Origin of the sequence: Synechococcus sp. CBW1107, from assembly GCF_015841355.1 — a bacterium.
Classification (GTDB): domain Bacteria; phylum Cyanobacteriota; class Cyanobacteriia; order PCC-6307; family Cyanobiaceae; genus Regnicoccus_A.
The window spans coordinates 219,163-330,416 of the sequence record NZ_CP064908.1 but is presented as its reverse complement, the minus strand read 5'-3'; the positions used below and the strand labels follow the sequence as shown (position 1 = coordinate 330,416).

The following is a 111,254-nucleotide window of genomic DNA, read 5'->3' as shown; positions in this document are numbered from 1 at the left end:
GTCGATCAGCCGGGCCTGCTCACCGGCGAGGCGGTAGAAGCCGCCTTTGCTGCCCACCAGCTTCATCAGGCTGCCGGCCAGCCAGGCACAGAGAACCCGCGCCGGCCCCACGGTGTCGATCAGGCTCTGCAGGCCGCAGGCCGTGGCCAGGCTGCTGGTGGGATGGAAGACGCGGCAGAGCAGCCGGGACAGGCAGGAGGGCTCCACCATGGACGGGTGCTGGTAACGGCCCTGGATCACCGCCAGGGGCGTTTCGCCGATGGTGAGGATGTCGCCTGGACGCAGGACGGGCCCGGCGTAGCGGCGCAGCACCTCGGCGGGGTCATCGAGCACCCCCAGCAGGTGAGTGGGCACCGGCAGCACCTGGCAGCCGTCGCCGTCGCGCCAGGCAGCCGTGGCCGGATCGAGCGGTTCGGGATGGCGCACAGGGGCCAGGAATCCCTGGCGCCTTTCGAGGCGACCGAACGGTCCGTAATTGACCCAGAGCACCTCCAGCCAGAGGGTGTCGAGCAGGTCCTCCAGGATGGTGTGGCGCTCTTCGGGGCTCGGTCCGCTCGTGCCGCCGGGCAGGCTGATGCGCACACTCGCCCTGAGCTGGGTGCTCTTGTGCCCTTTGACGATGTACGCAGCCCAGTAGCCATCGGGCCGGCTCGGCTCGTCGGGGTGGTCGGCGACGACCTTCGTGGTCACCCGCAGGCGTGAGAGATCCCTGCGGCCGAGGATGGTGGGACGCAGCTGCAGCTCGGGCACCATCACCTCCATGCGCGCATGGGGGTTGTCGATGCGGAAGCTGCCCTCCAGGGTCACCGCCCCCCGGTTGCTCCAGCGGGTGGTCCAGGGGCCGGAACTCAGGCGCAGGGGCGAGGCCGGCCTCAGGCGGTGGCGCAACTCCAGCCAGAGCAGGGTGAGGCCGAAGAGCAGCGCAAGCAGCAGCAGCGCGCAGAGCAATGGAGGCAGGGACGGCAAGGGCGGGGGTGCCGGGTCTGCGGGAGCGTAGATCGCGTCTGGTGCCTGGCGCTGGCGGGGTGGACACCGCTGCGGCCTAGGTTCACGGTCTTGCCATTGCGGCGCGGGTGATGAAGAAGACCTTCGTTCTCGACACGAACGTGCTGCTGCACGATCCTCTGGCGATCACCCGCTTCGAAGACAACACGGTGGTGATCCCGATCGAGGTGGTCGAGGAGATCGACCGCTTCAAGCGCGATTCCTCCGAACGGGGCCGCAATGCCCGCCAGACCTCCCGCCTGCTCGATGAGCTGCGTGGCAAGGGCAACCTCTCGGAGGGGGTGGAGATCAACGCCGAGCACCACGGCCTGCTCAAGGTGGTGTTCTGCCGCAGCGAAACCCTCGCCCAGCTGCCACCGGAGCTGAAATCCGGCAACGGCGACAACAACATCCTGGCAGTGGCGCTGGAGCAGCGCCTCCAGGACGTGATGGGCAACCAGCCCCCCGTGGTGCTGGTCACCAAGGACACGAACCTCCGCATCAAGGCCGATGCGGTGGGCCTGATCGCCCAGGACTACAGCACCGACAAGGTGGCGATCGCCGACCTCTACCCGGGCTTCAGCGAATGGGTGGTGACGGCAGAACAGATCGATCAGCTGCACCAGCAGGGATCCCTGGCCCTGGACAAGCTGCCGCCCCGGTTGCCGCCCCAGCCACCGTTGCTGGCCAACGAAGGCGTGACCCTGGTGGATGCCCTGCAACCCCAGCACACCCTGCTGGCGCGGGCGGATGCGGAGGCCAGGGGCCTGCGGCCCCTCCAGAAAGTGAACAGAACCAAACTGGGCCGTGTCGGCTCGCGCAACCGCGAGCAGACCTTCGCTCTTGATCTGCTGCTGGATCCCGCCATCAGCCTGGTGACCCTGGTGGGCAAGGCCGGAACCGGCAAGACCCTGCTGGCCCTGGCCGCCGGGCTGCACCAGGTGGCCGATGATCACCTCTACGACCGGCTGCTGGTGACCCGGCCGGTGATTCCCCTGGGCAAGGACATCGGCTTCCTGCCCGGCGATCTGCAGGAGAAGATGGGTCCCTGGATGCAGCCGATCATCGACAACCTCGACTACCTCCTCGGTGGGGAGGATGCGCATTCCGGAAGCCTGCGCTCCAGCCGAGGTCCCCGCAGCAACTGGTCCGATCTCAAGGGCATGGGCCTGCTGGAGGTGGAGGCGATCACCTACATCCGCGGCCGCTCGATCCCGCGCCAGTACATGGTGGTGGATGAGGCGCAGAACCTCACGCCCCATGAGGTGAAGACGATCGTCACCCGGGTGGGAGAAGGGACCAAGATCGTGTTCACCGGCGACCCGTATCAGATCGACAATCCCTACGTGGATGCCGACAGCAACGGCCTCACCTGGCTGGTGGAACGCTTCAAGGGCCAGCGGCTGGCGGGCCATGTCACCCTGCTCAAGGGTGAGCGTTCCCCGCTGGCGGAGCTGGCGGCGAATCTGCTGTAGCAGCTTCAACGATTCATCACGGGGACACCTCAAGGCCACAGGGCGTTGACAGCCTTGCGGCATCGGGGCGGGCCACACCCGGCGTCACTGACATTCGTTAAGGGCACAGGATCATGAGCAATCAAACCAGGAAACACCGCTCCCACCTGCCGATGCCGAACACGGCGCGGCCGGGTCTGATCACTTATGACGCAAAGGATCCCGATACCTCATTCCCGCCGATCGAGCAGTTGCGTCCGCCCGAAGGAGCGCCGAACGTGCTGATCGTTCTCATCGATGATGCCGGGTTCGGCTCCGCCAGCGCCTTCGGTGGCCCCTGCCAGACGCCCACCGCAGAAAAACTGGCCGCTGGCGGTCTGAAGTTCAACCGCTTCCACAGCACCGCTCTGTGCTCGCCTTCGCGTCAGGCCCTGCTCACCGGGCGCAACCACCACTCGGCCGGCATGGGCGGAATCACCGAGATCGCCACGGGTGCGCCGGGCTACTGCTCGGTTCTGCCCAACAGCATGGCCCCTCTGGCCAAAACATTGAGGCTGAATGGCTATGCCACCGCGCAGTTCGGCAAGTGCCATGAAGTACCGGTGTGGCAGACCAGTCCCGTCGGACCGTTTGACGCCTGGCCGACGGGCGGCGGCGGCTTCGATCATTTCTATGGCTTCGTCGGCGGTGAAGCCAATCAGTGGTACCCAACGCTGTATGAAGGCACCACACCGGTGGAGCCTGACAAGACACCTGAGCAGGGCTACCACCTCATGGAGGACTTGGCCGACAAGGCCCTGAACTGGATCGGGCAGCAGAAAGCACTGACGCCCGATCAGCCCTTCTTCGCCTATTTCGCGCCTGGCGCCACCCATGCTCCGCACCACGTGCCAAAGGAATGGGCCGATCAATACAAAGGCCAATTCGATGCAGGCTGGGATGCTCTGCGCGAGCAGACGATCGCCCGCCAGAAACAATTGGGTGTGATTCCTCCGGAATGCGAACTCACCGACCGCCATGGCGAGATACCCGCCTGGGAGGAGATACCGGAGGCTTTCCGCCCGGTGCTGAGCCGCCAGATGGAGGTCTATGCAGGCTTCATGGAGTATACCGATCATCACGTGGGGCGCATTGTCGAGGGCCTCGAAAAGCTCGGCATCCTCGAGGACACACTTATTTATTATATTATCGGCGATAATGGTGCCTCTGCCGAGGGTTCTTTGAATGGCTGTTTCAATGAGATGAGCTATTTTAATGGCCTGCAGGCGCTTGAAACGCCTGAGTTCCTGACAGAGCGGCTCGACAAGCTGGGAGGGCCTGAGTCCTACAACCACTACGCCGTGGGCTGGGCCCACGCGATGAACACGCCCTACCAGTGGACCAAACAGGTGGCGTCCCACTTCGGAGGCACGCGCAATGGCACCGTCGTCCACTGGCCAAGGGGCATCAGGGCCAGGGGCGAGATCCGCTCCCAGTTCACCCACTTGATTGATGTGGCACCGACGATCCTGGAGGCGGCCGGCCTGCCGGAACCCGTGTCTGTCGATGGAATCCAGCAGGATCCGATCGAAGGGGTGAGCATGCTTTACGCCTTCGATGATCCGGGCGCCGCTGAGCGGCACGAAACCCAGTATTTCGAGATGTTTGGCAACCGCGGCATCTATCACAAGGGATGGACGGCCGTGACCCACCACTCCACACCCTGGGTGCAGGCTGCTCCGCCTGCCCTTGATGACGACGTCTGGGAGCTCTACGACACGAGTAAAGACTGGAGCCAGGCCAAGGATCTTGCCATGGAAATGCCGCAGAAACTGCACGAACTGCAGCGCCTCTGGTTGATCGAGGCCACGCGCTACAAGGTGCTGCCGATCGATGATCGGTTGATCGAGAGGATCAACCCCGACACGGCTGGCCGCCCGATCCTGATCAAGGGCAAGACGCAACTGCTGTTCGGTGGCATGGGCCGCCTGTCGGAGAATTGCGTTCTCAACATCAAAAACAAATCCCACTCGGTCACGGCCGAAATCGTTGTGTCGGAAAACGGTGCCGAGGGGGTGATCATCTCCCAAGGCGCCAACATCGGCGGCTGGAGCCTGTATGCCAAAGGGGGGAAACTCAAGTACTGCTACAACTGGGGAGGCTTCCAGCGGTTCTATGTGGAGGGGGAGTCGCCCATCCCTGCTGGTGAACACCAGGTGCGGATGGAGTTCTCCTACGCCGGCGGCGGTCTGGGCAAGGGCGGCACCGTCACGCTCTTCACCGATGGCACGACGGTGGGCGCAGGCCAGATCGGCGCCACTCTGGCGATGGTCTTCTCCGCCGATGACGGTTGCGACATCGGCGAGGACAGTGGCGCACCGGTGTCGGAAGACTATGGACCGCGCGGCAATGCCTTCAATGGCCGGGTCAAGGGGGTGCAGCTGGCGATCGATGACGTGGCCGAGAGCCTGGAACACCGCATCGATCCGGCCGTGGCGATCCAGTTGGCCATGGCGCGGCAATGAGCCGATCGCCGCGGATCGAGCCGCGCTGGCCGGCCGGTCTGGCGGTTCTGGTGATGACGCTTCTGCTGGTGGGCAGCCCCAACCGTTTCCACCTCTTTCCGGTGGGGTTGTCTGTCCTGCTGATGGCGGCAGCGTTGACCCCGATGGTCGCCGTCGGTGTGACGGGCGGTCAGGCTCCCTGGTTACGGATCGAACGCACAGTCCTCTGGCTGGTCGTGGTGATTCTGATCCTCATGACTATCGCCAATGTGACGATCCTGGTCGAGGTGATGGTGTTCGGTGGGGCGGAACTCAGCGCCCTTGAACTGCTCGCCTCGGGTGTTGTCATCTGGTTCACCAACATCGTCAGCTTCTCGCTGGCGTTCTGGCATGTTGATCGCGCTGGACCGGAGGCGCGGCTCAACCGCCTGCCCACCCGCGCCGACTGGTTCTTCCCGCAGGAGGGGGTTCCCGACTCGGTGCCGCCCGAATGGCGGCCCACCTTCATCGACTATCTGTTCCTGGGCTTCTCGACAGCCACCGCCTTCAGCCCTACCGGTGCCATACCGCTCACGGCCCGGGCCATGGGGCTGATGATGCTGGAGAGCGTGATCTCGCTGGTGACGATCGCAACGATCGCTGCTCGAGCGATCAATATCCTGGGGAGTTAAGCACCTACTCCACTTTTAGCGGTCGCCGGTCAACTGGGTACCCGCCGCGATCGGCACTTCCTTCACCACCAGGTAGGTCTGGGCCTTCACCAGTTCGCTCAGCTTGCGTAAGCCGAAGTTGCGGGGGTCGAAGGAGGGGTCGTTCTTGATCTGCTGGTTGCCCACAGTGCTCAGAGGCGCCCATCCGTCCTCCTGGCTCACTGCAGCAATGGCGCCCAGGAGAAAGAGCCTTGCGCAGGATCTCTGTGTAGATGAATTTGTCGCAGGCGGCCACGAAGGGTTTGGGCGTCTTCTTCACGCCGTAGGCGTAGACCGCCAGCCCCGCCTCACGGTTGCGGGTGGCCAGTCGTGTGAAGTCGTTGTGGGAGGACACCAGGCAGAAGCCGTTCACCCGGCCGCCATGCAGCAGATCCATGCCGTCGATGATCAGGGCCACCTCCGCCAGCAGTTCGCAGATCACTGGCGTCTGAGCGTTGTCGGCATCGATCAGTACGTCCAGGTGGAATGCGTTTGCAATTGGGTGTAATGATCTTTTTCGGCAATCTGCGAATTTCGGATGCTGGATTGAGCGCTTCTTGCAGTTTTAGAATAGGCAGCTTCAGCGCGGGTCAATGTCGGGAAGCGGCGTCACATTCAATAGTGCCATCAGGTAATATCTGCTTGCATTCTTCCGCAAAATGGCTGTCTCAGCAACTTCCGGTCGAGCACATGCATCCCCATGTTGGCTTCAAAGCCGAACTCAACGGTAAATGCCTTCTGCCCTGAATCAAGAAATTCCAGTAGGGGGAGAATTGTACAGATGCAGTGCGACTCTCCCTCTGCTTAGTCCTTCGAGTTGTAGTCAAATAAATATATGCCCCCACCAGGTGATGCAGCCAATAGCAGTTGGTGAAGGCACTGTTGAGGGTGGGCCCGCTGAGAGGAATGTGGCACCTGGGGCCATGGTCGAAGTCCAGATCGTGGGGTGGCGAGCGGTTGCCTTCCTTGATGATGTTCTCCCAATCGGCCTCCGCCTGAACTCCTGGCCATCGATCAACCGATGCTCGGCAGCCAGGGTCTTCGTGGTGGTGCAGTCTTGATGGCCCAGTCACTCCTTGAGTGTGACGATCCCTGACCCGCAACAGTGGTTCACACCATTGCGTCCGGTTTCACCCACCGATCGAACTCCTCGGCGCTGATCTCGCCGAGCACCAGGGCCGCTTCCTTGAGGCTCAGCCGGTGCTCGTGGGCATGTTTGGCGATGGCGCAGGCGCGGTCGTAGCCGATCGCCGGGGTGAGGGCAGTCACCAGCATCAGGCTCTGATCCAGCAGATCACTGATGCGACTCTCATTGGCCTCGAGCCCTTCAATGCAGTGCTTGCGAAAGCTGGTACAGCCGCCGGTGAGCAGCTCGATGCTCTCCAGCACGTTGTGGGCGATCAGCGGCTTGAACACATTGAGCTCGAAGTTGCCCTGGCTGGCCGCCATCTGCACAGCGCTGTTGTTGCCCATCACCTGTACGGCCACCATCGTGAGGCTTTCGCACTGGGTGGGATTCACCTTGCCCGGCATGATCGAGGAGCCAGGTTCGTTCTCCGGCAAGATCAACTCGCCCAGCCCACAGCGGGGTCCGCTGCCGAGCCAGCGGATGTCGTTGGCGATCTTCAGCAGGCTTCCGGCCAGCACCGTGAGGGCGCCATGGGTCGCCGCCAGGGGTTCATGGCCCGCCAGGGCCTGGAACTTGTTCGGTGCGCTGTTGAACGGCAGGCCGATCCGTTCGGCCAGCCGTGCCGCTACCTTCTCGCCGAAGCCTGGGGGGGCATTGAGGCCGGTGCCCACTGCCGTGCCGCCGATCGCCAGCTGGCGAACCTGGGGCAGCGTGTGGCGCAGACTGTCGAGCCCCAGCTTCAGCTGGGCCCCATAGCCGCCGAACTCCTGGCCCAGGCTGAGCGGCACAGCATCCTGCAGATGGGTGCGGCCGATCTTGATGATCCCTGCAAACCTCTCCGCCTTGGCATACAGGGCTGTGATCAGCGCCTCCACGGCGGGAATCAACCGTCTCTCCAGTTCCAGCACCACCGCAACGTGCAGGGCGGTGGGGAAGGTGTCGTTGCTCGACTGGCTCAGGTTGACGTGGTCATTGGGATGGACCGGCGCCTTGCTGCCCAGCTTGCCGCCAGCGGCCTCGATCGCCCGGTTGGCGATCACCTCGTTGACGTTCATGTTGGTCTGGGTGCCTGAGCCGGTCTGCCAGACCCGCAGAGGAAACTCCGCCGCCAGATCGCCGCGGGCCACGTCCTCGGCCGCCGCCACGATCAGGGCCGCCAGGGCCGGATCGAGGCAACCCAGGCTGGTGTTCACCTCGGCGCAGGCGGCCTTGAGCTGGCCGAAGGCCCGCACGATCGCCTCCGGCATCGCCTCACCGAAGGGAAAGAAATGGAGGGAGCGCTGGGTCTGGGCCCCCCAGTAGTGCTCGGCGGGCACCTGGATGGCACCGAGACTGTCGCTTTCCCGGCGTGTCGGGGTTTCCGGCTGGACGGTCATCAGCCTGCGGGGACAACTTCGCTGTTCAGCTCATTGAAGCTGCGGGTGGCGCTGGTCTCGGCACTGCCGGCCGGGTTGAGCCCGGTGGCCTTGCTCAGGGCCGCGCTGATGGCTTCGCTGCTCACCCGCCCCTTGCCGTCGAATACCACACGGCCGGCGGGATCGAGCACCACGACCTGGGGAATCAGGCCTTTCCAGTAGTGGGCGGGGTCGCTGACGCCTTCCTCGGGCCGGTTCTGGAGCAGATCGGTGGTGAGTGGGATGATCTCGACCCTCGAGCCCCACAGCCGCTGCAGCTCCGAGACCACGGGGGCGAACTGCTTGCTGTCGGCGCTGTCATCGAGATAGAAGATCAGCACCACCGGGCGGTGATCGGCCATCGCCTTGGCCAGGGTGCTCCGGGGCGGCACCAGCGAGCCATTGCCGGCATAGAGCGAATAGATGTTGCCGTCGTAGCTGTTGGTGGTGAGGGCCGCCGCCGCTGGAGAGGCCGGGGCGAGCAGCAGCCAGGCACCGAGGATCAGGCTGAGCAGACAGGCTCTGAGGGCGGAGAGGGGACCGGCTTGGAAGCCGAGGCGGACAGGAAGGCGCAACCGAACACCAGAGGGGCTGGGGCCATTGTGACGCTCAGGGCCTGCTGATGCCTCGCCCGAGCCCCTGAAGGATGCCGCGCCCCACCAGGCCGATGGCACGACCGATCACCTGCGTGAGCACCACAACGATCAGATCGCCGACGCGCTGCAGCAGGGCCCGGAGTTGCGGTGCCAGGGCATCGCGGGCCTCCAGCGCCAGGGTGACGCTCTGCTGCAGCCAGCCCAGCTGGCGCAGTTCCTCGTCGCGGGGTTCGGTGAGCAGCAGCGGGCGGATCGTTCCTCCCTCCTCGAGGCGGTAGAGCCGCCGCTGGCTCTCGTAGAGCTGGATCGGTTTCTCGAACCACTCGCTCCAGCGCTGCTGGGCATTGAGCTGGTTGCGCAGGCGCTCCAGGCTGCGGGTGGCGATCAGCTCCTTCACCAGCAGGTAGCGGCGCAGTTCAGGCCAGTCGCCGCAACAGGCGAGCACATCGGCGCTGATGCTCTCGGCGCTGCGGATGACCCAGTTGCTCACCAGGGTCTCGAGATAGAGCAGGGCCTGGGGTTCGTCCGGGGCCAGCAGTCGTCCGTCCACCAGCAGGGGCTGGGCGGAGATCAGGGCCGCCAGCATCGGCTGGCTGGGAGGGAGATCAGGGTCGTCGAGATCGAAGCTCCCCTGGCTGGTGAGGGTGTCGGCCACGGGCAGCAGGTTCCCCTGCTGAGGCAATTGCACGTAGGGACCAGCCATCTGGAGCAGGGCCTGTCGGCGCAGTTCCGGCTGCAGCGTCTGCCAGCGGCCCTGCAGCTCGTCGCCGCGCAGGCGCTCCTGGCGCAGCTGCCGCAACAGCTGATCCAGCTGAGCCAGCAGGGCCAGGAACAGATCCCTCCGCCGCTCCTGGCTCAGTCCCTCCAGGGCGAACAGCTCGACGCTGCCCTGGCGCAGCAGCGGGCCCTGGCTGGCCTGGCTCAGCCGTTGATGGATCGCCTCCCATACAGCCACGGCGGTGCGCTGCCGCAGGGTGATGGCGGTGCTGCCGCCGCTGGGGGGGCGCGGCTCCTGCACAGGGCTCTTCGGCTCCGGAGGCAGACCCGTGGCTCCCCAGGCCATCGAGACCGGCCCCCACAGCCAGATCAGCAGGGTCCGAGCGGAGCGCAGTTCCCGCTGCCGGCCTTCCAGGATCAGCTGCAGCAGCAGATTGGCCGGGGGTGGGTCCAGCAGCCGGCGGCCGAGTTCCAGCTCCTGATCGATCTGCTGCAGCCCGCTGATCAGCAGCCACTGGCCGAGCCCCATCGTTCCCGCTCCCCAGGCGCTGCCCGACCCGGCAGTCACACTGGTGCCGCCGTCCCCGTCCAGGGCCACCACCCGTCCTCCCTGAAGCAGGGTGCTCACGGCCTCCAGCAGGGCTTCGGGCTCGGGGTCCTGCAGAAGTCCGGCGGCCGGCAGCTGCAGGAGCCAGTCGCTGCTGCAGCCGGGCTGGGCGGGAATCAGCAGGAGCAGGGGGGCCGGCAGCCAGCGCTGGTCCAGCCGCTCCAGCTCCAGCAGCAGGGTGTCGGGATGGATCGGGGCCTCCAGGCTCCAGATCACCAGCTGTGGGGCGCCCTCGAGGTCGCCAGCCTCGCCTGCCACCCGGCAGGGCGGGCTCGCATCCGCGAGCAGGCGGCTCAGGCCCTGGCGCAGCAGGGGCGGAGCCAGCAGCAGCACCTGGCACCTGGGGGTCCCGGCAACCCCAGGGGCGCCCGCAGGCTCAGTCACGCGCCGGTCCGGTACATGGGCTCAAGGTAACGAGCGCGTGAAGGAAACTCCAGGGCTGGAATCGGATCAGGCCCGGCGGCGGCCGAAGAGCTGGAGGGTGTACGACTCGATGCTGTAGCCGGTGAGATCCTCGATCTGCTGCAGCAGCTCCTCGGGCAGCACCACGTCGAGGTCCTCGATCTCACCGCTTTGCAGGCAGGTGAGGTGACTGTGGGGATCGCTGCGGTAGCCATAGAGCCGGCCACTGGCGCGATCGAGGCACTCGATCACACCAGCGGACTGCAGGGCCTCGAGGTTCTGGTAGACGGAGGTGTGGCCGATGTTGCGGCCCTGGGCATTGAGGCGCTCGAAGATGTCGCGGGCGCTGAGGTGACGCCGATCACTCCAGAGCAGTTCCAGCACCATCCGCCGCTGGCGGCTCAGACGCATGCCCAGGTCACGGCAGCGCCGGAACGCCTGGGCCACCGTGGCGCGCAGATCGGACGGGGCCTGATCCGGCTGAGCGTTCTCGCCGCCCGCCTGAGCTGGACGTCCGCCGGGGGACTGGGTCGCTCCGGAACTCACCGGCACGTCAGTGGTGGTGAGGGCGACGGACACGGAGACGACGACTGGATCGGAACTAGTCCTTATGTTAAGGGGCGGGTTCAAGCAGCTGACTTGAACCCGCCCTGAGAGTTGTTCCGATCAGCAGAGTGAGGCATCCAGGGGGTCCTGCAGCCGCGCGGGTCCCACCGCCTGAAGAGCTTCCCCCAGGTCGACACTGCCGTCGTAGAGCGCGCGGCCCACGATCACTCCCTCCACCCCCAGCGGGGCGAGGCTGAGCAGGGCCAGCAGGTCGGTGACCGAGCCCACGCCGCCGGAGGCGATCACCGGCAGGGAGGTGGCTTCGGCCATGGACCTCAGGGCCTCCAGGTTGGGCCCGGCCAGGGTGCCGTCGGTGGCGATGTCGGTGCTGATGATCGCCGCCACGCCGCTGCCCTCGAAGCTGGCGGCCAGCTCGGTGGCCTGGGTGCGGCTGTCCTCGATCCAGCCGCGGGTGGCCACCAGGCCGTTGCGCGCATCGATGCCCACCACGATGCGGCCGGGATGGCGGGCTGCCAGCTGCCGCACCAGATCCGGCTGCTCGATCGCCACGGTGCCGAGGATGACCCGATCGAGGCCGCAGGCCAGCAGGTCGTCGGCCCGCTCCGCCGTGCGCACGCCGCCCCCCAGCTGCACGGGGATCGTCAGGGAGGCGGTGATGGCACGCACCACGGCATCGTTGATGGGCTGACCGCTGCGGGCCCCGTCGAGGTCGACCAGATGCAGCCGTTCGGCCCCCTGCTCCTGCCAGGAGAGGGCCTGGGCCACCGGATCGTCGCTGAAGCGGGTGACCCGGTCGTAATCGCCCTGGTGCAGGCGCACGCACTGCCCGTCGAGCAGGTCGATGGCCGGGATGATCTGCATGGCGGCGACGGGGGACTGGCGCTGGGGCGTGTCCCATCTTCCCTGGCCGCTGTCCGGGATCGTCTCCGGCTCAGGCTCGGATGGTGGCAGCCTCTGCCAGCCCGGAAGCCAGTGCCGGCGGTCGCGCAGCCGCTGCAACGGCACCACCAGCCGAAACGATGGATCCAGCAGGGCCGAGAGCTCGATCGCCCGCCCACGGCCGTGCCCCCGCAGTCCCAGCAGGCGGAAATGACGATGACCACCGCTCTCACAGAGGCTGGCGGTCTGTGCGGTCCAGTGGGGCGGCAGGCGTGGCTGACTTCCGCTCACAACGCCGGTGCGAGGAGCGTCAGTCCATAGGGAGCGTCATCGGCGGGCTCGAGGATTCCCAGCTCCTCACGCCAGCTCTGAACCGGACGCTCCCAGCCCTCCTCCCAGCGCACCGCCGCCAGACAGGAGGCCCTGGCCCAGGCGATGGCCATCGCCTGGGCCAGGGCCGCGCTGAGTTGCTCGAAGTCGAGCTGAACGGGGCGTTGCGTGCTCTGCTGGCGGAAGCTGCTCAGCTGGGCGGCGCTGTTGAGCAGCACGTAGGCGGGGAAGCCGATCTGGTTGGCGGTGATCATCAGCACACCGTTCTCGCCCACGGTCCCTGTGCCGAAACCCGTCACCACGTGGTGAATGTCGTGGGTGGTGGCGATCCGCTGGGTCAGCCAGCGCGCCTCGGTGTCGATCGGGCGGGGCCGGAAGAAGTCGGGGTCATAGTTGAGCTCGCGGATCAGCTGGCCGTATCCGTGGCCGAGGCTGCCTGCCGGCATCTGGATCATGCGCTCGATGTCCGGCTGCAGGGGCGGGTAGCGCTGATCCATCATCTCGGCACCGCCCGGCACGGAGCGGAAACGGCGCACGCAGGCGTCCATCTGCGGGCTTTCGAGCATGTTGTCGACGAGATCGGCCACCGAGTGCAGATCGCCGCCGCTGCGACCGATGGCCGCCAGCAGCTTGAGGTTGTTCACGGAGCGCAGCAGCTCGGTCCAGCGGGGCATGGTCGGACGGGCGATCCTGCTGCGCAGCATCGCAGCGGCCGCCGCCCCGGCCGCTTGAATGGCGCCCTCTCCGCTGAATGGCCGTGCAGATCCTGGTGATGGGTGGAACCCGTTTCATCGGCAAGCCCCTGGTGGCTCAGCTGCTTGCCGCCGGGCACGAGCTCACCCTCTTCACCCGCGGCCGCCAGCCCCTGCCCGAGGGCGTGGAGCATCTCTCGGGCGACCGCAGCGACCCCGCCGCCCTGGAGCCGCTGCGCGGTCGCGCCTTCGATGTGATCATCGATTCCAGCGGCCGCAGTGGAGCCGACAGCCAGGCGGTGGTGGAGCGCACGGGAGCGCCCAGCCACCGCTTCGTGTATGTGAGTTCCGCCGGGGTCTACGCCGACAGCGAGCTCTGGCCCCTGGATGAGAACGCCGCCACCGACCCCGCCAGCCGCCACGCCGGCAAGCTGGACACCGAATCCTGGCTGCGGCAGCAGGCGATTCCCTTCACCAGCTTCCGTCCCACGTACATCTACGGACCCGGCAACTACAACCCGGTGGAGAGCTGGTTCTTCGACCGGATCGTGCATGGCCGGCCCGTGCCCCTGCCGGGCGATGGAACCACGATCACCCAGTTGGGCCATGTCAGTGACCTGGCCACGGCGATGGCCCGCTGCCTGGATGTGGAGGCCGCGGCCAACCGCATCTACAACTGCAGTGGAGCCAAGGGCGTCACCTTCCGTGGCCTGGTGGCCGCGGCGGCAAGGGCCTGCGGTGTCGAACCTGAGGCCGTGGAGATCCGCAGTTTCGATCCCTCCGGGCTCGACAAGAAAGCCCGCAAGGCCTTTCCCCTGCGTCTGGCCCATTTCCTCACCGACATCCACAGGGTGCAGCGGGAGCTGGCCTGGTCGCCCGCCTTCGATCTCGACGCCGGCCTGGCCGACAGCTACAGCAACGATTACGCCCTGCGCGGGGCCACCACCCCCGACTTCAGCTCCGATCAGGCCCTGCTGGCCGGCTGAGGCCCGCCCGCAGATAGCTGGCGCCCGAACTGAGCGCCAGCAGCAGCGAGGGCCAGAACAGCCACCAGCCCAGGCTGCGCAGGCCGCTGGCCAGGGGCCAGGTGAGCGGCCAGAGCAGCAGCAGCAGGGCCGTGAACTGGAGCACGGTCTTCGCCTTGCCGGCGGCTGAGGCCGGAGCGCCGCTGGCCTGGCCGGCCCGCCAGCCGGAGATCAGCAGCTCCCTGGCCAGCAGCAGCCAGACAGCCCAGAGGGGCAGGGTCCCCTCCCGCGCCAGCCAGAGCAGAGGGGCGCTGATCAGGATCTTGTCGGTGAGCGGGTCGAGCCGTGCCCCCCAGACCGAGCCGCCGCCCGAGCGTCGGGCCAGCCAGCCGTCGGCCCAGTCGCTGAAGCCGGCCAGCAGCAGCAGCGCCCAGCCAAGCCCGGCCTGACCGGCGCCGAGAGCCAGAAGCAGGGGCAGCCCCAGGAAGGCCCGGGCCACGGTGAGGGCGTCGGCCAGGCGGCGAGCCCGTGGCACGGCAGACCGCCCTCCAGACGATTCAGAGGCGGAAGGGGTCATCGCAGCGGAGCCTTGGCGGGCCCCCACGCTGGCCTAGAACCCTTGCAGACGCTCTGCACCGATGACCCCCGACACCCCAGGAACCGTACGGGTGGCCGACGTGATGTCCACACCCGTCCTGTCGGTGACTCCGACCACGCCGCTGCAGGAGGCGGTGAAGCTGATGAGTGACCATCACATCAGCGGCCTCCCCGTGCTGGATGAGGAGGGGGCGCTGATCGCTGAACTGAGCGAGCAGGATCTGATGGTGCGGGAGAGCGGCTTCGATGCAGGCCCCTACGTGATGCTGCTCGATGCCGTCATCTACCTGCGCAACCCACTCGACTGGGACAAGCAGGTGCACCAGGTGCTCGGCAACACGGTGGGCGATGTGATGAGCCGCCATCCCCACAGCTGCAGCTCCGACGTGTCGCTGGCGGCCGCCGCCAAGCTGCTGCACGACCGCTCCACCCAGCGGCTGTTCGTGCGTGACGGCGAGACGGTGGTGGGGGTGCTCACCCGCGGCGACGTCGTGCGCGCGCTGGCGGCCGAGGGCTGAGGTCCTGCCAGGGCACGATCGCCCCGTCAGCCACCAGCCAGACCTGCTCGCGGGGATCGCAGGGGTGTCCGCCGGTGAGTTGCCCGAAGGAGGGCAGCACCAGCCGCCCGCGTTCGGCGTCGTAGCTGAAGCAGGGCAGGCGCAATCGGTCGCTGCGGTCACCGATCAGCGCCACAGGGTGCAGGTGGCCGCAGACATGCAGCAGATCGCCGGACCCCGGCGGAGGCTGATCTTCGGGGCCATGGCTGAGCCAGAGACCCCCCCGGGCGGTGGCTGGTTCCTGGGGCAGGTCCTCGATCCAGCTGCCCCGTTCGTGGTTGCCGCCGATCAGCCTCAGGGGGCAGCCCAGCAGCTGGGGCAGGGCCCTGAGCTTCTGGCGCAGCTCGGCGGTGAGGCCGATCCGGCTGTGGATCAGATCGCCCAGCACCAGCACCTCCTGGGGGCGCCAGCGGTGGGCCAGGGCCAGCAGAGCGTTGAGGGTGCCCGCATCCCCGTCACTGGGCAGGGCGATGCCGTGGCTCTGGAAAGTCTCGGCCTTGCCCAGGTGCAGGTCGGCCAGCAGCAGCAGCTCCTGCCGGGGATCCCAGAGGGCCTTGGCTGCCAGCAGCTCCAGCCGCTGCCCCCGCCAGTGGAAGGGGGCCCGATCGAGGGGTTGATCCGCCATCGCCGCGTCCGCTCAGGCCGTGGCCATCGCCGCCTGGTAGGCGGGCCGGGCGCGGGTGGTCGCGATCGTGGCCTGAACCGCCGGGTACGGACTCAGATCCAGTTGGGGGAAAAAGACCGGCAGGTACGCCAGGTGGGCGTTCACGGCGCAGTCGGCCACCCCCCAGGCCTCACCGATCAGGGGGCTCCCTTTGGCCAGGAGTTGGTCGAGAGCGGCCATCAGCCGCGGAAACTCCCGCTCCCGGGCCGACTCCACGAACAGGGCCGTGGCCAGGGTGGCGTTGGCGAACAGCACCCACTGCTCGGCCAGGGCCCGTTGCTCGGGGCTGGTGAACTCCTGTCCGTAGCGATCGGCCAGGTAGAGCAGGATTGCGCCGCTCTCGAACAGGTGCAGGGGTCCGCCCGCAGGGGCGTGGGCGCTGGAGTCCTCCAGGGCCGGCACCTTGCCGAAGGGATTGAGGGCCAGGAAGGCCTCCTGCCGGTGCTCTCCAGCCTCCATGTCGAGCAGGCGCCAGGTGTAGGGAATCCCCTTCTCGGCCAGATACCAGCGCGGCATCGAGGCCCGCGAGCGGGCTCCGCCATACAGAGTCAGGGTCATGGGATGGGTGCGGTGTGAGTCCTCGCCGCAGAATGGAGCCTCATCAGCAGGACGCGCCAGTGGCCGACAGCCTGCTCCGTCTGGCGCCCCATCTGGTGGGCCGTGCCCGCCGCGGCATCGTCGGCGACAGCCGTTACGCCCACACCCTGAGAGAAGCCGTGCGGACGGCCTCCCAGGATCCGCGCGGCGGGCCGCTGCTGATCAGCGGCGAACCGGGGCTGGAGAAGGACAACATCGCCGCCCTGATCCATTTCGGCTCCCCCGCCCGGCGGCAGCTGATGGTTCGGCTCGACGGCGCGCTGCTGCGGGGCGACGGCGCCGAGCTCTTCGGTGCCGCCGGCCGTGGCGGTGAGGGATCCATTCTCGAGAACCACGAGGTGGGCGCCCTGCTGATCGACAAGCTCGATCGGGTCGATCCCCAGTTGCTGCCCGCCCTGCTGGAACTGGCCAGCAGCGGCCGCTGGCAGGCCCCGGATCCAGTCGATCCCCCCCACCACTTCCCCGGCCGGGTGTTCTTCACCACCGAGGCGGTGGTTCCCGGCTTCGAGCGCGTCTGCACGCTGATCCGGGTGCCGCCGCTACGGGTCCGGCGCCAGGATCTGGGCGACTGGCTGCGCTACGACCTGCGTCTCAAGAGCCGGGCTCTCGGCTGGCCTGTGGTGCCGGTGGTCGGCACCGAGCTGATCCGGCGCCTGCAGACCCGTGACTTCCCCGGCAACGTGCGCGAGCTCGAGGACCTGGTGGAGCGGGCTCTGCGCCAGCTGCCGGTTCCAGCCGAAGGCGAGCCGCCGCCGGAGCTTCCGGAAGAGGTCTTCTGGCCCCCCTCCCGTCAGATCCGCCCGCGCTTCGACCTGTGGCGCTGGAAGCCGTCCCTGCGTCTGCGGATGCGCTCGCCACGGCTGTGGAACGCCCTGCTCTTCGGCCTCGTGAGCTGGGTGTTCGTCCTGGTGAACCTCTGGCTGTGGCTGGGTCCCCAGGACCGTGCCCACAACGGAGCACTGAACCTGTTCTGGGCCTGGTGGTGGCCCCTGATCCTGCTGGGCTATCCCCTGGTGGGCCGCCTCTGGTGCTCCTTCTGCCCGTTCATGGTCTGGGGTGAGATCAGCCAGAAGCTGGCCGCTGCCCTGGGCTGGCAGCCCTCCCGCTGGCCGAGGGGGGAGACCGACCGCTGGGCCGCGCCGGCGCTGGCCGCCGGCTTCGCCGCGATCCTGCTCTGGGAGGAGCTGGCGGATCTGGAGAACAGCGCCCGCCTGAGCAGTTGTCTGCTGCTGCTGATCACCGCCGGGGCCGTGATCGGTTCCCTGCGCTTCGAAAAGCGCTTCTGGTGCCGCTACCTCTGCCCGGTGGGGGGGATGAACGGCCTGTTCGCCAAGCTCTCGGTCCTGGAGCTGCGCGCCCAGGTGGGCACCTGCAGTGGCAGCTGCAGCACCTACGCCTGCTTCAAGGGCGGTCCCGCCGATGGGGAAGGCCTGGCCACAGCCGGCTGCCCGCTCGGCACCCACCCGGCCCACCTCGAGGACAATCGCAACTGCGTGCTCTGCCTCACCTGCGCCCAGGCCTGCCCGCACCGTTCGGTGCAACTGAGCCTGCGGCCCCCCGCCGCCGATCTGCAGCGGGAGATGGCCCCACCCGACGGTGAGGCAGGGCTGATCCTGGTGCTGGCCGGCGGCGTCTGCCTGAAATTCTGGGACCGCCTGCTGGGGTGGCTGCCCCTGGCTCCCGAGAGTCTGCAGGAGGGGCCGCTGCTGCCGCGTCTGGCCTTCGCGGCCCTGGCCCTGGCGCTGCCCTCGGCCCTGGCCCTGGTCGCGCTTCGTCTTGGAAGTCCGCGGCGCCTGCGTCTCGGGCTTTATGGCCTGCTGCCCCTGCTCTGGGCCCTGCTGCTGGCGCGGCATCTGCCGGTGGGGATGGCGGAAGCGGGCCGGCTGTTGCCGGTCACCTTCCAGCTGCCGCTGCCCAGCTGGAGCGCCGATCACCACGTGATCGCCTTCTGCCAGAGCCTGGTGCTGTTGCTGGGGGCCGGCGGGTCGCTGCTGCTGCTGCGCCGCCTGCTGCTGAACAGCTGGGCGGCCCTGGCGTGGGCCAGCTCCGCGGCCCTGGCGCTGGGGGCAGGGGGGCGCTGGCTGGTGGCGGGTTAAGCAGGACGAGACGGCAGGATCCGCCTCGCCTTCACTGCAGCGCGCAGAGGCGCCGGATGTCGGAACTGCTGTAGAGGCTTCGGGTGTCCCCCGGGGTGGCCACCGCGAAGTTGTGCACTTTGGTGAGCAGGTTGGCGGCACCGAGGCGGTTGGCGATCTCCACCCGCTCCAGGCCGTGGCTGCTCCGCCAGAGGCGGCAGTCGTGGCGGGTGTCATGGCTGGTGTCGGACGCCCGGACCCCGCCCGGGCTGGCCAGAAGTGCGGTGATCACCAGGGCAGGCCCAAGGCAGCGGTGGCTCATCGCGACAACATCCAGCGGTGTCCAGTCTCCAACCGGATGTGTTCCCCTTGCTACACCAAAGGCGAGGCGCTCCGCCAGGATTCCCATATGCATGGAGAGCTCTGGTGACTCGACGACGCCTCCAGCGCCAGCTTCCGGGCGAAACACGCCACTGGCTCGAGTGCCGCCTGCACGCCCTCGAGAGCCGTGAACGCTTCGAGGACGCCTACGCCCTGCGCATGGAAATGGCCGAGTGGCTGCTGGAGGGTGGCCACGATCAACCGGTGAGCAATCTCACCGTCGCGCGCCTGCTGCGGGATGGAACGGTGGTGGCGGATTCCCTGCTCAGCGACCCGACATAATCACGCCAGAAGGCAACTCCCCATGACCATCGCCCTGCTGATTGCCCTGGTGGGCTCCCTGGTGCTGATGAACTGGATCGTCAAGAGGCTCAGCAAGGCCTGAGTCCGGTCGGCAGCAACCCCTCCGGTACTCCCGCCTCAGGCCAGCGAGCGACCCCGCCAGGTCCAGCCCCGGCCGGTGCTGGTTTTCCAGATCGACACCGGAGCAATCGCGGCGATCACCACACCACCCAGCCAGGCCAGCCACCAGTGGCGCAGCCCCAGTCCGAAACGCCAGCGGCTCCAGAGCCTGACCGCCAGTTGCAGAGCCACTCCCGTCAGGGCCGGCGTGAGCAGTGACGGCCAGTCGGACGGCTGCTGAATCAGCTGCAGACACGCCAGCGGCAGCAGCAGCCAGGGACCGCTGAACAGGCCGAACACCACGGCACCACTGGCCAGGGTGAGCAGAGGGTTGCGGTTCAGGCCCAGATGCCAGTTCTTGGTCCAGCCCTCCCAGAGCGCCTTGAAATCGGGGTACATGCGCAGCTCCAGCAGGTCGATGCCGAGCAGGTAACGCAGGCGGAATCCCCGCTGCTTGATCGCCCGCGCCAGGGCCAGATCCTCCACCACCTCCGCCGCCAGAGCCCGGTGCCCGCCGATGGCCTCGTAGCTGGAGCGACGAAACAGCATGAACGGGCCTGCAGCGAAGGCGGTGGGGTCGCCGGGATCGTTGGCGCGGGCGATCGGAAAGCCCAGACCCAGCAGCGCCACCACGATCGGCTGCACCACCCACTCGGCCAGGCAGCCGCAGCGGATCCGTGGCGCGAGGGTGAGCAGATCGGCCCCGCTGCGGCGGGCCTCGGCCACGGCGCTGGTGAGGGCCGCCGGCGCCACGGTCACATCGGCATCCACGAACAGCAGCCACTCCGTCGGGGGTGGGCCCGCTTCGGGAGTGGGGGGATGGGGCAGCCGTCGTACCGCTTCACTGCACGGCCAGGTCTTGCCATTCCAGCGCTCGCCCGCTGGACGGGGCCCGCAGCGCATCACCTCCAGGGGCGGCGATGGGAACGTTCCGGCCGCGATGAGTGCGTCCAACCCCTCGGCGGTGCCGTCGCTGGAGTCATCGTCAGCCACGATCAGGCGCCAGCTCAGACCCTGCAGGTCGCTCGCCAGCAACGCGCCCACGCAGTCGTTGATCCTGGTCGCCTCGTTGTAGGCCGGCACGATCACGCTGAGGAAATCGCCGCCGCCGGCCTCAGCGGCGCCCGTGGAGGGGCTCGCGGGGGTGAGTTCCGTGGCCCCCAGGCGCGGTGCACGCCCCATGGTGAACTCCAGCGCCAGCAGCAGCACCAGCAGAGCGAAGGCCGCCAGCCAACCCGCCGCCTGGAGCAGCTGAAGGGTGATCACCATGGTCATCGGGTCCAGCCCAGGGCGCCCACTCTCGCCGCTGGGGCCGAGCCGGCTGGGATCAGGGGCCCTTGCCGGCGTTCTGGATGACGGCCCTTCCCTGCGGAGAGAGAGCGAAGCCGAGGAAGGCCTTCACGGCCTCCGAGGCGGGCTCGCGATAGACGTAGAACAACTGGCGCTGGAAGGGGTAGGACTCCGCTTCCGGGGTGGCTCCATCGATGGCGAGCACCCGCACCGTCTGTTGGTCGGCCACCTGGGCGTAGGTGGCATAGCCGATCCCATCACGGCCGAGCAGGCGCAGCATCGGCGTGGTGGCGTCGCGCTCGAGTGTGGTGATGTTCGGGCTGCTGCCGAAGGGCTGGCCGTCAAGCACGATCTTGCGGAACGCGGCATGGGTGCCGCTGACGCTGGGGCGGTTGAGGACCCGGATCGGACGATCGCTGCCCCCCAGGGTGCTCCAGCTGGTGATCTCACCCCTGAAGATCTGGACCGTCTGGCTGCGGGAAAGGCCGCGGCGGAAGGGGTTGTCGAGGCCCACCACCAGGGCGATCCGGTCGCTGGCCACGGGTACGGCCACCAGGCCGAGGCCCTGCTCCTCAGTGGTGAGTGGTCGGGAGATCGCCGCGAGGCTGATGCTGCCCCCCAGCAGGGCCTGGATGCCGTTGTCGGTGCCCACCGCCGCTGTGCTCACCTCCGTCCCGGGGAAGGCGGCCATGAAGCCCTGCTTGAGGGCCTCATTGATCAGGACCATGCTGGTGGAGCCGTCGATGCTGATGGCGGTGCCCGCGGCCACGTTCGCGGGCGGTGGAAAAGCCGCCGCCGTCGGCCCCTGGCCCGGAAGTCCGGGGATGCCCGGCGGGGCCTGGGGGAGGCTGGGCAGCCTGGGGCTGGTGCCCAGCAGGCCGCCGACCTGGTCCCTCCAGGTCCAGAGGGCACCGGCCCCGACCAGGGCCAGCAGGATGAACACGATCGGCGGCGGGCCGCTGCGCTGGCCTGTGGAGTTCCGGACGTTCATGGCTGCTGAGGTTTCGGCTGAGTCGCGGCTTCAAGGGCCTGGAGTCGCTGGGCCACCTCGGCATCGAGCGAGAGCTGCTCGAGATCCGCCGTCAACTTCTCCTGGGGGTTCTCGGAGAGTTCCGCCAGGGCGGTGCTGCGCAGGTGGCGGCCTTCCACGGCACTGCGGGCGGCCTCGAAGGACGAGCGGGCCGAGCCGATGTCGAACTCGTTGTTGACCTGGGCGATCGATTCGAGCGCTGCGTTCACCTCCGCCAGATCCTTCATGTTCTGCATGTCGCTCTTGTAGCGCTCGAGCTTGAGGCGCTCCCGGTTCAGCTTGTCCTTGGACGCGGTCACGAAAGCCTCGGCCTGCTGCACCTGCTGCTCCAGCGCCGGCAGCAGCTTCTCGATCTGAATGGCACGACCCATCGCCAGCTTCGCTCCGTCCTCCTGACCGGTCTTCTGCGCCAGCAGGGCCTGCTGCTCGAAGTTGCCCAGCTCGATGGTCTTCTCCTGGTACTTCTTCTTGGCCCGCTCGTAGGCGCCCACCTGCATGGCCACGGCCTTCGCCAGCTTCTGCACCGATTCCTGCATCGACTGCAGCGATTCCTCGGCCACCGCGACGGCCACCTTGCCGCCGGATTCCACCGGCAGGCCCCACAGCCAGCGCCAGCTCCCCACCACCACCCGTCCGGCCCGATCGCCCATCAACCAGTAGATGAATGACTTCACAGCAGGCCTGTGTGCGATGGAGTGATCGCGCTCAGGCTAGGGATGGCGCCCGATCTTCTCCAGCTGCCCAGGGGGAACGTCAGCAGCGTTCATTGAACGGAGACCGTCAACCGTCGTCTTCGGCTGTTCTGGCCTCAGCCACCAGCCGCTGCACCCGCTCCAGCACCGACTCGCTGCTCATGCGGTTGTTGAGGCGTTCCACCAGCAGGGGGAAGGCGAAGGGTCCCGGTCGTGGAGTGCGTTCCAGCAGGCGCTGGGCGCGGCTGAGTCGCTCCAGGGCCTGGCGCAGGCGGCCCAGTTCCAGCTGCTCATCCATCACCTCGCGGCGGGCCTGCTCCAGCAGGCGGTTGCCGGGTTCATGGCGGCTGAAGACATCGAAGAGCAGGGCGGCGCTGATCTGCAGCTGGCTGCCGCTCTTCTTCTGCCCCGGGAAGCCGTTCACCACCAGGCCGGCAATCTGGGCGATCGACCGGAAGCGTCGGCGGCAGAGCTCGGAGAGGTTGATCGAGGCCTCCAGGTCCGCTTCGAGGTCCGTCTGGTCGAGCAGCGCCTCGCTCCAGGCCTCGTAGAGCGCTTCGAAGGGATAGCCGCGGGGGGCCAGCAGCTCGAAGCCGTAATCGTTCACCGACACCGTGATCGTCGCCGACTGAATCCGGGTGAGCCGCCCGGCCCAGAGGAAGCCCAGCCCTTCGTGCACGAAGCGTCCCTCGAAGGGGTAGGCGAACAGGTGGCTGCCCTCGCGGCTGCGGGTCACCTCCACCAGGAACTGATCCTCCCGGGGCAGGCGCGAGAGGAGGGCCTGACGGCGCAGCAGCGGCTCGAGAGCCCGCAGTTCGGCCGTGTCGAGCTGCTGATCGGCGCCTCCGCCTGCCGCGGCTGCCGCCGGATCGCCGGCCTGGATCGCACCGGCACAGCGGTGCACCTCGCGGCGCAGATGCACGCTGAGCAGATCGGAGAGGGCCATCTGACCCCCGGCCCAGGCGGGCACCATGCGGCTCTTGCGGGTGCTGGCCTTCACCAGGGCGGTCATGTCCCGCAGCCGCACGAACTCCAGCTGCCGCCCGGCGAAGAAGAACACATCACCGGGTCTCAGCCGTGACACGAACCCCTCCTCCACATGGCCGAGGGTGGCGCCGCGCACCACCTTGACGCTGATGGAGCTGCTGGAGGTGATCGTGCCGATTCCCAGCCGGTGCAGGCGGGCGATGGCGGGATCCCTGACCTTGTAGAGAAAAGACGCCTTCGGCGTGGATGTTGCTGCCGCGCACGGATCGCGTTCCAGCTTGCGGAAGCGGGGGTAGGCGCCGAGGCAGTCGCCGCCGTGCTCCAGGAAGCGCAGGCACCACTGCCAGCTGGCCCCATCGAGGTGGCGGTAGCTCCAGCTGCTGCGCACCCGCTCCAGCTCCAGATCCGGATCGAAACCCGGGCCGCAGGCCAGGCTGGTGAGGTGCTGCAGCAGCACGTCCAGTGGCGCCGCCGGCGGCCGGCGGGTTTCCACCAGCCCTTCCTCCAGCCCCCGCCGCATCGCCGACACCTCCAGCAGCTCCAGCGCATTGGTGGGCATGAACAGCACCTGGGAGGTACCGCCGGGGGTGTGGGCTGAGCGGCCGGCCCGCTGCAGCAGCCGCGCCAGGTTCTTGGCACTGCCGATCTGCACCACCCGCTCCACCGGCTGGAAGTCGACCCCCAGATCCAGGGCGCTGGTGCAGACCACCCAGCGCACGTCACCCGCCTTCACGCCCGCCTCGATCGCCTCGCGCTCGGCCCTGTCGATCGAGCCGTGGTGCAGGGCCAGGGCCCCCTCCATCTCCGGGCAGGCGTAGCGGAGGCATTGATGCCAGCGCTCCGACTGATTGCGCGTGTTGGTGAAGATCAGCGTGGAGATGGCTGGATCGAGGGCCGCCACCAGCTCCTCGTACATGCGCAGGCCCAGGTGACCGCCCCAGGGAAAGCCATCGATCGACTCCGGCAGCAGGCTGCGGATCTCCGTGCCCCGTCGCACCCGCGCCCGCACCAGCAGGGGGTCCTCTGTCGCCCCAACCCCCACCGCTGCCCGGGCGGCCTCCTCCAGATTGCCGATGGTGGCGCTGATCGCCCAGGTGCGCAGGCCGGGGCGATGGCCCCGCAGCCAGCTCAGGGCCAGCTCCGTCTGGCTGCCGCGCTTGCTGCCCATCAGCTCGTGCCATTCATCCAGCACCACCGCGTCGAGGCCCGCGAACAGCTGCGGAGCCGCCCGGTTCGCCAGCAGCACCGAGAGCGATTCCGGCGTGGTGATCAGGATCTGGGGCGGCTGCCTGAGCTGACGGCTGCGTTCGCTGCTGGCGGTGTCGCCGTTGCGGATGCCCAGCGTCAGCGGCCAGCCCATGGTCTCGATCGGCTCGCGGATTGCCAGGGCCAGATCGCGGCTGAGGGCACGCAGGGGTGTGAGATAGAGCAGGCGCAGGCCCGGTTCTGGATTCGCCAGCATCGCGGCGATCGGTCCCATCACCGCCGCATAGGTCTTGCCGGCGCCGGTGGGCACCTGGATCAGCCCGTTCCGCCCGCGCAGGTAGGCCTTCCAGCACTGGCGCTGAAAGGGAAGAGGCCGCCAGCCCTTGCGGCGGAACCAGGCCTCGATCGGCTCGAGGGCAACGGGCTGCGTGGCCAAGGCAGGGGGGTCCGGATCAGGTGGTGAGGATGCCCACCACCACCGCGGCGATGGCCAGGATCACGGCCCCCAGCACCACGCCGGCCGCCACGTTGCCCTTGCGGATCTCGGAGCGGTAGTCGATCGGGGAGAGCTTGTCGAACAGCAGCAGGCCCGCATAGATGAGGATGACCCCGACGACGGTCCACCCGACCGTCAGCAGGAGCTGGAGCAGGGGTTTGACCATGGCGGCATCCCGAAGCGCCCTTCAGGCTAAGGAGCGGTCCGGTGCCGGGCCCGCTTCGGCCTCTGTGCGGCGCTGGCCCCTGCTGCTCTGGCTGTTGCCCCTCATCCCTCTGCTGGTCCTGCTGATCTCTATGCTGGAGCGGCCCCAGCGCCAGCAGATCGCGGTGGTGCCGGAGGAGTCGAGCACCAGCGAACCCCTGCGCCTGGACTCGGGCTGGTTCGGCAGCCCGCTGATCCAGCTGCGGGCCGAGCTGCCCGTGAACAGCTCGATGGGGCTGGGGGTGGAGCTGCTCGACGCCGGCGGCGCCACCGTGCTGGAGCTGGCGAAGGATGGCTGGCGCGAGTCCGGCACCTGGTCGGAGGGGGGGGAGAGCGGCCGCTGGGAGGAGAGCGACGACGGGCTGCGGCTGTCGCTGCGGCCGCCGGGTTCGGGGTTGTACCGGCTGCGGCTCACGCTCGAGGATCTGCTCGACACGGCCGGCAGGCCCCTGGAGAGCCCCCTGCTGCTGCGGCTGGAGGTGCGCAACCACAGCGTCGACGCCCCGCTGCTCTGGTTCACCGCCCTGGTGACGCTGCTGATGGCGGGGATCGCCATGAGCTCCATCTATCGCAACTGGCGCCTGCGCAAGGTGCTGCGCCTGGAGGACAACCGTGTGCATCTGCGCTGCCGTCTTGGAGGAGCTGGCCTGGTGCGTGTCGAGGTGCGGGCCCGCTATGAGCGTCCCTCCAGCGACGCCGGTCCCCACTCCCCCCGGTTGCAGGCGGAGCTGCAGCTGGAGGTGAGCGATGCCCTCGGCCGCTCGCGCCTGGACTTCAAGCGGGTCTTGCCGGTGGCGGCCCACTCCAGCGACGGTGACCACTGGCTGACGGTGGAGGAGGTGCTCCATCTCAGGGTGGAGGAGCCCGCCAGCCTGGGGTTGCGGCTGACGCTGCCTGAAACCATCGCCGATGGTGGTGAGCCCTGGGAGATCGAGTGGATGCGGCTGGTGCTGGAGGACGGCGTGCTCAGTCCCCACCCGGTGGCTGTGCTGACGCTGGAGGCCTGAGATGGCCCTCGAGCGCACGTTGATCCTGGTGCTCACTCTCTCGGCGGTGACGGTGGGCACGGTCACCGCGGTCAGCCGGCCCTTCCTGTTCCGACTGGGGCAGGAGGGGGTGCCGTCCGGATCCAGTGGGGTGAGTTACCGCGGCAGCTACCGGGGCGGCGTCTGGGTGCCCCGAAGCGGTCGCTCCAGCTGGCCTGGATTCCAGGGGCGGGGCCCCGGGACGGCCAAGTAGCCATGCCGCCCCTCTCGCCGCTGCAGGTGCGGGTGCTGCTGGCCACCGCCGCGCTCTCCTCAAGCGTGGGGCTGGTGCTGGAGCTGATGCTTGTCACCCAGGCGAGCTATCTGCTTGGCGATGTGGCCCTGGCCACGGGGATGGTGATCGGCACCTTCCTGGCGGCCATGGGGCTGGGGGCCTGGCTGAGTCAGTTCGTCGGCGGTGGTGTGCGGCCCCAGCAGCGGCTCCTGAACGCGTTTCTGCTGGTGGAGCTCTGCCTCTCTCCACTCTGCCTGCTGGGGCCGCTGGCGCTGTTCGCTCTGTTCAGTGTCGATGGCCCGCTCTGGCTGGCCCTGGTGGTGGTGACCGTGCTGGTGGGGGTGCTGGGGGGCATGGAGGTGCCCCTGCTCACCCGGTTGCTGGAGAGCCAGCAGCACCTGCGCCAAGCCCTGGCCCGGGTGCTGGCCCTGGATTACCTCGGAGCCCTGCTGGGGTCCCTGCTGTTTCCGCTGCTGCTGCTGCCGTGGTTCGGCCTGCTGCCCACCGCTGGTCTGCTGGCGATGATGCCCCTGATCAGCAGCGCGGTGCTGTGCTGGGTGTTTCCCGGTTGCCGCCGCTGGCGCTGGCCGGTGAGCGCGGCCCTTCCCCTGGCCGCTCTGGCGGCCTGGGCGCTGGTGCCCCTCGGCAACCGGATCGAGGATGGCCTCTACGACGATCCGGTGGTGGGGCGGGTGCAGTCGCGCCATCAGCGCATCGTGCTCACCAGCCGCCGCGGCGATCTGCGGCTGTTCCTCGATGGGAACCTGCAGTTCTCGAGCCTGGATGAATACCGCTACCACGAGGCGCTGGTGCATCCGGCCCTGGCCCTGCACGGGCGGCCTGAGCGGGTGCTGCTGCTGGGGGCGGGCGATGGCCTGGCGGCACGGGAGATCCTGCGCTGGCCGGGGGTGCGCCGTCTCGATCTGGTGGAGCTGGATCTGCAGATGCTGCAGCTGGCCAGGGCCCATCCCGTCCTGCGGCGCCTGAACAAGGCCAGCCTTGACGACCCGCGGGTCAGGACGCACGTCGGGGATGCCTTCGAGCTGGTGCGTCGTCTGCCGGGCCCCTACGACGTGGTGATCGCCGATTTCCCGGATCCTGAGAGCCCGGCTCTGGCAAGGCTCTACAGCGTCACGTTCTATGGGCGCCTGCTGGGGCGGCTGGCGCCCGGCGGCCTGCTGGTGACGCAGGCCTCAACACCGTTCTTCACCCCCAAGGTGATGGCCTCGATCCAGGCCACCCTGGCCGAACTGGGCCTGGTGGCGCGGCCCTACAGCGTCGATGTGCCCAGTTTCGGGCCCTGGGGGTTCGTGCTGGCCCACCGCCGGGGCCAGCGCCTCCAGGCCGGTGCCCTGCCCTTCGAGGGCCGCTGGTTCGATCGGGCCCAGCTGGAGCGGCTGTTCCTGCTGCCCCGGGATCTGCGCCCGCCACGCGATGCGCTCGTGCTGCCCAACCGTCTGTCGCGGCCGGTGCTGGATGGCTACCAGCGCCAGTCCCTCTGGCGGCAGGACTGAGTCCCGCCCGGCCCCGCTCGATAGGCTGAACCTCTCCGGACGACGGGCTCCGGGCCGAAGCCGTGCCCATGGGCGTCTGGGTTCTGCTGGTGCTGCTGCTGGTGGCGGCGTGGGTCCTGCGCGAGCGGCAGAAGCGACGCCGGCCCCCGGCGGCCCTGCCCCAGGAGCGCACGCTCTTCGACCTGCGCACAGGTGACATCGTCCAGGCCGAAGGCCGCGACTGGGTCGTGGAAGACCGCCTGCTCTACGACGAGGAGGGTTTTCAGTGGCTCGAGTATCTGGTGCGCGATGGCAGCGAGGGCCGCTGGCTCTGCGTCTGTGAAGACGACTGGCTGGAGGTGAGCTGGCTGGAGCGGGGCCCGGATGAGCTGGCCCGCCAGCTGGATCGTCAGCCCCTGCCCTTCCCGGCGACGATCACCTGGGAGGGGGTCACCTACCGGCTCAGGGAACAGGGCCGCGCGGCGGTGAGCTCCACCTCCCGCACCATGAACCGGCGGCTGAGCGGCTGCCGCTTCGGCGATTACGAGGGACCCGAGGGCCTGGTGCTGTCCCTGGAGCGCTGGGATGGGGGCAGCCCGGGATCCCGCCCCCCGGCCCCTGGCTCTGAGCTCGAGCCCGCGGAGGCGGAGGCGGAAGTGACCCTTGGCCGTCAGCTGGATCCCGCGTCCCTGGTGCTGCTGCCGGGGGATGGTCGTTCGGTGTACAGGACCCTCAGCCCGGGGGGCTGATCCCCTCCAGCAGCCTGAGGGCCGTGGCGAGGCTGTCGGCTTCCGCCGCCGGTTTGTCGCGGCGCCAGCGGGCGATGCGCGGGAAGCGCACCGCCAGGCCGCTCTTGTGACGTTTCGAGGGTTGCAGCCCTTCGAAGGCCAGCTCGAACACCTGCAGGGGTTCCACTGCCCGCACCGGACCGAAGCGCTCGGTGGTGTGGCGGCGGATCCAGCGGTCGAGCTCGGCGATCTCGGCATCATCGAGTCCTGAGTAGGCCTTGGCGAAGGTCATCAGCTGGGGTTCCGCGCCGGCTGATCCCGGTGGGCGGCTCCAGATCCCGAAGGTGTAATCGGTGTGGAGGTTGGCGCGGCGGCCGCTGCCGGCCTGGGCGTAGAGCAGCACCGCATCGAGGTGGAGCGGTTCGAGCTTGTGCTTCCACCAGTCGCCCCGGCGGCGGCCGGCCCTGTAGGGGGACTCCAGCCGTTTGAGCATCAGTCCCTCGGCCCCCACCTCGCGGGCGCGACCGCGCTGCCGCTCCAGCTCCTCCCAGCTGGTCATGGGTACGGCCGCCGAGCCGCGCAGGCGCTGCCGCTCGGGGTGATCGCCCCCGGCCACGACAGCACACAGCTCCGCCAGGCGCTCCAGCCGCTGGCGCAGCGGTTCGTCGCGCCGGTCGGCGCCACCCGATTCGAGCAGGTCGTAGGCCACGAAGGCCATCGGGCACTGGCGGCGCAGGGCCGCTCCCACGCTCCTGCGCCCCAGCCGTCGCTGCAGGGCCGCGAAGCCCTCGGGTCGCTTCTCGCCGGGGTTCCAGACGATCACTTCGCCGTCGAGGACGGTGCCCTCCGGCAGGGCCTCCCCCAGGCTCACCAGTTCGGGAAAACTCTCGTTCACCAGCTCCTCGCCGCGGCTCCAGAGAAAGCTGCCGCCGGCGCGGCGGATCAGCTGGCCGCGGATGCCGTCCCACTTCCACTCCGCCCGCCAGTGGCTGGGATCCCAGCTCTCCAGCTGGGCCGGATCGAGAGGGCTGGCCAGGAAGAACGGGAAGGGGCGGCTCGCCGGCGCCGCCGCCCCTGCCGCCGCAGGGGCGAGCAGGTTGCGGAAGGCGTCGGCCGTCGGCTCGAAGCCCCCCATCAGCCGCTGGGCGATTTCGGCCTCCTCGAGCCCCGCCACCCGCGCCAGGGCCCGGGTGACCAGCCCCGTGGAGACCCCCACCCGCAGGCCCCCGGTGAGCAGCTTGTTGAACAGGAACGCCTGGCCTGCGGGAAGGGAGGCCCAGGCCTCCAGCACGGCCCGGGCCTGGGCGGCAGGCTCCAGCGCCGCGATCGCCGGCAGCCGCTCACCCATCCATTCCGCCAGGGGCCGCTCGATCAGCTCCGCCTCAGGCAGCGTCAGCTGCGGCAGCAACAGGGCGATCGTTTCGGCGCTGTCGCCCACCTGGGCATGGCAGTCATCGAACAGCCATTCCGGCAGGGCCGAGGCGGCCAGGGCGATCTCCCGAAGCCGCCGGCCGGTGATCAGCCGCCTGCGCCGCTTGCCCAGCAGCAGGGAGAGCGCCCAGGCCCCGTCGGCGGGATCGACCGCGCGCAGATAGGCCTCCAGGGCCGACACCCGGGCCGTCGTGCCGGGGCTGCGATCGAGCTGCTCATAGAGGGCGCAGAAGTCGCGCATGGAGGGCGGCCCTGGCGGATCGGCCTCCACCCTGGCGAGTGCCGTGACCGATCGCCCGGCCTGGCCGGCCGCACGGGAGGATGGCGATCGGGGTCCTGCGGCTGAAGCGCCTACCCACCCGGCGCTTCCGCCCGCCCTGCAGCCTCCGGTGCCAAGGCCCGATGAAGTTCAAGGACTACTACGAGACCCTCGGCATCGAGCGGGGAGCGAGCGACGAGGAGATCAAGAAGGCCTACCGGCGCCTGGCCCGCCAGCACCACCCCGACATTTCCAAGGAGCCGGGGGCCGAGGATCGCTTCAAGGAGATCAGCGAGGCCTACGAGACCCTCTCCGATCCGGAGAAGCGCCAGGCCTATGACGGCCTGGGCCGCCATCGACCCGGCGAGGAGTTCCGGCCACCACCGGAGTGGGACACCCGTTTCTGGCAGGGCCAGGCCCACCAGGAGGTGGATCTCTCGGAGCTGTTCGAGCAGATGGGATTCCGCACCTCACAGCGGCGAGGCCAGGCGGGAGGCGCGGAGTTCCCGATCCGCGGTCAGGACGTGGAGGCCGTGGCCCGGCTGAGCCTCGACGAGGTTGCCCATGGCACCCAGGTGACCCTGGAGGGGCCGGGCGGGACCGTGCGCATCCGTGTTCCGATGGGCGTGACCGACGGCGAGCGGCTGCGCATTCCAGGACGCGGCGGCCCCGGCCGCGGTGGGGGCCCTGACGGGGATGTGTACCTCCACATCCAGCTGCTGCCGCACCCGCTGTTCCGGCCTGTGGGTCATGACCTCTACCTGGAGCTACCGGTGACCCCCTGGGAGGCGGCTCTCGGCGCCGAGATCGAGCTGCCCACCCTTGATGGCCGCGTGCGGGTGACGGTGAAGCCAGGCGCGCAGGCCGGTCAGAAGCTCCGGCTGGCCGGCAAGGGGCTGCCGAAGCGGGGCGGAGGAGCCGGAGATCTTTATGGCGTGCTGCAGCTCGTGATGCCCAGGGAGATCAGCGAGCGCGAACAGGAGCTCTATCGTGAACTGGCGACGGCGTCCTCCTTCCAGCCCCGTCCACAGTTCACCGGAGGGACGACCGATGGCTGACGATCTCCTGATCCCCGTGGACGCCGACACTCCTGTGGGATCGGCCGAGCTGCTGGCGGCCTCGGGACTGGCCCACGAGGAGCTGGTGGAGCTGGTGGAGTTCGGCGTGTTCGAAACCAGGGAAGGTGCCACGGGCTGGAGCTTCCAGGCCCAGACGGTCCACCAGGCGCGGCGGGCGGTGAAGCTGCGGGACACCTTCGGACTCAACCCCCCCGGCATGGCCCTGGCCCTCACCTACCTGGAGAAGATCGAGGCTCTGGAGCGACGGCTGCGGGAACTAGAGTGTCTGTTGCCCCGATGAGGCCTGGGCGGCCGTAGCCATGGAGGCTTCAGAACTCTCCACCACCGGATCGCTGATCACCCGGCACCTGAGCGTGCATCGGGTCAGTGATCTCGCTCTCTACGAGGAGCATTCGGCCATCATCCAGCGGCTCTGCGCCGAGCTGGGATTCAAGGAACCAGCCACAGCGATGGCCTGGGTGTTCGATCAACTGGAGCAGTCGAAAGATCTGCAGAAGGCCATCTTCGATCTGCTCAACGACTGACCCTTGGCCATCAGGTCGCCGTGCGCTCGTCACCTGGTTGCCGATCGTGGTCTGGGCCTGGGGCTGCACAACCGAGCCCTGTCGGGCTCTGTCCCGGAGCCGCTGGTGGCTCACCACGGCGTCACGGTCACCTGTCTGGTGGCGCTTCCGCACGATCCTCGAGCAGGTGGGGGACTTCCGTGACCGCTCCATGCCCTGGGTCCTCGTCCTGGGGCTGACGGCGGCCCTGACCCCGAGCGCCTCCCACAGCGCCGACGGCCTCAACTCGGCAGCTGAGCATGGCGGCCTGAGCTTCGGGGTCTGTGGTTCCTCCATGTGGCTCTGCCGATCGACCTGGCGCTGCTGCTGGGCTGGAATGGTTCAGGCCGACGCCACGGGGGAGTCAGGCCGCCTGTAGATCTGGCTCCAGCCCTTCGAGGGGGAGCAGGACCCTCACCGCCATGCTGCTGCGCCGTCTCGGGATGCTGTTGAGGCTGCTCCTGCTGTTATTGCCCGTGGCCGCCCTGAAGGTGCTGGCCATCTCCCAGGGTTGGGAGGTGCTGCGGGTGACACCCCTGTTCGCCGGTCTGGTCACCTCCAATGTGTTCCTGATCGGCTTCCTCTTCAATGGCGTGCTCGCCGATTACAAGGAGAGCGAAAAATGTCCGGCCCTGCTGTCCCTGTCACTGCTCAATCTGGATGCGGAGCTGCAGTCGTTGAGCTGGGCACAGCCGGAGGCCGACGTCACCCTGCTGCAGCGTGGATTGAGAGAGGTGGGGGGTGCCTTCCTGGAGTGGTTCCATGGCACCGTCACCACAGCCGATCTGCATGAACGGCTGGATGGGCTGAACCGGGAGCTTGCCGGTCTGCGGCGATGGTGTGAAGCACCGTTGATGGCGCGGTTGCTGCAGGAGGTGGCCAGCCTGCGCGGGCAACTGCTGCGCATGGAAACGATCCGCAACGTTCCTTTCGTCCCCACGGTGTACCTGCTCTCGGTGCTGAGCACGAGCTTTCTGTGCACCGGGCTGGCGCTGATCCGCATGAAGGACCTGCTGGAGATTGTGTTCTATCTCGGAGTGATCGCTTTTCTGATGGTGTTCGTCTTGCTGATGATCTGGGATCTCGATAATCCCTTCGGTCACGGTGATTCATTCTCTTGCGAGAATGTCAGCCTCAGTTCCCTCCATGAGGCGATGGCTCGGCTGAATCAGCCGAGCACGTCAGGATCCGGACTGGATGGATCGTCGACACTCAGAACTGATAGCGCATGATCGCCGCCAGGCTGGCCTCACCAGGGATGTCGGCCTTGCGCACACCCATCACTTTGGCACCCATCACCAGGGCACGGCTGGCGATTTCATCGACGATGCCATAGCTCTCGGCGCTGGGGCCATCGGCGAAGGTCACTGTTCCCTCGTCGTCGATCGTGCCCGGGGTCACATCGTCGATGTCGATCAGCAGCAGTTGAATGGCGCCGTAGGTGGCCGCACGGGCTGCCTGGGCCAGATCGGATGTGGTCCGACCCTGACTGGCGCGCAGGGTGAACAGGGACCGGATCTCCGCCAGTTCATCCCGGAACAGCTCATCCAGGATGGCGCGTGCACTTGCGGCCAGATCGGCATCGCTCTGCGTTTCTGGATTCTGCGGGATTGCAGTCCGTGCGAGGTGTGGATACGACTGAACTTCGCGGTAGATAGACTGCATCGGTTCGCTGGCCGCCAGGATCAGCGGCGTCTCCCGGCCCACCAGCAGCAGCCGCAGCGCCTGATCGATCTTGCGGGCGTACTGGGCCTGACGCACCTTCATGCCCTCGGAGCCCTGGAGGCGACCGCTGGGCGAGCGGTCCTTGATGGACGCTTTCCTGGCCGAACTGGCCACATCCTTCGGCATGCCGTTCAACCTGATCTCGACGGCCGGCAGGTCGGCGGAGACCGCCACCAGGCGCACACTGTTCTGCGCCAGGGCCAGGACGTAGGCGGACTGGGGCACAGTGACCGTCCGCAGCAGAGGCTGGACGTGGAAGCGGTCGCTGACCTGAACGGCCGGCTTGAGGTGGTTGGGCAGGCGGAAGCTGCGCAGGCCTTCCGGCGAAACAAAGACGGCAAGACTGTTGGCCTGGACGTCCCAGAAATCATCATCATCGATGAGGTCGTGGAGCAGCTCCTCAATCGCCAGAACCTCACGCTTGTCGTGGCTGGCGAGCTGCTCGATGGCCTCGCCGGCAAGGTTTTTCAGGGCGATGCGGTCGGCATGGGCCTCCTGGGTCAGTGGCGTGGTCGGCAGAACCAGGCTGACGCGTGCTGCGCCGTGATCGAGCATCAGTGCTTCGATCTCGGCGCGGGTGGGGATGTCGACGTGCAGCATGGAAAGGAGAAGCCGGGAAGGTAGTCGTTCAATGAATCTACAGGCCAACAAACCTTAAATCATCCCAAACGAATTCTGCTGGCAATGAGATAAGCGTTTGTAACGCATCATGCTGACATTCTTGAGTTGAGAGGGAGTGTGATGGCTCGCCTCTCCTCTGCTCAGGATTCAGCAGGCCAAGCAGCTTTTTGATCCCGGAATCCGGGCTTTCGCTGTCCAGCACGTTGCAGAAGGGGGCCTCTCCGGCGGAGAAGGGACGCGGTCATCACCGATGGGCTGGATGGAGACGCCCGCCACCGCCCACGGCCTCCTGAGCCAGGGTCCACCAGCGCTCCACCACCTCCGGACTGCCGTACCAGCAGGGCCCGAAGGCTCCGCCGTGGGCCACCCCCGGCAACACCAGCGGGGTGGAGCCCTCCAGCAGGGCGGAGGCCACAGGCACCAGGCCGTCGCCATGGTCGTTGGCCTCTCCGGTGCTGTTGCGGTAGGCCGTGGGTGCCAGGCGCCGGGCCATGGGGGAGGCGCACTCCAGATCCAGATCGCCCACCACCGACACGTAGCTCACCCGATCGGCGAAGGGCGTTCCCGGCAGCCGCCGTTGCACCATCCGGCGCAGCACCGTGGCCTTCAGCGCCGTGTGCGGGCTGCCGAGCATCACCAGGGTGTCGGCCAGCGCCTTGCCGTCGTAGCGGCGGTTCTGGAATGGCGCATCGTCCAGGAACAGCCGCAGCATGATGCCGCCGGAGCTGTGGCCGATCAGGGTCACCCGGCCGGTGGGAGAGTGCGCGGCCAGCTCGGCCACGGTCGTGGCCACCCGATCCAGGATCCGAGCCCAGGCGAAGGCGAACACGGTGAGCAGCCATTCGGCCCTGCCCACCGGCACCAGCGTCACCGGCTGTCCGCTCAGCTGCCCGAGCCGGGCCACCATCGGGGCGTAGGCCTCGGGGCTGATCAGGAAGCCACCGAGGATCACGATCGGTTGTCGGGGCATCGGGCGGAGCTCAGTGGGTCGCCAGGTCGTCCTGGAAGGCTTCGGCTGGGTCTCTGGCCATCGTCGCCTGATGGCCGTGGCCCCGTGCCGGGGGGGTCTGGTTCAACAGGGCCAGAACCTGCTCGTCCCGAAGCTGATCGAAGTGCTCGTACCACAGACCCACAGCCTGGAGATCGTCCACGGGGGCCAGGGCCATCAGGTGATCCACCAGCTGGCTCAGCTCGGTGGCGACGCCGCGATCGACCACCGGCACCGCCAGCTCCAGCGAGGCTGGCTCCAGCTTGCGCAGGGAGAGCAGGGCGGCCTTCATGGTCATGCCGGTGGCGATGCCGTCGTCCACCACGATCAGATGACGCCCCCGCAGCTGCTCGCCCGGCGGGTCTCCGAAGAGCTCCTGCCGGCGTCTCAGTTCCTTCTCCTGAGCCCGCAGCCAGCCGTGCATGGTCGCGGTGGTCGCCCGAAGGAGTGCGCCCTCCCCGTTGCGCCAGACCACCACCCCTCCGGCGGCCACCGCACCGATCGCCAGCTCCGGCCAGGCCGGATCGGCGACCTTGCGCACCGACCAGGTCGCCAGGGGGAGCCCCAGGCGAGAGGCCATCGCCGCCGCCACCGGGACACCCCCCCTCGGCAGCGCCAGCAGGGTGGTGTCGTGAGCGCGGCCCTGGCGATCAGCGAAGGCGTCCACCAGAGCGAGACCCGCCTGGTGGCGGTCGGTCCAGAGAGGAGGTCGAACAGCCATGACGTGAGGAGGCGTGAGGAATCGGGAGGCCTTCAGGTCCTGCCCCCGCTCAGGTGCCTGAGAAACCAGGTGCGGGCCAGGTGAGCGGCCTGCTCCAGGGTTCCGGGCTCCTCGAACAGGTGGCTGGCTCCCGGCACCACCTGGAGGGCATGGGGGGCGGTCAGCCGTGCGGCGGCCTGCCGATTGAGCTGGAGCACCTCGTCGTCCCATCCACCGACGATGAACAACGTGGGGCTGCCCACCCGTGGAAGGGCCTCCGCAGCGAGGTCCGGACGGCCACCGCGGGACACCACGGCGGCCACCGGCTCCGGGCGTGCCGCCGCCGCGGTGATGGCGGCGGCGGCGCCGGTGCTGGCGCCGAACAGTCCGATCGGCAGGCCGCCCAGCTCCGGCTGGCGGCCTGCCCAGTCGATCGCCCCGATCAGGCGCCGGCTGAGCAGGGGAATGTCGAAGCGCAACGACCGGTCCAGGTCATCGATGCGCTCCTCGGCGGTGGTGAGCAGATCGAACAGCAGGGTGGCCAGCCCGCCCTCCACGAGCACCCTCGCCACGTAGCGGTTGCGGCGGCTGAAGCGACTGCTGCCGCTGCCATGGGCGAACAGCACCAGCCCGGCTGACGGATCCGGAAGCGTCAGACTGCCGGCCAGCTCCACCCCCGCCGACTGGACGATGACCTCTCGTTCACTGACGGTGGAACGGCTCACAGCCTGGCCCTGAGTCATCCTTGTCCTAGCCACGGGAGGGCGGGGGCGCTGCAAGGATCCTTCCGAGGCCGCGGCCGGCGAAGACCATCGTGGATACGGTTCAGGAAGATCACTCCGATCCCCCATCCTTCCGGTGCCTGCCATGACCTGGACGCCCGCACAACCCCGCGACGATGAGCTGGACGCCTCCGAATCAGCCGATCGCACACTCCAGGACCTGAGAGAGGAACTCACCGGTGAACCCTCGCCGGCGGGAGTTGCCGAGGAGGAGGAACTCAAGGAACTGACCGAGGCTGAACTCGAGGGCGCAGCCGGGGTCGAGTCCCCTCCGGGTCGCATCGACTGAGTGGCCCCGTTCCTGTCCCCGGTGCACGGCAATCAGCGATCGGATCCACGTCTGGTGCCAGGCCCAGTGCCTTGCCCAGCCCATCGTCTCGAGGGCAGTGAGATCGGGACAACTCTGACCATGCCGATGCACGTGGTTTCTTCATGGCGCTGCGCTGCGGTAGATCCATGGGGCGAGGCCTCGGCCTCAGGCGCAGACCGTCAGCGGCAGGTTGGGTGATCACTACATGCCGAGTGATTCCAGGTTTTAGGAAATCCCCATAATCTCTGCTTACAAGTCTTCATCCTTTGCTTGTTCATGGATGCCAATCATCCTGTTCCCCAGGCCATCAGCCACCGGCAACTGATCACGCTGTTGCAATCAGCCGCTCCCGACGCCCCGATCATCGAAGGTGATGCCGATGAGGAGCGCAATGATGAACTCGAAGAGCTGCTGCGCAGCTACGGACAGGTGAGTCAACGGCTGCTGCAGGCTCTGCAGCAGAGGAATGGAGCCCTGGCCAGGGGACGCAGCCCCAGGCAACTGATGGCGATCGGTGCGTTGCAGGCCCATGTGACCATGGCGCTTCAGGCCCTTTCGGCCAGCCAGGCCTGAGTTCCCGGCTCCAGGATGGGCTACCAGGGCAACACCTCACCGTTGGCATGCCAGAAGGTTCCCGAGTTCTCCAGGGTGAGCTCGTCGATCCGATTCAGCAGCCCTCGCACGGAATCCCGTGGTGCGATCCCCTGGGACGTGAACCCTGTCATCCCTGTGCTCACCATGCCGGGATGGAGGATTCCAACGGCAACCCCGCGGGGCTTCAGGTCGATCGAGAGGGATTTCCCCGCCATGCAGAGGGCCACCTTCGACATCCGGTAGCCATAGGAGTTGCCGGAGGTGTTGTCTTCGATCGACCCCATGCGACTGGTCATCAGGATCACCTTCGAACCTGGCTGCAGCTGGCTCAGCAAGGCACGGGTGAGGCACAGGGGCGCGATCGCGTTCACCTCGAACTGACGGCGGAGGCTGTCGACATCGAGATCCTCCAGAGTGGTTCTCTCGAGGATGCCGGCATTGTTGATCAGCACATCGATCGGCAGACCCTGCAGCCGTTCCACCAGGGCAGTGATCGATGCCGCATCGGTGACCTCCACTCCAGCCTCGATCCTGACATCGAGATCCTGCAGATCAGGAGAAGGATGGCGGCAGACGGCCACCACGGAATCGCCACGGGAGGCGAGCTGTCTGCAGTACTCGAAGCCGATGCCGCGATTGGCGCCGGTGATCAGGACAGTGGCCATAACAGGGGGAGTTCATGCTTTGACAACCCTGAACGTCGATGCAATCGGTCATTCGACGAGCGATTGGGTTGCCTGTGGCATCATCTCACTCGATCCCTTTGTCCTGAACTGCAACAGCGGCGCGCGTCAACCACAACTGGCCTGGTTCTTCAGGGCGCTGGTCGATGCAAGGCCGTGCGGCAGTGTTTGAGGCGCTCGGATGCCGTCCATCACCACAGCATCACCACAGCAATCCCACCAGGAACGCCAGACCTGCTCCCACCGGCCCATAGAAGAAGACACTGGTCATCGCCGCTTCCAGTTCCCGGTCCTGCCGTGGCGAGTAGTGCGCCACCAGCACGAGACTGATCAGCGTGCTCAGCACAAACCCCACGAGAGCGCCCAGCAGTCCTCGTCCCAGTCGCTTCATGCCGGCTTCGGATCGATTTCGTCTCCATCCTCGCTGCGTTCCGCTTCGAAAGTGCGTCCCAGGGGTTCCGCTGCGAGTCCCTCCACATCGCGCAGGTAGCGGGCCAGGCCATCGCTGTTGCCGTGGGTGACATACACCTGGCGGGCGCCGGTCTCCCTGACGGTGCGCAGCAGGCCGTCCCAGTCGGCGTGATCGCTCAGCACGAAGCCGCGGTCGAAGCCACGCCGCCGCCTGGCGCCGCGGACGGCCATCCAACCGCTCACGAAGGCGGTCTGAGGATCTCGGAAGCGCTTCATCCACACCGAGCGGTGCGCCGAGGGGGGGGCGATCACCAGCTTCCCCGCCAGGCTTTCGCCGCGCGGCAGGTCGCTCACGGGCCGGGTGGGCACCATGGCGACCCCCTGCTGCCGGTAGGCGGGCATCAACGCCTGCACGGCCCCGTGCAGCAGCACCTCCTCCTGCACACCAATGGCGGCCAGTTCGGCGAGCAGCCGCTGGGCCTTGCCGAAGGCGTAGGCGAACAGCAGCGATGGCCGCTCCTGGGCCCCCTGCCACCAGTCGCGAATGGCGCCAGCCACCGCCGCGCCGCTCGCCCAGCGGTAGATCGGCAGGCCGAAGGTGGCCTCGGTGATGAACACATCAGCCGGCACCGGCTCGAACGGCGCGCAGCTGGGATCGGTGCAGCGCTTGTAGTCGCCGCTCACCAGCCAGCTCTCGCCGCCGGCCTCCACGCGGATCTGAGCGCTGCCGAGCACATGGCCGGCGGAATGGAACGACACGCGGGCGGCGCCGATGCGGTGCCGTTGCCCGTAGTCGACGGGGATCAGGCGGATGCCCGCGCCGAGGCGCTGACGCAGGATCGCCTCACTGGCGCCGATCGCCCAGTACTCGCCGCAACCCGGCCGGGCGTGATCGGCGTGGGCATGGGTGATCAGGGCCCGTGCCACCGGCCGCCAGGGATCAATCCAGGCCTCGGCGGCCGGGCAGTACAGCCCCTGGGGTGTGAGCCGGAGCAGGCTGTCGGCGGGCAGGGACATCGTGTCGATCAACCTAAGGAAGCCTGTCGATCTGTTGGCAGGTTCCAGTCACTGTCTGCTGATCGATGTCTGGACCATCGTCGCGTTGAATCGTCCATTCACCCTGATAGGCCAGGGTCTGCCGCTGGATGACATGGCGTTCCGCCACGTACTGGGGCCTGTACATCCGTTTGTTCCAGGAGATGTCCCGCTCGGAGATCTTCACGGTGCTGTCCTCGACGATCCCTCCTCCAAGCTCGGCAGGCGGTTCATCGGTGGTGATGGTGCTCGTCACCTCCCCCGTGCCGGGATCCAGCTTCTGGATCTGCTGATGCCTGGGATCGATGCGCAGGGTCATCCGGGACCCGTCGTTCAGCCGGCAGCTCAGGAGGAAGGGCTCCAGCCTCGGTCCTGCCTTGGCGTTGAAGCCTCCCGTGAGCGTCAGCACCAGAAAGGAGGGACCCACCAATCTCCGTAGTCAGTTGTTGATTACTCCCACTGCCATGGCCATGGGCGGATGGATCGGCCGCAAGCTAGTCAGACCCCGTCAGATCGTCAGCCCAGCCGCCGGTAAGCCCTGCGCATGGTGGCCCGGTCTGCTGATCTCCTGTCTGGTTCTCTGGGTGGCCTGGAGCTCCCCGCTTCGATCCCAGCCGTTACCGAGCCTTCCTAAATCGGAGCGGGAGAGAATCGCCGCCGGCACGACCACATTCTCGCTCGATCTTCTGGATCAGCTCTGGCAACAGCCCGGCAATCTGCTGGTGTCTCCCTACAGCCTCTATGCCGCGCTGATGATGGTGGCCCGAGGTGCCGGCGGTGACACGGCCGCAGCGTTGAGCCGGGTCGCAGCTGGTGATGGGGCAGTCGATCTGGCCGGCGGAGCGCTTCACGCTGCGGCCGGCCTTCCTCCAGACCATGGCCAGCAGTTTCGGAGCCAGCATCACCCCCCTCGACTATGCCGGCGATCCCCAGGGAGCCGCCCAGCGCATCAATGCCTGGGTCAGCGAGCGCACCCGCGGCAGGATCAAGGAGCTTGCCTCTGCCGCGCAATTCTCGCCGGACACGCGCCTGTCGTTGCTGAGCACCATCTGGTTTCAAGGTCAGTGGGTGCATGAATTCGACCCGGAAGCCACCCACACGGGATCGTTCTTTCTGCAGGGTGGCGGCACGAGGGTCGTGCCGCTCATGCAGAGAACCGGCTGGTACCGGCTGGGGGCGATCCCGGGCGGCAGGATTCTGGAGATTCCCTATCAGGGGACGAGCTGGGACACACCCAATCACACGCTGCTGATCCTGCTCCCTGACCAACGCGATGGTCTGGCGGCTTTGAAGCGTCGGCTGACCCCGCAGAGCCTGAACAAGGCCCTCGAGGTGATGAAGGAGACGCGGGTGGATTTGATGCCGCCAAGGTTCAAGATGAGGGACCGCCCCGATCTGATTGGAAGCCTCGAGCGGATGGGTCTGGGTGAAGTATTCGGCCCCGGTGCTGATCTCTCGGGGATCAGTGCATTTCCTGATCTTTACCTGTCCAGCGTGCTGCAGGAGGCCACCCTGCGGGTTGATGAAACCGGAACCGAGGCGGCTGCGGCCACGATCATGATGATGCCGGTCGGTGGGCTGGGCGAAGATCCGATCACGCCGTTCCGTGTCGACCACCCGTTTCTTCTGATGATCCGCGATCAGCCCACCGGCACACTGCTTTTTCTGGGTCGCGTGCTGGACCCAGGCGAGCAGGGGTAGAGGCAGGAGCCCAGGCTCACATCTCCGTTCGCTGCTGGCCATAGCCTGGAGGGCAGAAATCAGGCAGGTCAGAAGCTCAATGGCCCCATGGTGTTCTGGACTTCTGGCTGGACTGATGGCGTTGCCAGGGCTTGTCGGGCCTGCTCCCCTGATCGCAGCGCAGGCCCGGCCGATGGCCTGTCCCGCGCCTGTGACCGCCCAGATCGCCGGTCTGTACCGCTGGCAGGTCGCGCGCCAGAACGAGCGGGGGCCGATCGATCTCTCGAGCCAGCGCAGCCGCTTCATGCCAGGGCTGTATGACCAGCTGAGCAAGGCTTATCGGATGAGCCCTGCCGATGGTGGCTTCGTGGACTTTGACGTGTTCAGCGGCACCCAGGCAGCCACCTTCGGAGCCACGGTGGTGGGGTGCGTCCCGGGGAAACAGGGGGCCCTCGAAGCCCTGGTGGACGTGAAGGCGGGCCTGCTCAACCGCGCCCGTGAACAGCCCGTGCGGCTGGGGTATCAGATGCGGCCTGCCCCAGACGGCGACTGGAGGGTCGCCGACATCCGCTATCCCGGTGATCCGGGCTTCCGTCTCTCCTCCTACCTGGCCGACCTGCTGGCTACCCCCTCCCGGGGGCCTACCGGAAGGCCCTGAAATACTTCGGCTCGACGGGTGGTGTGGCGGCCCCACCGCGTTGACGGCGGCAGGATGCGCCCTTAGCCATGGAGCAGGCACCGCTGCATTCCATGGCACTCGACACCCACCGCGAGGAGCTGGCAGCCACCGCTACCGCCCTCGCCCGGCCCGGCAGCGGATTGCTGGCCGCCGACGAATCCACCGGCACGATCGGCAAGCGCTTCGCGGCGATCGGGGTCGAGAACAGCGAGGAGCACCGCCGCGCCTACCGCACCCTGCTGGCCACGGCGCCCGGGCTGGGGGAGTGGATCAGCGGCGTGATCCTTTACGAGGAAACCCTGTTTCAGGACGCCGCGGACGGTGGCTCGATTCTTGATCTGTTCAAGGCCCAGGGTCTGGTGCCGGGCATCAAGGTGGATCAGGGGCTGGAGCCTCTCGCCGGGGGCCTGCCGGGCGAGACCTGGTGCACCGGGCTCAAGGGACTGCAGGAGCGGGCGGCCCGCTACTACGCGCGCGGTGCCCGTTTCGCCAAATGGCGGGCGGTGCTGCGTATCACCGCCGATGACTGCCCGTCGGAGCTGGCCGTACGTGAGAACGCCTGGGGCCTGGCCCGTTACGCCCGCACCGTGCAGGAGGAAGGACTGGTGCCGATCGTGGAGCCCGAAATCCTGATGGACGGCGACCACGACATCGAGACCACCGCTGCGGTGCAGGAATGGGTGCTGCGCCTTGTCTACGAGGCCCTGGCGATCAACGGCGTGTTTCTTGAGGGCAGCCTGCTGAAGCCGTCGATGACCCTTCCCGGCGCCGAATGCCTCCAGCGGCCCACACCGGAGCAGGCGGCGGAATTTACGCTACGCACCCTGCAGCGCTGCGTGCCCGCCGCCGTGCCGGCGATCCTGTTCCTCTCGGGCGGTCTGAGCGAGGAGGAGGCCAGCGTCTACCTCAATGCCATCCACCAGGCTGTTGGTGTTGCGCCCTGGCACCTGGGCTTCTCCTATGGACGCGCGCTGCAGCAGTCCTGCCTGAAGCACTGGGCCGGCCACGACGTGGTATCAGGACAGCAGGCGCTGCTGGCGCGGGCCCGCGCCAATGGCCAGTCGGCCCGGGGAGTGTATGTCGCCGGATCGGAGCCTTCGGATGGCAAGTCGCTGTTCGAGGCCAACTACAGCTATTGAGAGCGCCCACTTGGGGCCGTGTTCTCGTTCCAGCATGGCTTGCACAAGGCCTTGGGAACTAGAGATGAGCGGATCTGATTCACTCACTCACAGTTGCCTTCCTCCACAGCCCCGAGAGAGGCACCGAAGGCTTTTGGGGCAGAATGTCTGTTCGCCTTGCAGGCCGCGCGCCAGCAGTGTGAGCTGGAAGGTTGACAAAGAGGACTGTCTTGCGTCCGGCATGATTCCGTGTTTGCCGTCGCGGCCGAGCCAGCCGAAAAGAACTTGGCGAACCAGGGTGCCGAACAACTCACCGGTGAGCCGATGATCGACACCCAGCGCTGCGTCCTCAACCAAGGCGAGAACTTCGAGCACGTCAAATCCGATGGTCAGGAAGAAGAGTCGTCCGCCATCCAGTTTAGCAGGCCTTGACTGGATAGAGTGCTGTGTTCTCACTATCTTGCTGCTACTTCGGCGCTATGGCAATTAAGAATCTTGTGAAAGTGTTCGGCGACAGTGCCCATCTAAGCGGCACCAAGTCAGCCCAAGTTATATTAATTGCTGAACAGTCTTATGCGGATCCGCATAAGACACTGGGGTTTGGACGCGTCCATCCAAGAACCCATGCCATCACAGGGGTTCGGTATTATTGCCCTTAGGACCGAGGGTTCTTATGCTGCCGGTGGCAGAGGAAAAGGGACTTTATGCGGGTCCGTCCAATTAGCGTTAGCAGCATCCCAGAACGAGACAAGAGTTTCCTCAACGCGCTGAAACTCAACTGGCTTGACCCAGCTGGCACCGAAATAGGGCACAATGATTGGAATTATTCCTGAGTTCTTATGGAAGGCGTTATTGCATTGTTGTTGGGCGGCGCAGGCGGTCTATTCATATGGGCAGTTATAGCCCAGCGAAAAATCTCCAAGCTCCGTAGCAAGTACGCACCCATCACCAATGCTGAAGAGGAAGCTGAGCGAATAAGAAAGCGGTCTTCCGTGCTTCAAGAACAGAGCAAGAAGACGGCAGATTCAATTGTTGCGAAGGGGCAAGCCAAGCTGGAACATCTTGAGCGGGAGGCCGAGAGTATTGGGGAGTCAATATCCTCGCTCCAGTCAAAGCGCGAGGAGGCGCAGAATGAGCTGGACTTTATCAATCAGGCCATCGCCCTGAAAAACGACGACATTCATTTGCTGGAGGTGGGATACTTCGAGGCTGGCTATGACTTTGACGATCTTCCATCCTATGAGGCTGCTCTTCGAAGAATTCGTGAACAGCAGAAGCAAATGCTTCGCATGGATGGCAGCGAGGGAGAGAGAAGTGCTGCTGCATTCTGTTCTGAGACAATTCGATTCAACGATTCGGTTTCTCAAGGGCGCTCAATGATCAAGAAGATTTTAAAACTAATGCTACGAGCTTTCAACGGGGAGTGCGATTCGTACATAGCCAGAGTTACCTATAAAAACATTTCAGCAATGGAAAAACGCATTGAAACCAGCCATGAGCAGATAAACCGACTAGGAGAGTCGTGGTTCTGCAGCATTAGCACCAAGTATCTGGACAACCGGATCGAAGAACTCAGGCTTAGTTTTACCTATGAAGAGGCGAAACAAAAAGAAAAGGAGGAACAGGCCCAGATACGCGAACAGATGAGAGAAGAAGAAAGGGCGATTCGAGAGATTGAAAAGGCTCGAGAGCAAGCCGAGAAAGACGAAGCAAAGTTTGCAGATATGCTTGAAAAAGCCAAAGCAGAAGCGCAGCGAGCGACTGACCAAGACAAGGATAGGCTAAATGAGAAGATTAATAAGCTTGAAGAATTACTAGCCGAAGCAGAGGCCAATCGGCAACGCGCCATTAGTAGAGCGCAGATGACAAGATCAGGGCATGTCTATGTGATTAGCAATGTCGGCAGCTTTGGCGAACATGTCTACAAGATAGGGATGACTCGCAGGATTGAGCCGCTAGATCGTGTCCGAGAACTTGGAGATGCTTCGGTTCCGTTCCCGTTTGACGTTCATGCGCTTATATTCACAGAGGACGCACCTTCACTAGAGAACACCCTTCACAAGCGATTCAACTTACGAAGAATTAACTTTGAGAACATGAGAAAGGAGTTCTTCCGAGTCTCAATCGAAGAGATTCGAGATGAATTATACAAAATCCATCAAGAAGAAGGCGTTCAAGCAGACCTGCGTCTCACGCTGGTCGCCGAAGCAAAGCAGTACCGGCTCAGTGAAGCAAAACGTAAGGAGTTTGAGCGTTCCTATCTTGTCGATGAGCCTGCACGTTTGCCTCCACCTCCACCTCCCGCTCTGCTCGAACAAGATGATCCAGTAGAGACGTAGGGAGTTGCTAACATCAAGATCCAGCGGACGGGAGCGGTGATGCTTTCCCAATCGCATGGATCTTCCGCCCGCCGCTGATCTTGAGCGTTCGAAGGATGCGAGATGTGCAGTGGGAGTCACAATGTAAACCTTTCCACCATAAGATCCGCCGCAGCTTGCTCTGTTAGCAAGTGGCCAGGCGGCCAACTAAATACTCAATGTTTATTGATCTACTGCCCCTAGCATCTTCAGGATCGAGAATGCAATCGGTTGCACTACGCGCGTTCAATCTCACTCGAGCAGCATCTCTGGTTTTTTGCTGCTCTGGGAAATTGATGCAGGCATTGAAAGATCCCGCACGAAATCAATCTCTATCATGTTCGGCCGACAATGGTTCTCGGCCACTCGTGGGAAGACTCTCGTCGTTGCACAGCTTTATTGAGGCCTTGGCAATTTACATGCGAAAGCATTTCCATCCCCTTGAGATATCAAGAGTAATCCCAGCCATCCACGGACCTCAGCCAGCCAAGGGCAACGTCACGGAGAAGACACTCCCGAATCCAGGCGTGGAGTCCACAGAGATTTGTCCGTGATGGCGGCGCACGATCGCGGCCACGATCGAGAGGCCAAGGCCGGTGCCGCCCTGACGGCGGGAACGACCGGGATCACTGCGGAAGAAGCGATCGAAGATGCGTTGTTGATCGGCCGGGGTGATGCCGATGCCGCTGTCTTGCACCTGCAGCACCCCATGATTTCCCTCACGCTTCAGGCTCAGCACCACCTCACCGCCTGGGGCCGTGTATTGAATCGCGTTCTGGAGCAGGTTGGACACGAGCCGATAGAGCTCTGACTCCACCCCCAACACAGTGAGATCGTCTTCACCACCCAGCAGACGCAGTTGCACTTCGGCTGCTGCCGCCGCCTCGCTGGTCTCCTCCAGGAGATCGCGCGCGATCTCAGCCAAGGAGCAGGGCTGCACAGCCGCTGCGGCCTCGGATCCATCGAGCCGGGCTAACAGCAGCAGGTCACTGATCAAACGGCTCAGCCGTTGACCTTGCCCGTAGACCGCCGCCAGCATCTGCTCCCGGGCCATAGCGGCGTCCCAGCAAGTGGTGTAACTCAGGAGGATCAGCCCCGGCGTAGCCGGGGCTGACGGCTCACCTCCCTCAGATTTCAGCTGTGGCAATGGGTGGGCCGGTCTGTGACCCTGTTCGGAGAACTACCACCAAACCGAACACAGACCATGACCCTCACCCATAGTGGCGCCTCCGAGCTGAGCCAGCTCATGGAGGGCACCACCGCTGGCGCCCTGATCCCAGAGATCGTGCGCCGGGGTTTCCAGGACCTGCTGGAAGCCGAGGTTTCTGCCCTCACGGGCGCTCAACTCCATGAGCGCTGCCCCGATCAGCGCTCCACCCATCGCAACGGCTACCGGGAGCGGCTGCTCACCACCCAGGTGGGCGACCTCAGCCTGGCCATTCCCAGGTTGCGGCAGGGCAGCTTCTTTCCCAGCTGGCTGGAGCCACGCCGCCGGGTGGACAAGGCGCTCTACGCCGTGGTGATGGAGGCCTACACCGGCGGGATCTCCACCCGTGTCAAGCGACATCCGCTTTTGGTCCTCCGGCGACACGAAAACTGGTCCACCTGATGGCTTGCTGATGGGGGCCTTACGGCTGCCCTTGGATCGGTGTTTCATCGGTGGGTGTCGTGTCGTTGTTGTTGGCTGCGGCATCTGTGCCGCTTGATCCGGGTTCCCCTTAGGCCTTCTCACCGGGCGGTGGTGGCCGTAGGCCAGCGCTGTCCGGTGAGGAGGAACCGCCCGCCTGCGGGCGGATCAGGCCGCTGCGCCGCTTCTCCCTGAGCCGGTAGCTGTCGCCCCGGATCGTCAGCACGTGGCTGTGGTGCAGCAGCCGGTCGAGGATCGCTGTGGCGACCACCTGATCGCCAAACACCTCGCCCCATTCCATGACGGGGCGGTTGGAGGTGATCAGCACGCTGCCGCGCTGGTAGCAGCGGGAGATCAGCTGGAAGAACAGGTACGCAGCGTTCGGCTCCAGCGGCAGGTAGCCCAGCTCATCGATGATCAGCAGCCGGGTTTTGGCGTACTGCGTCAGCCGGCCCTCCAGGGCGTGCTGCGCCTGGGCCTTGGCCAGGGCGCTGATCAGCTCCATGGCACCGACGTACTGGACGCTGTGACCGAGACGCACCGCCTCCCGGCCCAGCGCCACCGCCAGGTGGGTCTTGCCCACACCCGGCGGCCCGAGCAGCAGCAGGGTGTCGCCGTTGGCCACCCAGCGGCAGGTGGCCAACTCACGGATCTGGGCCGGGTCGATCGACGGCTGGGCCTCGAAATCGAACGCTTCCAGCGTGCGCACATAGGGGAAGCGCGCCAGCCGCAGCGCCATCTCCATCCGCAGCTGGTCTTTGCGTGCCACCTCGGCCGCGCACAGCCAGGCCAGGGCCTCGCGCAGGTTCATCTCCCGCCTTGCCGCTTCCTCCAGCAGCGCATCGAGGCGGTCGCGGATTGCTGGGAGCCGTAGGCGGGTGAGCATTGCCTCCAGCTCCTCGGTCGGTACCGGTGGTATCGCCGCTGTGGATCGGTTGCGTGGGTTGGTGGGACTCATGCCGCCACCTCCCCGATCAGCTCGGCATAAACCGCCAGAGGCCGGGCCAGTTCAGAGCTGCGGACCGGGCGCTGCTCCTGATCACGTCTTGCGTTGCCATCCCGCAGCGATCGCTCCGCCTCGCGCTGCTGCCGTTGCGGCAGCAGGCCCTCCCAATGGCCGTCGATCACCTGGCGGCTGCGGCTACCGGGCCGCTGGCGCCTGTGCTCAGCGACGATCCGGCCGCCGTGGCGGATCAGTACCTGTTGATCGCGCACCAGCACGCTCACCCGCTGACGGATCAGCGCCTGCGGCGCCGAGTACCAGTTCGCCTCCACCTCCACGCAGCAGTCGCTGTGCACGATCCGCACCAGCTCCCGCTCCGCCAGGAACGACGGCTTGGCCTCCAGCGGCTGCAACGCCTGGGCTTCTGCCCGCACAAACCGGTCCAGCGGCGCCTCGCCGGTGGTGCCGTGCACCCGCAGGTCGGCCACCTCGCGGGTCCAGCGCACCAGATGGGCCTCAAACTCCGCCCAGCTGCTGAACTCCCGCCCAGCGATGGCGTTCCTCTTGACGTACGCCACCCCACGCTCGTCCTTGCCTTTGGTTCTGGCCCGGTACGGCCGACAGGCACGGGGCTTGAACCCCCAGTAACGGGCGAACTCCTCCAGCCGCTCGGCAAAAACCAGGATGTTGCGCTCGGGATCGTGCTGGCTCACCAGCGCACGGGCGTTATCCACCAGCACCTCCTGCGGTACCCCGCCCCAGTGGCGGAAACCCTCCTCCAGGGCCTGGAGCCAGTGGTCCTGCTTCTCGCTGCGGAATGCCCGCACCAGCAGCCGGCGCGAGTACCCCAGGGTGAGCACCGCCAGGTGCACCCGCACCCGCTCGCCGCCAATGCTCACCAGGCACTGGCCAAAGTCTGCCTGCAGTTGCCGGCCCGGCGGGGTCTCAAACCGCACCGTCGCCAGGGCCGCGTTGCGCAGCTCCCGCCGCCACGGCTCCACGGCACGCTCCACTGTCCGCAGGCTCACCTCGATTCCCTTCTCACTGGCCAGCTCCTGCCGCACCACATCGGCATTGCCGCGGTGGGCCATAAACCGCTGCCGCAGCCACTCCCGTTGGCCATCGAGAACCGTGTTGCGGCAGGGCTTCCCGTAGGGCTGCCAGCCACCCTGCCGCAGGTACTTGCGCACCGTCTCCGGTGAACAGCCCAGTTCTTTAGCAATCCGCCTCCGGCCCCAACCTGCTGCCGATAGCCGTCGCATCGCCTCCACGTCCTGAGGGGTCTGCACAGCTGTCTCCAGAACCATCGGCTCCAGAGATGGCGCCCCTGCGCTGCCCTTGTCGTCCTGCCTGGCTCGCTCCACGGGGTGGACCAGTTTTCGTGTCGCCTCCGGACCAGTTTTCGCTGTCGCCTGACAACCCGCAAGGTCGACGCCCTGGTGGAGGCGCTGGGCGGGGCCAGCGGCATCTCCAAATCGGAGGTGAGCCGCATCTGCCAGGGGCTCGATGAGCAGGTGAAAGCCTTTCTGGGCCGGCCGCTTGACCATGCCCGCTTTCCCTACGTCTACCTCGACGCCACCTACCTCCACGGCCGCCTGGGCCGAAATATGCAGGTGGTGTCGCGGGCGGTGGTGGTGGCGATCGGCATCAATGCCCTCGGCTACCGCGAAGTTCTCGGCATTGCCGTGGGCGACAGCGAGGCGGAGGGCTTCTGGCGTCAGTTCCTGGGCTCACTCAAGGAGCGTGGCCTCGACGGCACCCGCCTGGTGATCTCGGATGCCCACCTGGGCCTGACGGCAGCGATCAAGCGGATGTTCCAGGGCAGTAGCTGGCAGAGGTGCCGGGTGCACTTCCTGCGCAACCTGCTGAGCCATGTGCCCAAGGCCGGCCAGGACATGGTGGCCGCTGCCATGAAAGCGGTGTTCGTGATCCAGGCTCCAGATCAGGTGCGCGCCCACTGGCAGCGGGTCACCGAGATGCTGCGCAAGCAGTTCCCCGGCGCCGTGCCCGTGATGGAAGCCGCCCGGGACGACGTGCTGGCCTTCCTGCACTTCCCCCAGGAGCACTGGCGCAAGGTCTGGAGCACCAACCCGCTCGAGCGCCTCAACAAGGAGATCAAACGCCGCACCAACGTGGTCGGCATCTTCCCCAATGATCCAGCGATCGTGCGCCTGGTGGGCAGCCAGCTGCTGGAGCAGCAGGAGGAATGGCAGCTGGAGCGTCGCCGCTTCTTCTCTGAGGCCACCATGGCCAAGATCCCAGAGCCAGAAGAGCCCTTGGAGCTCACCGATGCAGATCCGAACGCCCAGCCGGCTGCAACCATCAGCTGAAGCGCACCAGCTTCTACCTCGATCTACACAGAACACATCGATCGCTGAGTTGCCAATTCAGCGATCAGGGTTCATAATGGATCAATGGAGCTGCGCAATCAGCTTCCAAGCAGTCATCCCCTGACTGCTCCTGTTCACCCTCCGGAGAGGGTCACAGGACCTCCTGAGTTACACCACTCGGAGGGGCGCTACCCGGGCCATGGCGTCAGCCGGCGGCTGCGCCCTGTGGGCTTCCACCACGGCCAGCAGGTTGGCCAGAGGGGCGCGCAGTTCGTGGGCCGCATCGGCCGTGAACTGCTCCTGCTGCCGGTACGCCGTCAGCAGCGGCCGCATCGCCAGACCGGACAGCCACCAGCTGGCCAGGCCCGCCACCAGCAGGGCGAGTAGCACAATCGTCTGTGTTGCCCACCAGAGCCGTTCCCGTTCCGCATCCAGTGCGCGCAGGCTGCGCCCGATCTGCAGGTAGCCCCAATCCAGCTCCTGCGCATTCGCGCCTGAATGCGCCGATGTGTGCGAATGGTGCAGGTGGATCGAATACTGCAGAAAGCGATCGCTCCCTGGCCCCACCACCACCGACCACGAGGAGCCGGAGCTTTCAACCTTGGTTTGTGGCGAAAGACCTGGTGATCCCGGGGAATGGGCGATCAGAACGCCACGGGGATCCAGCAGGCGCAGGTAGAAGCGCTCCGGGTCCGTGACACTCACGGCATGACGCGAGATCAGAGAAGGCGGCGATGGACAGGGATCACCGGCGAGGCAAAGCCCAGGCAGTACGGAGGCCAGCTGCGGAGAGGGTCTGGCCTCCTCCGGCAACAACGGTTTGAGGCTGTCATGCAAAGTGCCGGCGAGGGTTTCCACTTCGCTCTCGAGGGCCTTCCAGTTGGAGCGCATCAACAGGCCGAACATCCCGTAGCCGGCGGCATAGAGAATCACCCCGATCACCGCCAGGTACATCGCCGCCAGCCGCAGGCGGCTGCGGGACATGGGTCCAGGTCTGGCCATGGCGAGATGTCCTATGGCTTGTCCTCAGACTCCGGATCAAAGCGATAGCCCTTAGAAGGCACGGTCTCGATCGGAGAGGCCAGTCCGTGGCTGGCGATCTTGCGCCGCAGCAGACGCACCTGGGCCGCGACCACATTGCTGATCGGATCCTCATCCAGTGACCAGAGCTGAGAGCGCAGCCGCGAACCCGGGATGATCTCCTGCGGATGCTCCATGAAGTAGGCCATCAGCTGGAGTTCCTTGGCGGACAGGGTGATCCTGGTGGTGTCCTCTCCCTGCTCAACGCTGAGGCAGCCCTCGGCCGGATCCAGCAGATAAGGCCCGCAGCTGACCAGTGGCTCGCGGTAGCTGGGCTGGCGCCGCTGCAGCGCCCGGATCCGCGCCAGCAGTTCCTCCATGGCGAAGGGCTTGCTCAGGTAGTCGTCGGCGCCGGCATCAAGGCCCTGCACCCGGTGGCTGGTATCAGCCAGGGCCGTGAGCATCAGCACCGGCAGGGTGAGGCCAGCCCTCCGTATCCGCCGGCAGAGGTCCACCCCGGACAGCCCCGGCAGCATCCAATCGACGATCACCAGGTTGTAGGTGGCCAGATCGCTGCGGAGCAGGCTCCAGGCGCCGAGCCCTTCGGCGACATGGTCGACCACATGCTGATCCGCCTGGAGCACCGTCTGGATTGCAACAGCCAGTTCGGCTTCGTCCTCGACCAGCAGGATGCGCAGCGGCATGGGCCCGGGCCTGGGGGCGACGTCGGCTGATCCTAAGCAGCGCAGGCGGTTTCACCTGTTTTTCATCGCCACTGCGGCATCCTCTGCGGGTCCTTGTCCTGCCCTTGCGGCAGCAGCAGCATGCGCGCTCTTCTTCTGGCCGGCAGCCTCAGCCTCGGAACCCTGGCCCTCGGCGGCCTCAGCCCATCGATGGCCCACGTGGGCCATGGCGATGAGTTTCAACAAACAGGCAATGTGCGGCAGGTGAAGGCCAGCGCGGAGATCGATTCCCTGCTGGGTATCACCACCGCCCCCGCCGTCGAAGCCGGTGGTGTGGTCACCATTCCAGTGGCGGCGGTGGTGGATGCGGATGGCAAGCCCCTGGCGTTCGTCAAGAGCGGCACCACCTACGACCCGGTGTTTCTCCAGACCGGTGCCAGCCAGGGTGATCAGATCGAAATCACCGATGGCAGCATCTCGCCGGGAGACGACGTGGTGATTCAGGGGGCCCTCTCGCTCTACGCCGAGTCGAAGAAGAGCCAGAGCTCTGCCATCCCCAGCGCAGAGGGCTCCACACCGGCGACAACGGCAGCAGCACCAGCAGCTCCAGACGCCACCACCCAAACAGCAGCAGGGGGTCTCAACCCTCTGGCGATCGGCGCTGGTGCCGCGGTGCTGGTGGTGGGCGGGGTGGTCGTGGTCTCACGCCTGGGCAAGAAGAACTGACCCGCCGAGCCCTTCGTTCTCTCCTCCCGCCCCATCCCATTCCATGCTCAATCGCCTGCTCAACCAGACGCTGCGGACCTCGATCGCCAGGCGCTGGTTGGTTGTTGTCGCCGCCATCCTGATCACCCTCTGGGGCCTCTCCATCCTCAGCCGGATGCCCCTCGATGTCTTCCCTCAGTTCGCCCCGCCCCAGGTGGATGTGCAGACCACCGCGGATGGGCTGGCACCCGAGGAGGTGGAGCAACGCATCACCGTGCCGATCGAATCGGCCGTCAATGGGCTGCCTGGAGTGGAAACGGTGCGCTCCTCCTCGAAGGTGGGGCTCTCGATGGTGCAGGTGGTCTTTGATCAGAACGCCGACATCAACCGGGCCCGTCAATCGGTGGCGGAGCGCCTCCAGCAGATCGAAGCCGTGCTGCCCGCCAACGCCAGTGCCCCAGCGATCTCGCCGCTGGTGTCACCGCTGGGCACGATCCTGCAGTACGCCTTCACGGTGAAGGACGGCGGCTCCACCACGCTGATGGAGCTGCGCCGGATCGTTTCCACGACCTTCAGCCATCAGATCCTGGCGGTGCCCGGGGTCTCCCAGGTGACGCTCTACGGCGGCGAGGAGGGGCACCAGCAGATTCTGATCGATCCTCAACAGCTTCAGGCCCGCAACGTGTCGCTGCAGGCCGTGGCTGAAGGAGCGGCGGCCGCCAGCGCCCATGCACCGGGTGGCTTTCTGATCGCAGGCGGCCAGGAGAAGCTGATCCGCGCCAGCGGCCAGGCCCAAAGCAGCGACGATCTCGCCAATGCGGTGGTGCTCGATGGCAAGGGCCAACCGCTGCGGCTTGGCGAGCTCGCCGAGGTTCGACTGGCCGGTGCCCTCAAGCGCGGGGACGGCAGCTTCAACGGCAAGCCGGCGGTGGTGCTGATGATCAACAAGCAGCCCGACATCGACACCCCCAGGGTCACCCGCCAGGTGGAGGAGCGCATCGCCGCCCTCAGCAAGACCCTGCCAGGTGACATTCAGGTGCAGCGCACCTTCCGGCAGGCCAGCTTCATTGACACGGCGATCAAGAACGTCAGCAGTTCCCTGATCGAAGGCATCGTGATCGTCTCGGTGGTGATGGTGCTGTTCCTGATGAACTGGCGCACCGCCGTCATCACCCTCAGTGCCATCCCCCTGTCGTTGTTGATCGGCCTGATGCTGATGCGGGCCTTCGGGCTGGAGATCAACACCATGACCCTCGGTGGTCTGGTGGTGGCGATCGGTTCGGTGGTCGACGACTCCATCGTGGACATGGAGAACTGCTACAGCGGGCTTCGCAAGAATCAGGTCGCTGTCAATCCCAAAAACCCCCTGCAGGTGGTTTATGAAACTTCGGTGGAGGTGCGCCAGCCGGTGATCCTCTCCACCGTGATCATCGTGGTGGTGTTCGCGCCGATCTTCAGCCTTACGGGAGTGGAGGGGCGGATCTTCGCGCCGATGGGCCTGGCCTACCTGCTGTCGATCGCGGCCTCCACCCTGGTGGCGCTCACCCTCTCGCCAGCGCTCTGCGGGATTCTCCTGGCGAACACGCGGCTCCCCGCCGAGAGCACCTGGATCGCCACCTGGGCCGAGCGGGCCTACCGGCCCCTGCTGGAGATGGCGCTGATCTCCCCCAAACGCGTGCTGGCCGCTGCCCTGGCGATCACGGTGCTGGCTTGCGCCATCCTGCCCAGCCTCGGGCGGGTGTTCCTGCCGGAGTTCCGCGAGAAATCCCTGGTGAACTCGATGGTGCTCTATCCCGGCGTATCGCTGGAGATGACCAACCGCGCCGGTTTGGCCTTGTCCAACACCCTTCAATCCAGCCCCCTCTTTGAGTGGGTGCAGGTGCGGACCGGACGAGCACCGGGAGATGCCGATGGGGCAGGCGTCAACCTGGCCCATGTGGATGTGGAGTTGAGCGATGAGGCGATGAACGATCGCCCTGCCGCCATCGCCGAACTACGAGAAACCTTCCTCAAGCTGCCCGGGGTGGCCCCGAACATCGGCGGCTTCATCTCCCACCGCATGGATGAAGTGCTTTCGGGGGTCCGCAGTGCGATCGCCATCAAGATCTACGGACCTGATCTGGGCGAGCTGCGCAGGATCGGCGAGCAGGTGCGTGACGCCATCGAACCGATCCAGGGGGTGGTGGATCTGCAGCTCGAACCCCAGTTGCCGATCCAGCAGGTGCAGATTGCCTTCGATCGTCAGGCGGCCACAGCCCAAGGCCTGACCATGCAGCAACTCGCTGAGGCGGTGGAGATCGCCCTCAACGGCAAAACCGTGGGCCAGGTGGTGGACAACAGCACCGAGCGCATGGATGTGGTGGTGATGCTCGGCGAGGACTCCCGCAACAGCCTTGATGCCCTGCGGGCCATTCCGATCGCCACCCCTGCGGGCACCATGCTGCCCCTGGGCAACCTGGCCCGCATCGACTACGGACTGGGTGCCAATGTGGTCAACCGTGAGGATGTCTCCAGGCTGATCGTGGTGTCCTCCAATGTCAGTGGCCGGCCCCTGGGGTCTGTCGTGGGTGACATCCAGAAGGTGATCGACGCCAAGATCAAACTTCCCAGCGGCTATCTGATCCGTTATGGCGGGCAGTTCGAATCCGAGGAGCGGGCCACCGCCAACCTGGTGCTCTACAGCCTGCTGGCCACCTTGGTGATCGGCGTGTTGATGTTCATCGCCGTGAAATCACTCCCGGCCACGATCGCCATTCTGATCAACCTGCCCCTGGCCCTGGTCGGTGGGCTGGTGGCCATCCTGCTCACCGGCGGCGTTCTTTCCGTGGCCTCCCTGATCGGGTTCATCACCCTGTTCGGGGTGGCGGTTCGCAACGGCCTGCTGTTGGTGGACAACTACAACCGCCGCCACGCGGAAGGGATGGAGCTCAAAGAGGTCATCCGCGCCGGCAGCCTTCAGCGCCTCAACGCGATCCTGATGACGGCACTCACCTCAGCCCTGGGCATGCTGCCGCTGGCCCTGGCCTTCGGGGCCGGCAACGAGATCCTCCAACCCCTGGCGATTGTGGTGCTCGGTGGCTTGATCACCTCCACCAGCCTCACCCTGCTGGTGCTCCCGGCCCTCTATGCCAGTTTCGGACGCTGGTTGCTGCCCCGCCTCCGGAAGCCTGCGCGAGGCTTGAAGCCATTGGCGGTGATCCAGTGACGAGAGTGAGGGGCAACCCGCAGCGCTGGGGCCTGATCGCCGGCCTGCTGGCCGCCGTGTTCTTCGGTCTCAGCGCGCCGTTGATCAGCGTCATCAGCCGCGAAGGCTCACCGCTGATGATCGCCGCGCTGCTCTACGCCGGAGCCGCCATCGCGCTGCTGATGGTGCGGGGGGTCCTGGGCCATCAGCAGGAGGAGTCACCGGTTCAGCGCCGTGACTTTCCCCCGCTCCTGGGGCTCACCATTCTGGGCGGGATGGTTGGCCCGATCTGCCTGGTGCAGGGTCTCACTCTGGTGTCGGCGGGTTCAGCCTCGCTGCTGCTGAACCTGGAAGCGGTGTTCACCCTGCTGATCGCGGTGCTGATCGGCCGTGAACACCTCAGCCGCAAGGGTCTGATCGCGGCCGTTCTGATCCTCACCGGTGCTGTGCTGCTCACCGAAGGCTCCTTGAACGGCGCAACGGTGCTGGGCACCGTGCTGATCGCTGGAGCCTGCCTGGCCTGGGGAATCGACAACAACCTCAGCCAACGCCTGAGTCTGCGTGATCCCTTGCAGATTGCCCTGCTGAAGGCGATCGGGGCCTCGGTTCCGATGCTGATCCTGGCTCTCGCTGCCGGCCAGACCCTGCCGGCCTGGCCCGCTCTGCTGGCATTGCTGTCGATCGGCGCCGTTGGCTATGGCCTCTCGATCTGGCTGGATTTACTGGCCCTGCGCCACCTGGGTGCGGCGCGCGAATCGGTGGTGTTTTCAACGGCGCCGTTCGTGGGCCTGCTCTTCTCCGTCCTGGTGTTGCGGGAAGCCTTCACAGGCGGCATGGCCATGGCCTCAGCCCTGATGGTCCTCGGCATCACCGTTCTGCTGAAGGAAGATCATGGGCACTGGCACCGCCACGAGCCCCTCCGCCATGCCCACCGGCATCGCCACGATCCGGCCGGCGGAGACCCTCACCACCAGCATGATCACTCAGGGGATGAGTTGCCTGCCGACATGCCTCAAGGCCCTTGCTGGCATGCCCATGAGCACCTGCACCAGCCGATTGCGCACGAGCACGCCCACGTCAGCGATATCCATCACAGGCATGGTCACCGACATGGACTTTGAGCCTCTTCGTGACGGCTGATATTGACAGCATCAAGGCTTGGGGAACGTCAGCTTTTGGGCGCCACAATGAGAGAGAAGCGAACACTCTCGGATAGAAGAATTTCAGCCGGGTGAAGATAAGGGACTTGACACTCAACACCAGGAACCTTGGATCCTATGATAGTACAAATCAGAAGGTGATCTTGGTCTTTGGGCTAAAATCAAGTGCTAGCGCGAGAGGCGAAGCGGATATGCTCTGAGCACTGCTGGCGATGCGCGGGCCTGCAAGCGACGCCCGTGGAGATACAACGCCTTGGAACAAACCCCTGGAGTGGACAGGCCACCCTCAAGCTGCTTTCAAAAGCGGTAGCGTCTTGCCTGCCACTCAGAGGCAGCGTTTATCGAAGAGAGCTGGCTCGTGGCAATGCCTTGACCACATCAAGTCGACATGGCTATGAAGGGAGTGATGGGACGTCTCCAATGGCCAGAAAACTTGCGATCGTGATCAGCGGAGCGGTCTCACTGGGCAGTTATGAGGCCGGGGTAATGTATGAGCTGCTCGAAGCCATCGCCCTGCACAATGAGTTTCTCCAGGAGGAGCATCCGGAGCGCTACGAGCAGGATCGAGTGATCATCGATGTGATAACTGGCGCCTCTGCTGGAGCAATGACGGCCGCAATCCTGAGCCAGCAGCTCTATTACGGCGGCGACCGACTGAGGGATCCTTACGACAATCCCCTCTTCAATGCCTGGGTGATGAAGGTGAATATCGATAGCCTCCTGAAGGTGCCGCGAAAGCATCATAAGTATTCCCTGCTCAGCTCTGCAGTCGTTGATGACATCGGTGAGGAGTACATCCCAGACGATCCCGGCGATGTGCTGAATGGCCATCCGGCAGCCTCGGATTCCCTGCGGATTGGCCTGGCCATGGCCAATCTCAATGGCTTCTCCCAGGAGATTGTCGGGGAAAAGGAATCGTTCGCCTATTCCCGCTACAAGGATCAGTTCGTCTGCCTGCTGCGGCGTGTGTTGCCTCAGGAGGGGCCGTCAGCCAGTTCAGGGGAGGAGGTTGAGCCGACCATTCAGCTGTCTGAGCTGGAACCTCGTCGGAAGGGACGACAGGTGGTGTGGCGTCCGATGCTGAACACCTGTTCCTGGCCGATCCTGCGATTGATGGCCCTGTCCTCAGGAGCGTTTCCGTTGGCGTTCCGCGCCCGTCGCATCGTCCGCACCGGCGGCTCTGCGGCCAGTCTGATGCGCACCAGAGACAGCAGTCGCAAGGCCACCGCCGGTGATCAGCTGTACGGCGGTAACTACCTGTACACCGATGGTGGTGTCTTCGAGAACGAGCCGGTTGGCATGGCCGCCAGTCTGGCGAGGGAAATTGATGACAAGGATGGCCCTTCGCAGCGCCACTATCTGTTCGTTGCTCCCGGTAAACGCACGATTGATGCTGATCCCTTCTTCAATCGCGAAGACAACCTGTTGGCGATGGCGATTGGCCTCGCCAGCGCGGTCTTCGGACAGTCCCGTTTTCAGCAGTGGGTGACAGAGGGCCTGGAAGGCAAGCTGCTCACCGTCACCGCTTCCGATGCCTTGCTGATCGGGGATGTGTTCTCAGCTTTCGCAGGATTTCTGGAGTTTGAGTTCCGGGCTTATGATTACAACATCGGCAGGCGCAATGCACGTCAGCGGCTGAGGGAAGGAAAATTTGCCGACCTGATCGGTGATTTTCAGTGCATCGATCAGAAGATCCCGTTGATCGACTGGTTGCCCGGTTGGCCGACATCCTCGGACTCCCTTGAATCCTCATCGGCTTCCCCTTCCGTCTGCGCTGCGAATCCCTTCGCCCACGAGCAGATCCAGGACGGTGTGCTGGAGTATGAAACAGACTCCTGGAAACGGGTACGTGATCAACTGGTCAGTCTCGCTCAACCCTGCCTGATCGAGGAGGATGGTGAGCGGAGGCGGGATCAGCTGCAGGAACTGCGACAGCTCATGGTCAGGGTCGACCCCAGGCGTCGTCAGCTCATCGCTGAGCAGATCAGGTCTCGTGTCGACTCCCTGGTCGACTTCTTCAATGAGGACTATCTCGACAGGCTGGATGCGCAACGACGCTCCGGCCCATGGCGGTGGATGCTGCGTCAGTTCATCGGCAAGCCTCTCACCAAGTTGATTCTGAGGCGACTGATCAAGCCTGTCCTCGACGTCAATGTCCTGTGGCCGGAGCCCTAGCGCCATCTCAGCGGGCCTCCGCCTCAGCGTCTGTTGCCGGTGTCTGTTGCAGTTGTCGGCGCGCGAGGAGATGGATCCCGAGGTTTGAGCAGGATTGACGCACCGCGCGTCAGGCGGCTTTCCCTGGGATGTCCCCGTTGATCGGCGTTGACACGCTTCTGCAGGTCGTGGTCCCGAAGCTGCTGCGCATGACGCTCGTCAGCTTCGTGGTGGGCAGTGTCGTGGGAGCGGTGGTCTCCGCCATCGCCGATCTGATCCGGCGGTGGCGGCTGAGGCGATCCGGATCGCAGCCTCAGCAGGACGGCTTTGCACGGGGAAGCCTGCTGTGGGCGTCCCTCTGGGGATCGTTTCTCGGCACCTTTCTGATCGGCCTCCTGCCGATCGAGGCCAACCCGGCTTCCCTGATCGGCGGGCCCTACGGGGCCCTCTGGTTCGGCTTCATGCTCCTGGTCTTCGTGCCGGCCGGTGCCACCACGGGTGCGGTCCTTGGACTGATGGCAGCCGGCGCTGGGCGCCCCCGCCCGAACCTGCCCCGGCTGATGGCTGGCTGCACTGTGCTGGCCTACCTGATCAGCACCTTGGTGCTGGCACTTCTGCTGGCTCCGCCGAGCATCAGCTTCAACACAACTCCAGCGTCTGGGCCGTTCCCGCTGGTGGCCAGGCTCACGGGCGATGCCAGCCCTCCGCTGGATCTGGCCCTCAACGAGGCCGGCGATCAGCTGGCGGTGCTGCAGGTGCGCAACAGCGCGCAACAGCTGGACATCCTGGAGTTGTCCAGGCGGAAGCGGCGCCGGATCCGCCACCTCCATGGACTACCGGACGGTCAACGAACCCTCCAGGACATTCTGAGCTCCGTGGCCTTCAGTGCCGATGGCCAGGAGCTGATCACGGCGGCCATAGAGCAGGTGCAGGTGCGAACGCTGCCCGAAGGAGCGATTCGGCTGCGACTGGATGGTGCCACCGTGGCCTATCCGATGGCCGGCCGCAGGCTCGTGACCCTGGCGCCCAGTCCGGAGCCGCAGGGTCTCAAGGTCTGGGATCTTGCCACGGGCCAGCTGCTGCGAGTGATTCCCGCTGATCTCTCCACCCTGGACTGGAGGGAACGTCCGATCGCCGTCAGCTCTGATCGACGCCTTCTGGCCTTTCCCCGCCGTCTCTACGACCATCAGATCCAGGTGTGGAACGTTCCAGAGAACAAGCTGATCGGAAGCCTGGATCTGGATCGCCCGGCCGGCATTCTTTCCCTGGCGTTGTCTCCGGACGGCAGGCAGCTGGCCGTCGCTCTCGGCCAGGGTCCACCTCTTTCGATCTGGGATCTGGCCTCGGCGCGCCGGATCCGCACCTTCGAGGCGGTGCAGCGGGCGCAGCAGCTCTACTGGACCGACAAAGGTCTCCTGCTGAGGTCCAAGGGGGTCTTCAAGGTCCTCAACCCCCAGAGCGCAGAGGTGCTGCACACTCTCCAGCTGCAGTCGGCTGCGCCCATGCCCCAGGCCACACTTGAGGGTCCATCGGGTCTCACCGCTCTGAGCGGCGACGGATCCACCCTGGCGGTCTACGTTCCCCGCCAGGGAATCGGCGTGTGGCGCGTGGGCTCTCTGCACCCGTCCTGACTCAGCCAACCCCTGTCCGGAGCCTGAATCCAGGCCACGGCCCGGGATGGGCGCCGATCTCCCCCTACCGGCTCATCTCCAGCATCCTCTGGATCGGTGCCAGAGCCCGCTGCCGCAGCGCTTCGTCCATCTCGATCGCCGGGGTCATGTCGCGCAGGCACAGCCACAGTTTCTCCAGCGTGTTCAGCCGCATGTAGGGGCAGGCATTGCAGCTGCAGCCGTCGGCGCCCGGCACCTCGTAAAAGGCCTTGCCCGGCACCCGCTGGCGCATCTGGTGCAGGATCCCCGGCTCGGTGAGCACGATGAAGGCCGGCGCCTCACTCTCGGCAGCCCGGGCCAGCAACTTGCTGGTGGAGCCGATGAAGTCGGCCAGATCGAGCAGGTGCTGCTGGCATTCCGGGTGGGCCAGCACCTCGGCGTCCGGGTGCTGCAGTCTGAGCTGCAGCAGTGCCTGCTCACTGAAGGTTTCGTGCACCATGCAGCTGCCGGGCCAGAGCGTGAGCTCGCGGCCGCTCTGGTTCTGCACCCAGCGGCCCAGGTTCTGATCCGGCGCGAACAGGATCGGCCGGTCGGCCGGCAGCTGCTTCACCAGGTCCACCGCGTTGCTGCTGGTGCAGATCAGATCGCTCTGGGCCTTCACCGCCGCCGAGCAGTTGATGTAGCTCACCACGATGTGCTCGGGGTGCTCGGCCCTGAAGGCGGCGAAGCCATCGGCCGGGCAGGCGTCGGCCAGGGAGCAGCCGGCCTCGAGATCCGGCAGCAGCACCGTCTTCGTGGGGCTGAGAATCTTGGCGGTCTCGGCCATGAAATGAACGCCGCAGAACACGATCACCTCGGCGTCTGTGGCGGCGGCCTTGCGCGAGAGCTCGAGTGAGTCGCCGATGAAATCGGCCACATCCTGGATGTCGGGGCTCTGGTAGTAGTGAGCCAGGATCACGGCCTTTCGCGCCAGGCGCAGCTCATCGATCGCGGCCGGCAGGTCTCGGGAAGTGGTGGGGGCCTCAAGGGCGGCAAAAACCAACCTTGACCTCAACTGGGGCAGGATGAAACCAGCCTAGGCAAGGGAGCAGTCGTCACGGCCCACATGCGCCTTGCCATTGCCGGGGATCTGCACGGGCAATGGGACCGGCGTGACGTGGGCCTCCTGGCCCGTCTCGCCCCCGATGCCCTGCTGGTGGTGGGCGATCTCAGCGACGGTCACCAGCGCATCGCCGCCAGCCTCGCCGATCTGCCCCTGCCGGTGGCCTGCATCCTCGGCAACCACGACACCGGCAAGGACCACAGCGGTCGCAAACTGCAGCGCCAGATCGACCGGCTCGGCGAGAGACACTGCGGCTGGGCCCACCGCCGGCTCGACCCTCCCGGCCTGTCCGTGGTGGGCGGCCGGCCAGGCAGTGCCGGTGGCGGTCATCACCTCTCCAAGGCGGTGCAGGCCCTCTGGGGGCCCGTCGGGTTGGCCGAGTCGGCCGAGCGGATCGCCGCGGCGGCCCTCTCCGCCGATCCGCGCCTGCCCCTGGTGCTTCTGGCCCACTGTGGTCCCAGTGGCCTCGGCAGCGAGGCCAGCGATCCCTGCGGGCGCGACTGGAAATCGCCCGCCTGCGACTGGGGTGACCAGGACCTGGCCCAGGCGATCGAGCAGATCCGCGCCCGGCGGCCCTTGCCCCTGGTGGTCTTCGGGCACATGCATCACGCCCTCAAGCGCGGGCGGGGGGAGCGGCGCAGCTTTCTGATCGATCGCCGCGGCACCGCCTACCTCAACGCCGCCTTCGTGCCGCGCCATGCCGTCGATGGGGACGGGCGACAGCTGTGCCATCTGTCGTGGGTGGAGCTGGACGAGGGTCAGCTGATCCATGCCAGCCACCGCTGGTACGACCCTGAATCAGGGCGGTTGCTCTATGAGCAGCTTCTGCACCGGCAGCCGCTGGGCGACCATCAGCCGCTGGGTGATCAACCCGAGGCGCTGCCGTGCTGATCTACGCCGCCATCAGCGGCCATGGCTACGGCCACGGCTCCCGCAGCGGCGCCATCCTGCTGGCTCTGGCCCAGCGCCAGCCCGGCTGGCGGCTCGTGCTCTCCACCTCCCTGCCGGCCGCGTTCCTGCGCACGGTGTTTGGACCGGTGCCCTTTGAACGGCGCCCCTGCCTCTGGGATGTGGGTGTGGTCCAGGCCGATGCCCTCGGCGCCGACCCCGCCGCCACCCTTGCGGCCCTCGACGATCTGGAGCGGCACCTGCCTGCTCAGATCGCCGCGGAGACGCGCTGGCTCCAGGCCCAGGCCGGCCCGGTGCTGTTGCTGGGCGATGTGCCGCCGGCGCTGGCGCGGCTGGCCCAGGCCGGCGACTGGCCCCTGATCTGGGTGGGCAATTTCGGCTGGGATGCCATCTATGCGCCGATGGGCGGTCCCTTTCTGGTCTGGGCCGAGCGCTGCCGTGAGCTCTACCGCATGGGCCAGGGACTGATCCACTGTCCCTTCTCGATGCCGATGGCCTGGGGACTGCCGGAGATCAGGGTGGGGCTCACCGTGGCGCCGGCCCGGGAGCAGGCGGAGGTTCTGCGCCACCAGCTGGAGCTGCCGGTGCGCGGCCGCTGCGTGCTGGTGAGCTTCGGCGGGCTTGGCTTCGAGCTGGGGGAGGAACCCTTCCGCCGCTGGCCCGAGTTTGTGTTCGTGAGCACCGAGCCCGCGGCGGCGGGGGCGGCCAATGTGCGGCTGCTGCCCCAGGGCCTGCGCCTGATGGAGGTCATGCCGCTGGTGGAGCGGTTGATCACCAAGCCTGGCTACAGCAGCTTCTGTGAAGCCCTGGCGCACGACGTGGGCATCCACCTGGTGCACCGGGAGGGCTTTGCCGAGGCGCCGGTGCTGGAAGAGGCCCTGCGCCGGCATGGCCGCCACCGGTTGCTCAGCCAGGAGCAGCTGCGCTGCGGCGAGTGGCAGCTGGATCAGCCCCTGCAGGCGGCCGCGCTGGGCCCCCTGCCGCTGGACGGGGCCGAGACAGCTGCCGGCTGGCTGGAGCACCAGGCGCTCGCCTACAGCTGAAATCGCCGGGGAGCATTGCAGGGCAGGCGATCTGGTGTCCGTCGCTACCACGACTGGGGTCGCAATCAGCAGAGCTGATGATCAGTGTGGTGAATGATTTCGCTGCAACAAACCCTGTGCTGAACAGTGATGTGAACCTCCCGATCAATTCTGATAGCCGGTGGACAGTCGTGCGACTGTCACTGATGCGATCCCTGCCCTAGTGCTTGTTCGACACATTGACGTGCAACCCAAGCCCGCCGAGATGTATTCTTCGATCGCTTCGACGGTTTCCTCTGAGTTCATCACTGATTACTGAACCTGATTGCATCCATCAGAGTATCTGATCAGTTTTACAAGACATTTTTTCTCAAGCAGTTCCATCCCCGTTCAGTAGTCACGAACGGACTTGAACTCTCTTCGGTTTTCCTCTCCACCACAGCAGCGTTTCACCTTGGCCGATTCCTTATGGGATCAACCATGAAAGAGCGCGGCTGCCTTTGTCCTTTCTCCCTTAAATCCGTTGTTCGCCACCGCTTCCCGTTTCAGTCGCCTCTGCCTCCCGGCTCTGATTGTCGCCATGGGGGCCCCTGCCCATGCCACGGCGTGGGAGGAGATCCGTCTGCCGGGAGCGGCACCGTCCACTCAGCCCCAGTCGCTGGCGATCGCCACCCCCCAGGACGTGCCCGGCGCGCGCGCCATCTTTGAGATCACCCCTGAGCGGAGGGCACTGCTCAACACCATCCGCTATGCCGAAGGCACCTGGGCCAACGGCGAGGACGTGGGCTACCGGATCATGTTCGGCGGCAGCCTGATGGCGTCCCTGGATCGCCATCCCGATCGGGTCAACCGCACCGTGGGCTACGCCAGCGCCGCTGCTGGTGCCTATCAGTTCATGCCCTTCACCTGGGCGATGGCCACCCGGGCTCTGGGAATCACCGGTTTCGGCCCCCAGGTCCAGGATCAGGCCGCCATTTTCCTGATCCACCGGCGCGGGGCCCTGGCCCTGGCCGACCGCGGCGTCCTCACTCCTGAACTGGCCGCCAAGCTGGCGCCCGAATGGGCGTCATTCCCCACCCTGGCCGGCCGCAGCTTCTACGGCCAGCCCGTCAAGCGCTACGGCCAGCTCAGGGCCTTCTATGAGGCCAACCTGGCCAGCCTGCGGGCCATTGACAACGTCCGCACGGACGTCGCCCAGGCCGCTCCGCCGGTGCAGCCCGCCTGCAGCGACGACAGCCTCACCTGTGCCCTCCAGGAAGCCAGCTCCGGTCGCTGATGCCCCCTTGGCGGCCGGCGTCAGTCGCCGCCGCCTGACGATCCCTCGTTTCCGCCCGGTACACCCATCGTCTTCTGGGCGATCAGGTAGGCCGCTGCCGCTCCGCCCAGGAATCCCAGCGAGTTGCGCAGCACCGGCAGCAGGTCGGAGGTTCGGGTCACCACCGGCCCCAGCCCGAAGACCACGAACAGCATCACCCACAGTGGTGACAGCAGCAGCACCCAGCTCCACGCCACCACATCACCCTGTTTGCGCGGGTAGCCGGCGAAGCCCACGATCAGGCCCCCCAGCAGCGAGGTGCAGAACGTCAGCAGCCATTGCTCCTGGGGCAGGCCCGGCACCACCTGGCAGCCGCCCCGCTCGAGACAGGTTTCCACGGCCGTGAGCGCATCCACGATGGCGCCGTCCTCGCCGTGGTCGCGCACGTAGTACTGATTGCCGTAGCGCGTCTGCAGCTCCACCCAGAAGGTGCGCGGCATCAGGGCGAAGAGGGCGTCGCCCACGTTGAAATTGAGCAGGTTTCCGCCTCGGGGATCGGCCACCAGCAGCAGGCTGCGCTCATCCAGCCCCCAGAATTGCTTCACCGCCAGGCCGGGCGTGCGCTCGTACTGGGTCAGGACCCTCAGTTTCCAGCCGCTGCTGGCCTCGAAGGCCTCGAGATGGTCCTCCAGGCTGGCCCGCTGACCATCGGTGAGCGCCCGGGCCAGATCGATCACGGGGGTGGGGTGATCCGGCAGGAGGGAGGGATTGTCGGCGGCCCGGGCCATCCCGCCCGCCGCCCCCCCCAGAGGCGCCAGGAGGAGCACCAGGGCGGCCAGACAACCGAGGGTGGAGAGGAGGAGAGATCTGGCGCCAGGGGCCATGTGGCTGCTTCAGTGGCCCTTCATTCTCTCTGAGTCGACTCACCCCCCGTGTCCCTGCCTGCCTGGCTGGAAGAGCGCCTGCTCCGGGCCGGTGGCCGCGTGCCCTTCCGCACCTACATGGAGTGGGTGCTCAACGACCCCGAGCACGGCGCCTACGGCGCCGGCCGTCTCAGCATCGGCCCGGGAGGAGATTTCGCCACAGCTCCGTCGCTCGGCCCGGAGTTCGCCGCTTTGCTGGCCCCTCAGATCGCCCGCTGGCTGCTGGATCTCCCCCAGGAGCGCCTGAGCCTGGTGGAGACCGGTCCCGGCGAAGGCAGCCTGGCGGCTCAGCTGGCTGAGGTGCTGGTGAGCGGCTGGCCTCAGCTGGCCGGTCGGCTGGAGCTGGTGCTGGTGGAGCCCAACGCCGGGATGGCGGCCCGGCAGCGCCAGCGCCTCGAGGGCTGCCCGTTGCCCGTGCGCTGGAGCAGCTTTGAGGAGATGGCCGCCGCTCCGCTCAGCGGCGTGGTGCTGGCCCATGAGGTGCTCGATGCCCTGGCGGTGGAGCGGATCGAGCGCAGCGGCGGCCAATGGCGCCGTCAGCAGGTGACGCTGCGGGAGGGAAGAACGTTGCGGCTGGAGCCCGGTGACCCCCTGGAGCCGGAGGATGAGGACCGACTGGAGCCCCTCGGACTGCTGCCCCTCGATCCGAGGCGCCCCGAGGGCTGGTGCAGCGAACTTCACCCCGGGCTCTCCCCATGGATGGCGGCCTGCGCCGCCGCCCTGGCCCGGGGCCGCCTGCTGGTCATCGACTACGCCCTCGAGGCCTGGCGTTACTACGCCCCCCAGCGCAGCAACGGCACCCTGATGGCCTACCGCGCCCAGCGAGCCAGCTCCGATCCTCTGCTGGAGCCCGGCCACTGGGACCTCACCGCCCATCTCTGCATCGAGAGCGTGCTCGAGGCCGCCGAGGCGGCCGGCTGGAGTGTCCTGGGCCAGCGCCGCCAGGGGGAAGCCCTGCTGGCCCTTGGTCTGGCCCAGCGCCTGCACGGCCTGCAGCAGCCCTCGCTGTCGGCCGCTCAGGACTGCGGCGCAGCAGGCGGCGAAGGCCTGGCGGCCCTGCTGGCCCGGCGCGAAGCCCTGCTGCGCCTGGTGGATCCCGCCGCTCTCGGCGATTTCCGCTGGCTGGCCTTCAGCCGCGGGGAGGGCTCGCCGGCGCTGGACTCCGTCGCCGAGCTCTTCCTGCAGGAGCCCGGCGAAGGCGCGTAGTTTGCCCCGATGGATCCCACCATCCTCGATGTCGATCTGCTGGCCTTCGAGCGGGGTGATGACCGCCGCCGGCGGGCGGTGGTCGATGGGGTGAGGCGCAGCCTGGCCACCGGCTTTCTGTACACCAGCAGTGATCTGTCCGGCGATCTGCTCGACACGGCTTACGGGATGCTGGCCCGCTTCTTCGCCCTCGATGGCGCCATCAAGGACCGTTTCACGGCTGCCGGGGCCTCAGGCCAGACGGGCTACACGGGCCTGCTGGTGGAGACCGCCGCCGGCAGCGAGCGGGCTGACTGGAAGGAGATGCTCAACTGGTCGGCGCCGATCCCGGCCTCGCACCCCCTGCGCCGCCGCTACCCGCTGCTTTATCCCGAGCCGGTGCTGCCCGAAGCGGTGGTGCCCGGCATCACTGAGGTGCTGCTGCGCTTCCACGGGGCGCTCGCCGATCTGCAGCGGCGGGTCCTGCGGGTGATCGCGCTGGGCCTGGGTGCGGCCGAGTCCTTCTTTGAGGAGATGGTCAGCGAGGCCCCCACCCTCAGCCGCGCCATCCGCTATCCGCCGATGGCGGCGGCTCCCGGTCCCGGTCACCTCTGGGCCGCCGCCCACGGCGACATCAACCTGATCACCGCCCTGCCCCGAGCGACCGCTGGTGGCCTGGAGGTGGAGGTGGCCGGCGGCTGGGTGCCGGCGCTGCCTCCCGAGGGGCGGGTGATCATCAACAGCGGTCTGATGCTCGAGCGGCTCAGCAATGGCCTGATCCCCGCCGGCCTGCACCGGGTGGTGGCACCTCCCGGGTCCGCTCGGGAGCGGATGAGTGTGGTGCAGTTCTGTCACGCCCGGCCCTCCACCCTGCTGGCGCCTCTGGCCAGTTGCTGCACAGCGGAGAATCCCCAGCGCCAGGCCGGGGTGCTGGCGGCCGACGCTCTCGAAGAGGTGCTCTACCGGATCAACCTCCTGTAACGAGGGGGCGCCGGATCTGGCTGCGTCCGCGACTGTCGCTCAGGCGTGGCGGCAGCCGCTCCGGATTCAGCAGCTGCAGGGTGCGCATGTTGACCGTGCTCTCCCGCCGTCGGCCGCTGGTCCAGTCGTCATCGAGAACGGTCAGGGTCTGGAACGGCGCCGTGCTCTGCCCCAGCAGCTTCCGGGGACCGCTGCCGAGGGCGCCGAGCTGGATCAGGTCGAGCTGGCCGATCCGGCCGGGGTAGTAGGCGTGCTGATGGCCGCTGATGTAGGCCTCCACCTGGTGGCGTTCGAGCAGCTGGCGGAGCTCCTGGCTCCGGGCCAGCACATTGCCGGGCGTGTCGCGCCCTTGCGAGACCCCCAGCAGTGGCAGGTGTCCCACCACCAGCCGCCTCCTGGCCCCGCGGGCCCCCACGCTCGCCAGGCTCCGCTCCGCCCAGCGCAGCTGTTCGGATGGAATCGCGGCGGAGGAGGCGTCGAGCACCAGCAGGAACAGCCCGTTCTGGACCACGGAATAGAAGAAGGGGAAGCCTGAGCCGTCGGCGAAGCTGAGGCCGAGGTCCCCCTGCTGACGGAGCCAGTAGCGGCTGGCCTCCCGCCGCTCCCGCTCAAAGACGTAGCGGCCGTCCACCCAGCTGCTGGACGCGTCGTGGTTGCCCATCGCCGGAACGAAGGGCAGCCCCGCCCGCCTCAGGGGCCTGAGCACCTGGCGATCGAACCCGGCCCACATGGCCTGCAGCTGTTCGGTGCTCAGGCTCGACTTCTGGCCGGCCACCATGTCGCCGGCGCAGACCACCAGATCCGGGCGCAGGGAGGGGATCAGGGCGATCCCCTGGCTCACCTCGGGGATGTAGGTGGTGGATCCGTAGCTGGCATTGAGATCACTGATCAGCACCAGACGCTGGTCACCGCGGGGCGGCAGCCTCAGGTCGGCAGTGCCCGCCGCGGCCGCTGGAGTCCCCTGGGCCAGCCTCCAGCCGCCGGAGGCCGCCACCCCCAGGGCCAGGCCCCCCAGACCGAGAACCTGACGTCGGCTGAGGGTTGGGGCCATGGTCGAATCACTGCCGCTGCGGCTCCATGTTGCCGGCACTGGTCCGCCGGATCCGGCGGGTTGTGCTCCGGACCCCATAGGCTGCGCCGGGCCAGAACCTTCGATGGCATGAACGACCACCTGGGAGCAGGAGCAGGACACGATGAGCCACAAGCCATGAGCAGCAAGGACTTCCACTACGAGCCGGTGGAGAGATTCGGCGAAGGGCTCACCACCAGCCGCCCCTGGAACACCAACGCCCTGGCCGGGGTGGAACTCCTCAACGGCCGGGTGGCGATGCTGGGCTTCAGCGCCGCCATCGTGGGCGAATGGCTCACCGGCAAGGGCATCGTCGGCCAGCTGGGTGCTGTGCTGGCCTGGTATCTCGGCTGATTACCGGCCGTAGAGAGCGGTGAAGGAGGCCTTGCCCAGACTCTGGCTGTTGACCATGAAGCCCACCAGTGCCGCCGAAGGATCGGGCGGCAGCTCGAGAGTCTTCACCTTGAGGGCGTGCAGGGTGAAGGTGTAGCGATGGGGTGCGTTGCCCACCGGCGGGCATGGGCCTCCCCAGCCGGGGCTGCCGTAGTCGGTGCGGATCTGGCGGGCACCCGGTGGAAGACCCATGCCGTCAGCGCGGCCTGCGTTCGCCGGCAGCCCGGAGCTGCCGGCGGGGATGTCCACCACCAGCCAGTTCCACCAACCGCTGCCGCCGGTGGGGGCATCGCTGTCGTGCACCAGCAGGGCGAAGCTCTGGGTCTGGGGCGGGGCCTTACTCCAGCTCAGGGCCGGGGAGATGTTCTCCCCGCTGCAGCCGAAGCCGTTGAACACGTGCTTTGCGGCGATGGTGCCGTTGGCCTTGATCTGGGGACTGCTCAGGTTGAAGCCCTCCGAGCGGGCCATGGCCCCCAGGTTGGTGACCACGACGGCCAGCAGGGCGGTGGCGGCTCCTTTGATCCGCAAGGAGCGTCTCGAGGGCGATGTCATCAAGGGGGTGTGCTGTTGGCCTGAGGGGATGAGGCTGATGCTCAGGGACTGGATCAGAGGCAGCCCTGGACGGAGATGCGGTAGCTGAACCCCAGGGCGCCGGGGTCACTGCTGGCTCCCACCTTGAAGTTCATCTGGCTGGCCTGTTTGCCCTCGATGGCCTGGAATGGGCCGAACATGCGGCCGGTGCCGATCGGAGGATTCATCGTTTCATTCACCACCTGAAGTGAGCTGCCATCGCTGAATTTCATGAAGGCCTCCACGGGGTACTTGGCTCCGGCATCTGAGGAGTTGGCGGTGAAGAAGAACTTGAAGCTGGTGAAGGGTTGATCGACGATGAAATCGGTGTTCCAGTTCGACTTGCCGAACAGCTTGCCCCGCCCCACCGACTTGGCCACGATCGGGCTCATGCCGTTGCCGCCGATCGGGTTGAGGAAGGTGCAACGGGGCTCGGCCTGGGCCAGGCCAGCGGCAGGCCAACCCAGCAGCAGGCCGCTGGCGACCGCCAGACCAAGGCCTGCGAGCCGACGGCCTGAAAACAGCTGAGATGACACCACCATTGTCTCTTGGGTCATGGTCAGGAGTCGTGTCTATCAGAGGCGCCATCCTGCCATTGCATGCCGTACCTGCGGTGCAGATCAAGTCTGGGGCTCCAGATCATCAGGCCCATCTGGCAACAGTGCGTGCGCAACCCTCGCCAAAATGGTGGGATTGGGTTGATCCAGGTTGTGGGAGGTTCAAATTTGTAATCCGATCAGACGGCATGGGCCATGCTGAAACGCAGGCCGGCCAGAGGCCTTGCATCGATCTGAAATCTCAATCCGGTTTCAAGAGTTCGTCGCACCACTTCTCCTTTGGGAAGTTCAGAATTCAGAAGATGGTATCAGCCGTCAGTGATATGGTCGCGGTCGGGACTATTGAAACTTCCTTGTGAATGGTGCTGACCCGGTTTCGATGGCTTCAATCCTACAGACACTGAAAAGATCAATCCAGGGGAGCCATGGCCGATACCTGGCACCAACATCCTGCTGATGGTGGCCTGCCCCGCGATGGAACCCGCATCGGCCAACCTCCCGCGCATTCTCCAGGAGAACAGCTCCATGAGCGGTGGTTTCGGCCAATGGCATCTCCCCACCGACAACGTTCAGGGAGCCCCGGCTCCTTTCGCTACAGGCCCCAGGGATGGGGATTGGATCCCTGGCGGGCTTCCTCAGCGGTGCCGCAGGCCAGTACGACCCGATCCCCACCCAGGACAAGTGCGGTGGTTCATGGACTCCTCCATCGGCTACGCCGGCGTGGCTCGACAGTTCGCTGAATCGCCGCACCGGTCGAGGCGGACCAGCTCATCAGCGGGGCGGACCGTTGTAGATCAGCTTCTCGACCTGACGGCCGTCCGGGGAGATCTGGATCTCTGTTTCCAGAGTGGGCGGCAGGTCTCGCTCTTGCCAGGTGGGGGGACCACCCAGGAAGCGGAAGATGAAGCCGTCGCTGTCGTTGCTGACCAGGCAGGGGTTGTCCGGGTCAGCTGTGGCGAACATGCAGCTGGCGGGACGGTAGGCCTCGAGCCCTCCGTTGATCTTCACCGCACGGGTACGGGCCGTGTTGATGGCGCGTACCGCTTCGGCCGGCATGCGGTCCTGGGCCTGGATCGGCAGGGTTGTGCACAACAGGGCCGCGAAACCCCCGAGAACGAGGCGGCGGGAAAGGTTTTTAGCTTGGAGTTGCATGGACATCCACAGCAGATACCTTTGCTTTAGGACCAGATCTCCGGACTGGCAAGGTGGAAGGGCAAGTTGTTCACTTCAAGCCGATTCTTTTTTTGACGGGAGCTGACCAGGCACCAGGTGCTTGCTGAGGGAGTGCTGCGCTGTTCCCGTCATGGAAAAATATCGAACCATCATCAACTGATATTGAGGCATTCTTTATCTCAATCCTCCTTTGTCTTGGACCTGGGTCTCGGTCTCCTTTGCCTGACAACTGCTTTTTGCAAGAACAAGTTGTTTGGAATGGACAGCACAGATCCGTCGCTGCCCTGCAGGACGATAAAGAATAGCCCAATATCGACGATTTCGCCTTCTACGGCAAATTCAACATCAAGAATTTTCACCTTATCGCCAATGCCTGCGGGATGACTGAAGAAGATGATTATCGTTGATGTAATATTTGACAAAATTGACCATTGCGCAAAGAAAGCGATTCCAAGAATTGTCAGCATTGATGACAAAAAGAAGATTAGCTCGGATCGCTCAACCCCCCCAGATTGAGAGAAATCCACCAACAATTACAAAGAAGAGTAAAAAGTCCAGAGTCTTTGTGATCACTGTGACTCTGGGCTTTCCGTATGAGTATTTTCGCTGAGCGGCTTTGATCGCTGCAAGTGTGATTCGTCTCGCCACGGCGGAGGCAAGCAAGACGGTAACTGTCTCAAGGATCTGGGTTGTGTATGGTCCCATTTATTTGATTACAATTAATCGAATGATTGTAGGGATATGCTTTTCTATGGCTGCTTCTCTTGGTCACCTGCCCACTTTCAGGGAGGGTGACGGCCTGACCCCGAACAAGCTGCCAACCTTCCGACTCTTCAGGCCTGATCATGGCAGGTTCATCAAGGTGCCTTCAGAGCCTCCCTCAGTCAGATACAGATCAGAGGAAAAGAACAGCCACAGCACACTCAGAAGAAACGCCATACAGAGCCCCTGTCTCGATCAGGGGGGGGCGTCCCGCCAAGTGGTGGAAATTCCGAGGAGTAGCACCGGCGTAGCCGGTGCTGCCTGAACACCGCCTCAGACGTCCGTCGTTGCAGGGGGTGGTAGCGCCCCTCCGAGTGGTGTAACTCAGGAGGTCCTGTGACCCTCTCCGGAGGGTGAACAGGAGCAGTCAGGGGATGACTGCTTGGAAGCTGATTGCGCAGCTCCATTGATCCATTATGAACCCTGATCGCTGAATTGGCAACTCAGCGATCGATGTGTTCTGTGTAGATCGAGGTAGAAGCTGGTGCGCTTCAGCTGATGGTTGCAGCCGGCTGGGCGTTCGGATCTGCATCGGTGAGCTCCAAGGGCTCTTCTGGCTCTGGGATCTTGGCCATGGTGGCCTCAGAGAAGAAGCGGCGACGCTCCAGCTGCCATTCCTCCTGCTGCTCCAGCAGCTGGCTGCCCACCAGGCGCACGATCGCTGGATCATTGGGGAAGATGCCGACCACGTTGGTGCGGCGTTTGATCTCCTTGTTGAGGCGCTCGAGCGGGTTGGTGCTCCAGACCTTGCGCCAGTGCTCCTGGGGGAAGTGCAGGAAGGCCAGCACGTCGTCCCGGGCGGCTTCCATCACGGGCACGGCGCCGGGGAACTGCTTGCGCAGCATCTCGGTGACCCGCTGCCAGTGGGCGCGCACCTGATCTGGAGCCTGGATCACGAACACCGCTTTCATGGCAGCGGCCACCATGTCCTGGCCGGCCTTGGGCACATGGCTCAGCAGGTTGCGCAGGAAGTGCACCCGGCACCTCTGCCAGCTACTGCCCTGGAACATCCGCTTGATCGCTGCCGTCAGGCCCAGGTGGGCATCCGAGATCACCAGGCGGGTGCCGTCGAGGCCACGCTCCTTGAGTGAGCCCAGGAACTGACGCCAGAAGCCCTCCGCCTCGCTGTCGCCCACGGCAATGCCGAGAACTTCGCGGTAGCCGAGGGCATTGATGCCGATCGCCACCACCACCGCCCGCGACACCACCTGCATATTTCGGCCCAGGCGGCCGTGGAGGTAGGTGGCGTCGAGGTAGACGTAGGGAAAGCGGGCATGGTCAAGCGGCCGGCCCAGAAAGGCTTTCACCTGCTCATCGAGCCCCTGGCAGATGCGGCTCACCTCCGATTTGGAGATGCCGCTGGCCCCGCCCAGCGCCTCCACCAGGGCGTCGACCTTGCGGGTGGAGATCCCGCCGGTGTAGGCCTCCATCACCACGGCGTAGAGCGCCTTGTCCACCCGGCGGCGTGGCTCCAGCCAGCTGGGAAAGAAGCTGCCCTGCCGCAACCTGGGAATGGCCAGGCTGAGGTCGCCCACCTGGGTGGTGAGCAGCCGCTCCCGGTAGCCGTTGCGATGGGTGGAGCGCTGATCGGGGCAGCGCTCATGGAGTTGAGCGCCCGTGAGGGCAGAAACCTCGGCTTCCAGCAGGTCCTGGAAACCCCGGCGCACGATCTCTGGGATCAGGGCGCCAGCGGTGGTGCCCTCCATGAGCTGGCTCAGCTCGGAGGCGCCACTATGGGTGAGGGTCATGGTCTGTGTTCGGTTTGGTGGTAGTTCTCCGAACAGGGTCACAGACCGGCCCACCCATTGCCACAGCTGAAATCTGAGGGAGGTGAGCCGTCAGCCCCGGCTACGCCGGGGCTGATCCTCCTGAGTTACACCACTTGCTGGGACGCCGCTCAGGGGGTGGGCAGGTCCGTGACCCTGGTTTGAGAACCACCTCAACCGGACGAACCATGCCCAGACCGGATTCTGGCGCCTCTCCCCTGGCGCCGCACCTCAATGGCAGCAGCGCCGGGCAGCTGATCCCCGAGCTGGTGCGCCAGGGCCTGCAGCAGCTGATCGAGCTCGAGGTCGCGGCCGTGCTCGGCGCGGAGCGCCATGAGCGCACCGACGAGCGGCTCGGCCACCGCAACGGCAGCCGACCCCGCACCCTCACCACCCAGGTGGGCGACATCCCGCTCGCCATCCCCAAACTCCGTGCGGGGAGCTTCTTCCCGACCATCCTCGAGCCCCGCCGGCGGATCGATCAGGCGCTCTATGCGTTGATCATGGAGGCCTGGGTCAAGGGCATCTCCACCCGCAAGGTGGACCCCCTGGTGGCCGCCATCGGCTCCCAGGCCGGCATCTCCCGCTCGGAGGTGAGCCGAATCTGCCAGGGGCTCGACGGCCAGATCCAGGCGTTCCTGGAGCGGCCGCTCGACGGCAGCCGCTATCCGTACCTCTATCTGGATGCCACCTACCTCCACGGCCGGCTGGGCAAGACCCTGCAGGTTTGCTCCCGCGCCGTCGTCGTGGCCATGGGGGTCAATGCCGACGGCCGCCGCGAGCTGCTGGGTCTGCAGGTGGGCGACAGCGAGAGCGAGCCCTTCTGACGGCAATTCCTGGGCGGTCTGAGGCAGCGGGGCCTCACTGGTGTTCGGCTTGTCGTCTCCGACGCTCACGTCGGGCTCACCAAGGCGGTGGGCCGGATGTTCCAGGGCTGCAGCTGGCAGCGCTGCAGCGTGCACTTTGCCCGCAACCTTCTGCAGGCGGTGCCCAGGGCGCAGCAGGAGATGGTGGCCGCCGCACTGCGGTCGGTGTTCACCCAGCAGAGCCGCACTGGCGTGGAGTAGCAGTGGGATCAGGTGGCCGGCGTGCTCTCGCTCAAGTTCCCCAGGGCCGCTGAACTGATGGCCTCGGCCCGGGAGGACGTGCTGGCGTTCCGCCACTTCCCAGCCAGCCACTGGCGCAAGCTGTGGAGCACCAACCTGCTGGAGCGCGTCAACGAGGAGATCAAGAGGCGCACCAAGGTGGTCGGCATCTTCCCGAACGACGCCGCCATCACCCGCCTGGTGGGGGCGGTGCTGCTGGAACAGGACGAGCACTGGCAGCTGGAGGGCCGCCGCATGTTCTCGCTCGATTCGATGGCCGCCATCCCTCCTGCCGCCGATGAGCTTCCGGCAGCGGAGCCGCAGCTCGCCACTACGTCCTGAGGCTCCAGCTCAGGCCCCGGCCAGTCGCCTGGCTCGCCTCCACAGGGCGGGCCGGCAGCGGCTGGCGTCCGGGGCCGGCGCTCCAACGATCGCCACGATGAGCAACCTACTGAACGGATGACTTGACACGTCATTCACGACCGTTCAGTGTGTATAAACGAGACGATTCATCGCCTCGGGAATGACCGCCCGTCATTCCACTCTGTTCACTCTCAAATCAGGGTAATCGGGCCTCGGCTTTTCCACCACTCAAAGGGACGCGACCCGATCAGGAGATTCTGCTGAGCAACTGTTTCGCGAGTGCAGCTGGGCTCCGGTTGAGGCATGACCTCACTCGCCCTCCCGGATCACTGCGATCCAGCGGTCGCCCTTGAACAAACCCTTCCCCCATCTCTCCTCCAGATCCGCCAGGGGTTGAGCGGCTACAGCCTGCTCGGCGCTCAATCCTTGCTGTTTCCGAGTCGACAGACGCTTGCGGGCGCTGGCCAGAATGGTGCGATAGCTCCCCAACTCAACCTTTCCCCCCCCCACGACTCCATGCCCGGGGATGATGCGGGTCTCTGGCCCCGCGAGGGCAAGAACACGGTCCACTCCAGCGATCGCCCCAGAGGCTGCCGCCATGGAAGGCGTCGATGAATGGGTACATGCCGTTCCAGCACCCATCACCTCTGTGAATCACGTTGGCCGTGTTGAAGTGCACGATGGTATTGCCGTCCGTGTGAGCAGCAGGCAGGTGCAACAGGTCGATGGTCCCGTCATCGAGATGCAGCCGCAGTGTGTTCTCGAAGGTGAGCACCGGCAGGGCCAACCTGGCGAACTTGGCATCCACCAGCAAAGGGCCTTCTGAGCCGGTGAGCACCCCGACATTTCCGCCCTCTCCAATGATCATCGCCACGGAACCCCGCCCAGGAGCGGCCGAGACCGTCCCTGGCTCAGCGCTTTGAGCAGCCAGCTGTGGATGACTGACCAGGCCGAGCACCAGAGCCACGAACAACGAACAGGCCAAGTGCAATCCGGACACGGGGACGATGCATGAATGAATCAAGATTGATGAAGTGCCTTATCCAGGACCTTCATGTGTTGTCTGACGTGACCATCCACCGATCAGCAGAACCGTCAGCTCAGAAAGGAATCCAGGAAGCTGAGCGGCCTTGCCATGGTCGCTGAGAAGCCGAGAATGCCACGGTCCCGGTGGCTGTACAGCAGCGTGTCGTCGGCTTCCAGCAGGAAGGTGCCGCCCCGCTGGGTGAGGAAGTCGTCGCGCGGCACGTAGGTGCGCCAGTGACCCAGCACTTCGGTCATGTTGCGCAGTCGCACCGTGGCCAGCTCGAAGGGCCGCTGGAACCCGGTCCCGCCCGCTCTGGCGAAGAATGCCCCCTTGATCGGCGGCAGGGGGCCCGCCTGGATGGTCTCCTCGTCGGCGATCCGCTGGGGAGCGCTGCGATCGCCCGAGTAGCCACGCAACACCTCGGCCAGGGTTCCGGGGGACCCGATGCCGGCGCACATCAGCAGCAGGGTCGGCCATGGCCCGCCGATCTGCCGGAGGCCCTCGTAGAGCCCCAGAGCCCGGTGCAGCTGGGGTTCGTCGTCCACCTGGAGGCATTCAAGTGGAAACCCCGTGAAGGCGCAGAAGCGCTGGCGGCCCGCCTCGTTGCCGATGCCGATCGCCAGCACGGCGATGCCGGCAGTCGCCAGCTGCGGCAGGACCGGGGCCAGGGCCTGGGCGTATTCGAGGCTGTCGAAATCCCCCAGCTGGCTCAGCAGCAGCACGAGTCGGCGCTGGCCGCGCTCCATGCCGGACACTCCCGCCAGCCGCTCCAGCAGGGCAGCGGGTGCAGGCGGTTGTGCCTTGCCGCCGGCTGGATCGGTGGCCGATGGATCGGTGTTCATTGGATCGGAGCTGGGCACAGGCAGCGCGACGCTCAAGGCCGATCCATCGTGGCGCTCTCCAGGAACGCCTCCGCCGCGACGAACAGGCCATTTCGCCGGAGGGGATCCATGCGATCCAGAAGGCGCACATTCATCGAGAGGCGGGGGTTGGCCTGGAAGAAGGCCCGGTGATGATCGATGAAGCGCCAGTAGAGACCGTCCCAGATGTCACACCACGGGCCGCGCTTGAAATCTCCCATCTTGAGGATGTAGTTGGAGCCGCAGATGTAGGGCTTGGTGGCGAAGATGCCGCCATCGCTCATCAGGCCCATTCCGTAGACGTTCGGGCCCATCACCCACTCATAGGAATCCAGATAACGCTCCATGAACCACCTGTGCACCTCCGTCGGCTGGATCTCGCAGAGCAGCATCAGGTTGCTGATCACCATCAGCCGCTCGATGTGATGGTTGTAGCCCGTGCGATTCAGCCGCCGGATCGCCGCATCCAGTGGCGGCAGGCCGGTGCTGCCGTCGGTCCAGCAGGGCGCCAGCCGGCGTCGATGGTTCCAGAAGTTGCTGCCGGCCTGGGTGTCGCCATGCACGAGATCGATGCCGCGCACGAACTCCCGCCAGCCGATCACCTGTCTCAGGAAGCCCTCCAGCGAGGCGATCGGCGCCGGTTGGTCGCACTCCTGCCGCTGCTTCACATGGGCGAGGGTGGCTGCGATCACCATGGCCGGAGAGAGCAGGCCGATGTTGAGCAGGGGAGAGAGCAGGGAATGGTGCAGGGTGCCCAGACGCGCGCTCAGGGCGTCCTCGTAGGGGCCGAATCCGTCGAGGCGGTCCTGCAGGAACCGTTGCAGCCAGGCGTCGGCGCCGTCGTGATCGACGGGAATCCAGAGCTCCCCCGGCACCCCGGGATGGCTGCTGAAGTGGGTGGCGATCAGCTGTCGCACCACCGGTTCATGGGGACTGGTCGCCACAGCCGGCAGCGGTGGTTCCTGGTAGCCCTTCGGCAGCCGGCGGCGGTTCTCGACATCGAAGCTCCAGCGGCCGCCGCTGGGGCTCCCGTCGTCTTCGAGCAGCAGCCCCAGGCGCCGTCGCTGCCGCTCGTAGAACGTCTTCATGAAGGGCCGGCGACGTCCTTCGAACCAGGCCCGACTCTCGGCGGCCGATTCGAGGAACGCGGGTGAGGGCAGCACGGTCAGCCGTACCCCGTGCTCGCGGCAGAACTGCTGCAGCCTCTGCCCGAAGCTGCGGTCGGCGATCTCCGCCACCTGCAGCTCCCGGTCTGCACCCAGCTCTGCCGCCAGCCGCTCCCAGAACGACACACCCGACGAAGCCGGCAGCTCGAAATAGTGCACCGCCAGCCCCCGCTCGTTCAGCGCGTCGCGGAAGCTGCGCATCGCCACGAAGGTGTGGAGCAGGCGCAGCTGGTGGTACCGGTAGGTGGAGGCCACAGCGAGGTCTTCGATCATCAGCACCCGGCTCCCGGGAATGAGCTGCAGCGGCGAGGGGGTGAACCACTCGCGGTGCAGCTGATCGCCCAGGATCAGGGTCAGGACCATCGCTGGCGTTGCGTCTGCTGGAGGTCATAGCGGCACGCTTGACGATTCAGGTCGAAGTGGCACGGCAGTCCTCCAGGGCTGCCCGCACTGGAGCCCATCACCACGTGGAGGGACCGGCCCGGACTCAGCGCAGTGCTCAGGACCATGCCATTCCCCGAGGAGCAGGCCCTGCCCAGCTGATTGAGCCGCAACCGGGGGGTGAGGTCCTGTGCCTGCTGCGCCGGCATCGGCACGAAGCAGGATGAGGACGCCAACCCAATGGTAGTTTGACGGTTCAGGAAAGGATTGATTCTTCGTCTCGGCAGAGCCGATCGATTCGGTGCGGGAGCAGCGTCAGCCGCCATCTCCCGAACAGGCAACCGAACCCAAACCCCGTCACGTCTGCATCGACCCGGCCGGTTCGCCTCCTGCCCATTGATCAGGCGGATCGGTCTTTCGGCAATGACGTGGCCCCATTGCAGGGCAGGGTCGGGGTGAAATCAGCGTTTCCGGAATTCCTTCAGACACGGCCCAGAGACCCGCCCACGCCATGGAACAGATCACCGATGCAGGCCGGAAGGTCGCCAGCGACCTGGCTCGTCAGTACGGCTTCAGCCAGGACGCCGTCACCCACATGATGCTGGCGATGCTGCGTGGCAAAGGCGCCATGGCCCAGTTCGACCATCCTGAATTCGCCGGCTCCGGCCAGTGGATGCGGGGGGGCATGCTGATGATCGGCGACATGTTCAACCACTCCCTCAAGGCGAGGGTGGATGGGCTCTGCCAGGCGATCGCAGCTCAGCTTGGCGGCCACCAGCCCCAACCGGCCAGCGCAGGAAGCTTCCAGGCCCAGAGCAGCGGCGGCTGGGCCGCCCAGTCGTCGCTGCCGGCGATGGCGCCCATGGCTGCAGCAGGAGGCGGGTCGCCCCTGTTCGTGCCGGATCCCCGGGATACATGGTGGCCCGCCGAGCTGGGCGTCCCCGCGGCGCTGGGCAGTCAGAACGACATGAGCTACGCCTTCTTCCCGTCCGCTGGCCGGTTGGCCATTCAGTCGAACGGCCAGGTGTCGGTGTACGACACGGGCCATCATCAGATCGCCGGTCTGTCCCAGCAGCAGGGCTCAGGCGGCACCGTGGTTTTCGCCACCCCGGGCGGCACGGTGAGCCTCTCCAGCCTCACCTCGATGGGCGGCGGCAGCCAGCAGCAATCGGGCCATGGCGGCAGCCAGCAACAGAGCAGCTCCGGCGGCGGGCACCAACAGTCATCGGCCTCCTTCGCCATGGCCCCGATGGCGATGCAGCCGATGCAGCCAATGGCCATGCAGCCGATGCAGCCGATGGCCGGATTCGAGAACTGGTGGCCTGCGGAGCTGGGCAGCCCCAGCGCCACCGGCGCCCAGAACAATCTGCGTTACGCCTGGTTCGCCGAATCGGGCTGCCTGGCCGTGGAGCACGACGGCACCCTCAGCCTGCTGGATGCCCGCGACCATCCGATCAACGGGATCGCCCAGGCCAGCAGCAGCGCCGAGGTGATGTTCTCCACGCCGGATGGCTCCGTCAGTCTTTCGAGCCTGCCACCTTTTTCCCCGAAAGGTCCTTCCGTTGCATCTCCAGCTGCCCCGGCCCCGGCGCCAGCGGTAGTCCAAACCCCCACCTCCAGCGGGGATGTGATCAGCGCCCTGGAACGTCTGGGTGAGCTCATGGCCAAGGGGGTGCTGAGCGAGGCGGAATTCACCGAGAAGAAAAAGGAGCTGCTGAGTCGGTTGTAAGGAACCCGCGGCGGCCGGGTCCCAGGCAGGAGAACCGCAGCCCGATGGAATCGGCAGTCGAGACCGGCGCCGTGGTTGGTGGTGGAGCAAGCGAAGAGGCAGCTTCTGTCAGTTCTCCATCAAGGAGATATGGCCATGGGGATACCTTTACGGAGCGATCGATGTCCCGGAGCTGTGTGCTCACTCAGTCGACTCCTGTCCAGGGTCCTTTCCTGAACATGATGAGTTCTGGAGTTGTCGCGGAATGGCAGTTGGTGCTCGTTCAGATCAGGTTTCGCCACATGTCATTCGTTTCCGGCGACTGCACCGAATCGAAGGAATTGTTGATGTCTCTGGTTTGGATGTAGAGTTTCCTTGAAACGTCGAACGGAAGGCTCGTCATTGCTTGGGATTCAATGTAGGTTATTGCGGGCTATCTTCCAGCAATGCCCGGGGCTCAGGTAGCCCCTGTTGCTAGACTGTGATTGGGAATTCTGAGAGACGTAGCCATGAAGATCAAGCGCTTTATCAATCTGCACAAGGGCGCTACGTTTTTGTTTGTCCTGGGCTTGATGATCGCCTATCAAAATTTTACTTTTGGGCCTTGGATCTATCTTTCTCTGCACGGTACTTATGGAATACTGTGGCTACTGAAAGACAGAATTTACCCTGACAAACAATGGGAGCAGGAGGTCTCATGGTCGACAGGTGTGCTCGGCTTTGGAGTGATAAGCTTATATTGGGTTGCTCCATTCATCCTCATCAGCAGTCGCCTTGAGCCAGCTTTGCCGTTGATCGCGGCGGCAGTGGCGATATGCATCGTAGGAATTTTCCTGCATTACAGCAGTGATGCTCAAAAACATTATACACTTAAATACAAGTCTGGCCTGATTACGGAAGGCTTCTTCGCGCGCTGCCGGAATACAAATTATCTAGGGGAAATTCTGATTTATTTAGCATTTGCGATGATAGCGTCGAGTTGGATTCCCTTCGTCATTCTGGGGGGGGGGTCACTGCCGGCATCTTCATCCCAAATATGCTCAAAAAAGACAAGTCGCTTGAGCGCTACCCTGATTTTGAATCCTACAAAGCTCGCTCAGGACTATTGCTCCCTAAGCTTTTTATTGCCAATTCCTGAGGTGCTCAAGGCGTTGTGCCAATCGTTCGTGGTGCGCTTTGATCCCCTGATCCTGGATCAGCACGGTCACCGCTGAGCTGTGCGTGGCTACTCAGCACCTGCTCGTGGATTGGTGGGGTGGAGTTCAGCTGGGAGCGAGGCGGGAGGGACAATCAAGATCTCCCAGACACAGTCACCATGGACTTCCACGACGCAACCCATCCATGGGGATTCATCCCTGGCGGCCTGTTGTTTGTGGCGCTCGTGCTCCTGACCGCTCATCCCGTACGCGCCGGCGGCACCCTGGCCTCAACCCGCAGATGAGGCACTGGTCGCCTGCTTCGGCAGGAGTTCGGCGGAGGCTGACGCTTTCATTCGCACGGCTCTGGCCGTGGCCCTCTCCGATGGACTGCTCAGCGTGGAGGAAGTGGCCCTGCTCGGGCATTGGGGGGATGTTCTCGGGTCAGGAGAGGAGCAGCTGCTGCACCTTCCGTTGACCAGGAGGGTCCCCAGGCCAGCGCCGATGCCCAGACGCTGCTGCGACACTGCCTCGATGATCTGCAGCCTGATGAGCCGTCGGTCGCCCGATTCCTGATTCGCCTCATCCCCCCACAGTGTCCGCTCAAGCGGGATGTGACCATCGTTGGGAGGAAGCTCCTGCACATTCCACCGATGTGCAGGATCAACCCTCTGGATGAGGACCTGAATGGCCCTGCATTTCCGGGCCTTGTGTTTCCTTGAGCAGGAGGCCAGCTCCACTGAAGAGGCTGATCAGGTTGGCTGAGGGGGAGATCCACCCTTCGAGGCCGGCAGGCATCGGGTTGCCGTGGTCTTGAATTGGAAGGTGGCATCCGCATGGTTTCCGATTTCTCGTCGACCTCTGGTTCTGGTTCACGGGCTGCTCGACAGCCCAGCGGTGTTCAACAAGCTCCGGCAGACGCTGGGAGAGCGACGACCGCATCTGCTGATCCCTGCCCTGCCGCTGCGCTTCGGCCTCACCCCGATCGAACAGGCCGCCGAACTGCTCGGTGGCCACATTCAGGCCACCTTCGGGACGGAGCAGCCGATCGACCTGCTCGGCTTTTCGATCGGTGGCGTCATCGCCCGCACCTGGATCCAGCTGTTGGAGGGACATCAGCGCACACGGCGCTTCATCAGCGTCGGCAGTCCCCAGCAGGGAACGCTCACGGCCCAGCCATGGCCAGGGCGCATCTTCAAGGGCATCGCTGGTCTGAAGTGGGGCAGCGGACTGCTGCAGCGCCTGAACAGCAATCTCGACACCCTCCACGGGATCGAGTGTCACAGCTTCTATTCCGCCATCGATCTGGCCGTGCTGCCTGGATGGCGCGCCGTCCTGCCCGTCGGCGCCCGCACCCCGCTGCCGGTGGCGACGCACCCCCAGCTGCTGAGGGATCAGGCGGCCATCGGGCCCCTGGTCAGGGAATTGCTCAGGCCCTGAGTCCGCCGGGTCAAGGCCAGCTACCCATACTGAGGAGCGCAGGTGGAGCGCTCGATGAGCTGGGTTGGCGTTTCCATGCTGGTGCGCTGGCTGCTGGGCTGGGTCCTGGGACTGCGCTTTCCTGTCCTCCCCGCTGGCTCGCCGCTGGAGCCGCCCTCGGTGTCGGTGCTGATCCCAGCCCGCAACGAGGAGTCGACGCTTCCGCATCTGCTTGATGGTCTCGCCCGGCAGAGCCTCCGGCCCCTGGAAGTGATCGTGGTCGACGACCACTCCAGTGATCGCACCACCGCCATCGCCACCGAGCCCCGCTCCGGTCTGCCCGTCCGTGTGCTGCCCTCGCCATCGTTGCCGCAGGGCTGGTGCGGCAAGACCTGGGCGTTGCACAACGGTGTGCTGGCCAGTCGCGGCGAGCTGCTGGTGTTCCTCGATGCCGACACCGAACCCGGGCCAGAATTCCTCGAGCGGCTGGTGGCGGTCCATCAGCAGCTTGGGGGGCTCGTGTCGGTGCAGCCGTACCACCGCACCGAGAAGGCCTATGAGCAGCTCTCGCTGCTGTTCAACCTGGTGGGCCTGATGGCCGTTCCCCTGGGACCCGCCTGTGGGGTGGCCTTCGGGCCGGCGTTGGCCACCAGCCGCGCCGACTACGACCGCAGCGGCGGTCACGCAGCCGTCGCCGGCAAGGTGGTCGAAGACTGGTTCCTGGCCCATGCCTATGAACAGGTCGATCTGCCCGTGAGTGCTTTCCTCGGCTACGGCCAGATGTCGTACCGCATGTATCCGGGCGGCCTGAACGACATGGTGGTGGGCTTCGACAAGAACTTCGCCACCGCGGCCGGTGAAGTGCGCTGGAGCTGGATGCTGGCGGTGGTGCTCTGGCTCTCCGGACTGTTCTGGGCCGCCTGGTGCCTGCCGGCCTCCCTGCTCGGCTGGCCGCTGGTGGGAGACCATTCCGTGGGCAGCAATGCGCTGGTCTACGCGGCGTATGTGCTTCAGCTGCTGGTGATCACCCGGCCCGTGGGGCGCTTCGCCTGGATCAACCTGCTGTTCCCCATCCCGGTGCTGTTCTTCCTGGGGGTGTTCCTGATGGCGATCCTCAACCTCAAACGGGGCCAGGTGCGCTGGAAGGGTCGCACCTTCAGCACCCGCTGATGGCACTGCCGGGCGGGCTGGTTCCGGTGGCCGCTTCGGCAGGCCTGTGGCTCCTCGGGTCGGTCGTGATCGGAGCGATCGCCAATCGGCTGCCGGATCGGCTGCTGCGCCGGGGGGATCGCGACCAGTGCGACCCGCGGGTGGAGGCCCCGGTGCGGTTCTATGAGTTCTGGCTGGGCATCCGGGTCTGGAAGCGCTGGATCCCCGATGCCGGCAACGCCCTGCCCGGAGGGGTGCGCAAGGCCAGCCTGGCCCGCCGGGACCCGCTGGCGTTGCAGCGGCTGCGCCTGGAGACCCGCCGGGCCGAGCTGGTGCACTGGGCCCTCTGGCCGGTCTGGATGGTCACCGCCCTGTGGCTGCCGCCAGCCGGCGTGCTCGTCAACCTGATCTTCGCGACCCTGTTCAACCTGCCGTGCCTGCTGCTGCAGCGCTACAACCGCCTGCGCCTGGGCCGGACGCTGAGCCGACTGTCCTGCCCTCGCCACCCCGGAGGGAGGCCCTGAACGCTGGTCAACGGCCCACGAACGCCGCCTCCAGCTCCAGCGTCACCGCCAGGCCGTCGTCCTCCACATGCCTGGCCACCACCAGCCGGTGCGCACCGGCCTCGGTCACGAAGCCATCCCGGGCCGGATCGAACGTGGCGCAGGCGCGCAGGGGAACCGCCATGGTGATGCGCCTGCTCGTCCCGGCGGCCAGGTGCAGGCGCTGGAAGGCCACCAGGGTTCGTGCCGGACGCTCCACCTCCCGGGCCGGGGGTTCCAGATACAGCTGCACCACCTCGGCGGCGTCCACATCACCGGCGTTGGTGATGCTGACGCTCGCCTGCAGCTGATCCATCCGGCCATCGGCGCGCTGGAGCACGGCGGTGAGATCGGACGCCGTGAATCGGCTGTAGGACAGGCCGAAGCCGAACGGATAGGTCGCGCCATGGCGGTCCCGCTGCAGGCGGCGGTAGCCATGCCAGAGGTCGTAGACCACCTGCCGCGCCCGGGGTTCGAAGGGCGGCAGGTGGGAGGCCCGGGCTGGCACGGAGAAGGGAAGACGGCCGGACGGCGACACCCGGCCGAGCAGCACATCGGCCAGGGCTGCCCCCCCCTGCTCCCCCGGGTACCAGAGCACCAGCAGGCCCGGAACCAGCCGATGCCAGTCCTCCATGAGCACCGCGCCACCGCCCATCAGCACCACCACGGTGCGGGGATTGGCCCCGGCGACCTGGCGGATCAGGGCCAGCTGATCCGCGGGCAGCGACAGGTCGGTGCGATCACCGGCGGCAAAGTCGCCGCCCGGCCGGGCTGAGGCGAAGCTGGTGATCCAGGCGAACAGGTGAGCCAGGGGACGCCACAGCGGCATCAGCCGGCGCCGCCCCAGCAGGCGCAGCATCCAGCCCGGAGGAGGGACCAGGCGCAGGATCGGGGCGATGTCCCCCGGGTGGATGTGCTCCCCCTCCAGGCGCCAGTCGAGACCGGCCACCACCACGGCGGCATCGCAGCGCGCCGCCAGCTCCGCCGCGGCCTGGGCGCTGCTGCCGCTGGTCTGCTCGATCCGCAGATCCGGCGCGGCTGCCCGCAGGCCATCCAGCGGCGTCACCACCACTCCGGGCAGGGGTCTGGTGTCCGAGGATCCCCGATCCCCCAGGTTCGCGACCGACGCCAGGCGCCCGATCACGGCCAGTGAGCTCAGGCCGGAGAAGGGCAGCACCGGCCCTTCGTTGCGCAGCAGCACGATCGAGCTGGTGGCCGCTTCGCGGGCCAGGGCCCGGTGGCTCCCGCAGGAGCGAAGCGACCTCGGGTAGGTGCCGGGCGGCACACCCAGCTGCACCTGCAGCAGCCGCAGCACCGCCTCGTCGATGCATCGCATCGGCACCCGGCCGTCGGCGACGGCCTCGGGCAGACAACCGGCGAAGACCATGCGGAAGGGCATCTCCAGGTCCTGGCCGGCCAGCAGGGCGGCGACCCCATCACGCACGCCGAAGATGAAGTCGGTGACCACGAAGCCGCGGAATCCCCAGCGCTCCTTGAGGATCCGCCGCAGCAGGGTTGGGTGCTGCCCGCACCAGAGGCCGTTGACCTGGTTGTAGGCACTCATCATCGATCCGGCGCCGGCCTCCACACAGTCGCGGAAGTGGGGGAGATAGAGCTCGTGCAGCACCCGCTCACTGACCTCCACGTCGACCAGGAAACGGGAGCTGTCGATCGAGTTGAGGGCGAAGTGCTTGACGCAGGCCACGGCGTGGCGCTCCAGCCCCCGGGTCATGGCGGCCCCCATGGCGCCCACGTGCACCGGGTCCTCCCCGTAGGTCTCCTGGGCCCTGCCCCAGCCCGGATGGCGGAGGAGGTTGATGCACACCCCCGCCACCCAGTTGGCGCCGAAGGTACGGGCCTCGCGGCCGATGGCCTCGCCGATGCGTTCCTCGAGATCTGGGTCCCAGCTGGCCCCCCGGGCCATCGGCACGGGAAAGGTGGTGGCCCCACCCTCCAGCACCACGCCGCGGGGGCCGTCGACGAAGTGAAGGCCCGTGAGGCCCAGACGGGCAACCTGCGCTGCGGGCCAGGGATGGCGGTGGGAGGCCTGATGCAGGGCGATGTCCGCCATGCCGGACCAGAAGGGGGTGTCACCGTCGAACAGCTTCAGCTTCTCGGCCGTGGTCAGCTCCTCCAGCAGGTCCAGGGCCTGAGCCCGGATCGAGGCGCCGGGGTCCCTCAATACTGAATGCGGATCAGTTGATCGAAGCGGAAGGGGACCGTCTCCTCGGTTCTCGGACCCAGGTCCTGGTTCAGCCTCCTGCTCTCGACTCCCAGGTCGTAACCAGTGGCCTGCGGGTCGCAGTTTCGTGAGCGGAGGTCCTGGCGCTGCTTCTCAGCCAGGGCCTCCATCGATCGGGCGGGGACACGCTCGAGCTGCTTCAGGAGTTGCTCGGACAGCTGAAGGCACGGCTGGGACTGAGCAGAGGCAGGCAGTCCTGGTGCTGCCATGACGACTCCGAGGAGGACCAGGACGCGTTTCAGGACGCCACATCCAGAGGTTCGATTCATTTCACAGGCCATTCTCCCGGACCCTACGGCTCTTCGGCCTGTGATGAGGCTGTCCTCTCGAGAGGCTCCTTGGGCTGGCGACCATCAGTCCCCTCGCCACGGGGAAGAAACCGGGCCAGGGCCGGATCGCAGCCCACCAGGGCCAGGGCTTGGGGTGAGTCGGGCTGAAGCAGCCGGAAATCTTCGAATTCGAAGCCTGGCGCCACGCTGCAGCCCACCAGGACCGCCTCGCTGATCGGTTCCGCCGCCTGCCAGTGTCCGGCTGGGATCACATGGCAGAAGCTGTTGGCTTCAGCCGACAGCGTGATGCAACTGGGGCCGTGGCTTGTGCCATCCCAGCTGTAGAGATTCAGGCCCGTGCCCCGGTAGAGATTCCAGACTTCATCGGCGGCCACCTGATGAAACAGGCTGCGTTCACCTTCCCGCAGTTCGAAATAAATATGGGTGAGCGCGACGCGATCTGTTGTCGTGGTGGAGCCCACACGCGTGGTTGATCGGAACACCTCTCGGAATCGGCCTCCTTCGGGGTGATCGATCAGATCCAGGGGTTGCATGGAATTTTCGGATGTGACTCAACCTAGGTCGGTGCTGCCGCTGCGCAGCTCTCGAGGCCATGGCCCTAGGGTTTGGGCCCTCCGACCCCACCTCTTGATGCAGAGCTCGATGCGACCGGCCGGTGGTGATGGACCAGGGGCTGGCTTTCAGCTGATCGCGGCCGTGGCCGTGGCGCTGGTGATCCTGCTCACCCAGACCATCTTCATCGTCCCGGCCGGCAACGTGGCCGTGGTCACCACCCTGGGGCGGGTGACCGGGGGCCAGCGCAGCCCGGGGCCCAACATCAAGGTGCCGCTGATTCAGGCCACCTCCTTGTTCGATGTGCGCACCCAGGTGCGGCCTGAGCAGTTCTCCACACTCACCAAGGATCTGCAGGTGATCGAGGCCACCGCCACGGTGAAGTACTCGATCAAGCCGCAGGAAGCAGGCCGGATCTTCGAGACAATCGCCACCGAAAACCAGCAGATCTATCCTCGGATCATTCAGCCATCGCTGCTGAAAGCGCTCAAATCTGTGTTCTCCCAGTACGAGCTGGTGACCATCGCTACCGAGTGGAACAGCATCTCCGAGCTCGTTCAGGACATGGTGGCTCAGGAACTGAGCAAGTTCGACTACGTGAAAGTCCAGGGACTCGACCTCACCGGATTGCAGATCGCCGAGGAATACCGTTCGGCGATCGAGCAGAAGCAGATCGCCGATCAACGGCTCCTGCGCGCCCAGACCGAAGTGAAGATCGCCGAGCAGGAAGCCAAGCGCTACCAGATCCTCAACTCCAGCCTGGATGATCAGGTGCTCTTCAAGCTCTTCCTCGACAAATGGGACGGGCAGACCTCCGTGGTTCCGGCCCTGCCGGGCACGGTGGGCAGCGGCACACCGGTGATCGTCAACGGCCGCCGCTGATGGTGGGCGCCAGCCGGTGCTCAGCACGGCCCCGGCTCAGTCGTAGCGGCAGGCCGGGGTCAGCCCCGGCACCGTGAATTCCTGGAACCAGAGAAAGTCGCGGCTGCGCCAGCCGAGGTCGAACGGGGCCGTCGAGGCCCATTCCCCCTCCTCCAGCTGAAAGTGCGACTTCAGGTAGGCGGGCACCAGGGCTTCCACCTCCTGCTGCCCTTCGCTCTCCTCATCGGCAAAGAGCTGATCGAGGTAGAGGACCGCAAAGATCGCGGCCTCCTCATCCACCACCACCACCTCGAACGGTCCGTCCTCGGCAGGCAGGGGCGTGACCTCGAAGAACTCATCCCGCTCCAGTGGATCCTCCGGTGCCTTCTCCATCAGGGCCGTCAGGGCCTTCTTGAAGCGCTCAAGGGTCACGGGATCGGCTGCGGCAGGTCCTGCATCCTCGCCCTGCCCCCCAGGCCCCAGAGCCAAAGCGTTACAGCCAGCCCATGCAGCAGCACCGGCGGCCAGACGGAGCCGGTGGCCCCGTAGGCCAGCACACAGGCTGCTCCCAGCAGGGCGCACTGCATCAGGAAGCGACCATCGCGGAACAGCCCACGCCCAGGCGGGTACCAGCAGCGGGCCGCCAGGGGGTGATACAGCACGAACAGACCGACGCTGAGGACTCCCCAGGCCACGGCGCCGGCCAGTGAGCCCCCCTCGAGCGGATGGGGCAGCAGGGCCACCCGGAACACAAGTTCCTCCCCCAGGGCCGGCATCAGCAGCAGGCCTGGAATGGCCCTCAGCGCCGGACCGAACGCCTCCAGCCTCCAGGGGCTGAGAAAGCCCGACCGCCAGCCCAGCGGCAGGGCCAGCGCCGCGTAGATCGCCAGGATCGCCAGAGCGCGGCCCAGGGCGGCTGGACCCAGGGGCGCGAACAGGGCATCGCTGAAACGCCGCAGCAGGATGGAGAGCATCGGGATCTGACCCAGCAGCAGAGTGGGGGCCAGGGGCTCGATCGTGGTGTCGCCTCCAGCCAGCTGGTTGCTGCGCAGGAACCAGAGGCTGGCACCGTGCTGCAGGAACACCCGCGCCATGTCGTCGTGAGCGCGGCGGGGCAGCATCGAGCGCCAGCTCATCAGGGCGTCGAGCCCCGTCTCGCCGCGCACGAACGTCTCACCCGCCACCACTGATGCGTTATGGCGCCAGTCGGATCGCACCGTGCCGAAGGGGGTGAGCAGCTGGTCGAGGGAGGACGAGAGACGCGCCAGCTGGCGGATGGCCCTGCTGGCGCTGTCCTGGGGATGGAGCTGGAGCCAGCGGCGCAGCCCCGGGTCCTCCGCTGCCCGGCGGCGCAGGCGATCGATGGCGATGTAGAGGGCCTGGCTGGAATCCTGCACGCAGGAGGTGGACGGGGTCACCGTGGAGACTCCGGTGCCATCACCGCTGCGGTAGCGGGCCATCAGCACCTCAGCCTGGATCGCCAGCTCCCGCAGCAGCGAGAGGGGGCGCCCGTCCACCGTCAGGTCGTCGAAGGGCTGCAGCTTGATCAGCACATCGGAGATCGGCCGTGAGCCCATCCAGCCCCGTTGCAGGTCGCCGCTGAAGGCGGTCCAGTCCTGGGTTCCCGAGACAATGCCGTTCGGGTTGTTGGCATAGATCTGGTGATAACGCAGATCGAAGCGCGGCTCGCCGGTGATGGCATCGCTCACCACCCGCGCTTCCCCGAAGGCGAAGTGGCCGGTCACGGTGAAGCCGCTGATCCGCTCTCCCCCGGGCCCGCCGATGCCGCCGAAGCTGTGGATCAGCAGGGCCCGATCCCCCGGCCGCCAGCGCTCACCCACCGGCCCAGTGGTCTGTCTGGAGGGGCCGGATCCAGCGGGCTCCAGCAGCACCCGCCGGATCCGGCCCCGTTGCCGGGGGGTGTCGGCCCAGTTGCCGTGCAGGATGTAGGGAATTCCCTGACGGGCCGCGGGCAGCACGGCATCGGGATGGAGCCGGTGCAGGGCCCTTGGCCTGATGGCCTGAACCGTGAACAGCCCCTCGGCGTCGGGAGCCCCGTAGAGGTACCACCCCTGAGCTCCCAGGGGATTCGAGCTGAACCCCCGGGGCGTGGAGATCCAGCGGCCGAAGCGGTCACGCGGCTGCTGGGGGACACGCACCACGTCCTCGGGGCCGCTGAAGTCTCCCCGGCTCGGGCTCCAGTGGCGCACCCGGAAGTGATCGGGCTCCTCGCCAACGGGGCCAAGGATCTCTCCCAGGCCCACATAACGGCCGGTGATCTGCAGCGGGGGTCGGCCGATGCTCAGCCGGGTGGAGCCATCTGTCTCCGGCGTCAGCTCCACCTCCTCGAGCTGCACGATCAGATCGTCGTTGGGGCGGGCCCCCGCCAGCGACTGCAGCGGACCCACCCGCAGGCGACCATCCAGCCGCCGGGGAAGGAGGTTGCCCTGCTCCTCGAGCTCCTGCGCCGCAGGAGCGAAGCGCACATCGGTGCTCACCCGCTCCACCAGCTCCCGCAGGGCCGGCCGCTCAGCCCACTCCAGGCGCAGCACCTGCCCCTCCAACTCCCGGGCCATGGGCGGAGCGTGCTCGATCTCGATCCAGACCCAGTCGCCGGGGTCCCGGTCTGTCTCGGAGCTGCCGGGCAGGATCAGCCGCCCGATCCAGTCGGCGTGGGCCTGGTACAGGCGCGGATCGGGGCGCTGGTCGAGTGGGTAGTGGCTGGGTCGGTTGAAGGAGGCGGCCTGGGCCAGGGCGTAGCTGCTGCCGGTGGCGGGGGCGCCGGCCACGGAGGGAGCCAGCAGCTGCGACACGGCGAGGGTCAGGAGCAGCAGGAGGGGGAGCAGGGGCCAGAGGCCACGCCGCTGCCGTGGCCTCTGGGAGGAGGTGGATGTCATGGCCGGGGGCTCAGTGGCCGTGGCGCCACCTCCAGCTGGGCGGCGCCGCAGTGGCTGCAATAGGGAAGATGTCGGTGGGTGGGCTCGAGGCAGTGGACGCAGGCGCGGAACTGGGCATAGCCGCAATGGGGGCAGTGGCGGCCACCGCTGGGGAGCCTGCGGCCGCAGTGCAGACAGCGGCCGCGCTGAACCCGCTCCGCAGCCTGCAGCCTCGGGTTGAACACCAGGGCCTGCAGCAGCCTGATCAGGGCGAAGCCCACCAGCGGAACCGCCAGCAGGTAGAGGTAGTTCACGAGGAAGCGCAGGTTGCCGGCGATCGCTCGCACCGCCGCCAGCAGCAGCTCGAAGAGCGCACCGACCTGAGCCGCTTCGGCCAGCTTCAGCAGCAGCGGGATCAGGGAGATCACCAGCAGGTGCCAGCTCACCAGCGCCAGCAGGCCATGGCCCCGGCGCAGGGCGTGGCGGTGGATCAGCAGGCTCAGCAGCACGAGCGGCATCAGGAAGAGGCCCTGCAGCAGCAGGCGCTGGCTGGGAGCCCAGAACTCGGCCCTCGCGAAGGCCCGCTCCATCGCCTCGTAGCCGCTGCTGCGGTTCAGGAACCTCAGAAACGACTGACTCTCCCTGGCCTCCAGCAGCTGCTGGTTGAGGGTGACCACCTCGGCGCGCAGGGCACCGATGCGGGCGTTGTTGGCGTCGATCTGCCGTCGGGCCTGGGAGGCCGGCACCTCCTGGATGGACCGGGAGTCAGGCTGACCGGCGATCCGCTCCAGCAGGCTGGAGTCGTACTGGGAGCGGATCGCGGCGTTCCGCTGCTCCAGCCTGGTGATGTCGGTTTCGGCCGCATCCAGCTCCCTCTGCCACTGGCGCAGCTCCGGTTGAGCGGCGATGCGGTCCTGATGGCCGGCGAATTCCAGGCAGAGGGGGGAAACACGGCCGAGGTGGTCACGGCTGGCCTCGAGGGCCCTGGCGCGAACGCTCGGATCGGGGGCGGAAGCCTGCGGCTCGCCTGGTCCACGGCGCGGAATGGCCCGGCGCAGAATCGCCAGGTCCCGCTCCCGCCGGTCGCTGTCGCCGTCCCGGTACAGGCTCCACTCGGCCTGACAGGGAAAGGCCTGCTGAGGGCTCAGGGGCCACTCCGCGATGGCGGCCATGCCACTGAAGATGTTGACCAGCAACACCAGATCGACCAGCACGATCACCAGCAGGCTGGCCTTGTTCAGGGGCTCGCCGTTCAGGGTTCCCGAACGCTGCAGCAGTTCCCTGATCGACCGCCCCAGCCGGCGCCAGGCGCGGGTCAGGAGGGCGCTGAACGGGAATCCTTGCGGCATCGGCACTGCGCTAGGGCCAGAGGGTCAGCGTCGCAGGCACCGCGTCGAGCCGCCAGAGCTGGGCCCGGCGGCGCAGCAGCTCCTGCCCCACGATCGCTTTCACCCCCAGGCTTGTGAAGATTGGGTTGGCCGTCACGATGGCCTCGACCGGCCGGCCTGGATCGCCCCCTGGCAGAGCCAGGCCCGAGAGGGGCTGAAGGCGAGCCGACTGCTCGCCGCAGAACCCCGCGAGCCTCAGAGCCCTGGCCGGTGCCAGCGGCTGCAGCCGCGCCGCCAGTCCCGCCGTGATGAACAGCCCCTCGGCGCCGGTGTCGGCCAGGGCGAATTCCGTGCCCCGGGGTGTAGCCAGGGGCAGCAGCGGCACCCCCTCGCGCCAGACCAGGGGCAGGCTGGCGGCGGTCCCGGCACTGGCACTACGGCGAAAACGCCCGGCATCGGCGAGGGCCAGCGCGCCGATGCTCAGGCGCTGCCCGTGGGGGTCGATCCAGAGCGGCTGCTGACGCAGCTGCGGAGCCCCCAGAACACCGTCGATTCCTGGAGGCAATCCCGCCACGGGCAGCACCAGGGCCTCCACGCCGCTGAGCCGAAGCCGTTCGCCGCCAGCGGCAAGCACCAGTTCGGGCAGCTTCACCCGCCCGGGCTTCAGGTCCGGGCAGCCTTCTCCGGCCCCGGCGAGCGTGAAGGACTTCGGATCCACGGGCCGGCCCACGAGCTTCAGCCGCCGCATCAGCTCGGGGCTCACCAGGGTGGTGGAGGCCCCGGTGTCGAGCAGCAACCGCACAGGGCCGCCTTCACTCCGGAGGCTGAGCACGGGGGTGTCACCGCCGCTGGCCCGCTCCAGGGGGACGTTCACCTGGCCGCTGATCCGCCCGGAGGCCAGGGGCGGCCCACCCAGCTGGATCAGGGCCGCTGCTGGGCAGGGCGCCATGGAGACAGGGGAAGCCGCCGCGGGTTGCAGGCCAACGAGCCCCAGCCCCAGAGCCAGCCCCAGCGCGGCAGCCCTGCTGCTCATCGGCCGTCGGCGCGGCGAAGGGTGACCGCCAGGGCCCCATCGGGCCTCCGCAGCTCCAGCCGGTTCGCCTCGATCTGCCAGTGGCCGGCGGATTCAAGGGCGCTCAGAAACTGGATCTCCTGCTCCATCACTCCCCGGGGCCGCACGCAGATCCTGCGGGTCGCCGCCGGTGGTCCCACCTGAATCGTTCCCTGGCCGAGCACTGCCGTTGCGGTGTAGCGGTTGCATCCAGCCGTTCCCGCCAGCCGCCCGCGCGCGCTGAGCTCCAGGCTGAGGGTGGTCCCCGTCAGAGGGCTCACCACCGCCTGTTTGCCGTTGTTGAGCCCTCTGACGATCCAGAGGGCGCCGGCGATCTCCTGGGGCTGGGGCCTGAAGCGGGCCACAGGAGTGCCATTGGCGGCCATCAGCTCCAGCTGGCCGTTGCGGAGGCTGTAGCCCCTGGCCGCCGTGAGGGCTGCTCTGAACGACTCGGCCTGACGCATCAGCCTCTCGGGGCAGGCCATCTGGGTGGAGGGGCCCTCTGCGCTCACCCGGAAGACGGAGCCCCTGATCAGCACGGAAGCGGCATAGCGGTTGCAGCCGTCGCTGCCGCTGATGCGGCCGTTCTCCAGCCGCATGGTCGGAGCCGGCGGCAGCACCGCGCGCTGCCCCGGAATCGACTCCAGCAGCCAGGCACTCCCCTCCAGGGGCGATGGCCGGGAATAAGCCGGCGGCGGGCTGACCGTGACGGTCAGCAGGGCCCCCAGGGCCAGAGCGAGCGATGCTGCTGCGCTGCGTCCGGTCACCTCAAGCACCACCGACGGCCGTCCCCATCCTGGTGCCCAGCAGCACCAGAAGCAGCCCGATGACCGTGATGGGGTGGATGGCCTCTCCCAGCACCAGGGCTGCACTGATCACCGCCACCACGATCGTCAGCGATCCCCACAACGACACCTGGGCCACACTCCAGTGGCGGTAGGCCTGGCGCAGGGCCAGTTCACTGCCCAGGGACAGCCCGAGTCCATAGATCACGATCACCCCCACCACCCAGGCGGCATTGAGCAGGTGGAAATGGGTGGGTCCGAACAGGATCAGGGCCAGGGCGCCGAACACCAGGGCCGAGATCGTGGTGGTGAGCCCAACCGTGAGGGCGGCCGGCCAGCCACGCCGAGCGATGGCGCGGCCGCTCACTCCGGCGCCCGCGAAGGCGACCACTCCCACCAGCGCCCAGATCACCCCCCGCAGTTCATCCATCGGTCCACCCATGCCGGCCATCGCCAGCTGGGGCAGCAGCAGCCCGAGCACGATCAGCCCGAAGCTCAACCAGAAGCCCCGTGGCAGCGTTTCCCCCAGCAGACGCCTGGCCAGCAGTGCCGACAGCGGCAGCACCAGGGCGAACAGCAGGGTCTGGCTGATCACCGAAAGGGCTTCCAGGGCGAAGTAGAAGGCCACGGGTCCGAGGATCAGACCGAGCACCGTGTCCAGCATCAGCAGACGGCGATCGGCCCCCTCCAGCCTGGCCAGGAGCAACGGCAGCCCCTGATGTCCGGGCAACAGCACCGTGAGGCCCACGATCAACTGGGCCACGAAGTAGACGTTGCAGAAACTGATCGGGTTCTCGCCACCGATCGGGTGAGACGCCCCGAAGGCCTGCAGCCCTTTCAGGGCGGTGGCGTTGAGCCCCTTGAGCACCACGTACAGCAGCAGCGGTAACCAGGCCATGGTTCAGCTCATCGCCTGGATCAGATCGGCTGCCCAACGTCTGGAAGGCCTGTCTCGGTACAGCTCAGAAAAAGAATTTCACCCCCATCTCAACGCCATTCTGGTTGATGTCATAGGCATTCTCCGGGGACTGATCGTTGGTCCCACCGAGGTGGAGATAGCGCCAGGAGAGATTGAGCTGGGTGTTGTTGCCCACCGCATAACCCAGACCAACCTGGGCATTGGCGGAATAGTCGTCGGAGTTGTTGACGCCGAAGCCGCCGACATCACCCCGGGCGAACAGGCGCAAGCGCGGCGAGAGGAACACACTGGCCTGCGTCCCCAGCAACGGCTGAGTCACGGTGCCACCGAAGCTCCTGGAGCGGGCGAGGCTCAGAAGCGGTCCGTCGAACTGGGCCCTCAGGTCGTAGCGCATGTCGACGAATCGCACGCCCGCATAGGGGATCACGCTGAAGCTGCCGGCCTTGGCAACGGCCTGCTCCCTGTCACCGAAGCGATAGCGAAGGGCCACGTCATAGATGCCCTGGATGTTGTTCAGCTTCGCGCTCAGTCGTCTGCTGCCAGCGGGGGACGTCACGGCGTCTTCCCCGCGCACCGACACATAGCTCAGGTCGGTGAGCAGACCCAGCCGCTTGTACTCGACGCTGCCTCGGACGTAGGCCGCCATGGTCAGCGGACGCAGCACCTGCTCAAGATCGAGGTCCACATCGGCGGTCAGCCCCCTGACGGTGGTGCTGCCTGTGGTGCGCAGGGGAGCGAAGCCATACAGCTCCACCGTGGCGCTCCAGGGGGAGGGTGCGGGGGGCTCGGCTGTCTGCTCCTCCTCGGCGAAGACGGCGGCCGGGAGCATCAGCGCCTGGAGCAGAGCCGTGAGCCCAAGCAGGAGAGCGTTCCGGGGTTGGCGTGTCGGACGCGCGTGAAGGGAGCTGAGCAACGGCTTCGGTGATGCACAGAACGTGCGGCAAGAGTAAGGGTGACCTCCCCCCCTGTCCGTGTGGATCCACGAGCAGGTTCACCGGCAGCTGGTTCATGCCGGGTGCCGGCCCATGACCTCCAGATAGCGATCCTCGGCTTCCCGCACCAGCAGCTGTCCGAGGCCGGCCTGACGCAGCTGGTCCTGCACCTCCTGAACCGTGAAGGCAGCCCCGAGGGACTGGCGGTAGTCGTGCCGGAGCACGGGAGGGGCCCCCGCCGCATGGGTGGCCACCAGCCGCTCGAGGGTGGTCTGATCGGGGGGGCGGCGCAGATCCTTGATGTAGATCGCGGCCCCGGGGGCCGCCAGTTGGCGCACCGTGCTCCAGAGAACCTGGGGATCGTGGAGATGATGCAGCAGGCTGTTGCTCACCACAGCGTCGTAGCCCCCCTGCAGCCGGGACGAGGGGAGCAGCGCCTGCACGAAGCTCACGGATCCGCAGGGCGGGGAGTCCTGCTGGTGCTGTCTCCGCTGATCCAGGCGGGCGAGGGCGATGGCCAGCATCGCGCCTGAACCATCCACTCCCACCACCCGGCTGGAGGGGTAGCGGCTCGCCAGCCGGAAGGTGATGTTGCCGGGGCCGCAGCCCAGATCGAGGATCCGCTCTCCGAGCCGGGAACCGAAACAGAGGGCGATGCGGTCCACCATCGCCTGGTCGCTGGCATTGAAATCGGCAGCGGCATAGGCCCAGGCCTGCTCGGCCCCATCCATCAGTTCGGGTTCGCAGATGCGCTCGATCAGACTGCTCCAGGGGGTCGTGGCATTCTCTCCCGGGCGGCTTCAGGGGCTGGATCGGCGCTGGGAGGGCTGACGTTCCCCACTGCTGGAGAACTGCTGCCAGCTGATCTGCTCGATCGTGCCCAGGGTCTCGGACTCGCCAGAGGCGGTGGTCACCGTGATCAGGTCCGGGCGGCCCGCCAGCACCTTCAGTCCTGACCCCAGAGAAAAATTGCCGGTGCCGGTGAACAGACCCCGGAACAGCTCCTTGTCCTCGCCATTGCGCACTTCCAGCCAACTGGGTTCACGGCTGCTGAGCTGAAGGCTTCCCTGGCTGGGCTTGCCGGCACTGGTGGACTGGCTGGGCTTGCCGGCTGGGCTGATGGTTGTGCTGGCCTCGGCTCCCGCGGGTGGGCGCGTCGTGGTGGTGGCCTTGGGCTGGCTTGGCTTCCACCCCAGGGCCAGGCCCACCACGAGGGCCACCACGCCGGCAACGCCTGCCAGCAGCCAGGTCACTCCGACCCGTCGGGGCTTTCGGGCTGGCTCAAGCCGGGCGGTGCTGCTGGGGTCCCGGGGAGCCATGGCGGGAGCCGCCAGGCTCACCCTCGCCACGGGAGCCGAGGAAGGTGCGGCCGTGCGTTTGACTCCAGGCAGGTGGATCTCCAGCAGGGGCTCGGTCAGCTGGTCGGCGTCGAGGCCGAGGCTGGTGGCCACCCGTCTGGCCTGGGCAATCAGGTAGATCCTCTCGGGCAGCCGCGTGTGGTCGCCAGATTCCAGGGCATCGAGCCGGTCGGCGGAGAGGTAGTTCTGCTCCGCCAGCACCGCCAGGGGGATGCCCTGGGCTTCCCGGGCTTCAGCGAGCGTCCGGCCCAGGCTCACCAGAATGGGTAGACGCTCCACGGTTGAAGGGTCGGCTGTGTCGGCCGGTTCGCAGGGCTCCGCCGGGTGGGACGCGCGCTCGCTCACGCTGGGGTTGCGGTCGATGGACTCCATCATGAAGGGAAGGTCCGATGCCGTCAGACGCCTCTGCTGCATCAGCGGCCCTGGGGAACGACCGCACAGGTCAGGGGCTGTTCCGCTTGTGCGTGAGTGCGGATCCAGCGCGCTTCCCGGCCCTTCACCCAGAACTCCTGGCCCAGGGAGCTGTAGCGGGCGCCACTGCCGGAGGGGGCCTGGGGCAGGCGCACCGCCTGCTCCTCCACGATCAGCACCACCTGCCGCGGGTTCTCGGGGAAGAACAGGGCCGTGACCTGCAGCGTTTCTCCAGGGCCGCTGCAGCGATAGTCCGCCCGGATCGCTGGTTCGGCGATGGCGGCCTGAGTGATCAGCAGCACGCTTCCCAGGCCAGCTCCCAGGGTCGACAGCACCACCGGGGTCGGCAGCACCGGGGCTCGTAGCAACGAAAGGCCGACCATGGCGTGGATCCTGACGTGCCCTTGCACTGTGCCATCACGAGACCCAATCTGGTGCCAGCAGACTGCAGGCCCCATGCACGGTTCACGATGAGGAGCTCCAGGCCCCAGCTGCGCCTCTCCCGCTCTGGCCAGCGCCACCGGGCCAATCCCTGGATTGAGGGGGTGGCCCGAGTGCTGCTCGCCCTGGTGTTCGTGCATGCCCTCGTCGGCAAGCTGACCAACTTCGGCGCGGTGGCCGGCACGATCGCGGCCCGAGGCCTGCCTCTGGCCCCTCTGCTGCTGGTGCTGGCCATCGCGCTGCTGGCGGTGGGATCGGCCCTGCTGATCCTGGGCTGGCGTCAGCGTCTGGGAGCGGTGTTGCTGCTGGTCTTCCTGGTGCCCACCACCCTCATCTTCCACAGCGAGCTGGCTGACACCGCCGACCGCATCCAGCTGCTGAAGAATCTGGCGATCGTGGCGGGTCTGCTGCTGGTGGCCAATCAACCGCCGGTCGAGCGGCGGCCGAGGCTCCGTCGATAGCAGAGCCGGCTCAGTAGAGCCGGCTGAGCACGAAGTCGGGAAGGCTGAGCAGGGCTGTGCGCGAGTCGGAGGGGCTGAGCCACTGCAGGGCTTCACCGGCCTCGCGGGCAAACCCTTCGGCCAGGGCCCTGGAGCGGGGGATCGCTTCGCAGCCCCGCACCAGGGCCAGGGCCTGGGCGAGGTCCTCGGGCTCACAGAGTTCCCGTTCAATCAGGCCGGCCAGGGCAGGACGTTCCTCCAGGGCAAAGAGCACCGGAGCCGTGAGATAGCCGGTGGCCAGATCGCTGGCGGCGGGCTTGCCGAGCTGCTGGTCGCTGCCGGTGAAGTCGAGAATGTCATCGACCACCTGGAAGGCAAGGCCGAGCTGGCGCCCGAAGCGGTAGAGGTCTTCGAGGCGGTCGTCAGCGAGGCCGCTGAGCACACCGGACGCCTTGGCGCTGTTGGCGATCAGGGAGGCCGTCTTGCAGTAGCTCTTGTCGAGATAGGTCTCGAAGCTCTGGCCGGTGTCATAGCGGTAGAGGCCCTGCCTCACCTCGCCATCGGCGAGGTCCATGATCACGCGGGAAAGCAGCTTGACGACGGCTAGGTCGTCGAGGTTGGCCAGGTGCCAGCTGGCCTGGGCAAAGAGGAAATCACCGGCGAGCACCGCCAGGCGATTGTTGAAACGGCTGTGCACCGTGTCCACACCGCGCCTGGTGGAGGCCTCGTCCACCACGTCGTCGTGAACGAGCGAGGCGGTGTGGATCATCTCGGTGATCTCCGCCAGGCGCCTGTGGCGGCTGGAGAGTTCGCCGTCGGGAGAGAGGGCGCGGGAGAGCAGCAGCACGATGCCGGGGCGGATCCGCTTGCCTCCAGCACTGAACAGGTGCTCGGCTGCCGCCTGAAGAATGGGATGCCCCGCTCCGATCAGACTGCGCAGATCGCTCAGCAGGGTTTCCAGGTCGTTCTCGACCGGCTGGAGCAGCTCTGCAACGGTGGCCATGTCTCCCGCCCGGTGCGCAGATCCTAGAAGGCTCCCACCGACGAACGCAGGCAGACCTGCTCCACCTGGGGTTGCCAGCCGAGCCAGGGGGCTGCGGCCAGGGCAAAGGCCTCGGCATCTCCCGTGACGCAGAATCGTCCCCGCTCCACCGGCACCTCCCTGGGGTGCAGGCCACAGCAGCGGGCCTGATGGACGGGTGCCTTGCCCAGCCGTTGACCCAGCTGAGCCACCGCCGCCTGGGCCGGATCCACCAGCACCACCTCGGGCGGAAGCAGCTCACGCAGCAGCTCCTCCAGCAGCGGGTAATGGGTGCAGCCCAGCACGATCGCCTCCACCCGCTCCGCCAGCAGCGGCTCCAGGTAGGAGATCGCCGCGGCGCGCAGGCGTGGATCGTCGAAATTGCCGTCTTCGATCAGGGGCACGAAGGCCGGACAACCGATCTCGATCACATGGCAGGAGGGATCGGCCTGGCGCAGGGCCCGTCCATAGGCCCCGCTGCCGGCCGTGGCGGGAGTGGCGAGCACCCCCACCCGCCGGCAATGCAGCTGGCTGGCCACGCAGTCGATCAGGCCGAACACGGGGATGCCTTCACCGGCTTCGGCCTCGGCGATGTCGAAGGCCAGGGCGTTGGTGGTGTTGCAGGCCATCAGCACCGCATTCACGTTCTGCACCCGCAACCAGCCCACCACTTCCGCGGCGATCCGGCGGATCTCGTTGGGAGAGCGATGGCCGTAGGGCACACGGGCGGTGTCGCCCAGGTACACGAAGGGAAGATCGGGATGATGCTCGAGCATCCGCCGCAACACCGTCAGCCCGCCCAGTCCGCTGTCCAGCAGGCCGATTCGCTGCTCCATCAGCCCCCTGCCAGATAACGGAGAATACCGCTGCTGATCGCCTGGGCCAGTCGCTGACGGTGGGAGGCGGTGGCCAGACGCGGGGAGTCGATGTCGCCGGTGACGAACCCGGTTTCCACCAGGGCGGCGGGCATCACCGTTCGGCGGATCACGAAGAACCGTCCGGTGCGCACCCCCCGATCCGGACTCCCTGGTGACACGGCGAGCACTTCCGACTGGATGGCGGCCGCCAGAGCTCTGGAGAGCGAGCTCTGGAAGTAGAAGGTTTCGATCCCGTTGACATCCGGCCGGGCCATGCTGAGGGCGTTGGCATGAATGCTGACGAAGGCATTCGCCCCGCTGCTGTTGGCCAGGGACACCCGCGGTGGCAGGTCCACGTCGATTTCCGAGGTGCGGGTGAGCAGCACCTGGACCCCCTTGGCCTGGAGCAGCCGCGCCACCTGGAGGCTGATGTCGAGCACCACATCGGTTTCGCGCAGCCCGCCGATGCCCACAGCCCCGGGGTCGGGCCCCCCGTGGCCCGGATCGATCACGACCCGGTAGCGCCCGCGGGGCACATCGGGAAGTCCGGCCGAGGAGAGGGGCGTCCGGCGGTAGCCGGGGGTGAAACCCGGATTCGACCGCCATGGAACGGAGGCGGCGGTCACATCCCCCTCACCCACCGTGCGCAGGCTGCCATTGGGAAGACCCTCGAATTCGAGCTTCCAGCGGTCCCTGGCGGTGCCCACCAGCCTCAGCCGTCTGGGATCGAGCTGGGTGCCTGGCTGAAACTCGAGCACCAGCCGGGTGGTGCCGGGATCCGGCTTGCCGATGCGGACCTCCCGCAGGATGCCGTTGCCGCGGATGCTGCGGGTGCGGCTGGGAGCTCCCGGCAGATCCACCCACACCCTGGGCCCGGTGTTCCCGCGGCCCGCCTCGAAGAAAGCCTGGAGGGAAATCGACGGGGACGTGCGCAGCTCCAGCACGCCATCGCTGTTGATGCGCCAGGCCGCCAGGGCACTGGCCGCCCAGGCCGGCAGAGCCGCCAGCAGCAGGGTGGCCTGAAGCGCTCCACCGAGGAGAACGGTGGTCAGCGGGCCGAGACGGGGTAGGCGTGACTTCCTCAGGATCAGAACAGCGAAGGACGACGGTGGTTGAGGCTGGGCATCTGGGCACGGACCCGACGGCCATGGTCAGGGTCGACGGGGGCCACCGCAAGCCCGACACCGATGCCGGCGTCGGCCAGGACCGTGCCCCAGGGATCGATCACCAGGGCGTGGCCGTGGCTCTGGCGGCGTCCGTAGTGCAGTCCCGTCTGGGCCGGGGCGAGAACGTAGACGGTGTTCTCGATCGCCCGGGCCTGCAGCAACACCTGCCAGTGGTCCTTGCCGGTGAAGGCGGTGAAGGCTGCCGGAATCATGATCAGCTCAGCGCCTGCACCGGCCAGGTGGCGGTAGAGCTCGGGGAAGCGCACGTCGTAGCAGATCGAGAGGCCGATTCGGCAGAGGCCGGGAGCATCGACCACAGGTGGCAGCGTGGTGCCGGATCGGACGGTTTCCGATTCCCTGTAGGTGTTGCCGTCAGGCAGATCCACATCGAAGAGGTGGATCTTGTCGTAGCGGGCCAGCAGCTGGCCGTCACGGCCCACCAGTTCCGCCCGGTTGTAGGTGACCCGCTCGCCGGCGGGCACGGGGAAGCCCCCGCCGAGGAGTGTCACCTGGTAGCGCCGCGCCATCGTGACCAGGAAGCGGCTGCAGCGGTCCGCCAGGCTGGGGGCCAGCTCCAGGCGGCGGTTGTCGTCGCCCATGAAGGCGAAATTCTCAGGAAGTCCCACCAGCTCGGCGCCGCGCCGGGTGGCGAGCTCGATCTGTTCTTCGGCGGCGGCGAAGTTGGCGTCCGGATCGGGTGTGCTGGTGAGTTGCACCGCGGCAGCCAGAAAGCTCGTCACCGGAGGGAAGTGCCAGGTCGGCGGAACTTTAGGGGGAGGTCCGTCGGGGGGCGGCCAGGGCGGCCCCCTCATGGGCTGGCCTCAGCTGGCTTTGAGCACTCCGGGTTCGGCCTGCATCGGCACGATCGTGAGGGTGTCGAGCGCGGCACAGCACTGGAAGTCGGCATCGTGGTTGCCGAGCCTCTCCAGGCGTTGGCCATGGCTGGCGGTGCGCAGGCAGCCCTCGGGGTCGTGCCGCCACTGCTGCCAGAGGGCCAGGGCCGCCACCATCTCGTCGTTCCCCGCCACCACGTTGATCCCCGCGGCCGGTGCCAGCTCGAGCAACGCGGCCCCCACGGCGCCCGCCGCCAGGCTGTCCTCCAGCGAATAGGCCCCCTCCCAGCCGCTGCCCACGATCCAGACGTTCTCAACCTCCCGCTCGATCAGCCGTATGGCCACTGCCGTGCGGTTCGGCAGGCAGGCGGTGAGAAGCAGGGGCAGATCCCGCACCCGGTCGAGGGAGCGGGTTCCATTGGTGGTGCTCATGAAGATGCGCTTGCCCGCCACCAGCTCAGGGGTCACCCCCAGCGGCGAGTTGCCCAGGTCGAAGCCCTCCACCCGGGCCCCGCCGCGCTCACCGGCGGTGAGACGTCGCTCGGGGGGCCAGGCGGCGGCACTGGCTTTGAGGGCCTCGAGGTCGGCAAAGGCCTGGATCGCCTCGGCGCCGTTCTGCAGCGCCCAGGCCATGGTGGTGGTGGCCCGCAGCACATCGATCACCACAGCCGCATCGGGTCTGCCGCCTTCGGCACTCCCCGCTTCCGGCACGCATTCGGAGGTGTGGAAGGTCTGGATCAGCACGGCACGGCGGGTGAGGAGGGTGCGCCACAGTAGGCAGCAACGGATCTGAACCGATGCAGGCAGTGTTGCCGCGGAGCACCACCCGAGACCTGCGGGGCTTTCTGGCGCTGCTCGAGCAACGTGGTCAGCTGCGGCGGATCAGCGCTCCGGTGGATCCCGATCTGGAGCTGGCCGCCATCGCTGACCGGGTGCTGGCCCGCGGTGGACCTGGACTGCTGTTCGAGAACGTGATCGGCAGCTCCATGCCGGTGGCGGTCAACCTGCTGGGCACGGTGGAGCGGGTGGTCTGGAGCATGGGCCTGGAGCGGGCCGAGCAGCTCGAAGACCTGGGCGAGCGGCTCGCCCTGCTGCAGCAACCGCGCCCCCCCAAGGGCCTGCGGGAAGCGGCCCGCTTCGGCGGGGTGCTCTGGGATGTCGTCAAGGCCCGCCCCGACCTCGACCTGCTTCCTCCCTGCCACCAGCAGGTGTTCAAGGGCGAGCAGGTGAATCTCGATGCCCTGCCGCTGCTGCGCCCCTGGCCTGGTGATGCCGGCGGCGTGGTCACCCTCGGCCTGGTGATCACCAAGGACCCGGAAACGGGGGTGCCCAACGTGGGCGTGTACCGCCTGCAGCGCCAGTCAGCGAACACGATGACCGTGCACTGGCTGAGTGTGCGCGGCGGGGCTCGCCACCTGCGCAAGGCAGCGGCCCTGGGCAAGCCGCTGGAGGTGGCGGTGGCGATCGGCGTGCACCCCCTGCTGGTGATGGCCGCCGCCACCCCGATTCCCGTGCAGCTGAGCGAGTGGTTGTTCGCCGGCATCTATGCCGGGGAGGGGGTGCGCCTGGCGAAGTGCAAGACGCTCAACCTGGAGGTGCCCAGCCACAGCGAGGTGGTGCTGGAGGGCACGATCGCTCCGGGCGAGGTTCTCCCGGATGGCCCCTTCGGGGATCACATGGGCTTCTACGGCGGCCTGGAGGATTCCCCCCTGGTGCGCTTCCACTGCGTCACCCAGCGGCGCGATCCGGTCTTTCTCACCACCTTCAGCGGCCGCCCGCCCAAGGAGGAAGCGATGCTGGCGATCGCCCTCAACCGGATGTACACGCCGATCCTGCGCCAGCAGGTGCCGGAGATCGTCGATTTCTTCCTGCCGATGGAGGGCCTCAGCTACAAGCTGGCGGTGATTGCCATCGACAAGGCCTATCCGGGCCAGGCCAGGCGCGCGGCGATGGCCTTCTGGAGTGCTCTCCCCCAGTTCACTTACACCAAGTTCGTGGTGGTGGTCGACAAGACGATCAGCATCCGCGATCCACGCCAGGTGATCTGGGCGATCAGCGCCCAGGTGGATCCCCAGCGGGATCTGTTCGTGCTCGAGGACACCCCCTTCGACACCCTGGATTTCGCCAGCGAGCGGCTCGGGCTCGGTGGCCGTCTGGCGATCGATGCCACCACCAAGATCGGTCCCGAGAAGCGCCACGACTGGGGCGAACCACTGCGGCGCACGGCGGAGCAGGAGGCCAGGGTGGATCGGCGCTGGGCTGAACTGGGCCTCGCGGACATCGATGCCCGTGATCCCGATCCGGTGCTGTTCGGTTACACGCTCGAACACGTGCTCGAGCGGCTGGCCGTCCCGCGCGCTTAGCCCGATGCTCCCTCCCAGGCCGTGATGCTCAAACGCCGGGGACTCCAGGCGATCCAGGCGTTGCTGGAACTGGCACTGGAGCCCGAGAGCTGGCGCTCGGGGCCTGATCTGGCCGCCTGCCAGGCGATTCCCGAGCCGATGCTGGAGCAGGTGCTGCTGCAGCTGCGCCGGGCTGACCTGGTGGAGGCCCGCCGGGGTCGTCATGGCGGCTACAGGCTTCGGCGTGCCGCCGCCGCCATTCCCCTGCTGGAGGTGCTGCGGGCGGTGGAGTCGGATCCCTCCCAGGCTTCGGCTGTCGCGCCCTCCCCCGAGCAGGCGGGGGAGCAGGTGGCCCTGGCCCTGGAGCGGCGGCTGCAGCAGGCGCTGGAGCGGGAGCTGGCCCGGCTCAGCCTCGAGGAGTTGCTCTACGACCTGCGCAGCACCCAGGAGTGCCTCCGCCAGGAGGGGGGCCTGATGCTGGGCTGAAGGCCCTGCTCAAGGGGCGGCCGGCAGCAGCAGGGCCCCGATCGCGAAGCTGGCATAGAGGAGCAGAAGCTGCAGGCCCTCGTACCAGCTGAGCTGTCGGTCCTTGCTGATCCAGTCGACCATCAGCACCGTGCAGCCCAGGCAGGCCAGGGCCACCGGTGGGAAGGCCAGATGCAGATAGCGCGCCATCACCAGCCCCGAGAGGACCAGCACCGGCAGCACGAACAGCAGCAGCTGCAGGCTGGATTCCACCGTGCTGCTCATGGCCAGATCCATGTTGCCGTTGCGGCCCGCCTGGATGGCCACAACGGCTTCCGCGAAGCAGCCGAACAGGGGCAGCAGCACCAGTCCCACGAACAGGGGATTCAGATCGAGCTGGGCCACCAGTTGCTCCAGGGAGCTCACAAGGGCCTTCGATACCCCCACCAGCAGGAGACTGACCAGGGCGATCAGCACCAGGATCGTGGCCAGCGAGGCCCGATGCCGGCCAAGCGCGCTGACCATCTGAAGTCCACGACTTGCCTCGACTCCGGCAAACAACCGACGGTGGGTGCCGAGTTGATAGACGAAGGAGAGCAGGTAGTACCCCAGCACCAGGGCCGCCACCAGGGCTGAATAGAGGGCGAAGCCTTCGAAGCGGTCCGAGCCCGCGGAGATTCCCTCCCCCTGATGAAGCAGGAAGATCGAAGGCACCGAAAGCAGAATGGTGCTGATCAGCAGCTGCTGGGTCTGCAGCTGCGTGCTGTGAGCGTGGATCGGCACCGCGATCACGCGGCGGCTGGCCACCAGTGTGCTGAGCCCGAGCACCAGCAGGCAGTTGGTGATCACCGCGCCCGCCAGGCTGGTGACCACCAGGGGGTAGAGGCCGCTGTTGAGGGCGGTGAACGAGACCACAAGCTCCACCAGGTTGCCCAGAGCCACTCCCACCAGACCGCCGAGCCGGTTTCCCAGTCGCTGGGCCAGGGCTTCCACCAGCACGGCGATCATTCGCCCCAGGGGCACCAGGCCAAGCCCGTGGAGCCCGAAGCTCAGCAGCACCGGGATCCGCTCCAGGGCGGGAAAGGGAACGGAGAGCAGCGTCAGCAGGGTGAAGGGCAGCAGCAGGCTCCAGCGGCTGATCAGCAGCCGCCGGATCAGATCAGCCATCACCCGGCTCCTCGGCTCCGAGATAGGAGGTCCTGAGATCCTCGTGGGCCAGGAGTTCGGCGGCGCTGCCGCTGAGGCTGACGCGGCCGGCCTGGAGCACCACGCCCCGGTCAGCGATGGCCAGGGCCGCCTGGGCGTTCTGCTCCACCAGCAGGATCGTGAGTCCCTCGCGATGAAGCTGCTGCAGGATCGCCATCACCTCGGCCACCAGCATCGGTGCCAGCCCCAGGCTGGGTTCATCCAGCAGCAGCAGCCGCGGACGCCCCATCAGCGAGCGGGCGATCGCCAGCATCTGCTGCTCTCCGCCGGAGAGGCTGCCGGCCAGTTGCGCGCGGCGCTCCCGCAGGCGGGGGAAGCGCTCGTAGCAGCGCTGAAGATCCAGCTCGATCCCGCGCCGATCGCGGCGCAGGTAGGCCCCGAGCTCAAGATTCACGGCCACCGTCTGGCGGGCAAGCACCCGGCGCCCTTCCGGGCAGTGACCGATCCCGAGCCGCACCGTTCCCTCGGTGGCGGTCCTGGCCAGAGAGCGGCCCTGCCAGTCGATCCGTCCCGTCTCCGGCTTCACCAGCTGCGAGATCGCCCGCAGGGTGGTGCTCTTGCCGGCACCGTTGGAACCCAGCAGGGCCACCAGTTCCCCGTCGTGGATGTGCAGATCGACGCCACTGAGGGCGCTGATCGCTCCGTAGCGCACCGAGATATCCCTCAGGGCCAGCAGCGGCGGGGCGGTGCTGGAGCTCATGGGCTCACCCCCAGATAGGCCTCGATCACCGCCGGGTCGTGGCGCACGCGCTCAGGGGTGCCCAGGGCGATCCGCCGGCCGAAGTTCAGCACGGCCAGCCGGTCGCAGAGGCGCATCATCAACGGGACATGGTGCTCGATCACGAGCACGCTGAGATCGAAGCGGGATCGCAGGCGGCGGATCAGAACCGAGAGCTCCTCTTTCTCGATCGGGTTCATGCCGGCGGCCGGTTCATCCAGCAGCAGCAGCCGTGGGGCGGTGGCCAGGGCGCGGGCGATCTCCAGCCGCCGTTGCGACCCATAGGCCAGGCTGCCGGCCGGCCGGCCGGCAGTGGTGTCGAGATCCACCAGCGCCAGCAGCTCCAGCGCCTGTTGGCGCAACTCCCCCTGGTGCTGACGAAACGGTCGTCCCCCCAGCAGGGCGGCGTTCAGGGGGGAGCCCGCGCTGTGGTGCAGACCGATCAGCACATTCTCCAGGCAGCTCAGCCGCTGGAACAGGCGCAGGTTCTGGAAGGTGCGGCCGATCCCCAGACGGTTGATCCGGTCGGGCGGCAGGCCGTCGATCGCTTCACCACCCCAGCGGATCGACCCGGCCGTGGGCCTTCCCACCCCGGAGATCAGGTTGAACAGGGTGGTCTTGCCGGCTCCATTGGGACCGATCAGTCCGAAGATCTCTCCCGGCTGCACCTGAAGGGACACCCGATCCAGGGCGAGCAGGCCGCCGAAGCGGCAGCTCACCTCCTCCAGGACCAGCAGGGGAGCTGCAGCCGTTCCTTGGGCTGAGGCGGTCGGCATCAGGGTCGTCGCAGAGCGTCCCGGAGCCTGGCGAAGCGCTCCGGGGTGACCAGGCCCTGGGGAAAGAGGATCGGCCCCACCAGGATCACCAGGCCGAAGAGGATCAGGCGCAGATCCCCCACCGGCCGCAGCAGTTCGGGCAGGGCCGTGATCACCAGGCCCCCCAGCACCGGCCCGAGCCAGATCCGCGAGCCCCCGAAGACCACGAACGCCAGGGTGGTGACGCTGGCATCGAAGCTGCCCTGACGGGCGTTCCACGTGTTGAGGAAGTGGGCGGCCAGGACACCGGTGAGGGCGGCGATCACGGCACTGAGCACGAAGGCGGTGAGTTTCACGTCGGCCGTGGGGATCCCCATGCAGCGGGCCGCCAGCTCGTCATCGCGGATGGCCGCCATGGCCCGTCCCAGCCGCATGGCCTCCAGACGGGCACAGAGCCAGCAGACCAGTGCCAGCAGGATCCCGGTGGCCAGGGCATAGCCCCCCGGACCTGCGAAGGGCTGGGGAATGCCGAAGATCCCCACGGCGCCGCCGCTCCAGTCCAGGTTGAGGTTCAGCACCCGCAGGATCTCCACCAGGGCGATGGTGGCGATGGCCAGATAGATGCCGCGCAGCTGCAGCACAGGTCGGCCCAGCAGCAGGGCCACAGCGGCCGCCACCAGGGCCGCCAGCAGCAGCTCCAGGGCCAGGGACGTGAGGGGATAGCCCCCCCCATCACCCGTGAGGGCGGGCCAGCGGGTGGAGAGCAGGGCGGCCACATACCCGCCGATGACATAGAAGCCCGGTGTGGCGAGGGAGAGCTGACCGCAGCGCAGGGGCAGGTAGACCGAGAGGGCCAGCAGGGCGCCGAAACCCATCTGCACCAGCAGGGAGAGATCGCTCACACCTTGTTCGCCAGAGGTTTGCCGAGCAGTCCCTGGGGCCTGAGCAGCAGCACCAGAAACAGAATCGCAAAGGCCACCCCGTCCTTGTAGCCGGAGAGCTCCGAGGGCACCAGGGCTTCGGCCAGTCCCACGATCAGGCCGCCCAGCACCGCCCCAGGCACACTGCCGAGCCCCCCCAGCACCAGCACGCCCAGACCCTTGAGCCCGTAGCCGATGCCGAAGTAGGGCCCCGCGATGCTCACGCTCAGCCCCACCAGCCCGCCGGCCACCCCCGCCAGGAAACCGCTCAGCGCGAAGGCCAGGCGGATCATGGCGCCGGAATCGATGCCGAGCAGGCGGGAGGTGATGGGATCTTCCGCCACCGCCTGGAGGGCCTTGCCGTTGCGGCTCCCCTCCAGCCAGATCGTGAGCAGCGCCAGCAGCAGGGCGGCCACCAGCAGCAGGAGCAGCTGCACGGTGCGGATCTGGGCGCCGCCCAGGCTCAGCGCCGGCGGCAGGGCCGCCAGGGTGGAGGCTGGTATCGAGTAGCTCTCAGCTCCCATCAGCAGCTGCACCAGGTTCACCAGCACCACCCCGGCCCCCAGGCTGGAGATCAGGTAGAGCAACGGTTCGGCGTCGCGCTGGCGCAGGGGGCGGAAGGCCACGGCCTCCACGCCCAGGCCCACCAGGGCGGAGCCGGCTCCGGCCACGGCCAGGGCCAGCCAGAACGGCAGGGCAACGGGCAGTTGCCAGCCCGCCAACAGCCCATTGGCCCCCACCGCACCACCGATCAGCAGGTAGGTGAGGTATCCCCCGATCGTGAACACCGCCCCATGGGCGAAGTTGATCACCCCCAGCACCGAGAACACCAGGGTGTAGCCGAGGGCGAACAGGGCATAGACCGAACCGGAGGCCAGGCCGTTGATCAGAATCTGCAGGAGATGAACCACGCTGGGCTCAGGGCAGCAGCGCGAAACGGCCGCTTCGTCCGCCGGGTTGCATCCGCACCTGGGCGACGTGGAAACTCTGTTGCACCACCTCGCCATCGGGGCTGAAGCTGATCT

The 111,254-nt window shown here is 66.7% G+C and carries 110 protein-coding genes and 5 pseudogenes (2 of these 115 only partly in view); 48 read left to right on the top strand and 67 right to left on the bottom strand.

Annotated features, from left to right (window positions below; all coding sequences use genetic code 11):
• A protein-coding gene (locus I1E95_RS01735; protein WP_197164865.1) for a F420-0:Gamma-glutamyl ligase crosses the window boundary here: on the bottom strand, window positions 1–966 show its 5' portion. It extends 255 nt beyond the left edge of the window; the window shows 966 of its 1,221 coding nt (coding positions 1–966); its start codon is at window positions 964–966; the stop codon falls past the left edge of the window.
• A 110-nt stretch (window positions 967–1,076) separates the two neighbouring features.
• Here I1E95_RS01735 and I1E95_RS01730 point away from each other — a divergent pair, with 110 nt between their 5' ends.
• The 3 genes from I1E95_RS01730 (at window position 1,077) to I1E95_RS01720 (ending at window position 5,592) form a co-directional block, all read left to right on the top strand.
• Entirely contained in the window at window positions 1,077–2,459 is a 1,383-nt protein-coding gene (locus I1E95_RS01730) for a PhoH family protein (protein WP_197164863.1), read from the top strand.
• A 113-nt stretch (window positions 2,460–2,572) separates the two neighbouring features.
• Window positions 2,573–4,942 (top strand): arylsulfatase, encoded by a 2,370-nt coding sequence (locus tag I1E95_RS01725; protein ID WP_197164861.1) that lies wholly within the window; start codon window positions 2,573–2,575, stop codon window positions 4,940–4,942.
• Between the two features lie 53 nt (window positions 4,943–4,995).
• A complete protein-coding gene (locus I1E95_RS01720; RefSeq protein WP_231594787.1) occupies window positions 4,996–5,592 on the top strand; it encodes a hypothetical protein in 597 nt (198 codons plus the stop codon).
• Between the two features lie 15 nt (window positions 5,593–5,607).
• Here the strand turns inward: I1E95_RS01720 and I1E95_RS16700 are convergent, their stop codons facing one another.
• The 9 genes and pseudogenes from I1E95_RS16700 to I1E95_RS01685 form a co-directional block, all read right to left on the bottom strand.
• A complete protein-coding gene (locus I1E95_RS16700) occupies window positions 5,608–5,793 on the bottom strand; it encodes an OST-HTH/LOTUS domain-containing protein (protein WP_231594786.1) in 186 nt (61 codons plus the stop codon).
• Window positions 5,794–5,896: 103 nt separating this feature from the next.
• Window positions 5,897–6,007: pseudogene (locus I1E95_RS16695) on the bottom strand (Maebl); the annotation flags it as partial.
• Window positions 6,008–6,720: 713 nt separating this feature from the next.
• The gene (gene fumC / locus I1E95_RS01710; protein WP_197164857.1) at window positions 6,721–8,115 is read right to left on the bottom strand and encodes a class II fumarate hydratase; all 1,395 of its coding nucleotides are present in this window, start codon (window positions 8,113–8,115) and stop codon (window positions 6,721–6,723) included.
• A complete protein-coding gene (locus I1E95_RS01705; RefSeq protein ID WP_197164855.1) occupies window positions 8,115–8,708 on the bottom strand; it encodes a thylakoid membrane photosystem I accumulation factor in 594 nt (197 codons plus the stop codon). Before I1E95_RS01705 ends, fumC begins: the two co-directional genes overlap by 1 nt.
• A 34-nt stretch (window positions 8,709–8,742) precedes the next feature.
• The gene (locus I1E95_RS01700; protein ID WP_197164845.1) at window positions 8,743–10,437 is read right to left on the bottom strand and encodes a DUF3685 domain-containing protein; all 1,695 of its coding nucleotides are present in this window, start codon (window positions 10,435–10,437) and stop codon (window positions 8,743–8,745) included.
• 66 nt (window positions 10,438–10,503) lie between these two features.
• The gene (locus I1E95_RS01695; RefSeq protein ID WP_370594601.1) at window positions 10,504–10,914 is read right to left on the bottom strand and encodes a Fur family transcriptional regulator; all 411 of its coding nucleotides are present in this window, start codon (window positions 10,912–10,914) and stop codon (window positions 10,504–10,506) included.
• A gap of 207 nt (window positions 10,915–11,121) precedes the next feature.
• Complete coding sequence (hisA, locus tag I1E95_RS01690) at window positions 11,122–11,883, bottom strand: 1-(5-phosphoribosyl)-5-[(5-phosphoribosylamino)methylideneamino]imidazole-4-carboxamide isomerase (RefSeq protein WP_231595017.1); 762 nt, start codon at window positions 11,881–11,883, stop codon at window positions 11,122–11,124.
• Window positions 11,884–12,036: 153 nt separating this feature from the next.
• Window positions 12,037–12,192: pseudogene (locus tag I1E95_RS16690) on the bottom strand (hypothetical protein); the annotation flags it as partial.
• Window positions 12,189–12,905: a Coq4 family protein gene (locus I1E95_RS01685; protein WP_197166957.1), complete on the bottom strand. Its 717-nt coding sequence runs from the start codon at window positions 12,903–12,905 to the stop codon at window positions 12,189–12,191. The gene I1E95_RS01685 and the pseudogene I1E95_RS16690, both read right to left, overlap by 4 nt.
• 83 nt (window positions 12,906–12,988) lie before the next feature.
• On the opposite strand from I1E95_RS01685, the gene I1E95_RS01680 reads away from it, so the two are divergent.
• Window positions 12,989–13,909, top strand: a complete 921-nt coding sequence (locus tag I1E95_RS01680; RefSeq protein WP_197166955.1) for an NAD-dependent epimerase/dehydratase family protein — start codon at window positions 12,989–12,991, stop codon at window positions 13,907–13,909.
• Here I1E95_RS01680 and I1E95_RS01675 read toward each other — a convergent pair.
• The gene (locus I1E95_RS01675) at window positions 13,878–14,465 is read right to left on the bottom strand and encodes a CDP-alcohol phosphatidyltransferase family protein (RefSeq protein WP_197164843.1); all 588 of its coding nucleotides are present in this window, start codon (window positions 14,463–14,465) and stop codon (window positions 13,878–13,880) included. The two genes, I1E95_RS01680 and I1E95_RS01675, sit on opposite strands and share 32 nt — an antisense overlap.
• Window positions 14,466–14,568: 103 nt before the next feature.
• Here I1E95_RS01675 and I1E95_RS01670 point away from each other — a divergent pair, with 103 nt between their 5' ends.
• Window positions 14,569–15,003, top strand: coding sequence for a CBS domain-containing protein (locus I1E95_RS01670; RefSeq protein ID WP_197166953.1), 435 nt, complete (start codon window positions 14,569–14,571; stop codon window positions 15,001–15,003).
• Here the strand turns inward: I1E95_RS01670 and pdeM are convergent.
• Window positions 14,960–15,667 (bottom strand): ligase-associated DNA damage response endonuclease PdeM, encoded by a 708-nt coding sequence (gene pdeM / locus I1E95_RS01665; protein WP_197164834.1) that lies wholly within the window; start codon window positions 15,665–15,667, stop codon window positions 14,960–14,962. The genes I1E95_RS01670 and pdeM overlap by 44 nt on opposite strands.
• A gap of 12 nt (window positions 15,668–15,679) precedes the next feature.
• Window positions 15,680–16,264: a glutathione S-transferase family protein gene (locus I1E95_RS01660; protein ID WP_197164832.1), complete on the bottom strand. Its 585-nt coding sequence runs from the start codon at window positions 16,262–16,264 to the stop codon at window positions 15,680–15,682.
• Window positions 16,265–16,296: 32 nt separating this feature from the next.
• Here I1E95_RS01660 and I1E95_RS01655 point away from each other — a divergent pair, with 32 nt between their 5' ends.
• Entirely contained in the window at window positions 16,297–18,399 is a 2,103-nt protein-coding gene (locus I1E95_RS01655; protein ID WP_197164831.1) for a 4Fe-4S binding protein, read from the top strand.
• A 31-nt stretch (window positions 18,400–18,430) separates the two neighbouring features.
• Here the strand turns inward: I1E95_RS01655 and I1E95_RS01650 are convergent, their stop codons facing one another.
• A complete protein-coding gene (locus I1E95_RS01650) occupies window positions 18,431–18,700 on the bottom strand; it encodes a hypothetical protein (RefSeq protein ID WP_197164829.1) in 270 nt (89 codons plus the stop codon).
• A 104-nt stretch (window positions 18,701–18,804) separates the two neighbouring features.
• On the opposite strand from I1E95_RS01650, the gene I1E95_RS01645 reads away from it, so the two are divergent.
• On the top strand, window positions 18,805–19,041 hold the full coding sequence (locus tag I1E95_RS01645; protein WP_197167590.1) for a hypothetical protein: 237 nt from the start codon (window positions 18,805–18,807) through the stop codon (window positions 19,039–19,041).
• Between the two features lie 138 nt (window positions 19,042–19,179).
• Here the strand turns inward: I1E95_RS01645 and I1E95_RS01640 are convergent, their stop codons facing one another.
• From I1E95_RS01640 to I1E95_RS01620, 5 genes are all read right to left on the bottom strand, one after another.
• Complete coding sequence (locus I1E95_RS01640) at window positions 19,180–20,430, bottom strand: glycosyltransferase family 2 protein (protein ID WP_231594785.1); 1,251 nt, start codon at window positions 20,428–20,430, stop codon at window positions 19,180–19,182.
• Between the two features lie 58 nt (window positions 20,431–20,488).
• Window positions 20,489–21,442: a phosphate ABC transporter substrate-binding protein gene (locus I1E95_RS01635; protein ID WP_197164826.1), complete on the bottom strand. Its 954-nt coding sequence runs from the start codon at window positions 21,440–21,442 to the stop codon at window positions 20,489–20,491.
• The gene (locus tag I1E95_RS01630; protein ID WP_197164824.1) at window positions 21,439–22,155 is read right to left on the bottom strand and encodes a PspA/IM30 family protein; all 717 of its coding nucleotides are present in this window, start codon (window positions 22,153–22,155) and stop codon (window positions 21,439–21,441) included. Before I1E95_RS01630 ends, I1E95_RS01635 begins: the two co-directional genes overlap by 4 nt.
• A 106-nt stretch (window positions 22,156–22,261) precedes the next feature.
• Window positions 22,262–24,802 carry a ligase-associated DNA damage response DEXH box helicase gene (locus I1E95_RS01625; RefSeq protein ID WP_197164822.1) on the bottom strand — a complete coding sequence of 847 codons (2,541 nt, stop codon included), beginning with the start codon at window positions 24,800–24,802 and terminating at the stop codon, window positions 22,262–22,264.
• A 16-nt stretch (window positions 24,803–24,818) separates the two neighbouring features.
• Window positions 24,819–25,028 carry a DUF350 domain-containing protein gene (locus tag I1E95_RS01620; protein WP_197164820.1) on the bottom strand — a complete coding sequence of 70 codons (210 nt, stop codon included), beginning with the start codon at window positions 25,026–25,028 and terminating at the stop codon, window positions 24,819–24,821.
• Here I1E95_RS01620 and I1E95_RS01615 point away from each other — a divergent pair.
• The 4 genes from I1E95_RS01615 (at window position 25,027) to I1E95_RS01600 (ending at window position 28,568) form a co-directional block, all read left to right on the top strand.
• Window positions 25,027–26,073: a hypothetical protein gene (locus tag I1E95_RS01615; RefSeq protein ID WP_197164818.1), complete on the top strand. Its 1,047-nt coding sequence runs from the start codon at window positions 25,027–25,029 to the stop codon at window positions 26,071–26,073. The two genes, I1E95_RS01620 and I1E95_RS01615, sit on opposite strands and share 2 nt — an antisense overlap.
• 1 nt (window position 26,074) lies before the next feature.
• Window positions 26,075–26,305, top strand: coding sequence for a hypothetical protein (locus tag I1E95_RS01610; protein ID WP_197164816.1), 231 nt, complete (start codon window positions 26,075–26,077; stop codon window positions 26,303–26,305).
• Between the two features lie 2 nt (window positions 26,306–26,307).
• Complete coding sequence (locus tag I1E95_RS01605) at window positions 26,308–27,840, top strand: polyamine aminopropyltransferase (RefSeq protein ID WP_197164814.1); 1,533 nt, start codon at window positions 26,308–26,310, stop codon at window positions 27,838–27,840.
• A gap of 68 nt (window positions 27,841–27,908) precedes the next feature.
• On the top strand, window positions 27,909–28,568 hold the full coding sequence (locus I1E95_RS01600; protein ID WP_197164800.1) for a DUF4178 domain-containing protein: 660 nt from the start codon (window positions 27,909–27,911) through the stop codon (window positions 28,566–28,568).
• Here the strand turns inward: I1E95_RS01600 and I1E95_RS01595 are convergent.
• Window positions 28,552–30,219, bottom strand: a complete 1,668-nt coding sequence (locus I1E95_RS01595; RefSeq protein ID WP_197164798.1) for an ATP-dependent DNA ligase — start codon at window positions 30,217–30,219, stop codon at window positions 28,552–28,554. The genes I1E95_RS01600 and I1E95_RS01595 overlap by 17 nt on opposite strands.
• 161 nt (window positions 30,220–30,380) lie before the next feature.
• Here I1E95_RS01595 and I1E95_RS01590 point away from each other — a divergent pair, with 161 nt between their 5' ends.
• From I1E95_RS01590 to I1E95_RS01570, 5 genes are read left to right on the top strand one after another with little or no spacing between them, the layout of a single operon-like run.
• On the top strand, window positions 30,381–31,295 hold the full coding sequence (locus I1E95_RS01590) for a DnaJ C-terminal domain-containing protein (protein ID WP_197164796.1): 915 nt from the start codon (window positions 30,381–30,383) through the stop codon (window positions 31,293–31,295).
• Window positions 31,288–31,596, top strand: coding sequence for a chaperone modulator CbpM (locus I1E95_RS01585; protein ID WP_197164788.1), 309 nt, complete (start codon window positions 31,288–31,290; stop codon window positions 31,594–31,596). The genes I1E95_RS01590 and I1E95_RS01585 overlap by 8 nt, the downstream gene beginning before the upstream one ends.
• 19 nt (window positions 31,597–31,615) lie before the next feature.
• Window positions 31,616–31,840, top strand: coding sequence for a hypothetical protein (locus I1E95_RS01580; protein WP_197164786.1), 225 nt, complete (start codon window positions 31,616–31,618; stop codon window positions 31,838–31,840).
• A 37-nt stretch (window positions 31,841–31,877) separates the two neighbouring features.
• Entirely contained in the window at window positions 31,878–32,237 is a 360-nt protein-coding gene (locus I1E95_RS01575) for a hypothetical protein (protein ID WP_197164784.1), read from the top strand.
• 43 nt (window positions 32,238–32,280) lie between these two features.
• Window positions 32,281–33,090 carry a hypothetical protein gene (locus I1E95_RS01570; protein WP_197164783.1) on the top strand — a complete coding sequence of 270 codons (810 nt, stop codon included), beginning with the start codon at window positions 32,281–32,283 and terminating at the stop codon, window positions 33,088–33,090.
• Here I1E95_RS01570 and I1E95_RS01565 read toward each other — a convergent pair.
• The 4 genes from I1E95_RS01565 to I1E95_RS01550 all read right to left on the bottom strand — a co-directional run bounded on the left by I1E95_RS01565 (window position 33,071) and on the right by I1E95_RS01550 (window position 36,617).
• The gene (locus I1E95_RS01565; RefSeq protein ID WP_197164781.1) at window positions 33,071–34,183 is read right to left on the bottom strand and encodes a hypothetical protein; all 1,113 of its coding nucleotides are present in this window, start codon (window positions 34,181–34,183) and stop codon (window positions 33,071–33,073) included. The two genes, I1E95_RS01570 and I1E95_RS01565, sit on opposite strands and share 20 nt — an antisense overlap.
• 265 nt (window positions 34,184–34,448) lie before the next feature.
• Window positions 34,449–35,174, bottom strand: coding sequence for a triacylglycerol lipase (locus tag I1E95_RS01560; protein WP_197164779.1), 726 nt, complete (start codon window positions 35,172–35,174; stop codon window positions 34,449–34,451).
• Window positions 35,175–35,184: 10 nt separating this feature from the next.
• On the bottom strand, window positions 35,185–35,913 hold the full coding sequence (locus tag I1E95_RS01555; RefSeq protein ID WP_231594784.1) for a phosphoribosyltransferase: 729 nt from the start codon (window positions 35,911–35,913) through the stop codon (window positions 35,185–35,187).
• Window positions 35,914–35,945: 32 nt separating this feature from the next.
• Window positions 35,946–36,617, bottom strand: coding sequence for a dienelactone hydrolase family protein (locus tag I1E95_RS01550; RefSeq protein ID WP_231594783.1), 672 nt, complete (start codon window positions 36,615–36,617; stop codon window positions 35,946–35,948).
• 142 nt (window positions 36,618–36,759) lie between these two features.
• Here I1E95_RS01550 and I1E95_RS01545 point away from each other — a divergent pair, with 142 nt between their 5' ends.
• Together I1E95_RS01545 and I1E95_RS01540 are read left to right on the top strand one after the other, a co-directional pair.
• A complete protein-coding gene (locus I1E95_RS01545) occupies window positions 36,760–36,963 on the top strand; it encodes a hypothetical protein (protein WP_197164775.1) in 204 nt (67 codons plus the stop codon).
• Window positions 36,964–37,260: 297 nt separating this feature from the next.
• On the top strand, window positions 37,261–37,557 hold the full coding sequence (locus I1E95_RS01540; RefSeq protein WP_197164773.1) for a hypothetical protein: 297 nt from the start codon (window positions 37,261–37,263) through the stop codon (window positions 37,555–37,557).
• Window positions 37,558–37,577: 20 nt separating this feature from the next.
• On the opposite strand, the gene I1E95_RS01535 is transcribed toward I1E95_RS01540, so the two are convergent.
• The 4 genes from I1E95_RS01535 to I1E95_RS01520 all read right to left on the bottom strand — a co-directional run bounded on the left by I1E95_RS01535 (window position 37,578) and on the right by I1E95_RS01520 (window position 40,134).
• The gene (locus I1E95_RS01535; protein WP_197164771.1) at window positions 37,578–38,243 is read right to left on the bottom strand and encodes an SDR family oxidoreductase; all 666 of its coding nucleotides are present in this window, start codon (window positions 38,241–38,243) and stop codon (window positions 37,578–37,580) included.
• 220 nt (window positions 38,244–38,463) lie between these two features.
• Window positions 38,464–38,652: a hypothetical protein gene (locus tag I1E95_RS01530; RefSeq protein WP_197164769.1), complete on the bottom strand. Its 189-nt coding sequence runs from the start codon at window positions 38,650–38,652 to the stop codon at window positions 38,464–38,466.
• The gene (locus I1E95_RS01525) at window positions 38,649–39,689 is read right to left on the bottom strand and encodes a ligase-associated DNA damage response exonuclease (protein ID WP_197164767.1); all 1,041 of its coding nucleotides are present in this window, start codon (window positions 39,687–39,689) and stop codon (window positions 38,649–38,651) included. Before I1E95_RS01525 ends, I1E95_RS01530 begins: the two co-directional genes overlap by 4 nt.
• 13 nt (window positions 39,690–39,702) lie before the next feature.
• The gene (locus tag I1E95_RS01520) at window positions 39,703–40,134 is read right to left on the bottom strand and encodes a hypothetical protein (protein ID WP_197164766.1); all 432 of its coding nucleotides are present in this window, start codon (window positions 40,132–40,134) and stop codon (window positions 39,703–39,705) included.
• Window positions 40,135–40,171: 37 nt separating this feature from the next.
• Here I1E95_RS01520 and I1E95_RS01515 point away from each other — a divergent pair.
• The 5 genes and pseudogenes from I1E95_RS01515 to I1E95_RS01495 all read left to right on the top strand — a co-directional run bounded on the left by I1E95_RS01515 (window position 40,172) and on the right by I1E95_RS01495 (window position 45,523).
• Window positions 40,172–41,408, top strand: a pseudogene (locus I1E95_RS01515) (serpin family protein).
• 172 nt (window positions 41,409–41,580) lie between these two features.
• Complete coding sequence (locus tag I1E95_RS01510) at window positions 41,581–42,045, top strand: hypothetical protein (RefSeq protein WP_231594782.1); 465 nt, start codon at window positions 41,581–41,583, stop codon at window positions 42,043–42,045.
• 92 nt (window positions 42,046–42,137) lie between these two features.
• Entirely contained in the window at window positions 42,138–43,205 is a 1,068-nt protein-coding gene (locus tag I1E95_RS01505; protein WP_197166951.1) for a class I fructose-bisphosphate aldolase, read from the top strand.
• Between the two features lie 228 nt (window positions 43,206–43,433).
• On the top strand, window positions 43,434–43,616 hold the full coding sequence (locus tag I1E95_RS01500) for a hypothetical protein (protein ID WP_197164760.1): 183 nt from the start codon (window positions 43,434–43,436) through the stop codon (window positions 43,614–43,616).
• Window positions 43,617–44,023: 407 nt separating this feature from the next.
• Window positions 44,024–45,523, top strand: coding sequence for a DUF4041 domain-containing protein (locus I1E95_RS01495; RefSeq protein ID WP_197164758.1), 1,500 nt, complete (start codon window positions 44,024–44,026; stop codon window positions 45,521–45,523).
• Between the two features lie 496 nt (window positions 45,524–46,019).
• Here I1E95_RS01495 and I1E95_RS01490 read toward each other — a convergent pair whose 3' ends face one another.
• On the bottom strand, window positions 46,020–46,595 hold the full coding sequence (locus I1E95_RS01490; protein ID WP_197164756.1) for a cell wall metabolism sensor histidine kinase WalK: 576 nt from the start codon (window positions 46,593–46,595) through the stop codon (window positions 46,020–46,022).
• Window positions 46,596–46,745: 150 nt separating this feature from the next.
• Between I1E95_RS01490 and I1E95_RS01485 the strand changes: the two genes are divergently transcribed.
• Window positions 46,746–47,150, top strand: coding sequence for a transposase (locus tag I1E95_RS01485; protein ID WP_197164754.1), 405 nt, complete (start codon window positions 46,746–46,748; stop codon window positions 47,148–47,150).
• Between the two features lie 109 nt (window positions 47,151–47,259).
• Here the strand turns inward: I1E95_RS01485 and istB are convergent, their stop codons facing one another.
• A complete protein-coding gene (gene istB, locus I1E95_RS01480; RefSeq protein WP_197163513.1) occupies window positions 47,260–48,126 on the bottom strand; it encodes an IS21-like element helper ATPase IstB in 867 nt (288 codons plus the stop codon).
• Complete coding sequence (gene istA, locus I1E95_RS01475) at window positions 48,123–49,475, bottom strand: IS21 family transposase (RefSeq protein WP_197163515.1); 1,353 nt, start codon at window positions 49,473–49,475, stop codon at window positions 48,123–48,125. Before istA ends, istB begins: the two co-directional genes overlap by 4 nt.
• Window positions 49,476–49,523: 48 nt before the next feature.
• Here istA and I1E95_RS01470 point away from each other — a divergent pair.
• Window positions 49,524–50,441 (top strand): annotated as a pseudogene (locus I1E95_RS01470) (IS256 family transposase); the annotation flags it as partial.
• A 168-nt stretch (window positions 50,442–50,609) separates the two neighbouring features.
• On the opposite strand, the gene I1E95_RS01465 reads toward I1E95_RS01470, so the two are convergent.
• Window positions 50,610–51,425: a hypothetical protein gene (locus I1E95_RS01465; protein ID WP_197164752.1), complete on the bottom strand. Its 816-nt coding sequence runs from the start codon at window positions 51,423–51,425 to the stop codon at window positions 50,610–50,612.
• A 29-nt stretch (window positions 51,426–51,454) separates the two neighbouring features.
• On the bottom strand, window positions 51,455–52,165 hold the full coding sequence (gene rppA, locus I1E95_RS01460) for a two-component system response regulator RppA (protein ID WP_197164750.1): 711 nt from the start codon (window positions 52,163–52,165) through the stop codon (window positions 51,455–51,457).
• 120 nt (window positions 52,166–52,285) lie between these two features.
• Between rppA and I1E95_RS01455 the strand changes: the two genes are divergently transcribed.
• From I1E95_RS01455 to I1E95_RS01435, 5 genes are all read left to right on the top strand, one after another.
• The gene (locus tag I1E95_RS01455; RefSeq protein ID WP_197164748.1) at window positions 52,286–52,870 is read left to right on the top strand and encodes a hypothetical protein; all 585 of its coding nucleotides are present in this window, start codon (window positions 52,286–52,288) and stop codon (window positions 52,868–52,870) included.
• A 43-nt stretch (window positions 52,871–52,913) separates the two neighbouring features.
• Window positions 52,914–56,054, top strand: a complete 3,141-nt coding sequence (locus I1E95_RS01450) for an efflux RND transporter permease subunit (protein ID WP_197164746.1) — start codon at window positions 52,914–52,916, stop codon at window positions 56,052–56,054.
• Window positions 56,051–57,154 (top strand): DMT family transporter, encoded by a 1,104-nt coding sequence (locus I1E95_RS01445; RefSeq protein ID WP_231594781.1) that lies wholly within the window; start codon window positions 56,051–56,053, stop codon window positions 57,152–57,154. The genes I1E95_RS01450 and I1E95_RS01445 overlap by 4 nt, the downstream gene beginning before the upstream one ends.
• A gap of 276 nt (window positions 57,155–57,430) precedes the next feature.
• Window positions 57,431–59,368 (top strand): patatin-like phospholipase family protein, encoded by a 1,938-nt coding sequence (locus I1E95_RS01440; protein ID WP_197164744.1) that lies wholly within the window; start codon window positions 57,431–57,433, stop codon window positions 59,366–59,368.
• A 167-nt stretch (window positions 59,369–59,535) separates the two neighbouring features.
• Entirely contained in the window at window positions 59,536–60,978 is a 1,443-nt protein-coding gene (locus tag I1E95_RS01435; RefSeq protein WP_231594780.1) for a WD40 repeat domain-containing protein, read from the top strand.
• A gap of 64 nt (window positions 60,979–61,042) precedes the next feature.
• Here the strand turns inward: I1E95_RS01435 and nadA are convergent, their stop codons facing one another.
• Window positions 61,043–61,999, bottom strand: coding sequence for a quinolinate synthase NadA (gene nadA / locus I1E95_RS01430; protein WP_197164740.1), 957 nt, complete (start codon window positions 61,997–61,999; stop codon window positions 61,043–61,045).
• A gap of 63 nt (window positions 62,000–62,062) precedes the next feature.
• On the opposite strand from nadA, the gene I1E95_RS01425 reads away from it, so the two are divergent.
• The 3 genes from I1E95_RS01425 (at window position 62,063) to I1E95_RS01415 (ending at window position 65,266) form a co-directional block, all read left to right on the top strand.
• Window positions 62,063–62,950: a TIGR04168 family protein gene (locus I1E95_RS01425; protein WP_197164738.1), complete on the top strand. Its 888-nt coding sequence runs from the start codon at window positions 62,063–62,065 to the stop codon at window positions 62,948–62,950.
• The gene (locus I1E95_RS01420) at window positions 62,944–64,011 is read left to right on the top strand and encodes a hypothetical protein (protein ID WP_197164736.1); all 1,068 of its coding nucleotides are present in this window, start codon (window positions 62,944–62,946) and stop codon (window positions 64,009–64,011) included. The genes I1E95_RS01425 and I1E95_RS01420 overlap by 7 nt, the downstream gene beginning before the upstream one ends.
• A gap of 559 nt (window positions 64,012–64,570) precedes the next feature.
• Window positions 64,571–65,266, top strand: a complete 696-nt coding sequence (locus I1E95_RS01415) for a glycoside hydrolase family 104 protein (RefSeq protein WP_231594779.1) — start codon at window positions 64,571–64,573, stop codon at window positions 65,264–65,266.
• 20 nt (window positions 65,267–65,286) lie between these two features.
• Here the strand turns inward: I1E95_RS01415 and I1E95_RS01410 are convergent, their stop codons facing one another.
• On the bottom strand, window positions 65,287–66,129 hold the full coding sequence (locus I1E95_RS01410) for a TPM domain-containing protein (protein ID WP_197164732.1): 843 nt from the start codon (window positions 66,127–66,129) through the stop codon (window positions 65,287–65,289).
• A 48-nt stretch (window positions 66,130–66,177) separates the two neighbouring features.
• On the opposite strand from I1E95_RS01410, the gene I1E95_RS01405 reads away from it, so the two are divergent.
• Together I1E95_RS01405 and I1E95_RS01400 are read left to right on the top strand one after the other, a co-directional pair.
• Window positions 66,178–67,374 carry a class I SAM-dependent methyltransferase gene (locus I1E95_RS01405; protein ID WP_197164730.1) on the top strand — a complete coding sequence of 399 codons (1,197 nt, stop codon included), beginning with the start codon at window positions 66,178–66,180 and terminating at the stop codon, window positions 67,372–67,374.
• Between the two features lie 9 nt (window positions 67,375–67,383).
• A complete protein-coding gene (locus I1E95_RS01400) occupies window positions 67,384–68,334 on the top strand; it encodes an isopenicillin N synthase family oxygenase (RefSeq protein WP_197164728.1) in 951 nt (316 codons plus the stop codon).
• On the opposite strand, the gene I1E95_RS01395 is transcribed toward I1E95_RS01400, so the two are convergent.
• The gene (locus I1E95_RS01395) at window positions 68,321–69,385 is read right to left on the bottom strand and encodes a metallophosphoesterase (protein ID WP_197164726.1); all 1,065 of its coding nucleotides are present in this window, start codon (window positions 69,383–69,385) and stop codon (window positions 68,321–68,323) included. The genes I1E95_RS01400 and I1E95_RS01395 overlap by 14 nt on opposite strands.
• 156 nt (window positions 69,386–69,541) lie before the next feature.
• Here I1E95_RS01395 and I1E95_RS01390 point away from each other — a divergent pair, with 156 nt between their 5' ends.
• A complete protein-coding gene (locus tag I1E95_RS01390) occupies window positions 69,542–69,757 on the top strand; it encodes a chlorophyll a/b-binding protein (protein WP_197164724.1) in 216 nt (71 codons plus the stop codon).
• On the opposite strand, the gene I1E95_RS01385 is transcribed toward I1E95_RS01390, so the two are convergent.
• The 5 genes from I1E95_RS01385 to I1E95_RS01365 all read right to left on the bottom strand — a co-directional run bounded on the left by I1E95_RS01385 (window position 69,758) and on the right by I1E95_RS01365 (window position 74,606).
• On the bottom strand, window positions 69,758–70,348 hold the full coding sequence (locus tag I1E95_RS01385; RefSeq protein ID WP_197164722.1) for a YbhB/YbcL family Raf kinase inhibitor-like protein: 591 nt from the start codon (window positions 70,346–70,348) through the stop codon (window positions 69,758–69,760).
• 53 nt (window positions 70,349–70,401) lie between these two features.
• The gene (locus tag I1E95_RS01380; RefSeq protein WP_231594778.1) at window positions 70,402–70,923 is read right to left on the bottom strand and encodes a hypothetical protein; all 522 of its coding nucleotides are present in this window, start codon (window positions 70,921–70,923) and stop codon (window positions 70,402–70,404) included.
• 771 nt (window positions 70,924–71,694) lie between these two features.
• Complete coding sequence (locus tag I1E95_RS01375; RefSeq protein WP_197164720.1) at window positions 71,695–72,075, bottom strand: hypothetical protein; 381 nt, start codon at window positions 72,073–72,075, stop codon at window positions 71,695–71,697.
• A 200-nt stretch (window positions 72,076–72,275) separates the two neighbouring features.
• Window positions 72,276–72,623: a mechanosensitive ion channel domain-containing protein gene (locus tag I1E95_RS01370; RefSeq protein ID WP_197164718.1), complete on the bottom strand. Its 348-nt coding sequence runs from the start codon at window positions 72,621–72,623 to the stop codon at window positions 72,276–72,278.
• 726 nt (window positions 72,624–73,349) lie between these two features.
• Entirely contained in the window at window positions 73,350–74,606 is a 1,257-nt protein-coding gene (locus tag I1E95_RS01365) for an IS256 family transposase (protein ID WP_197161565.1), read from the bottom strand.
• Window positions 74,607–74,812: 206 nt separating this feature from the next.
• On the opposite strand from I1E95_RS01365, the pseudogene I1E95_RS01360 reads away from it, so the two are divergent.
• Together I1E95_RS01360 and I1E95_RS01355 are read left to right on the top strand one after the other, a co-directional pair.
• Window positions 74,813–76,051 (top strand): annotated as a pseudogene (locus tag I1E95_RS01360) (IS256 family transposase).
• 619 nt (window positions 76,052–76,670) lie between these two features.
• Window positions 76,671–76,898, top strand: a complete 228-nt coding sequence (locus tag I1E95_RS01355; RefSeq protein WP_197164716.1) for a hypothetical protein — start codon at window positions 76,671–76,673, stop codon at window positions 76,896–76,898.
• A 269-nt stretch (window positions 76,899–77,167) separates the two neighbouring features.
• Here the strand turns inward: I1E95_RS01355 and I1E95_RS01350 are convergent, their stop codons facing one another.
• On the bottom strand, window positions 77,168–77,845 hold the full coding sequence (locus tag I1E95_RS01350) for a peroxiredoxin-like family protein (RefSeq protein WP_197166946.1): 678 nt from the start codon (window positions 77,843–77,845) through the stop codon (window positions 77,168–77,170).
• A 128-nt stretch (window positions 77,846–77,973) separates the two neighbouring features.
• Entirely contained in the window at window positions 77,974–79,488 is a 1,515-nt protein-coding gene (locus I1E95_RS01345; protein ID WP_197164714.1) for a cryptochrome/photolyase family protein, read from the bottom strand.
• Between the two features lie 529 nt (window positions 79,489–80,017).
• Between I1E95_RS01345 and I1E95_RS01340 the strand changes: the two genes are divergently transcribed.
• The 6 genes from I1E95_RS01340 to I1E95_RS01315 all read left to right on the top strand — a co-directional run bounded on the left by I1E95_RS01340 (window position 80,018) and on the right by I1E95_RS01315 (window position 85,442).
• Complete coding sequence (locus I1E95_RS01340) at window positions 80,018–81,235, top strand: SHOCT domain-containing protein (RefSeq protein WP_197164712.1); 1,218 nt, start codon at window positions 80,018–80,020, stop codon at window positions 81,233–81,235.
• 488 nt (window positions 81,236–81,723) lie between these two features.
• Window positions 81,724–82,428, top strand: coding sequence for a DUF1295 domain-containing protein (locus I1E95_RS01335; protein ID WP_231594777.1), 705 nt, complete (start codon window positions 81,724–81,726; stop codon window positions 82,426–82,428).
• Between the two features lie 347 nt (window positions 82,429–82,775).
• On the top strand, window positions 82,776–83,072 hold the full coding sequence (locus I1E95_RS17215) for a Mo-dependent nitrogenase C-terminal domain-containing protein (RefSeq protein ID WP_197164710.1): 297 nt from the start codon (window positions 82,776–82,778) through the stop codon (window positions 83,070–83,072).
• Between the two features lie 175 nt (window positions 83,073–83,247).
• Window positions 83,248–83,790 (top strand): triacylglycerol lipase, encoded by a 543-nt coding sequence (locus tag I1E95_RS01325; RefSeq protein WP_231594776.1) that lies wholly within the window; start codon window positions 83,248–83,250, stop codon window positions 83,788–83,790.
• 75 nt (window positions 83,791–83,865) lie between these two features.
• Entirely contained in the window at window positions 83,866–84,939 is a 1,074-nt protein-coding gene (locus I1E95_RS01320) for a glycosyltransferase family 2 protein (RefSeq protein ID WP_231594775.1), read from the top strand.
• Window positions 84,939–85,442 (top strand): hypothetical protein, encoded by a 504-nt coding sequence (locus tag I1E95_RS01315; RefSeq protein WP_197164706.1) that lies wholly within the window; start codon window positions 84,939–84,941, stop codon window positions 85,440–85,442. Before I1E95_RS01320 ends, I1E95_RS01315 begins: the two co-directional genes overlap by 1 nt.
• Before the next feature lie 7 nt (window positions 85,443–85,449).
• Here I1E95_RS01315 and I1E95_RS01310 read toward each other — a convergent pair whose 3' ends face one another.
• From I1E95_RS01310 to I1E95_RS01300, 3 genes are all read right to left on the bottom strand, one after another.
• A complete protein-coding gene (locus I1E95_RS01310) occupies window positions 85,450–87,642 on the bottom strand; it encodes a beta-glucosidase (RefSeq protein ID WP_197164704.1) in 2,193 nt (730 codons plus the stop codon).
• Entirely contained in the window at window positions 87,639–87,812 is a 174-nt protein-coding gene (locus tag I1E95_RS01305; protein ID WP_197164702.1) for a hypothetical protein, read from the bottom strand. The genes I1E95_RS01310 and I1E95_RS01305 overlap by 4 nt, the downstream gene beginning before the upstream one ends.
• A 182-nt stretch (window positions 87,813–87,994) precedes the next feature.
• Window positions 87,995–88,525 (bottom strand): cupin domain-containing protein, encoded by a 531-nt coding sequence (locus I1E95_RS01300; protein WP_197164700.1) that lies wholly within the window; start codon window positions 88,523–88,525, stop codon window positions 87,995–87,997.
• A gap of 97 nt (window positions 88,526–88,622) precedes the next feature.
• On the opposite strand from I1E95_RS01300, the gene I1E95_RS01295 reads away from it, so the two are divergent.
• The gene (locus tag I1E95_RS01295) at window positions 88,623–89,426 is read left to right on the top strand and encodes a prohibitin family protein (protein WP_197164698.1); all 804 of its coding nucleotides are present in this window, start codon (window positions 88,623–88,625) and stop codon (window positions 89,424–89,426) included.
• Between the two features lie 36 nt (window positions 89,427–89,462).
• Here the strand turns inward: I1E95_RS01295 and I1E95_RS01290 are convergent, their stop codons facing one another.
• The 10 genes from I1E95_RS01290 to I1E95_RS01245 form a co-directional block, all read right to left on the bottom strand.
• The gene (locus tag I1E95_RS01290; protein ID WP_197164696.1) at window positions 89,463–89,837 is read right to left on the bottom strand and encodes a hypothetical protein; all 375 of its coding nucleotides are present in this window, start codon (window positions 89,835–89,837) and stop codon (window positions 89,463–89,465) included.
• Window positions 89,834–92,302 carry a type II CAAX prenyl endopeptidase Rce1 family protein gene (locus I1E95_RS01285; protein ID WP_231594774.1) on the bottom strand — a complete coding sequence of 823 codons (2,469 nt, stop codon included), beginning with the start codon at window positions 92,300–92,302 and terminating at the stop codon, window positions 89,834–89,836. Before I1E95_RS01285 ends, I1E95_RS01290 begins: the two co-directional genes overlap by 4 nt.
• A complete protein-coding gene (locus tag I1E95_RS01280) occupies window positions 92,299–93,630 on the bottom strand; it encodes a zinc ribbon domain-containing protein (RefSeq protein WP_197164694.1) in 1,332 nt (443 codons plus the stop codon). Before I1E95_RS01280 ends, I1E95_RS01285 begins: the two co-directional genes overlap by 4 nt.
• 10 nt (window positions 93,631–93,640) lie before the next feature.
• On the bottom strand, window positions 93,641–94,642 hold the full coding sequence (locus tag I1E95_RS01275) for a retropepsin-like aspartic protease (protein ID WP_197164692.1): 1,002 nt from the start codon (window positions 94,640–94,642) through the stop codon (window positions 93,641–93,643).
• Window positions 94,639–95,427 carry an META domain-containing protein gene (locus I1E95_RS01270; RefSeq protein WP_197164690.1) on the bottom strand — a complete coding sequence of 263 codons (789 nt, stop codon included), beginning with the start codon at window positions 95,425–95,427 and terminating at the stop codon, window positions 94,639–94,641. The genes I1E95_RS01275 and I1E95_RS01270 overlap by 4 nt, the downstream gene beginning before the upstream one ends.
• Before the next feature lies 1 nt (window position 95,428).
• Window positions 95,429–96,343 carry a DMT family transporter gene (locus I1E95_RS01265; RefSeq protein ID WP_197164688.1) on the bottom strand — a complete coding sequence of 305 codons (915 nt, stop codon included), beginning with the start codon at window positions 96,341–96,343 and terminating at the stop codon, window positions 95,429–95,431.
• Window positions 96,344–96,407: 64 nt separating this feature from the next.
• Window positions 96,408–97,193 (bottom strand): hypothetical protein, encoded by a 786-nt coding sequence (locus I1E95_RS01260; RefSeq protein WP_197164686.1) that lies wholly within the window; start codon window positions 97,191–97,193, stop codon window positions 96,408–96,410.
• A gap of 177 nt (window positions 97,194–97,370) precedes the next feature.
• Window positions 97,371–98,027, bottom strand: a complete 657-nt coding sequence (locus I1E95_RS01255; RefSeq protein WP_197164684.1) for a trans-aconitate 2-methyltransferase — start codon at window positions 98,025–98,027, stop codon at window positions 97,371–97,373.
• A 69-nt stretch (window positions 98,028–98,096) separates the two neighbouring features.
• A complete protein-coding gene (locus tag I1E95_RS01250; RefSeq protein ID WP_231594773.1) occupies window positions 98,097–99,029 on the bottom strand; it encodes a helix-turn-helix transcriptional regulator in 933 nt (310 codons plus the stop codon).
• A gap of 38 nt (window positions 99,030–99,067) precedes the next feature.
• Window positions 99,068–99,448 carry an MliC family protein gene (locus I1E95_RS01245; RefSeq protein WP_197164680.1) on the bottom strand — a complete coding sequence of 127 codons (381 nt, stop codon included), beginning with the start codon at window positions 99,446–99,448 and terminating at the stop codon, window positions 99,068–99,070.
• An 87-nt stretch (window positions 99,449–99,535) separates the two neighbouring features.
• Between I1E95_RS01245 and I1E95_RS01240 the strand changes: the two genes are divergently transcribed.
• Window positions 99,536–99,967 (top strand): DoxX family protein, encoded by a 432-nt coding sequence (locus I1E95_RS01240; protein ID WP_197164678.1) that lies wholly within the window; start codon window positions 99,536–99,538, stop codon window positions 99,965–99,967.
• A gap of 10 nt (window positions 99,968–99,977) precedes the next feature.
• Here I1E95_RS01240 and sds read toward each other — a convergent pair whose 3' ends face one another.
• From sds to I1E95_RS01215, 5 genes are all read right to left on the bottom strand, one after another.
• Entirely contained in the window at window positions 99,978–100,949 is a 972-nt protein-coding gene (gene sds / locus I1E95_RS01235) for a solanesyl diphosphate synthase (protein WP_197164676.1), read from the bottom strand.
• Window positions 100,950–100,972: 23 nt separating this feature from the next.
• Entirely contained in the window at window positions 100,973–101,803 is an 831-nt protein-coding gene (gene murI / locus I1E95_RS01230) for a glutamate racemase (RefSeq protein WP_197164674.1), read from the bottom strand.
• Window positions 101,803–102,876 carry an N-acetylmuramoyl-L-alanine amidase gene (locus tag I1E95_RS01225; protein ID WP_197166940.1) on the bottom strand — a complete coding sequence of 358 codons (1,074 nt, stop codon included), beginning with the start codon at window positions 102,874–102,876 and terminating at the stop codon, window positions 101,803–101,805. Before I1E95_RS01225 ends, murI begins: the two co-directional genes overlap by 1 nt.
• Window positions 102,877–102,911: 35 nt before the next feature.
• Window positions 102,912–103,730: a carbon-nitrogen hydrolase family protein gene (locus tag I1E95_RS01220; RefSeq protein ID WP_197164672.1), complete on the bottom strand. Its 819-nt coding sequence runs from the start codon at window positions 103,728–103,730 to the stop codon at window positions 102,912–102,914.
• 81 nt (window positions 103,731–103,811) lie between these two features.
• A complete protein-coding gene (locus tag I1E95_RS01215) occupies window positions 103,812–104,567 on the bottom strand; it encodes a 2-phosphosulfolactate phosphatase family protein (RefSeq protein ID WP_197164670.1) in 756 nt (251 codons plus the stop codon).
• Window positions 104,568–104,620: 53 nt separating this feature from the next.
• Here I1E95_RS01215 and I1E95_RS01210 point away from each other — a divergent pair, with 53 nt between their 5' ends.
• Window positions 104,621–106,186, top strand: a complete 1,566-nt coding sequence (locus I1E95_RS01210) for a UbiD family decarboxylase (RefSeq protein ID WP_197164668.1) — start codon at window positions 104,621–104,623, stop codon at window positions 106,184–106,186.
• Window positions 106,187–106,210: 24 nt separating this feature from the next.
• The gene (locus I1E95_RS01205; RefSeq protein WP_197164666.1) at window positions 106,211–106,651 is read left to right on the top strand and encodes an Rrf2 family transcriptional regulator; all 441 of its coding nucleotides are present in this window, start codon (window positions 106,211–106,213) and stop codon (window positions 106,649–106,651) included.
• A 9-nt stretch (window positions 106,652–106,660) separates the two neighbouring features.
• On the opposite strand, the gene I1E95_RS01200 is transcribed toward I1E95_RS01205, so the two are convergent.
• The 6 genes in view from I1E95_RS01200 to I1E95_RS01175 are tightly spaced (at most 7 nt apart) and all read right to left on the bottom strand, a layout consistent with a single transcriptional unit that may run on beyond the window.
• A complete protein-coding gene (locus I1E95_RS01200; RefSeq protein WP_197164664.1) occupies window positions 106,661–107,797 on the bottom strand; it encodes a calcium:proton antiporter in 1,137 nt (378 codons plus the stop codon).
• Complete coding sequence (locus I1E95_RS01195; RefSeq protein ID WP_197164662.1) at window positions 107,790–108,536, bottom strand: ABC transporter ATP-binding protein; 747 nt, start codon at window positions 108,534–108,536, stop codon at window positions 107,790–107,792. Before I1E95_RS01195 ends, I1E95_RS01200 begins: the two co-directional genes overlap by 8 nt.
• Complete coding sequence (locus tag I1E95_RS01190) at window positions 108,533–109,330, bottom strand: ABC transporter ATP-binding protein (RefSeq protein WP_197164660.1); 798 nt, start codon at window positions 109,328–109,330, stop codon at window positions 108,533–108,535. The genes I1E95_RS01195 and I1E95_RS01190 overlap by 4 nt, the downstream gene beginning before the upstream one ends.
• On the bottom strand, window positions 109,330–110,211 hold the full coding sequence (locus I1E95_RS01185; RefSeq protein WP_231594772.1) for a branched-chain amino acid ABC transporter permease: 882 nt from the start codon (window positions 110,209–110,211) through the stop codon (window positions 109,330–109,332). Before I1E95_RS01185 ends, I1E95_RS01190 begins: the two co-directional genes overlap by 1 nt.
• Window positions 110,208–111,140 carry a branched-chain amino acid ABC transporter permease gene (locus I1E95_RS01180; protein WP_197164658.1) on the bottom strand — a complete coding sequence of 311 codons (933 nt, stop codon included), beginning with the start codon at window positions 111,138–111,140 and terminating at the stop codon, window positions 110,208–110,210. The genes I1E95_RS01185 and I1E95_RS01180 overlap by 4 nt, the downstream gene beginning before the upstream one ends.
• Window positions 111,141–111,147: 7 nt before the next feature.
• Window positions 111,148–111,254, bottom strand: the 3' end of a protein-coding gene (locus I1E95_RS01175; RefSeq protein ID WP_197164656.1) for an ABC transporter substrate-binding protein. 1,111 nt of this gene lie beyond the right edge of the window; only the last 107 of its 1,218 coding nucleotides appear in the window; the start codon falls outside the window, past its right edge — the gene reads right to left on this strand; its stop codon occupies window positions 111,148–111,150.

Coding starts and splice junctions, on each gene's coding strand:
- I1E95_RS01730 (WP_197164863.1), top strand. CDS start 1,077: ATGAAGAAGACCTTCGTTCTCGACACGAACGTGCTGCTGCACGATCCT.
- I1E95_RS01725 (WP_197164861.1), top strand. CDS start 2,573: ATGAGCAATCAAACCAGGAAACACCGCTCCCACCTGCCGATGCCGAAC.
- I1E95_RS01720 (WP_231594787.1), top strand. CDS start 4,996: ATGACGCTTCTGCTGGTGGGCAGCCCCAACCGTTTCCACCTCTTTCCG.
- fumC (WP_197164857.1), bottom strand. CDS start 8,115: ATGACCGTCCAGCCGGAAACCCCGACACGCCGGGAAAGCGACAGTCTC.
- hisA (WP_231595017.1), bottom strand. CDS start 11,883: ATGCAGATCATCCCGGCCATCGACCTGCTCGACGGGCAGTGCGTGCGC.
- I1E95_RS01685 (WP_197166957.1), bottom strand. CDS start 12,905: ATGCCCCGCTGGACCGAGCTGCTGCGCTCCGTGAACAACCTCAAGCTG.
- I1E95_RS01675 (WP_197164843.1), bottom strand. CDS start 14,465: ATGACCCCTTCCGCCTCTGAATCGTCTGGAGGGCGGTCTGCCGTGCCA.
- I1E95_RS01670 (WP_197166953.1), top strand. CDS start 14,569: ATGTCCACACCCGTCCTGTCGGTGACTCCGACCACGCCGCTGCAGGAG.
- pdeM (WP_197164834.1), bottom strand. CDS start 15,667: ATGGCGGATCAACCCCTCGATCGGGCCCCCTTCCACTGGCGGGGGCAG.
- I1E95_RS01660 (WP_197164832.1), bottom strand. CDS start 16,264: ATGACCCTGACTCTGTATGGCGGAGCCCGCTCGCGGGCCTCGATGCCG.
- I1E95_RS01655 (WP_197164831.1), top strand. CDS start 16,297: ATGGAGCCTCATCAGCAGGACGCGCCAGTGGCCGACAGCCTGCTCCGT.
- I1E95_RS01650 (WP_197164829.1), bottom strand. CDS start 18,700: ATGAGCCACCGCTGCCTTGGGCCTGCCCTGGTGATCACCGCACTTCTG.
- I1E95_RS01640 (WP_231594785.1), bottom strand. CDS start 20,430: ATGGTGATCACCCTTCAGCTGCTCCAGGCGGCGGGTTGGCTGGCGGCC.
- I1E95_RS01635 (WP_197164826.1), bottom strand. CDS start 21,442: ATGAACGTCCGGAACTCCACAGGCCAGCGCAGCGGCCCGCCGCCGATC.
- I1E95_RS01615 (WP_197164818.1), top strand. CDS start 25,027: ATGGCGGCATCCCGAAGCGCCCTTCAGGCTAAGGAGCGGTCCGGTGCC.
- I1E95_RS01620 (WP_197164820.1), bottom strand. CDS start 25,028: ATGGTCAAACCCCTGCTCCAGCTCCTGCTGACGGTCGGGTGGACCGTC.
- I1E95_RS01610 (WP_197164816.1), top strand. CDS start 26,075: ATGGCCCTCGAGCGCACGTTGATCCTGGTGCTCACTCTCTCGGCGGTG.
- I1E95_RS01605 (WP_197164814.1), top strand. CDS start 26,308: ATGCCGCCCCTCTCGCCGCTGCAGGTGCGGGTGCTGCTGGCCACCGCC.
- I1E95_RS01600 (WP_197164800.1), top strand. CDS start 27,909: ATGGGCGTCTGGGTTCTGCTGGTGCTGCTGCTGGTGGCGGCGTGGGTC.
- I1E95_RS01595 (WP_197164798.1), bottom strand. CDS start 30,219: ATGCGCGACTTCTGCGCCCTCTATGAGCAGCTCGATCGCAGCCCCGGC.
- I1E95_RS01590 (WP_197164796.1), top strand. CDS start 30,381: ATGAAGTTCAAGGACTACTACGAGACCCTCGGCATCGAGCGGGGAGCG.
- I1E95_RS01585 (WP_197164788.1), top strand. CDS start 31,288: ATGGCTGACGATCTCCTGATCCCCGTGGACGCCGACACTCCTGTGGGA.
- I1E95_RS01580 (WP_197164786.1), top strand. CDS start 31,616: ATGGAGGCTTCAGAACTCTCCACCACCGGATCGCTGATCACCCGGCAC.
- I1E95_RS01570 (WP_197164783.1), top strand. CDS start 32,281: ATGCTGCTGCGCCGTCTCGGGATGCTGTTGAGGCTGCTCCTGCTGTTA.
- I1E95_RS01565 (WP_197164781.1), bottom strand. CDS start 34,183: ATGCTGCACGTCGACATCCCCACCCGCGCCGAGATCGAAGCACTGATG.
- I1E95_RS01560 (WP_197164779.1), bottom strand. CDS start 35,174: ATGCCCCGACAACCGATCGTGATCCTCGGTGGCTTCCTGATCAGCCCC.
- I1E95_RS01555 (WP_231594784.1), bottom strand. CDS start 35,913: ATGGCTGTTCGACCTCCTCTCTGGACCGACCGCCACCAGGCGGGTCTC.
- I1E95_RS01545 (WP_197164775.1), top strand. CDS start 36,760: ATGACCTGGACGCCCGCACAACCCCGCGACGATGAGCTGGACGCCTCC.
- I1E95_RS01540 (WP_197164773.1), top strand. CDS start 37,261: ATGGATGCCAATCATCCTGTTCCCCAGGCCATCAGCCACCGGCAACTG.
- I1E95_RS01535 (WP_197164771.1), bottom strand. CDS start 38,243: ATGGCCACTGTCCTGATCACCGGCGCCAATCGCGGCATCGGCTTCGAG.
- I1E95_RS01530 (WP_197164769.1), bottom strand. CDS start 38,652: ATGAAGCGACTGGGACGAGGACTGCTGGGCGCTCTCGTGGGGTTTGTG.
- I1E95_RS01525 (WP_197164767.1), bottom strand. CDS start 39,689: ATGTCCCTGCCCGCCGACAGCCTGCTCCGGCTCACACCCCAGGGGCTG.
- I1E95_RS01510 (WP_231594782.1), top strand. CDS start 41,581: ATGGCCTGTCCCGCGCCTGTGACCGCCCAGATCGCCGGTCTGTACCGC.
- I1E95_RS01505 (WP_197166951.1), top strand. CDS start 42,138: ATGGCACTCGACACCCACCGCGAGGAGCTGGCAGCCACCGCTACCGCC.
- I1E95_RS01495 (WP_197164758.1), top strand. CDS start 44,024: ATGGAAGGCGTTATTGCATTGTTGTTGGGCGGCGCAGGCGGTCTATTC.
- I1E95_RS01490 (WP_197164756.1), bottom strand. CDS start 46,595: ATGGCCCGGGAGCAGATGCTGGCGGCGGTCTACGGGCAAGGTCAACGG.
- I1E95_RS01485 (WP_197164754.1), top strand. CDS start 46,746: ATGACCCTCACCCATAGTGGCGCCTCCGAGCTGAGCCAGCTCATGGAG.
- istB (WP_197163513.1), bottom strand. CDS start 48,126: ATGAGTCCCACCAACCCACGCAACCGATCCACAGCGGCGATACCACCG.
- I1E95_RS01465 (WP_197164752.1), bottom strand. CDS start 51,425: ATGTCCCGCAGCCGCCTGCGGCTGGCGGCGATGTACCTGGCGGTGATC.
- rppA (WP_197164750.1), bottom strand. CDS start 52,165: ATGCCGCTGCGCATCCTGCTGGTCGAGGACGAAGCCGAACTGGCTGTT.
- I1E95_RS01455 (WP_197164748.1), top strand. CDS start 52,286: ATGCGCGCTCTTCTTCTGGCCGGCAGCCTCAGCCTCGGAACCCTGGCC.
- I1E95_RS01450 (WP_197164746.1), top strand. CDS start 52,914: ATGCTCAATCGCCTGCTCAACCAGACGCTGCGGACCTCGATCGCCAGG.
- I1E95_RS01425 (WP_197164738.1), top strand. CDS start 62,063: ATGCGCCTTGCCATTGCCGGGGATCTGCACGGGCAATGGGACCGGCGT.
- I1E95_RS01415 (WP_231594779.1), top strand. CDS start 64,571: ATGGGGGCCCCTGCCCATGCCACGGCGTGGGAGGAGATCCGTCTGCCG.
- I1E95_RS01410 (WP_197164732.1), bottom strand. CDS start 66,129: ATGGCCCCTGGCGCCAGATCTCTCCTCCTCTCCACCCTCGGTTGTCTG.
- I1E95_RS01400 (WP_197164728.1), top strand. CDS start 67,384: ATGGATCCCACCATCCTCGATGTCGATCTGCTGGCCTTCGAGCGGGGT.
- I1E95_RS01395 (WP_197164726.1), bottom strand. CDS start 69,385: ATGGCCCCAACCCTCAGCCGACGTCAGGTTCTCGGTCTGGGGGGCCTG.
- I1E95_RS01390 (WP_197164724.1), top strand. CDS start 69,542: ATGAGCAGCAAGGACTTCCACTACGAGCCGGTGGAGAGATTCGGCGAA.
- I1E95_RS01385 (WP_197164722.1), bottom strand. CDS start 70,348: ATGACATCGCCCTCGAGACGCTCCTTGCGGATCAAAGGAGCCGCCACC.
- I1E95_RS01380 (WP_231594778.1), bottom strand. CDS start 70,923: ATGACCCAAGAGACAATGGTGGTGTCATCTCAGCTGTTTTCAGGCCGT.
- I1E95_RS01375 (WP_197164720.1), bottom strand. CDS start 72,075: ATGCAACTCCAAGCTAAAAACCTTTCCCGCCGCCTCGTTCTCGGGGGT.
- I1E95_RS01365 (WP_197161565.1), bottom strand. CDS start 74,606: ATGACCCTCACCCATAGTGGCGCCTCCGAGCTGAGCCAGCTCATGGAG.
- I1E95_RS01355 (WP_197164716.1), top strand. CDS start 76,671: ATGGAAGGCGTCGATGAATGGGTACATGCCGTTCCAGCACCCATCACC.
- I1E95_RS01350 (WP_197166946.1), bottom strand. CDS start 77,845: ATGGAGCGCGGCCAGCGCCGACTCGTGCTGCTGCTGAGCCAGCTGGGG.
- I1E95_RS01345 (WP_197164714.1), bottom strand. CDS start 79,488: ATGGTCCTGACCCTGATCCTGGGCGATCAGCTGCACCGCGAGTGGTTC.
- I1E95_RS01340 (WP_197164712.1), top strand. CDS start 80,018: ATGGAACAGATCACCGATGCAGGCCGGAAGGTCGCCAGCGACCTGGCT.
- I1E95_RS01335 (WP_231594777.1), top strand. CDS start 81,724: ATGAAGATCAAGCGCTTTATCAATCTGCACAAGGGCGCTACGTTTTTG.
- I1E95_RS01320 (WP_231594775.1), top strand. CDS start 83,866: ATGCTGGTGCGCTGGCTGCTGGGCTGGGTCCTGGGACTGCGCTTTCCT.
- I1E95_RS01315 (WP_197164706.1), top strand. CDS start 84,939: ATGGCACTGCCGGGCGGGCTGGTTCCGGTGGCCGCTTCGGCAGGCCTG.
- I1E95_RS01305 (WP_197164702.1), bottom strand. CDS start 87,812: ATGGAGGCCCTGGCTGAGAAGCAGCGCCAGGACCTCCGCTCACGAAAC.
- I1E95_RS01300 (WP_197164700.1), bottom strand. CDS start 88,525: ATGCAACCCCTGGATCTGATCGATCACCCCGAAGGAGGCCGATTCCGA.
- I1E95_RS01295 (WP_197164698.1), top strand. CDS start 88,623: ATGCAGAGCTCGATGCGACCGGCCGGTGGTGATGGACCAGGGGCTGGC.
- I1E95_RS01285 (WP_231594774.1), bottom strand. CDS start 92,302: ATGACATCCACCTCCTCCCAGAGGCCACGGCAGCGGCGTGGCCTCTGG.
- I1E95_RS01280 (WP_197164694.1), bottom strand. CDS start 93,630: ATGCCGCAAGGATTCCCGTTCAGCGCCCTCCTGACCCGCGCCTGGCGC.
- I1E95_RS01275 (WP_197164692.1), bottom strand. CDS start 94,642: ATGAGCAGCAGGGCTGCCGCGCTGGGGCTGGCTCTGGGGCTGGGGCTC.
- I1E95_RS01265 (WP_197164688.1), bottom strand. CDS start 96,343: ATGGCCTGGTTACCGCTGCTGCTGTACGTGGTGCTCAAGGGGCTCAAC.
- I1E95_RS01260 (WP_197164686.1), bottom strand. CDS start 97,193: ATGCTCCCGGCCGCCGTCTTCGCCGAGGAGGAGCAGACAGCCGAGCCC.
- I1E95_RS01255 (WP_197164684.1), bottom strand. CDS start 98,027: ATGGATGGGGCCGAGCAGGCCTGGGCCTATGCCGCTGCCGATTTCAAT.
- I1E95_RS01250 (WP_231594773.1), bottom strand. CDS start 99,029: ATGATGGAGTCCATCGACCGCAACCCCAGCGTGAGCGAGCGCGCGTCC.
- I1E95_RS01245 (WP_197164680.1), bottom strand. CDS start 99,448: ATGGTCGGCCTTTCGTTGCTACGAGCCCCGGTGCTGCCGACCCCGGTG.
- I1E95_RS01240 (WP_197164678.1), top strand. CDS start 99,536: ATGAGGAGCTCCAGGCCCCAGCTGCGCCTCTCCCGCTCTGGCCAGCGC.
- sds (WP_197164676.1), bottom strand. CDS start 100,949: ATGGCCACCGTTGCAGAGCTGCTCCAGCCGGTCGAGAACGACCTGGAA.
- murI (WP_197164674.1), bottom strand. CDS start 101,803: ATGGAGCAGCGAATCGGCCTGCTGGACAGCGGACTGGGCGGGCTGACG.
- I1E95_RS01210 (WP_197164668.1), top strand. CDS start 104,621: ATGCAGGCAGTGTTGCCGCGGAGCACCACCCGAGACCTGCGGGGCTTT.
- I1E95_RS01205 (WP_197164666.1), top strand. CDS start 106,211: ATGCTCAAACGCCGGGGACTCCAGGCGATCCAGGCGTTGCTGGAACTG.
- I1E95_RS01200 (WP_197164664.1), bottom strand. CDS start 107,797: ATGGCTGATCTGATCCGGCGGCTGCTGATCAGCCGCTGGAGCCTGCTG.
- I1E95_RS01195 (WP_197164662.1), bottom strand. CDS start 108,536: ATGAGCTCCAGCACCGCCCCGCCGCTGCTGGCCCTGAGGGATATCTCG.
- I1E95_RS01190 (WP_197164660.1), bottom strand. CDS start 109,330: ATGCCGACCGCCTCAGCCCAAGGAACGGCTGCAGCTCCCCTGCTGGTC.